This window comes from Roseococcus sp. SDR, assembly GCF_019083995.1.
GTDB lineage: Bacteria > Pseudomonadota > Alphaproteobacteria > Acetobacterales > Acetobacteraceae > Roseococcus.
In genome coordinates, this window is the sequence record NZ_JAHRCU010000007.1 from 54,048 (window position 1) to 164,282 (window position 110,235).

The following is a 110,235-nucleotide window of genomic DNA, read 5'->3' on the forward strand; positions in this document are numbered from 1 at the left end:
TCGCCCGCGCCGTCGCCCGGCGCGATGATGTCCATGATCCGCTCCTCGATGAAGGCTGCGAAGTCGCGTTGCGTCTGCGTCTTGCCGTCGCGCAGCCGCCATGCGTTCCACTGCTCGCTGGTCGGGAAAGCGTAGTGGCCGCGGTGCCCCAGAAAGCGGGCGTCGGCGATCTCCGGCCCTTCCGGGTGATAGTCGAACACGCTGGTGACCGAGGGAGCCTCCTCGTCCCGCCGCGCGAAGATGGCGCTGTTCGGAGCCTTGAACCGCGTGGCATGGGCGATGAAGCTCTCGAGGTCGCTCAGCGTGGCGAGACCGCGGCGCCGCTCGGGCTGGGTGCGGTATTCGTCCATCAGAGGCTTCACGCTCCGGACGTCGACGCCCTTCGGGACGGCGAGGATTTCGGTGCCGTTGTCCAGAGTGACGATCTGCGGCGCGTGCAGGTCCTTCACCGTCTCGATGATGCTGCGCGCGTCGTTGGTGGCCTGTTCGGGCATTCGGATTCTCCTGGGGTGTCGGGGTTCAGGCGATCGCGCCGCTGCGCGGCACGCTCACATCGCGGAAGGGCAGGTCCGGCTGCGCCGGATTGCGCTTCGTCAGCTGGTTGTCGTGGGTGGCCCAGAAGATCGTCCGGCCGCGGGCGAGCTTCGGAGCCTTCACCTTGAAATCGGCGATGGTCTCGACGATCCCGTCGTCGAATTTCAGCGCGAAGCTGATGTCGAGCTTCCCCGCTGCCTTGCCGGTGCGCTGGGCGGCTTCGCGGAGGGCTTCGACGAGTTCCTGCAGCGCATCGGTGAGGTCGCTGTGGAGGCGGCCGTCCTCGCTCTCGGCGATGAACATCGAGAAGCTCCGCGCTGGCGGGGCAGGCGGAGTGGGTTGGGTTTCGCTCATGCCGCAGCCGCCTTCTGCTTGGTGCGCACGACCCCGACGTCGATCCGTGCGGTGGGCACCGCCGCCTCGACGGCAGCGCGGAAGCCGGCGATGTGCGGTTCCAGCCCGGCGATGAGCTTCGCCTGGGCGATCGGATCGGACGGGACCGCCATCGTGGCGACGATGCGCAGTTCGTGCCGCGGGTCCGGTTCGGGCTGGTGTGGGATGGCTGCACGCACGACCACCGAATCGGCAGACGGCGCGTGCGGGGCTTCGGTATCGTCCACGCGATGCTCCTCGGATCGGCCAAGCCGGGATCGGCGTGGCGTGTCCGGGACGCTACATAAAGTCGCGCTACACGACAAGCCCTATTGTCGCGCGTGTAGCGGCGTGCGGATCGCTGTAGTTTCCGCTTGATGGCAGACCGGCTGACCCCTGCGCAGCGCAGCGCGAACATGGCCCGCATCCGCGGGAAGGACACGAAGCCGGAAATCCAGGTGCGGCGGATGTTGCACGCGCTCGGCTACCGCTTCCGGCTCCACCGGCGCGATCTGCCGGGGCGTCCGGACATTGTGCTCCCCGGGCGGCGGGCCGCGATTCTGGTCCACGGCTGCTTCTGGCACGGGCACCCGGGCTGCCGGGACTGCGTCATCCCTGCGACCAGAACGGAGTGGTGGACGGCCAAGATCGATGGCAACAGGCGGCGCGATGCCAGGAACATCCGCAGGCTCAGAGGCCTCGGGTGGTCTGTCACCGTGGTCTGGGAGTGCAGCCTGCGCAGGCCCGACGCGGTGAGCCGCCGGCTGCAGCGATTCCTCGGGCCACCCGGGCCGCTGGCGCGAATCGGGTCAACAGGCGCACATTCCTGCGCCGGAGCAGAGGACTGATATGGACGCGCGTGTTCCCCCGATTGTCGCCGACCCAGCCGTGGCGCGGAAGCTGCAGCGCCTCGCCGAGGGGAAGGCGCCGCGCGTGCTCGACCTCTTTTCCGGCTGCGGCGGGATCAGCCTGGGCTTCACGAAGGCAGGCTTCTCGATCGCCGCGGCCATGGAGATCGACGAACTCGCGGCACGGTCGCACGCGCTGAATTTCCATGCTGCGGATCCGGACATGCTGGAGCAGCACGCGAAGCCGCGGGACGTGACCAGGATCGAGCCGGAGGATTTGTGCGCCGAACTCGGTCTCGGCAGCGTCGAGGAGTCGATCGACGTGATCGTGGGCGGTCCGCCCTGCCAAGCCTATGCCCGCGTCGGGCGCGCGAAGCTGCGCGAGGTTGCGGAGCACCCGGACGCCTTCAAGGTCGATCCGCGCGGCAACCTGTACCTGCGCTATCTCGCCTACGTCCGTGCCTTCCGGCCGCTCGCCCTGCTGATGGAGAACGTGCCGGATATCCTGCACTACGGCGGTCACAACGTGGTCGAAGAGATCGTCGAGACGCTGGACGGCTACGGCTATGACGCCCGGTACTCGCTGATCAACAGCGCCTTCCACGGCGTGCCGCAGATGCGCGACCGCGTGTTCCTGGTTGCCTACCGGCGCGACCTCGGAATCCGTCCGACCTTCCCCAAGGCGTCGCACCACATGACCCTGCCGCCCGGCTATGCCGGCACGCGGGCGGTGGCGTTGCGCTTCGTCGATCTGCTCGGCGGCGCCGGCTATGTGCAGGCGGACCTCGGCAACGAATCCCTGCCTTTCCCGGTCACTGCATTCGAGGCGATCGGCGACATGCCTCCGATCCGCGGGGACAGCGTGAAGCGCGGCGCCCGGAGGTTCGGACCGGACACCTTCACACCCTACCGCAGCACGAACGCGCTGAGCGCCTACGCCGCGGCGATGCGGCAATGGCCGGGCTTCGAAGGCCAGGGCGGCGTTGTCGATCACGCGATCCGTGCGCTGCCGCGCGATGGAGGCATTTTCGCCGCCATGCCAGAAGGCGCGGAGTACCCGGAGGCCCACCGGGTTGCGACCCGCCTGTTCGAAGAAGAGGCGGCGCGACGCGGGATCACGCGCAGGATGAAGGCCTGGGCGGAACTCGAGGCGGAGATGGTGCCGCCCTATGATCCGTCGAAGTTTCCGAACCGCTGGTGGAAGCTGCGGCGCGATTTCCCGGTCCGCACCCTCATGGCGCACATCGGCAAGGACACCTACAGCCACATCCACTACGACCCGAAGCAGGCACGGACGATCAGCGTGCGTGAGGCTGCGAGGCTGCAAAGCTTCCCGGACGGCTTTCGGTTTGCCGGCACCATGAATCCGGCGTTCAGGCAGATCGGGAATGCAGTGCCGCCGATGATGGCGAATGCGCTGGCGCGGGTGATGAAGGAGGCGCTGGACGGCGCCGCCCTGCGTCTGGCACCGCCCCGGTAAGGCTCAGGCTTCTTCCTCTTCGTCCGGCAGCGTCTCCTCCGGCTCCTCCTCCGCGCGGATCGTCAGCGGCGGGAGGGATGGAGAAGCTGTCCGCGGTGATCTGCGCGAACATCGCGCCGTTGTGGGCAGCGAGAAGGCGCTTGGCGAAGTCGCGGATATCGCCTGAAACCCGCAACTCGCACTGGTCGGCGGTCAGGCTGAACACGCGATAGATCAGGTAGGGCTGCGGGCTTCCCGCCGCCTCGGTGACCTCTGCCAGCGACATGTGGAAGTCGGCGGTGAAGGGGCCGCGGGTGGACTTCACGTCGATGCGCTGCTGCTCTGTGAACAGCCCGTTGTGCACCACCAGAAAGTCGAAGGGCGCGATCGCGTTGGTCCGCGACACCCACGCATGTTCCTGGGCAGCGCCGCGCGCCTCCTCGCGGGTCAGATGCAGATCGACGAAGGCTTCCCCCTCGGCGCCAGTGCGCTCCGCTGCCTGCTTTGCCTTGGCCAATTCCTCTGCGGTGACGGGCCGGGCCTTCCGGGTGCGGGTCAGCTTGCGGGCACCCTTGGTGCCGCCCAGTGCGATGTCTTCGAGGGCCTGGGCTTCTTCAGCGTCGAAGGCCAGGGAGGCGATCGGATGGGTCGGATCGGCACGCGACGCGGCGATCGCGGCGGCGATATCGCCCGGCCGGAGGGCTGCCATCGTCATCCTGCCGCCACGGATGAAGGGGCGCAGCGCCGCGTGCAGACCGGCGTCTTGGGCTGCGTCCTGCGCCAGCAGCACGAGGGTCATGGCGTCCGGTGCCGGCCGGCCGCGGAAGGCCATGACTGCCAGATCGCCGGGCTTCAGGAGGTCGAAGCGCCCGCGCTGGCCCTCGGGGTCGTAGATGAACTCCCCGTTCAGCCGCCAGTTCTTGTAGGCGGCGCCCTTCACGATCTTCCGCCGGAGCCGCAGGGCGGGGGCGGCGTCAGGGCCGTGCACGGTCAGTACCAGCCCGATTTCGCCGTCCGGCGATGCATCTGCTGCCGCTTCGAGGTCGGGAAACAGGCGGCCGGTGAGGACGTCCGCGTTGAGGTTGATGGCCTTCTGGTTTCCCGCGTCGAGACGGCGGTACAGCGCCTCGAAGAAGGTCAGGTCGGAGGCGGTGAGGCGTTTCAGGGCAAGGGCATCGGCCATGCTGCATGATGTAGCAGGCGATGCTGCAGGAGAAGAACACTGGTGTTGCCCGAAAGACGCAGAAAGCCTTGCCAGCCTGCCCCGCCGCCACTACAAAATGTAGCGGCGGCGTGATTGGATTACTGTCTTGCTGGTGAGTCTGTTCTGCGGTCTGGGAGGGATGGACCTCGGCTTCGAAGCCGCCGGCTTTCGCGTGGGCGCAGCGTATGACATCCGCCAGGACAGCGTTGCCACCTACAACCTGAACCGGCCTGACGCCGCTGTCGCTGCCGTCCAGGACATTCGCGACCTGAAGCCTGCAGACATCCTTGCCACAATCGGCGGAGCCTGTTCGGGTGTCATCGGCGGGCCGCCCTGCCAGAGCTTCACCCAGGCCAACCGGCACCAGTCTGACGATGATCCGCGACGCGAGATGCTCGGGCAGTTCGCGCGCATCCTCGGCGGCTTGAACAGGGCAGCACCGGTGCCGTTCTTCGTCATCGAGAACGTGCCCTGCCTGCAGAGGGACCCTCATCTCGGCCGGCTGAAAACCCTCGAGGCAAGGCTTCGCCGGATTGGCTTCAATGTCACGCGGGTGGTGTTGAACGCTGGCGACCACGGCACGCCGCAGAACCGGCGCAGGCTGTTCCTGGTGGGGATCAACAGGCAACTGCACCCGGGCGTTTCCTGGAAGGCGCCTGAACCGGCAGAACACCGGCTGACTGTCCGGGATGCGATAGGCGCGCTGCCTGAGCCGGTAACCTTCGCATCGGCATCAACCATCGACGAGATACCGCACCATCCGAACCACTGGTGCATGACGCCGAAGAGCCGGCGCTTCCTGACGCCGGGGCTGCTACGCGCCGGCGACGGCAACAAGCGGAGCTTCAAGGTGCTGGCGTGGGACCGCCCCAGCCTTGCCGTCGCCTACGGCAATCGCGAGGTCCATGTGCATCCCGGCTGCCACCGCCGCCTGTCGATCTTCGAAGCGATGCTCCTGCAGGGCTTTCCCGCGGAGTTTCGGGTAGCCGGGACGATGTCGTCGCAGATCACTCAGGTCAGTGAAGCGGTCCCACCGCCGCTGGCGCACGCTGTGGCCGGGTCCATTAAGGCCCTGCTCCATCGAACGGAGTTGCGCAGCGCTGCCTGAGCATCATGCCTGCGCGTCCTGGAGGATCCACGCGCAGTCCATGGGGCGGACGTTATGCGTCTTCAGCCACTCCACCCATCCCTCGATCGGATAGTTCGCTGCGGCCAGCAGTTCTGCCTGCTCCCTGATGGCCGTCGTGCGGACCTCCGTCATCGTCTCGATGCCGCTGTCGAGATTGCGAAAGCAAGCTGCTCTGCGAAGCATGCGCTTTATCTCTTCGATCTCCGGCTGCGGAACGGCGACAGCAGCCACGCGCGCCGCGGTGACCGGCTGATCATCACGAGGGGACACCCGGAATGCGAGCGCCAGCATGTCCGGCTCGTCTCCGGACACGCGATATCCGAAGACGCTGGTGAGGTCCACGCGTGCGCTTCTGCCGATCTGGTTGTTGAAGAAGTGCAGCAGGTGCTTGCCCAACCCGACCGTGAACATCTTCAGGAACAGTTCCCCGTCGGCCGCCCATGCCGCGGACGCACCACCGTCCTGCTGGTCGAGACCAGTGACTGCACGCAAACCATCGATGAAGGCGGGACCATCATGCTCGATGTTCTGCTTCACGATGCTCTTCAGGGTGTCCGCTCCGTGTCCTCGGAAGTCCCCAGCAGCCGCACGAGTGGTCACGAAGAGCAGCCAAGGATCGCGCCTCTGCAGCTGGTGCACCATCAGCTTCTGCAGAGCGGCGAAAAGCGTGCGCGCTTCGCCGGGAGCGTCACAGCAGAGATGGCTGCACGCGTCGAGATTAATGACGTCAAACGCTCCGGCGTCCTGAAGCTGACGCTGCGCGACCGATCCGTCGACGGCAATCTCCTCGATTTGTCCGACCCGGAGCTTGGACTCCATGGTCGCCAATTGGTCCTGCCGCAGGGCGGCGAGGGCCTCCTCGCCGGGGCTGCCCGGACCATCCGTGTCGCCCGCACTCCTGTCGAAGCCAAAGACCTCCAACTTGAACGGGCCGTCGCCGCGGGACCGTAAACGGCCGCCGATGTAGCGGGCATCCATCATGTCAGCGCCGGGCAGCGTCAGATACCGCAGCACGCCCCGCGTAACATGACCATCACCGATCAGCCGCTCGATCTGCTCTGCCCACTGGCGGGCGCGGACCACTTGCTTAACCGGATGGTGCCAGGGTGCGAATTCCCGCCGACGCCGGCTTTGGGGCTGCACGGCAGCGTCATCGAGGGGGCCGTAGGCATCCTCGATTTCCCGATCAACTTCGCTCACAGCGTCCCTGGCGGACAGAGGATTCCCTTCGCTCACCGCCGTCAGTCCTGATGGAAGACAGAGAAGATGGCGCGCACGAGCCGCTCCTGCTCGGCAATTGAGCGGTCCTCCAGGATGCCGAATGCTGCGAGCACCTTCAGCAGTGCCTCTGCCTGGGCACGACGCTGGATCGCCTCCGCAGTGGTTCCAGCCGACATCTGCGGCAGGACGGCAGCCGGGAATGCAATGATGCCATCGTTCCTCGCCGCCTGCGCCCGGGCACGATCGCGTGCGATCTCGACGTCGGGAGGGGCCTCGTCGCCCTGTTCTTCGCGCCAGACCTGATCGGCGAACTCGCCGAGGCGGCTGCGCGACTCAACAGCGTCCTGGCCCTTCCGATCCGCAAGGGCCTTCGCGCTGAGTTCCTTGTGCCTATTGGTCAGCTGCCGAAGCGCGCGGTGGAGCCACGACGAGGTAAGCCGCACATGCGGATGGGCGAAGTTGAAGGACTCACGGTCGATGTTCAGCGCCGCGTCGAGGCCTTCGCGCACGAAAAGCTCCGAAGTGATCTGGCGCAGGCGCGTCTGTTCGGAGACCTGATACTTGAAGAAGCTCTCATCGAAGTTGGCTCCGCTCGCGCCTCGGATGCGGACGAGCACGCCGTTGTTCTCCTTCGGAATGATCCTGCCGTTCCAGAACAGGTACGCCTCGAACCCGAGCCTGCCTCCGCGCAGGTCGCGAGGCACACGGTTCAAGTCAGGCTCATAGTCTCCGACCATAAGGATGCTGCGATCGAGACCGCGGACGCTGGCGGAGATGTACTTGAAGCTGATCGGTCGCTTCAGCTCGATCTGGTCGACGACCACGCGCATTGGCGAACCGCCTGCCCCTACGCCATCTTCAAGGCGATGCTTGCCACCGGACCAGCGCGCGACTGCTTGCCGGACGGTCTCGCCCGGTCTCATCGGGACCTCGGTGGCCTGCTCCCTCTCGCGGTTTCCCAGCCAGAACAGCCGGATTTTGTCCTCCGCCGTGAGGTCGAACGGATGGCTCTCGACGTAGGGGACAGGGACGGACAGACCAAGCTGCCAGATCATCGCGAGGTAGTAGTCCAGCGCGGTGCCGAGATCCGGGCGGTTGTGCCGCGTGAACTGATCGGCCACACCGGCAACCAGCTTGGCCATCCGGCGTGACGGATCATCGCCCGGGTCCCACGGAAGACGGGGCGTCTCGGTGAACGTCGGAACGTCGTCGGCAGCCGGCACGTTCGAGCCAAGCCACCCCGCATGAAAAGCGGGAGGTTCCAGCTTTACAGCAGTCGCGGTGTCGCCTGTGCCTGAAGTCCGCGCGCTTTTCAGGTCGTCAAGCGCGCGCCATCGATCCGCACTCCGCAGAGTGTCACGCGCTGCAGGCTTGATCGCATCGAGAATGATATCCGTACCATGCGCATCCGGATCGACTGCGCGCTCTCTGACGATTTCTACCTTGCCGCTGAGGTACTGATCGTCGTCGAGGCCTTCATCGGCTTCGGGATCCTCGGAATGCTGACGTAGGATCACGTTCGCGATCAGCCGGTAGTCCTCCCCCTTCCGCTTCGTCACGATGGTGAAGCGACGAGTCAGCTGGCTGACGGAGAAAAGCCCGATGCCGATCTTTCCGATGAACGGACGGCCACCGGGAGTGCGCTCGGCGTTGTCGACAGCGGTGATGCCGAGGTCCTGGCCCTCATGTCTGCGCTTCGCGCTGCCGCCGATGCTGTTGATCACGTGCGACAACGTGTTGTGGCTCATCCCGAGACCGTCGTCGCGGATCGTGATCCGGGAGAAGCGCGGTGCGTCCGTCTCGATCGATACGTTCTGGGCGTCGGCATCCCAGGCATTGGCGATAAGTTCCCGGAGCGCAGAGCCGGGCAGCCGGTAGATGCCGTCGGTAACCCTCGCTATGACTCTGGTGTTGACGGAGAGCCGCGTGCTGACCGGCTTCCCGACATTGGCGTCGTCCCGAAGGTATGCACTCAGCTGCTCTTCGCCCTGGACAACCGGAATGGCCTCCTCGGCAGGCATAGCGCCGCTCACGACCCCACCTGCCGGCCGAGCCAGATCACGCGCCCGATCACGGTGATCATGTCCGCCTGAATATCCCGGAGAGGCTCATACAGCGGGTTGTCGGACAGGATGCTGAGCGTCCTCGATGCGAGGTTGGTCTGGATGCGCTTCACCTGCAGCCCGTCATCTGAACGCAGCACGTAGATGCCATCCTTCCTGCCGGGACGGGTCTGCCCGAAATCCACCAGGACCTTGTCGCCCTGGCGGAGGGTCGGCTCCATCGAATCTCCGTCGACCTTCACCAGAGCGAGTTGCTCCAGCGGTGACTGCGTGATGCCGCGCACCCATTCCTCCCTGAACGGCACGCGGTAGAGCACCACTTCGCCGTCAACATCGGCACCGTGCCCTGCCGATGCCTTGGCGTCGTAGAGCGGGATAAGCGCCACCGGCTGTCCTGCCACATCGACGACTTCGGCCCGCGGGACAGGCGGTGGCGGGATCGGCCGGCGGCTCACGCGCTGGCCGAGGGCTACCGAGGCCTCCTCTGCCGTCTCCGCAGCGTCATCCTTGCCGAACAGCAGCCTCTGCCAGGGGCATTCGAGGATGGCTGCCAGCTGCTGCGCGGCGCGCGCGGTGAGCGGTCGCCGCCCGGCCTCATAGGCGCGGTAGGTCGCCTCGGGGATGTTGGCGCGCCGCGCGAGTTCCGCGCCGCTGCCAATCCCTTTGTCTTCGCGGAAGCGGCGGAGCCGTTCTGCTGGCGTGTCCATCGGAAGCATGCTCATCTAAAGGCGTTGCATTATGTAGCGGACAACACGCGCGAAGGAAAGTCGTTTCAGCGCGACCTTTGGGTCTTGCGACTGTAGCGCGCCTTATTGTAGCGTCCGGGGCATGCGGACGTTCCCTGACGTGATTGCGATCTGGCCCAGCGCCTCCGACCTCGCGCGAGAACTGGGCGTGCGGGATGTGACCGTCCGTGCGTGGCGCCAGCGCGGCATCCCCGCCCGCTTCTGGCCGGTGGTCGTGAAGGCGGCGAAGCGCCGCAAGGTGAAGCTCACTGTCGATCAGCTCGCGGGGATGGCTTCCCCGCGGAAGGCGCCGGTGCGCAATGGCTGAACCCCGGCCCGTCCTGGCGATCGACCTCGGCACCACCACAGGCTGGGCGCTCCAGGCTGGCGGCGTCATCACGTCCGGCACCGTGCGCTTCAAGCCGTCCCGCTTCGAGGGCGGCGGCATGCGGTTCCTCCGCTTCCGCTCCTGGCTCGCCGAACTCAACAGCCACTCAGGTGGCCTCGGCCGCATCGCGTTCGAGGAGGTCCGGGCGCACGCGGGCACAGACGCGGCGCACATTTACGGCGGCTTCCTCGCGCACCTTTCGGCATGGGCTGAAGAGCACGGCGTTCCCTACCAGGGTGTCGGGGTCGCTGAGATCAAGCGCTTCTCCACCGGCAAGGGCAACGCACCGAAGGACGCGGTGGTCGCGGCGATGCGGACCCGCGGCTTCACGCCAACGGACGACAATGAAGCCGACGCCATCGCTCTGCTCCTGCTGACCACAGGAGGGGCGCAGTGACACGCACACGGGATCATCTGCTCGCGCATGCCCTGCCGGGCATCCTGGCTGTCCTGGCACTGACCCTCGCGGGCATATCGCTCCTCGCAGCCGCGGTGATGCTGTGAAGCCCGCCCGTACAGCTCGCACGGCGGCCCGGGCACAAGGCGCCCGGGCCGCTTTCGACGAAGCCCTGCGCGACGTCGGGGAGAGCATCGCGACCTTCAAGGCCGATCCGCCCGACACGGATTTCCAGCGCGGCTACCTCGCCGCACTCCGGCGTCTGCAGGGCGAGATCAAGCGGCTCCGGGGGGAGGTCGCGTCGTGAACCTCCATGCCGCCCGCATCCACCAGCATTCGCCCGGCTTCCACATGGGGACCCGGTTCGAAGGCGACCGCCTCCGCCGGTTCGCGGCGGTCCGGCCGCATGCCGATCGCGGCGCAGCGGCTCTCCGGGCTGATCATCCAGCGCTTCAGACCGGCCGCACCATTTTTCCGAGCACCGTCCGTACGGCCGACGATGCCGGCCGCATCTTCGTGGGCGGGCACAACAATCCGAAGCTGGGTGCGCGCGTCCAGGTCGGACCGTGGCGCGGCATGCCGATCTATCATCTGACGCTCGAAGAGCGCGCAACGTGTCCGCGGTCCTGCCACGAGTGGGCGACCTGCTACGGCAACACGATGCACCTTGCGAAGCGGTGGCGCGTGTCGCGCGACCTGCTGACGTTCATGGGCGACGAGCTGCTCTGGCTCCGCGGAAAGCATCCGCATGGTTTTGTCATCCGCCTCCACACCCTCGGTGACTTCCCGTCTCCCAGGTACGTCGGCTGGTGGTCAATGGCGCTGCGGCTGCTGCCTGAACTGCACGTGTTCGGCTACTCCGCGTGGCCGGACGGACATCCCATCCAGCAGATGCTGGAGCGCATGAATGCGCTGTTCCCGCAGCAGAGCTTCATCCGCTTCTCGCGGCGGCAGCCGAGCGGCCAGGGTTTCGAGACCACGACCATCTGGCGGCGGGCCGGTGCAGCGAAGCGTGTCCCGGAGGGCATGATCTGCCCTGCGCAGAACGGGCGCACTTCCTGCTGCGCCACGTGCGGCTTCTGCTGGCATCCAGCGCTGACGCAGGTGCCCATTGTCTTCATGGGGCATGGCCGGCGTTCCCGCGGGAGCGGGCCATGATCCGGCGTGCGGCCGAATGCGCCGTCCTGCTGGCCCTCGGTGCCGCAGGCGCGGCCTGCGTCATGGGCTTCCTCTGGTTCCTCGATCTGCTGGCGGCACCGTCATGACGGTGTCGCGCCGGACCCGTGCGCCCGCCCGGCAGCACGCGCCGAACAATCCGCCGGGCGCCACCCCTCCATCGAGACACCCATGAACAACCTGACGACTCTGGCGCAGCTGCGCGGGATGAGCGCCGGGGAGGCAGCAGCCCTTCCCGTCGATCATCTGGCAATGCTGCTGGAAGAGGTCGCGGAGATGCGCGCGGATGCCAAGCGCCTCACCGACCTGCTCAATGACGCGCTCCACTCCCGGTTCGGCGTGGTCGCTGCCGAAATCCGCCGGCAGGCCGGCAAGCAGACGGGCCGCGCGCGCGTTCCTGTCGACGGCTTCGAGATCGTCGCCGATCTCGCGCTGAAGATCGACTGGGACGAGGACGGGCTGAAGACCGTCGAAGCCCGGCTGCTCGGCATGGGCGAGAACCCGGACGAGTACATCAAGACGAAGCGCACGGTGAGCGAGGCCGCATACCAGCGGTGGCCATCCTCCCTGCAGAGCCTCTTCCTGCCGCACCGGACCGTGGCCACCGGGAAGCCGACCTATTCGATCGAGAAGAAGGAAGCCGCGTGATGGCGATCTCCCTCGCTTCCCTCCGGCGCGGTGCTGCGCCGGTCCCGCCCCGGCTCCTCGTCTATGGCGTCGCCGGTGTCGGGAAGACCAGCCTCGCGGCATCCGCGCCGGATCCGGTCTTCCTTCAGACCGAGGACGGCCTCGGCACCATCGACATGCCGAGCTTCGGCCTGCTCCGCAGCTATGCCGACGTCCAGGATGCGCTGGACGCCCTCTACAGCGGCGAGCACGGGTTCCGCACCGTCGTGCTCGACAGCCTCGACTGGCTTGAGCCGCTGGTCTGGCAGCGGACTGCCGAGATCAACGGCTGGAAGGACATCGAGCAGCCCGGATACGGGAAGGGCTACCTCGCCGCCCAGGATGTCTGGCGGGGGTTCCTGGACGGGATGAACCTGCTGCGCAGCGACCGTGGCATGGGGATCATCCTCATCGCGCACTGCGACATCCGTCGCTTCGACAGCCCCGAGACCGAACCCTACGACCGCTACGTGATCAAGCTGCAGCAGCGCGCGGCCGCGCTGGTGCAGGAACACGTCGATGCAGTGCTGTTCGCCAACTACCGCGTCAGCACGGTGAAGACTGACGTCGGCTTCAAGAAGTCGGTCACTCGCGGCGTGTCGGGCGGCGATCGCCTGCTGCACACCACCGAGCGTCCGGCCTTCCTCGCGAAGAACCGCTTCGGGCTGCCCGACAGCATGCCCCTCGACTGGCCGGCGCTCGCCGCCGGCATCCCCTTCTACACCCAGCAGCCCGCTGCTCCGGCCGCGGCAGGAGACGCCTGACCATGGCACAGATGAACTTCGACGCATCGACAGTCGAACCCGCGGCACCACTCGATGTGCTGCCGCCGGGCAAGTACGAGGCGCAGATCGTGCAGAGCGAGATGCGCGCCACGAAGGCAGGCGACGGCCAACTGCTCTGGATCGAGATGGACATCCTGAGCGGGCAGTTTCAGGGCAGGAAGCTCTGGGACCAGCTGAACCTCGTCAATCACAATCAGCAGACGGTCGAGATTGCGCAGCGCCAGCTCTCGGCGATCTGCCACGCCGTCGGCCAGATCCGTGTTGACGACAGCGAGCAGCTTCACTTCCGGCCGATGCTGGTCTCGGTGAAGGTCGACCCCGCGGGGCCCGACAAGCACGGCGTCCACCGGGAAGCCAGGAACAGGATCGCCGGCTACAGCGCGCTCGGAGGACAGGGCGCCCCACCCGCCTATCAGCCGCCCCGTGCTCCCGCCCAGCATGGCACCCAGCCGCGGCAGGCGCCGCCTCCTGCTCCGCCTCGGAGCGGACCACCTGCGGGCAACGTGCCGCCCTGGCGGCGGACCTGAGGGGAGAGCCGGCAGGTCTTCCGGGCCTGCCGGCACATCGCCATGGCGCCACTCCCACCCTCACCGCAGCAGACGGTGGCGGCGATCTACGCCGCATACGAAGAGGACGCGGGGAATTCCCTGCGTGAACATCTCGGCGCATCGCTGATCGGCGCCGAATGCGAGCGCGCGCTCTGGTACTCCTTCCGGTGGGCAACCCGCGCCCGGCACACCGGTCGCCTTCTGCGCCTCTTCGAGACGGGGAACCTCGCAGAGGCACGCTTCGTGGCGAACCTCCGCCGCATTGGCGTCACCGTGATGGACCTGGACCCCGCAACCGGACGCCAGTGGAACCTCCGGCATGCGGGCGGGCATTTCGGCGGCAGCATGGACGGCGTGGCCATCGGTCTCCCCGAGGCTCCGAAGTCCTGGCACGTCTGCGAGTTCAAGACCCACAGTGAGAAGTCCTTCACCGCGCTGAAGAAGGATGGGGTCGAGCGCTCGAAGCCGCTGCACTGGGCGCAGATGCAGGTCTACATGCATCTCGCAGGGATCGACCGGGCTTTCTACCTCGCGGCCAACAAGAACACCGACGAGCTGTACCAGGAGCGCATCCGCTACGACGCGGAAGCCGCGATGCGGCTCATCGCAAAGGCCGAGCGCATCATCGGGTCGTCCTGCCCGCCCACGCGGATCAGTGAAGATCCCGCATGGTGGCAATGCCGCATGTGCGACCATCACGCGCTGTGCCACGAAGGGGCGCCTGCCGAGCGCACCTGCCGCTCTTGCCTGCATGCGACGCCGGCCGACCAGGGCGCCTGGACCTGCGCGCGGCACAGCATTCAGCTGACGCGCGCCGACCAGCAGAGCGGCTGCGCGGCGCATCTCTACATCCCTGATCTGATCCGCGGCGAGCAGGTGGATGCCGGGGAAGACTGGGTCGAGTACCGCCTGCCGGACGGGACCATCTGGCGCGACGGGGTGGCTGCATGACTGCGCCTCTCGTCACTCTCTTCGCCGACGCCTCCTGGTGTCCCGAGACCCGCCTCGGCGCGTGGGCCGCATGGTGGAAGATCGACGGTCCTGCATTCACCCACAGCGGAGTGTTCCGGGCCGCTGTGCCCGACAGCACGACCGCAGAGGCATGCGCTCTCGCCAACGGCCTCCACCTGCTGGCGGGTCGCCATGACCTTCCCCGCGGCACCCGCATCATCGCGCAGACCGATTGCCTCGGCGCGATCAGGATCCTGAACGGGGAGCCGCTGCGGCGGATGCCCTCCCAGGCTGTGGCAGCACGGTCTCTGGTCGAGGGCATCACCCGTCTGCAGCAGCTTCGCGTCCAATGGCGCCATGTCCCGGGCCATCAGGGAGGCCGCACGCGCAGGTCGTGGGTGAACGAATGGTGCGACACCACCGCCCGCGCGCTCCTCCGGCAGGCACGGACCGGCGCAGCGCTTCCTCAGCATCAGCACAACCCAAAGCAGGAGCTTCACGCATGAACGAGATCGTGCCCGCCCGCACCATGGCCTCGCCGCGGCAGACGATCCGCAACAAGGCTGCCTGCGGCACCTGCGCGTACTGGCAGATCGTCACAGAGCGCAGCAGGGACGGCTACCAGGACGAAGGTCTCTGCCGGCGTCGCGCCCCAGCGGCGGTGCCGTCGTCCGATGTCGCGTATGACGGCACCGATGGCGGAGGGCAGCAGGGCTTGGCTGCAGCGTGGCCCCGCACCTTCGCCGAGAGCGACTGGTGCGGCGACTGGCGCGTCCTCTCCGACCTCGGCGGACGCAACCGGCCCGAGGACGGGAGACCTCAGTGACCTATTCCCTCCGTCCATATCAGCGCGAAGCCATCGACGCGCTCTACACCTACTTCTCGGGCAGCGCGGGCAACCCGCTGGTCGTGGTCCCGACCGGTGGAGGCAAGAGCCTCGTCATCGCCTCCTTCGTCCGCGAGGCGATCGAGGCGTGGCGCGACACGCGGATCCTGATCCTCACCCATGTCCGGGAGCTCATTCAGCAGAACTTCATGGCGCTGGTCAGGGCGTGGCCGGACGCGCCTGCCGGCATCTACTCGGCGGGCCTCTCGCGGCGTGATCTTCACGCCCAAATCCTCTTCGCGGGGATCCAGAGCATCCACAAGCACGCACGCAAGGTGCAGCGGTGCGATCTTGTGCTCATCGACGAGGCTCATCTGCTGGGGCGCAGCGACGATGGCATGTACCGCTCCTTCCTGAAGGAGCTGAACGAGATCAATGCCGGCCTGCTGAAGGTGGTGGGCTTCACCGCCACGCCCTACCGCCTGGACAGCGGGATGCTGCACGAGGGCAAGGACCGGCTCTTCACCGACATCGCCTACACCGTGCCGCTGCTGGACATGGTGAAGCAGGGATACCTCTGTCCCGTCGTCCCGAAGCGGACCGAGACGCAGCTCGACGTCGATGGCGTCGCCACCCGCGGCGGAGAGTTCGTGGCGAAGGACCTCGAGGCAGCAGTCGACCGGGACGAGATCACCCGTGCCGCGGTTCAGGAGATCGTACGCCATGGCGAGGGGCGCGGGTCGTGGCTGATCTTCTGCTCGGGCGTGGCGCACGCGCGGCATGTGCGCGACGCGATCCGCGAACACGGCATCACCTGCGAGACCGTGACGGGCGAGACTCCGGCACCGGAGCGCGATGCGATGCTCCAGGCCTTCAAGTCCGGCCGGCTCCGCGCCCTCACCAACGCCAATGTGCTGACCACCGGCTTCGACGCGCCGGGCACCGACCTGATCGCCCTGCTGCGACCGACGAAGAGCGTCGGCCTGTACGTGCAGATGGTCGGCCGCGGCACGCGGCTCGCCGAGGGGAAGGATGACTGCCTCGTCCTGGACTTCGCCGGCAACACGGCGCGGCACGGACCGATCGACACCGTCGACGGCCGCAGGAAGGAGAAGAGCGAAGAGCCCGGTGCAGCGCCCATCAAAGTCTGCCCGGCCTGCCAGACAATCAACCACGCCAGCGTGCGGCGCTGCATCGAGTGCGACCACGAGTTCCCACCGCCGGAGATCAAGGTGGCGGCGCAGGCTGCCTCCAACGCGGTGCTGTCGTCGCAGCAGGTGGCGGAGTGGGTGTCGGTGAAGGCCGTGTTCTACGACCGGCACGAGAAGGTCGGGAAGCCGGCCTCGATGAGGGTCGTCTACGACAGCGGGCTGCTGACACACAGCGAATGGGTCTGCTTCGAGCACACCGGCTACCCGCGGGAGAAGGCGGTGAAGTGGTGGCAGCAGCGCGCCGTCGGTGTCCCTGTCCCGCGCACCGTCCAGGAGGCGCTCTTGCACACCGCGGATCTGCGTGAGCCGACCGCGATCAGGGTGAAGCCGGTGGGCCAGTACACCGAGATCGTCGGTGTGAGGTTCGGTTGATATGCGCCGCATGCCGCCTCCGCACCGCCCGCGGCTTCGGATGGTCCAATCCGTCGAAGCTGACTGCCGCGTCGATGCCTGCCTGCTCGATGCGCTGCATGGATGTTCTCTGCAGGAGATGGGGAATGGTTGATCCCGACGAACACGAACAGGCTGCGGTGGTCGCGGGCGGGAGGCTCGCCGGCGAGTACCTGGAGAGCATCGCGAAGACCGATCTCACCGTCCTCACCGAGGCCGAATGGCTGACGTTCATCGAGGCTGCGGTCACCGGCTACCAGGACGAGATGATCCGGCGGCTGGGCAGCGGCAACCCGCCGCCCCGGACGCAGCAGTGATCCCGCCGCTTCCCGGAACTCCGTCCCATCGTGAAGGTGTCCGCCGGCTGCCGCCGGAGGACCCACGACCATGAACACCTTCATGGCCGACCTCGGCGCGCGGATGGTCGACAACGGATGGCCCGTCATCCCGATCATGCCGGGCGCGAAGAAGCCCGGCCGCTTCGCCGGTGGCGAATGGACCGACTATCCCGGCTGGACGCGGCACTGCGACCGGCCAACGAAGCCGCTCGAGGTCGACATCTGGCGCCGGTGGCCCGGGTGCGCCGTCGGAGTGCCCTGCGGCGCCGTGGTCGGCATCGACATCGACATCCGGGATCCGAAGGTCGCCCACGAAATGCAGGCGCTCGCGTTCTCGATGCTGGGCGAGACGCCCTGCCTCCGCATCGGCCTCGCGCCGAAGCGCATGCTGATCTACCGCGCAGCCGCGCCCTTCGCCGGCATCAAGCGACACCCGATCGAGGTCCTTGCGCGCGGCCAGCAGTTTGTCGCCTGGGCCATCCATCCGGACACCGGCCGGCCCTACGACTGGCCGAACGAAACCCCGCTCGATGTGGCCTTGGAGGACCTGCCGGCGGTCACCGCGGAGCAGTGCGCGGCATTCACCGAGGCAGCCTGGGCGATGCTGCCTCCCGAGCTTCAGCAGAAGTCGCTCGTCGAGACGGCCCCCCGGAGCGAATGGGCGGGCCCGTCCGACCAGAAGGGCACGCGCGAAGCGATCGAGAGCGCGCTGGCGTGGCTGCCGAACGATGACCTGCATTGGGACGACTGGTTCCGCGTGGGCATGGCCCTCAAGGGCGCGCTCGGTGAAGAGGGGCGCGACCTCTGGCTGGGCTGGTCGAAGTCGTCGTCGAAGTCGGGGAAGAGCGGCAAGACGAACACGGCTGAGAAGCTGTGGAAGCAGGCCCGGCCGCACAGCCTCGGCGCGGGGACAATCTACTGGCTTGCCGAGCAGAAGGGCTGGAAGCCCGACGCCCACCTGATCCTGAACGGCAATGCCGCGGAGCGCGCCGCAGAGCCGCATCCGGCAGCGGCGCTGATCTCCGCACAGATATCAGTCGCCGCACCTGCGCGGCCTCCCTACCGCGTCCCGGCGCATCTGCTGAATGTGGACGGCACGCTCCGCGTCTTCATCGACCATGCGACCGCGACTGCCGCCAGCCCGCAGCCCTTCCTCGCGCTGGCAGCCGGGCTGTGCATGCTGGGTGCCGTCGCCGGGCGCCGGTACCGGACGCCGACGAACCTGCGGTCCAACATCTACGCGATCGGCATCGCCGACAGCGGTGGCGGGAAAGACAATGCCCGGACGGTCGCGAAGCAGGCGCTGATCGACGCCAACCTCGGCCGTTACCTCGGCGGCGAGGACATCGCATCATCCGCGGGGCTGATCTCGTCCCTGCAGATCCATCCGTCGCGGCTCTTCCAGGTCGACGAGTTCGGGAAGTTCCTCCGGCAGGTGTTCAGCCAGCGTGCCCAGCCACACAAAGCCGCCATCTGGGACGAGCTGACGAAGCTCTACTCCTCCGCGCCGAACGCCTACATCGGCGCCGAATACGCAGACCAGAAGGCACGCCCGCGGACGACCATCGAGCAGCCCTGCGCCTGCCTCTACGGCACCACCGTGCCCGGGGTGTTCTGGTCGGCACTCGAACAGGGCGCGCTGTCGGACGGCTCGATCGCGCGCTTCCTGGTCTTCCTGACCGACGACGATTACCCGGACCTCAATCCCGATCCGCGCGAGAACGTCACGCCGCCGGCACTCATTGCCGCGCTGAAGGCCACGGCGAAGGGGGCAGCCGGCCACGACCATGGCGGCGATCTCGCGGGGATCGAGATCATGCATTCGAATGCCGCGGTCCGGCCCTACACGGTGCCCCTGGATCCCGGCGCGGAAGTGTCGATGGCCGGCGTGCGGGCCGATCAGACCAACTTCCTCCGCTCGCACCGCGGCACCTGGGTGACGTCCCTGTTCGGCCGCTACGTCGAGAACACCGCGAAGCTGGCGATGCTGGCCTCTGTCAGCAGGAATCCGGCCAGTCCGGTGACCACGCGCCAGGATGTCGAATGGGCATCGCAGCTCGTCGAGCACTGCATCGGCACGCTGATGCGGGACGCCGACAGGTTCGTCGCGGACAACCCGACAGAGATGAAGCACAAGAAGGTGCTGGAGATCATCCGCTCCAACGGCAAGATCGCCAGAAGCGAACTGACGCGCCGGACACAGTTCCTCGGCAGGCGGGAACGGGACGAAATCCTTGACGCGCTCGTGGAGGGCGGGTCTATCGTGCGCACCCAAGAGACGACCGGGACAAAGCCGGCTCTCTACTTTGAACCGGCCTCCCTTCCGCCAAGCGGTCTGCGCGGGAGGGGAATCCTTCAATGAAGTTTCCAGGATTTTTCAAGAGGCCGGCGGATCGGAAAGTGGCGGATTTCCGCCAGCCTCGCCGAATCCTTCAAATCCTTCAAATTCTTCAACCCGGGGGGCGGGGGAGAAGTGCGTCCGTCCTCCCCCCTATTGAAAGATTTGAATTATTTGAAATATCTATTTTGTATATATATAGCTCGTACACGCGACCCCTCTCGCAGCTCCGGCGAACCGCAAACAACGTCAGACCACGCACCGCACTCCCCGTTTCCCGGGGCTACGGTTGGCGCGTGGGCGGGTCGATAGGGGCGCCCGCTAGGGGTCATGCGGCGAGGCCGGTGACCGGCCTGCACGGCCAAAAAAACCGGCTATCCGTCGAAGTGGCTTGCTGCCCCCTTCAGGTCGGGAAACTTCAAACCGGGCGCCCGGAATCTTTCATGAAAGATCTCCGGCCATGACCTTCCACGGCGCACCACGCCCGCCGAGGTCGTCCCTCGACCTCGCACGCTCGCCCACCGACCCCGCCACCCTCGAAGCATTCCGGCGCAGGGCATGGGTCGAGCAGGGCATCGCCGTGATCAGCCCGGCAGAAATCACAGACCCCTGGCTGCGGCAGGCCATCATCAACGAAGCCCGCCGCCGCTGGGGACACAGCAGGGAGCAACGCTGATGGCCACCAAGCGCAAACGCAGAAAGAACCGCGGCCCCCAGCCGGAGAACCTCGCCGAACCGACGAAGTTCCGGCTCCAGCACGGCGACTTCACCGAACCCGTCCGCGAGTCCGACCCCGACACCGGCCTCACCGTCGTCCACCGGCGCGCGATCGATCTGCTGGGACGCATGCTCGGCAACGGCACCATCAGCGCCGAGATGCGCGAAGCCGGCGACGCCTTCCACGCCGACTTCCGCAGGGCAGCCCTCGACCACATGCCCGCGGCAAACCTGCTGCGCTCAGGCGGCGGGACCGGACTCAACCTCACCGAGCGCATCGTCCACGCCAGGACCAGGATCGCCGAAGCCCTCGAAGCCGTCGGCGGACCGGCCAGCCCGGCAGGCTCCTGCCTCTGGCACGTCGTCGGCTGCGAATCCTCCGTCCGCGAATGGGCTGCCCAGCAAGGCTGGGCCGGCAGAACCATGGGCCACACCCAAGCCCAGGGCGTCCTCATCGCCGCCCTCGGCACCCTCGCCGCCCACCGCGCGAAGCCGCGGGCACGGCGCCGCGACAAAATGTCGGCAGACAGTGCTTGACGGCTGGAATCCACAGTGTCTACGTTCCAGCCAATCAGTAGAGGCGCGCCCGCTTCCCGACGCATCGCCTCCCAGACATGCCCTCCGCCTCGCCAGACCGCTGCACCGCGCAACGGTCTGGCGCTGCCTTGCGCAGCGGCAGCCGCTACCCATCGCATCGCTCGCAATTCGCAACGAGCAATAAGATTGCCAGCAATATCATTGCTCTAGCCGAGCAATAATCTTGCGAGCAATTATATTTCAGGTTCCTCCCCGGCCCCGGCTGTATGCGGGGGGCAGTCGCGCCGAAGTTTCCTAGCGTCAGGCCGCGGTTCGGGCGTTCCAGCCCCCCCGTTCCGCCGTTCCAGGCGGGTGAATCCACCACCGCAGGAATGCCGGAAAATCCGCAGAAATCCGCGGCGGAACAGCCTGAATCCACCGTGAAAGACCGAACCATGCCGGACCTCTGGCAGGCCGCCGCGGTGGAACAGCGCCCGCTGGCCTCGCTTCTGCCCTACGCCGCCAACGCCCGCACGCATTCACGGGAACAGGTCCAGCAGATCGCAGGCTCGATCGCCCAGTTCGGCTTCGTGAACCCGGTGCTGGTCGACCAGCAGGGCGAGATCATCGCCGGGCACGGTCGCGTGCTCGCAGCGAAGGCCCTGGGCCTCGATACAGCGCCCACCATCGTGCTGGGCCATCTGACCGAGACCGAGGTCCGGGCCCTGCGGCTCGCCGACAACCAGATCGCGCTGAACTCCGGCTGGGACGAGCAGCTGCTGGCCGCGGAACTGCTCCGCATCCGCGAGGATGGCGGACTGGACCTCGCGGTCACCGGCTTCGACCAGGACGAGATCGACCGGCTTCTCGGCATCGCGCGCGAGGGCACGGTGGATGATGCGCCGGACCAGGATGATGCTCCGCCACCGCCGCCCGAGCCGGTGACGGTTCGCGGCGATGTCTGGCTCTGCGGCGATCACCGGCTGCTCTGCGGCAGCGCCACCGACCTTGGCGATGTCGAGAAGGCGCTGGGCGGAACCCGGGCGGCGATGGCTTTCAGCGATCCACCATATAACGTCGCGTATCAGGGCGGCACGAAGGACAAGCTGACGATCCAGAACGACGATCTCGGCGAGGACTTCGGCCCGTTTCTGCGCGAGGCGATGGCGAACATTCTCGCGACGACCGATGGCGGCTGCTACATCTTCATGAGCAGCAGCGAGGCGCACACGCTGCGGAAGGCGTGGGACGATGCCGGCGGCTATTGGTCCAGCTGGCTCATTTGGGTGAAGAGCAGCTTCACGCTGGGTCGCGCGGACTACCATCATCAGATGGAGCCCTGCCTCTACGGCTGGCGGAAGGGCGCATCGCACTACTGGTGCGGTGCGCGCGACCAATCGAACGTCTGGCATTTCGACAAGCCGTCCCGGAACGATCTTCACCCGACGATGAAGCCGATTGAGTTGGTCGAGCGGGCCATCCGGAACAGCAGCCGTCCGCATGACATCGTGTTGGATACTTTTGGCGGCTCAGGCACGACGATGATCGCGGCTGAGCGGCTTGGCAGGGCAGCAGCGCTGGTCGAGCTTGATGCTCGCTATTGCGACGTCATCGTTCGCCGCTGGCAGCAGATGACTGGCCGATCAGCGACGCTGGAAGGCGACGGCAGGACCTTCGAACAGCTTGCCGCGGAGAGGCTGGGCGTCGCCGCCTGAGGCGGAAAGGGCAGAGCCTTCCAGCCCTGCCCTCCGTGATGCCTGCGTTTCCAGTCCGTGCCTGTCCATGCCTCGCGCTGCCTGCCGCGCCAAGCGAGTCCATGCCCTGCCTGGGCATGCCGGGCCTCGCGGAGCCACGCCTGCCGCGCCATGCCGCGCCTAGCCGGTCCGGAACACCCCGTTCCGCGCCTGGGCTTGCGCTGCCTGCCGTGCCTCGCCTGTCCGCGCCGTGCCTCGCCTTGCCGAGTCCCGCCCCGCCCGTCCCCCACATGCCGTTCCAGCCCGCCGCAGCCAAGGGAGGCCTCGCATGGTTTCCTGCGCCTTGGCTTTGGTGCTGTTGCTCGATGCGTCCTTCTCGATCCGTGATGCGGATTGGCGGCTGCAGGTGGAAGGGCACGCGGCGGCGCTGGAGGATCACCGCATCCATTCGGCGATCGTCAGTGGCGGGCCGGTGGCGGTCACGGCACTCGCGTTCTCCGATGGCGTCACATTGATGGTCCCGTGGCGGATCATCGCGGATGCGTCGCATGCGATGCTGGTCGCACACGAGTTGCGGGGAGCGCAGCGCGGTCCGGTCTCCGGTACCCGGCTCGGCGAAGCCCTGTTCGCCGGGATGGCGGCGCTGGCGGATGCGCCGTGCGAAGCCGATGGGCGGGTGATCGATTTGGTCACTGATGGCGAGGCGGATGCCGAGCCGGCCGGACGCGCGCGGGTCTATGCGGAGGTCCAGGGCATCCGGATCAACGCGCTCGGCGTCGGGTCAGCCGCGGCGGCGGACTGGCTTCGGGAGCATGCCGCGACCGCGGATGGCTTCGTGATGCATGCGGAGGGCTGGGAGACATTCGCCGGCGCCCTCCGGCGGAAGATGACGCTGGAGATCGCGGGACGCTGAGTGCCCCGCGGGCGCCTATCTTCCCTCCGCCTTGGCGATGGCGGCACGTGCAGCGGCGATGTCGTGCGGCGCCCGCCGGCAGGTCTCGATGCTGGCCTGCATGTGGTCCAGCGCGACGCGCAGCGCAGCCAGCAGGTCCGGCGCAGCAGCCATCATCTGCGCGTTGGCTTCCATCTCGTCGCCGCAGTCGCTCATGGTCGCAAGATGGCGACCGTCCGCATCCCAGATCGCGGGGAAAACCCCGCCATCGGAAACTGCCCACGGTCCCGGCGTGTGCTTTGTGTTCGCGTTCATCTTGATCTCCGTCAGTCGGTGCCGGCCCATCCGGCTCCTACTGCCGGAAGCCCCGCCGGCCTGCGCCGGTCGGGGCTGTCTGCTGGTGCTGGCGCGTCAGATCATGGCGAGGGCGACCGTGTTGTCCTGGCAGAGCCTGCCGACGTCGATCTCGCGCATCACGCCCCGGAGGCCGGCGATGGCGTCCGTCCGCTTGCCCGCGGGCAGGCAGTTGATCACGTCGCGCGTGGTGTAGAGCAGAGAAATCACGCGATCCCGGTTACCCGCCGCAGCGGCTTCCCGGATGGCGGCGGTACTGCTCTCGATGCTGCGGAGCAGGCTGGCGGTGGTGGCTTTCGTCATCGTCCCGGTCTCCGGTTCGTGCTCTGCGTCACTCGGCGTTGGCGGCGATGCCTTCGTTGATCACGAAGCCCGTCAGGTAGGGCAGCCCCGCGGGGATGCCGGTCTCGCGGCTGGTGCGCTGGTTGATCTTCCAGCCCATCCAGGTGGCGGTGGCGCGGGCGATGGCGTCCTGCAGGCTGGCGCCGGCGTGCAGATGGTTGCTGACTTCGTCCGCGAAGTGCCGGCCGTGGCGGCTGTCGAGGAAGGCGCGAGCCGAATCCGGGTCGGTGCCGGTGGCGTCGTGGATCGCGATGAAGGCGATGGGCCAAGCCTGCGCGGCGCGCTCGCCCATGGTGCCCCAGAAGCCCCAGGCTTCGTTCTGCGTCGGCTGGATCAGGTTGGTCGTCATCGTCTTCGGCTCCGGTTTCTGCGGGGCGGTGCGCCCCGCTTGGTGAAGCCGTATTCGCGCTGCGCTGGTGATCTATCCAGCGAATAAGGCACTGATTCGATTGCTATGATCGGGCGGATGCAGCAATCGCATTGCTCGTCACGCATCGGTCTGCAGGAGCGTGGCGAAGCGGACCTCAATGGTCTCGGGCGGCGCGTCGAACCAGCGGCTGCCGGCGTCGTGGCAGGACTCGGTGGCGACGGAGGGGAGGTATTCCCGCGCCTCCCGCTCGCTGTCGGCTTCCACCGCAATCTCCTTGCGGATCTTGTCGACCGTGCCGTTGGCGAGCACCACGCGCATGCCTGTGTCGAAGCGGAAGGTGGCCATCACACGCGCTCCTTCACGAGGCATGCGCGGGCCTTGCCGAGGACAAGGCGTGCTTGGCTGATGCGTCCCGCGCACACTTCTTCAGCCGCACGACGCAGCATGTCCCGCGCACGCTGCCGCGGATTGTCTGCCAGCATCTGCGCGATCTCGGCGCCAATGGCCAACGATGCTGCGATGTTCATCGCATTCGTGCCCTCGGCAATCAGCGTGCGGCGGACGTTTTCGGGCAGGGACACCGACGCGGTCACCGTCTTGCCGCTGCGGAGGGCGCCCGCCCTGCCGATGAACCAGTAGTGTCCCGGCCGGGTGGCCTGCTCCAGGACCGTGTACTTGCTGGTGCGGATCGTGGTTGCCGGCTTTGCGCCCCGCTTCGTGAGAGCGGCGACGATGCTGTCGTGTTGTGTGGGCATCGGATGCTCCTGATCCCGTTTCCGGGAAGCGCCCATCGCATCCCGTGACGCGCTATTCGCGCTGAGCGGGCCATGTATCCAGCGATTAGAGCGCTGATTGGATTGCTCTTTTCGGCGCATGTCAGCAATCCGATTGCTGTGCGCCATGACTTCAGGAAGGCCGATGCCCAGCGACGCAGGACAGACCCGGTCGCGCGCAAGGCCCGCGATCAGCAGCGATCCGTGGGCAGCATCCGCAGTGGAGCAGCGCGACGTCCGCGACCTGCTGCCCTATGCCGCGAATGCCCGGATGCACTCGGATGAGCAGGTCACGAGCATCGCGGCATCGATCGCCGAGTATGGCTTCGTCAACCCCGTCCTGGTGGACGAGCGGGGCGAGATCATCGCAGGCCACGGCCGCGTCATGGCCGCGAAGATGCTCGGGCTTGGCAGCGTCCCGGTCATCGTCCGCGAGGGCCTGTCCGATCTGCAGAAGCGCGGCCTGCGCATCGCGGATAACAAGATCGCGCTGAACTCGACCTGGGACGACGCCCTCCTGGCGCGCGAACTCGCGGCCCTCGGCGAAGAGGGGCTGGACCTCGCGATCACGGGCTTCGCGGCAGACGAAATCGACCGGCTTCTCGGCGGCATCGATGCAGAGCAGCCGGAGGAGCGGGAGCAGGATCCCGGCGCGCGGACTGAGCCGGACGGGGAGGACGACCCCGCGGATGCGGATGCCGATCCGCCCCGGCAGGTGATCACCCGTCCCGGCGATCTCTGGCTGCTGGGTGAACATCGCCTGCTCTGCGGTGACAGCACCAGTGCCGCGGACGTCGCGCGGGTGATGGGCGAGGAGCGTGCCGCGCTCTGCTTCACAAGCCCGCCCTACGGGAACCAGCGGGACTACACGACGGGCGGGGTCTCGGATTGGGATGCCCTGATGCAGGGCGTGTTCGCCAACCTCGGCAGCGTCATGGCGCCGGGCGGGCAGGTGCTGGTGAACCTGGGGCTGATCCATCGCGAGAACGAGTGGCAGCCCTACTGGTCGCGTTGGCTGGAATGGATGCGCGCGCAGAGCTGGCGCAGGTTCGGCCTCTACGTCTGGGACCAAGGCCCCGGCCTGCCGGGCGATTGGAATGGACGGCTCTCGCCCGCCTTCGAGTTCATCTTCCACTTCAATCGCGAAGCGCGGAAGCCGAACAAGATCGTCCCCTGCCGCTGGGCAGGGCATGTGAACTCGAGCCATGGCGGCATGCGCGCGAAGGACGGCACGGTCGGCGAGTGGCAGCATGCCGGCCAGGGCGTGCAGGAGTTCCGGATCCCGGACAACGTGCTCCGGATCACCCGGCACAAAGCGCGCGGCATCGAGACGGAGCATCCTGCGGTTTTCCCGGTCGGGCTGCCCGAGTTTGTCATGCGGTCATACGCCGACGAGGGCGACGCGCTGTTTGAGCCGTTCTCGGGGAGCGGGACCACGATTCTCGCCGGGCAGCGCACCGGCCGGCGCGTTAGGGCCATCGAGCTTGCGCCGGCCTATGTCGACCTCGCCATCGCGCGCTGGAAGCTGCTGCACCCGACGGTGCCGGTCGTGCTTGATGCCGACGGCCGCTCCTACGACGCGGTGATGCAGGAGCGTGCTGGGGCAGACCGGGAAGCGGCTTGAGGGGGTGCCGCTTCCCGGACGGCTACTGCCTGACGGAGGCTTCCTCCATCCCGGCGATGAAAGCCCGCGCGATCTCCATGCCGGGAATGCCGGACCGGAAGGCGCAAGCTAGGAGAGCGTGATCGAGGCCGGCGCACTCGAAGCCGGCGATGTGGAAGGCGGCGAGGATCGCGGCGCGGACGGCTGCGTCACCGTCGTCCGTCTTGCAGAACAGCCTGCCGCCGGAGCCTGGGCCGGCGTCCCATGCGTTGAACCATCCGAACACGGCGAAGCGCTTGTCCCCTGGCACCATGCGATCTGCCTCATTGGGATAGTCCGCCCACAGCTCGACGAGCGCGGGATCGCCTTTGTCCGCGGCAGGCAGCGTGATGCGCCAGACCGGGCACGAGTCCTTGGGCCACGCATCGCACACCAGCGGAGGCGGGATGATCGGCAGAGTGGCGACGTCATAGTCAGGGAATGCCGTCAGGACCTTCTCTGCGTCAGCATGCATGGCGCATCTCCACGACGGTGGGCTGCATCCATTCGTGGCACCAGTCGGTGTCTTCGGTGACGGGCCACCGCCCCTCGCCGGTTCTGCCGCAGAGACCGGGCGGGTGGCGACGACACGTCCCCTCTCGGCTATCGGGAAGGCGCTCCTGCCATGCACCGCAGGTGGCGCAGGAAGGTCTTCTGAAGACCGCCGGCTCCCCGGGCAGCAGCGGCATGAAGGGATCCTGCTCTTCGCTCACGAGGCGGTGCCTCCGGCCTTGCTGCTCCGGCGCCTGCCGGCGCGGGCCAGGGTTTCTGCGGCGGCGAGGCGGCCCCGCTCGTAGGCGATGCCCAGTTGCGGACGCGCCTTGTCCATGATGTCCCGGTCGGGCGGCAGCCCGGCCAGTGCGTCAGCCCGCCCGCGATCACTGTAACCGCGGGCGATGCTCCGCTGCCGGCGGGGATCAGGGGCTTCTCGCTCAGCCATGGTCGCCGGCGTCCCCCTCGATGCGCCACACGGTCATGCTGTCCTTGCCGGTGCCCATCTTGCTCGAGGTCACCGCCAAGCCGTTCTTGCCTAGGGAGGACACAAAGGCGCGGGTGGTGTGGGGCTGCCAGCCCATCGCCTCGGAGATCTGCGTGACCGTCGCACCCTCCGGCCGGCGGAGCATCGCGACCACCGCGTCGTGCTTGGTACCGCTCCGCGGCTTGCGCGGTGCATCCGGATCCCGGGTTGCGCGGGCGGGCTTGCCGGCCAGGGCGGTGCGCAGCTGCTCGACCGCGCGGCTGATCGGGTTGTCGGTGGCGTCCTGCGCCGGGCTGGCATCCCAGGCGGTGAGGAAGGCAGCGGCAGCGTCGCGCAGGTTCGCGCGCGGGGCGCGTGAGGGCGCCGCCTGGGCGGCTTCCGGCGCCAGCGCGTCCTCACCCTGCGGCGCGACCTCCTCGGCCTCCGCGGGCGTCTGTTCGGAGGCTTCGAGCCGGTGGTGCTGGGCGGCATCGTCTGCCGCGGTGCTGTCATCCGGGTCGATGCCGATCGCGCGCATGCCCTCGTCGGTGATGCGCAGGCCGGCGATGTTGGCGCCCCACTCGAAGCTGCCGCGCGCAGGGACGGCGCACTCCTCCGCGAGGCCGAGCTTCAGGAACTTCCGCGCGATCTGCGCGCGCGGCGCGGGCGGGGACGGAGGCGGAGCGATCATCCGGTCGGGCCGCTCGGCCGCGGCTGCCAGGATCGTCCGCTGGCTGTCGGACAGGTTCATCTTCGGGTCTCCTTCGCACCCGGCCATCGGGTGCTACTGCCCGAAGCCCCGGAGGCGAGTGCCTCGCGGGGCTGGTGGGGAAGGCGGGCAGATCAGGCTGCGTGCTTCTGCCTGTAGAGACCGAGGGCACGTCCTGGAGTCGCGATCTCCGCGGCGGCTTCGGCAGCGGCGATGGTGGCGGTGGGCGAGGTTTCGAAGCTGTCGGCGAGGGTCGTCGTCGCGCCGTTCACGTCGTGGCGGAACACGGTCCAGTGCCAGCCTGCCTTGGTCTGCTGCAGCGTGATCTCGTAGGTCGCGTCCATCGTCCGTCTCCGCTTCGGCGTCCCGCTGTGGTCCGCCCGTGCTGCTGTATTGGCGCTGCTCCGCACGGCTATCCAGCGGATAAGACCATCATTTCATTGCTCTTTTCGCGCCATCACGATCATGGAAACACGATGATGGCAGGCACTGCGGCCTCGCAGCGCGAGGTCGCCCGGCTGCTCGGCACAACCCATGTGAAGATCCAGCGCGCTGCGCGCGCAGGACGCATCCGGCCGGAGCCGGACGGCACGTGGGACGTCGACCGGGTTCGCGCCGACCTCGAGAGGTCTGAGGATCCGGCGCGATCGCATCTGTCGTTGCCGCGCGTGCAGCCGTCCCGTCCCCCGGCACCGCCCGCACCGCGCGTGCAGCCGCCGATGCGCGAGATACCGATGGCGGCGGTCGGCGCTGCTGCGGACACGCTGAGGGAGAATGGCATTGCGCCCGCGCGCCCCGGAGGGACCACCTTCGCGGACGCCCGCACCGCGAACGAAATCCTGAAGGCGCAGGAGCGCCGGCTCAGGCTGGACGAGCGCAAGGGCAAGCTCATCGACAAGGCCAAGGTGCTGGTCCTGGTGCACGGCCTCGCGAAACAGGAACGCGACGCAATCCTGGCGTGGCCTGCGCGCGTCGCCGCGGTCCTCGCGGCAGAATTGGGCGTGGACGCTCATCGCCTGCAGACGCTGCTGGATTCCAGCCTGCGGGAGCATCTGGCGGATCGGACCGATGTCAGACTCCGTCTCGGCTGAACTCTCCGGCTTCGACGGAGCCGGCGACATCCTGCAGGCATGGCGGCAAGGCATGGCGCCCGAGCCGCTGCTGCTGGTGTCGGAGTGGGCGGACAGGCACCGCAAGCTCGGCAGCCGCGGCAGTGCGGAACCGGGCGACTGGCGGACAAGCCGCACGCCCTACCTGAAGGACATTATGGACGCGCTGTCGCCCGCGCATCCGGCGCGGCGCATCGTCTTCATGAAGGGCGCCCAGGTCGGCGGCACAGAGTGCGGCAACAACTGGATCGGCTATGTCATCCACCATGCGCCGGGCCCGATGATGGCGGTGCAGCCGACGACGGAACTTGCGAAGCGCTTCTCCGACCAGCGCATCGATACGCTGATCGAGGAGACGCCGGTCCTGAAAGAGCGGGTTGCGCCGGCGCGATCCCGCGACAGTGGTAATCGCCAATTGTCGAAAGAGTTTCTCGGCGGCGTGCTGGTGATGACCGGCGCGAACAGCGCGGTTGGCCTGCGCTCCATGTCTGCGCGATGGCTGTTCCTCGACGAGATCGATGCATATCCGGGAGACGTCGAGGAAGAGGGTGATCCCGTCGCGCTGGTGGAGGCCCGCGCGCGCACCTTCGGCTGGCGGCGCAAGGCGTTCCTGGTCTCGACGCCGAAGATCGCTGGCATGTCGCGCATCGAGCGCGAGTACGAAGCCACCGACCAGCGGCGGTTCTTCCTGCCGTGCCCTCACTGCGGCACGATGCAGGCGCTGAAATTCGAGCGGCTTCGGTGGGAGAAGGGCGACCCCAGGACCGTCCATTACGAGTGCGAAGCCTGCGACGGCCACATCGGCGAGCAGCACAAGACAGCCATGCTGGATGCGGGCGAATGGCGTGCCACGGCGGTGGCAGAGGACCCCTATGCCATCGGCTTCCACCTGTCCGCCCTCTACTCGCCTGTTGGCTGGTACTCCTGGGAGCAGGCCGCACGGGACTGGGATGCGGCACAGGGCAACGACCGCGAACTGAAGACCTTCAAGAATACGGTGCTCGGGGAGACATGGCAGGAGACCGGCGACGCGCCTGATTGGCAGCGTCTCTACGACCGCCGGGAGACCTGGACGCCCGGCACGGTGCCGGCCGGCTGCCTCCTCCTGACCGCAGGCGTCGACGTCCAGCGCGACCGCCTCGAGGTTTCGGTGTGGGGATGGGGCCGCGACCGCCAGTCCTGGCTGGCGGACCATCGCATTCTTCCGGGGAACCCGTTCGAAGCGCAGCTGTGGGACGACCTCCGGGCCATGCTCGGCGAGACCTGGGAGCACGAGAGCAGGCATCGCCTGCCCTTGTCGCTCGCCGCGATTGACAGCGGCGACGGCATGACCACGGCCGAGGTCTATCTCTTCGTCCGCGGAACCGGCGGCAGGGCGATCGCCATCAAGGGCCAGGACGGGCTGCGCGCCGCGGTCGGCCTGCCTTCGCCTACTGAGGTCAAACGCGGCGGCCTCCGGCTCGGGGGCCTCAAGGTCTGGCCGGTCGGTTCGTCGTTCCTGAAGGGCGAGACCTACGGCTGGCTCAAGCTGGAGCGACCGACCGAAGAAAGCGGCGACCCGTTCCCGGCAGGCTTCATCCACCTTCCGATGCACGCCGCCGGTGAAGAGTACTGCCGGCAGATCACAGCCGAGCAGTTGGTCGCACGTGCCGGCCGGAACGGCTTCCGCAAGCTGGAATGGGTGAAGACCCGCGAACGGAACGAGGCACTCGACTGCAGGCTCTATGCCCGCGCCGCTGCGGTCGCACTGGGCGTGGAGAGCTGGACCGACGACCGGTGGGAGAAGCTGGCCGACGCGCTGTCTCTGCCGCCTCCCGAAACTTCACCGACACCCCCGCATGCGTCTTCCTCGGTCGGGACGCGGCCACGGGGATGGATTGCTCCCCGCGGCGGTTGGCTGCGCTGAACGGAGATTCTGATGCTCCTCACTGACATGGACCACGGCGCTCCGCCGGTCACCTTCGCGGACGCGATGTTGGATCCTTCCGGCCGTCTGAAGATGGCACGGGGCCAGAACGTCTATGACGTCGATTTCGAGTATGGGCAGCAGCCGCTTCGCTGGGAGAACTTCACCAGCGGGACCGCCAGCATCCTGCACATGCCGATGGAAGGCGGCGTGCGCATGCGCGTCGCCGCAGCAAACGACATCGCCATCCGGCAATCGAAGCCGTACTTCCGCTATCAGCCGAGCAAGGGCATCTATGCGTCCGCTGCAGTGTTGTTCGGAGCGCCGGCCGCCGGTGTCATCCGGCGCGTTGGCATGTTCGACAGCGATAATGGCGTGTTCTTCGAACAGGATGCGACCGGCCTGTTCGCGGTGCGGCGCGCGAACACCGGCGCGGGCGTCGTGGATACGCGCGTCGCGCAGCGCGACTGGAACATCAACCCGCTGAATGGCGCAGGGCCGGCAGGCCGGACACTTGATCCCTCGGCCATCCAGATGGCCGTGATGGACTATGCTTGGTATGGCGCTGGCCGCTGCCGGCTGGGCTTCGTCATCGGCGGCAAGCTGATCTGGTGCCACCAATTCCAGCAAGCCAACGTTGCTGGTGCTGTCCTTCCCTGGTCGCGCACGGGCAACCTCCCGTGCCGCTATGAGATCAGGCGCAGCAACGCAGGCACCGCCGACTTCTGGCACTGGGGCGTCTCGGTGGTCGTCGAGGGTGGCTTCGACGAGCAGCGCGGCTTCACCTTCCCGCACGCATTGGACACCCGTGTCGCCGTCACCGCCCGGCGCCCGATCTTGTCCTCGCGCGTCCGGCCGCTCGGCGCGATCAATAGCAGCGGCACCGCCACCGGCGGCGGCACCAACTCGCTTTCCAACAGCGGCGCAGGCTGGACGACAAACCAATGGCGCGGCCAATACGTCTTCACGACCGGCGGCACCGGCGCAGGCCAGATTGCGCGCATCACCGGCAACTCCTCCACCACGCTGACGGTCGATAATCCGCTGACGCTGTCCGCGTCGCCGTTTTCGCCCGCACCAGCGGCCGGCACAACCTATCAGATCGGCCTCGTCAATCGGGGCAATCTCAACCCGCGCCAGTTGGTGATCTCGGCGGATGCCGCCGCCTATGTCGAATTGATCCTCAACGGCACCCTGACGGGCGCGACTTGGGCGGGCCTCGCGGCGAACGGTTCGCCGAGCAGCCTTTCGGAGCGCGATGTCTCAGCCACCGCAATATCGGCCGGCGAGCGCATCCTCGGCACCTACGCGATGGCGGGGACGACCGTCATCGACCTTCGCGACGTGCAGCCGCTGGGGACCAACATCCTGGGCACGACGCCTGATGTTCTCTCGGTCGTCGCGACGTCCTTCAGCGGCACCGCCAATATCGCGGCGTCGATGAACTATCAGGAAGCCATGTCCTGATGTCTGCCGAGGCACTCGCATGGGCGCTGGCGCAGGCGCCCGGGACCGCTGCCCGCGTCCTGGCCGCTGCCTACTCGTCGGGCGCGCTTCGCGTCACTCATGACGGCAAGACGATCGAGTACCGCTCCACTGGCGAGATCATGAAGGCCATCGAGACCCTGCGTGGAGCGGCTCTGCCGTCGGCCCGCCGGCCGGCGGTCACGCTCGGCACGTTCTCCAGGCTCTGAGGTCGGCACATGATGAACCGGCTTCAACGCGCGTGGCAGGCGCTGCGTGGATACGAAGCCGCGAAGGACACCCGCTCGTCGAGCGCGTGGCGTCCGTCCGGCAGCAGTGCAACCGCCGAGGTCGGCGCCGCAGCGGTGACCATCGCCCGGCGCGCACGCGATGCGGTGCGCAACGACCCCTACGCGGCCCGTATCGTTGATCTCTGGTCCGGCAATCTGGTCGGCGCAGGTATCACCACCCGCTGGCCCGATGCGGCGCACAGCGATGCATGGCGCCGCTGGGCGGAGAGCACGGAGTGCGATGCCGAGCGCACGCTCGATCTGTATGGCCTTCAGGCCCTGATTACGCGGGCGGCGGTTGAGAGCGGGGAGTGCTTCGTCCGGTTCCTCCCCGAGCGGCCGACTGCCAGAAACCCGATTGGCCTGCGGCTGCAGGTGCTGGAGAGCGATTTCCTCGACGCGTCCCGCGACAGCTTCGTCGGCGAGGATGCGACCATCCAGGGCATCCACCTGGATCCGGTGGGGCGCCCGAAAGGCTATTGGCTGTACCGGCAGCACCCGGGCCAGACGTGGTTCATGCCGAACATGCCGGGTGCCAGCGCCTATGTGCCCGCCCGCGACGTCCTGCACATCTATCGCAAGCGCCGCCCCGGCCAGCTGCGCGACGTCTCCTGGCTTGCGCCTGTGCTTCTGCGGCTGCGCGACCTCGGTGACTATGAGGCCGCGCTGCTGATGAAGGCCAAGATCGAGGCTTGCCTCGCGATTGTCAGCAGCGGTGCCGGCGAAGACGCACTCACCGGCTCGGCCGCGGGACTTCTGAAAGACAGCGAGGGGCGGACCGTCGAGGCCCTGGAACCGGGCATGATCCTGCACCGGGAAGGGCCGGGCAGCATCGAGGTCGTGAACCCCTCCGGCGGCGGCAGCCATTCCGCCTTTGCCCGGCGTGCGCTGGAGGCCTCGGCTGTGGGGACCGGTCTCACCTACGACCAAGTCTCCGGTGACCTCACCCAGGCCAATTACTCCTCGCTGCGCGCCGGCAAGATCGAGTTCCGCAGGCTCTGCGAGCAGATCCAGTACGGTATGCTGATCCCGATGCTGGTGCGCCCCATCGCGGAGCGCTTCCATGCTCAGGGCGCGCTGGCGGGGTTGTGGGCGCCTGACTTCCCCGATGGCGTGAGCCACATGCCACCGGCGCATGAGATGATCGATCCGCTGAAGGACACGGTGGCGCTGATCGCGCAGGTGCGTGCGGGCTTCGTCCCGCAGCCTGAGGCGACGGGTGCGTTCGGCTACGACTTCCGCGCCGTCGTGGAGATGATCCGCGAAGCGAATGCCCTGCTCGACGAAGCCGGCATTTCGCTCGACACCGACCCGCGCCGCGTCGCCAAGACCGGCGTCGCGCAGGACCCGGCCCAGATGGCAGCAATCGAAATCGCCGCAACGGGTGCTGCTTCACCGGCGCGGCAGAACGCGCAGCAGCAGGGATAAACCATGACCGAGACCGTCGAAGAAGCGACGCAGCCCCCGGCTGCGCCGCAACCGCAACCCATGCCTATCGTCGCGCGCCGGGCGCTGCAGGCCCCCGCGACGATCAACGAAGCGGACCGCACGGTCGAAGTCGTCTGGTCTGTCGGGGCGCGTGCCGAGAACTGGGTGCCGGGACTGGGGCGCATCATCGAGGAACTCGACATGTCCCCGGGCGCCGTCCGGATGGACCTGCTTCGAGGCGGACGCGCGCCTGTCCTCGACTGCCACAATTCCTGGGGCGCCCGCTCGGTCCTGGGCTTGGTGACAGCGGCGCGCATCGAGGGCGGCAGGGGCATCGCGACGCTGCAATTCTCGCGCGCCGCCGACGTCGATCCGGTCTGGCAGCGCGTGCTGGAGGGCACGCTGCGAAGCGTCAGCGTCGGCTACCGGGTCTTCCGGTACGAGCAGCTGATCGACCCGGTGTCCAACAAGATCACCTATCGCGCAGTCGATTGGGAGCCCTTCGAAATCTCTGTCGTCCCCATCCCGGTGGATGCGGCTGCCGGAGTGCGCGGCGAGGCGGATGGGGGCCGCCCGCTCGTCGCTATTGAACCCCCGATTCCCACCACCGAGCAGGAGAACATCATGGCCGTCACGCCGAACCCGGCGACCGACGCGGGCAACGCGCCGGCCGTCACGCCCCCTTCCGCCCCGCCCCCGCCCATGGAGGCAAACCGTGCTGTGCCGCCCTCCGACCCGGCTGCCGAAGCCGTGCAGGTGGAGCGCGCCCGTATCGCTTCCCTCGAACCTGCCATCACGTCGGCGCGTGCGCTCCTGCCGGACGCCACGGTGGACTCTCTCCGCGCCCGCGCTGTGACCGAGGGCTGGACGGTCGAGCGCTTCCGCGGTGCGCTGTTCGACGCCCTGTCGCAGGGCGGGGGTCGTCCGTCGCAGCCGGCCAACCCCACGGCCAGCACCCCGTCGCGCGCCGATCCGTCCGAGGTCATCGATGCGATGGCTGAGGCGATCGCGGTGCGCGCGATGCCCGGCTATCAGGCGCCGACGCACAACCGGCACCAAGAGTTCCTGGGCTGGCGTCCGCTGGACATGATCCGCGAGATCATGGTGCTGCGTGGCGAACAGCAAGTGCCGCGTGATCCGATCCGCATCGCGGAACGCGCCTTCCACACCACCAGCGATTTCCCGCTGCTGCTCTCCGCCGCTGCGAACAAGATGCTGATCGCTGCGTACCAGCCGGCGCAGCCGACCTACCGCCAGATTTTCCTCCGCCGCGACTTCCGCGACTTCAAGCCGCACCGGCACCTGCGCGTGGGTGACTTCCCCACACTGCTGCCGCTGATGGAGAACGGCGAGATCCAGGCCGGCACCATGTCCGAGAGCCAGGAGATCGTCCTGCTGCAGACCTTCGCGCGGCGCATCCGCGTGACGCGTCCCATGCTGGTGAACGACGACCTCGGCGCTTTCACTGACTTCGCCGGTGCCATCGGCCGTCGCGTCGCCGACTTCGAGAACGCGACTGCGTACGGCCTGATGAACTTGGCGAGTGGCGATGGCCCCACGCTGACGACCGGCAACGCTGCCGTATTCGGTACGGCTGCGGCGCGCGCCAACAAGGCGTCCGCAGGCACCGCGCTCGACTTGGGCAACCTCGCCGCAGGTCGTGGCGCGATCATGCGCCAGCGCACGCTGGATGGCATTCCGATCAACGTCGGCGACCAGATGCGGCTGCTCGTTGGCCCGAACCTCGAACTGCCGGCCCGGCAGCTCACCGTGCCGGTCGCCGCCAATCAGATCGGACAGGCGAACGTATTCGCGTCCTTCGTTCAGCCGGTGGTCGAGCCGCAGATCCCGAACAACCGCTGGTACCTGTTCGCCGATCCGGCCAACGCGCCTGTCTACGTCTACGGGTACCTGAATGGGGCGGAGGGGCCACAGGTCACCACCGGTCCGGTGCAGGGCGTGGACGGTGTCGAGGTCCAGGTGATCTTCGACTTCGGTGTCGGCGCCATCGACTACCGCGGCGGCTGGTTCAACCCGGGCACCGTCTGATCCCTCTCGCCTGGGCATCCGCCAGGGCGCCACCCTCTTCATCACGGAGATCAAGCCATGCGTAACAACCGGCGCCCGGCAGGGCGCAGCATCCCCATGATCGTGCCCTATGCCGGAGGTATCCTGTCCGGCCAGGGAATGCTTGTCGGTGCGTTCTTCGGCGTCGCGGCGATGGACGCGGCGCAGAACGCGACTGTCGAATGCGAGGTCGGCGGCGAATTCGACCTGACCAAGGAGCCGTCGCTCGCCATCACGGCGGGCGCGCGCGTCTTCTGGGACAACACGAACCGCCGCATCACGACCACCGCGACCGGCAACTTCCAGGTCGGCATCTGCACGGTCGCCGCCCAGGCCGCCGATGCCAATGTGGCCGTGCTGCTGGCCCGCGTGCCGGCATCCGGCGCGTAATGTCGTCCGCCCTGCTGCCGCGCGACCGGGAGCGGTTGCGCGGCGTGCATCCCGATCTCGTGCGCGTCGTCGAGCGCGCGCGCGAGATCGCCTCCTTTATCGTCGTCGAAGGGCTGCGGACGCGCCAGCGCCAAGCCGAACTCTTTGCCGCGGGGAAGTCCAAGACCATGAACAGCAGGCACATCACCGGCCATGCTGTCGATCTCGCTCCCTGGGATGACGACGGCGACGGTGTTCCCGAAACCGGCGAAATCGCATGGAGCCGCGACGCCATGGCGCCTGTGGTCGCAGCAATGCGGCAGGCAGCCGCCGCGCTCGGAATCCCGCTGGTCCACGGCCACGACTGGGGCTGGGACAGTCCGCACCACGAGTTAGACCGTAAGGTATATCCATGATCCCCGCAGCCATTGCGGCATGGGCAGGCCGGCATGCCGCGAAGATCGTGGTGGTGCTGGCGTTGATCGGCGCCATCGGCGCGGCTGCCCTGTTCCGTGAGCAGCGCGATACCGCGCGCATGGAAGCCGCACAGGCCGATGCACGCGCGAGGGCCAATGCGGATGCCCTGGAGCAGGCACAAGCCACACACGCGCGCCAGATGGCCGCGGTGGCGGCTGACGCTGAGCGTGCGCGCACGGAGGCGGTCCGGCTCAGCACCGATCTGGAGGCAATCCGCCGTGATCCATCGCATGCGTCTGCTGCCGCTCCTGTGCTGCGTGGCACTATTGAGCGCCTGCGGGCAGTCCGCGTCGCCGGAGGTACGGCTGGTTTATCTGCGGCCGCCGGAGGCGCTCCTGACATGCGCGCCAGCACCGCCATTACCGGCGGCATCGCGCCTGACGCAGGGGCAGGTCGCTGAGCTGCTGCTGGCCTACGATGCGGCTCACGCAGACTGTGCTTCCCGTCTCGCCGCCATCCGAGGCCTTTCCCACGCTGACGAGCGCTCGCGATGACAGTCTTTGACGACCTCCTTGCTGCACTGCTCATCGATCCGAACATGGCGGTCGATGCATCCTGGCAACGCGGTACTGGTGTGCCGGTGGCCTTGCGCGTGCTGCGGTCGTCACCGGACCGGCTGCAGGACGCCTTCGGTACCACGATCATCCAGGCCACGGACATCCTGCAGATCCCCGCATCATTCGGACCAGTCGAGGCCGATGACACCTTCACGATCGGCACGCTGGTGCTGGCCGTCATGCACACCGAACGCGACGCCGATGGAGTGGCGCAGCGCGTCTTCTGCCGGAGATAGCCGATGCCGCTGATGAACCCCGGGCCTTGGGGAATGCTCTTCGAACTCGCGATGGGTGCCGCAGCCGGGATCGCAGGGGGATTCGTGCGGTGGAACAATCCGCAAAGGCGCCGCATCGGTCTGTGCCTGCTCTGGGAATTGCCCTCGGCGGCGCTGATCGGCTCGGCCGGCTATGCGCTCGCAGGCCTGCTCGAGCTGAACGACTATGGCCACTTTCTCTTCGCCTTCATGTTCGGCTACCTCGGGCAGGCCGCGCTCCATGATCTCGCGCTGGCGATCATCCGCTCGCGCGGCGGCATCCCGGGGCCCATCCCTGACCAACCTCCCGGCCCCGGTCCGCCCGCATGAAGCTCTCCGCCCGCATCATCGGCGACATGCGGAAGTCGCTCGCCGATGAGGTCAGGGCAGGCGAGCGCGCTGCGATGCGGGCGGTCCGCGCAGAGACCGAGAACCTCAAGACCGAGCTCCGCAAACAGACGACGGATTCGTTGAAGGGGAGCAGTCGTGGCATCGCGAATGCTTGGCGATCGGCGGTGTTTCCCCGCACAGGTATCTCCATGCGGCCAGCAGGGCTGGTCTGGTCCAAGACGCCGGACATCATCCATGGCTTCGAGACTGCCGCGACGATCCGCGCGAAGGGCGGCAGGAAGTTTCTCGCCATCCCGACCGGCTTCAACGCTGCCCGCGGACGCCGCGGCCGAGGCGAGAAGGGGATGCGGGTGACGCCGGCCCAGATGGTGGCCTCGGGCCAAGCCTTCCTGCGCCCCTTCAAGTCCGGCCGCGGCTTCGTCTGGTGCCTGCCCCTCTATGGCGCGACCTCGACGCGCGGTCGCGGTGCCCGCCCAAGGCGGCGGACGCTGCTGTTCGCCGGGGGCTTTGCCGAGGTCGGTACCGGCAACCGCCGGGGGCGCGAAGCCTGGGCGCGCGGCATGCTGGAGAAGGGGATGATCCCGATGTTTCTCCTGCTGCCCCAGGTCAGCCTCAACAAGCGCTTCGACGTGAAGGGTGCATCCGAGCGCGCTCTCCGCCGTCTGCCGGGGCGCTTCGTCGCAGCATGGGAAGCCGAGAGCCGGTCAGCATGAGACCTTCCGTCCGTCCGCAAGACGCGATCCGGCCGCCCCTGGCGGCTTGGAAGATTGCGGTCCTGCTGCTTGCCGCCCTGGCCGCCTTCGGCTTAGCGGCCGTGGGGGTCGCCCTCCACTGGGCGCTGGGTGCCTTCCTCGCACGCGGTCTTGGCCTCGCGTGAGCGCGCGGGAAGCGGCGCTGGTCGCGCTGGTGAGCCGCATTGGAGCCTCTGTCTCTGCGCGGGTTCCCGCGCCTCAGGTTCTCCGCAACGAGACGACGCCTCAACGCGTGCCTGCCGGCGGCACCATCGTGATCCGCGATGGCGCCACTATCGAAGAGACGCCGATCCTGTCGCCGCTGTCCTACGCCATCGAGCACGCCGCGGAAGTGGAAGTCATCGCGCCCGGCTCGACCGCCGCCGCACGCAGCGCACTCCTGGACGCGCTCCTTTCCGACATCGCAGCCGGGATCGCCGCAAACCGTACACTCGGCGGTGCTGTGGAGTGGGCGGAACCCGCATCGCCGGACTTCGACGACGTGCCTGCCGAGGGCGCCGCATCGATGCGTGCTGCGTCCTTCCCGGTCCGGCTGTTCTTCACCGTCGCAGCCTCCCCGCTTTCCTGACCTTCACAGGAGATACCCATGCCTCGTGCCATCGGCGCGAATTGCCGCGTCAATATGTTCCCCGAGACCACCTACGGCACAGCGCCGGGCGGCAACTGGCGGCGCATGCCCTTCATGTCAGTAGACCTTGGCGCGGAACAGCCGCTGCTCGACAACGACATCATCGGCGCAGGCAATAACCGGGACCCTGCAGCGCCCTTCCAGGACACCGTCACTGTCCAGGGGCAAGCCGTCGTGCCGGTTGATCTGATCAACATCGGGCATTGGCTGCGGCTTCTCCTCGGCGCCCCGACGACGACCGGCACCAACCCGAACTTCATCCACACGTTTGGCTCCGGTGGCTCCGCTCTGCCTTCCAATGCCATCGAGATCGCATACCCCGACGTGCCGTCCTTCGACGTCTGCACCGGCGTTCGCGCTGACACCATGGAGATCGACTTCTCCCCGACAGGTGCGGCGACCGCGACCTTTGGCCTCATGGCTCAGGGCAGCGTCCGCGGCGGGGCATCCAGCGCCGGCACGCCGACCAGCGCCGCGATCACCCTGTTCAACAAGGCACAAGGCAGCATAACGCGCACCGGCTCCCCGCTCGCCCAGGTTACCGGCGCCAGGGTGAGCTTCTCGAACAACATGGAGATGGTGCGCACCATCCGCGCCGACCGGAGGATCGAGGGAGTGGATCCCGGCATCGCGCGCGCGACAGGCCAGATCACCACCCGCTTCGAGAACACCACCCTGCTGACGCAGGCACAGGACGGCACAGCGGCCGAGTTCGCCTTCGCTTACACCATCAACGCGAACCGCAGCCTGACCGTCACTCTGCACGAGGTCTACCTCGCGCTCGCGAAGACGCCCATCGAAGGGCCTGCCGGTGTCGAGGCCACCTTCGACTTCCGCGCAGCATTCAACACCGCCGCCACCCGGATGATGACGGCGGTGCTCCGCAACGACCAAGCCGGCACGGTGTACGCCTGATGCTCACGCTCGACATTCCGACCGACCCCTACTGGATCAATCTGCCGCGCGGAGTGCGGGTGCAGATCAAGCCGGTCACGACCGCCATCATGGCCGCTGCGCAGTCGGCTTCCGCGCGTCGGCTCGGCGCAGCCCGCGCAGCCACGACGGACCTGGATCCGGACCTTGCGCGCGGTCTCGCCTTCGCCTTCCTGGTGAAGGCCCTCGCCAATCATGCCGTGATCGCCTGGGAGGGCATCGGCGACCAGGAGGGCAATACCCTGCCGCTCTCCCACGAAGCGCTCGATTGCCTCATGGATCTCGACGACATCGCCGCCGCTTTCTGGGACTCGGCAACTGCCCTGGTGGCCAAGGTGAGCATCGAGGGAAACGGCTGAAGGCCCGGGCCGAATGGCACTACGGGTCCGGGCCCGACTATTGCGAGGGCTGCGCTGCCCTCGAAAGGGACTGCGGCCTCTCCTGCCCCTACGCCGCCCACGCCCCCGCCAGCGCCGAGGGCGCCGCTGTGTGGGCGGCCGGAGCGGCATGTGCCCACGCCGGCCCTGCGGGAATCGACCTCGACATGGCGGCTGCGATGGCGGCCGCCAGGGAAGCCGGGGCTGCCGGCTGGGCAGCGATCGACCTGCTTCTCGCATTCAGGATCGGCATGGCGACAGGCCTGCAGAAGCGCCGGACAGCGGCTGACGTGAAGGGAGGCGCGCGCGATGGCTGACGCAACGCGCCGAGTATCGGTCCGTCTGTCGCTGGATGATGCCGCGAAGGTCAAGCAGGGCCTGCGCGAGGTTGGCGAGACCGGCCAGCGCAGCATGGAGCAGATCCGCGATGGCGCGGACCGCGCGTCACGCGCGCTGGACCTGCTCGATACGGTCACGAGGGCTGCGCCCTTTGTGGCGCTGGCCGCGGGCATCCGCGCCACGGTCATCGCGGGCGACCAGCTCACGCAGAGCATGGGCAGGCTCACGACCGCGGTCGGGTCCGTCGAGCGGGCGTCTGAGGTCTACGCGACCCTCTACCGGGATGCGCTGCAGACGGGCGTCGCGGTGCGCGACAGCGTGGATGCCTTCCAGCGGTTCAGCATTGCCGCGCGCGAAATCGGCGCCACGAATGAGCAAGTGGTGCGGCTCGTCACCGGGCTGCAGCGTGTGGCGATCTCCTCCGGCGCCAGCACGCAGGAAATCCAGGGCAGCACCCAGCAGCTTGCGCAGGCCCTGGCGTCAGGCGTGCTGCAGGGCGACGAACTGCGGTCGATCCTGGAAGGCCTGCCCACGCTGGCCCAGGCGCTGGCGCAGGAACTGGGCGTCTCCATCGGCGAGCTTCGCAAGATGGGGTCGGAGGGGAAGCTCACCGCGGATGTGGTGTTCCCCGCGCTGCTGCGCGCGGTGGAGCGGGTCAACACCGAATTCGAACGTGCGCCACTGTCGGTGGGCCGGGCTTACGGCCAACTCACCGCAGCCGCGGACCAGTTTCTCGCGCGCCTTGACCAAGCCATCGGCTTGTCGAGCACGCTGGCGCGCGCGCTGTCGGGTGCCGCGCGTGCGCTGGATGGCATCCGCCAGGGTGCCGGGCTTCTCACGCCCGAGGAGCGCCTCGCCGACCAGCGCCGTGCCGCCGAGGCGATGGCGAACGAGATCGCCCGGCTGGAAGCCCTGGGCAGCGGCGCGGCGGTATCGGCGCAGCCCCGGCGCGGGAGCATTCAGGCGGGGCTGGTGGGGACCGCGCAGAGCCAAGCCGGGGTGGATCAGGCCGGCCGGCTGCGGGAACTCCGGGAGCAGTATTTTGGGCTGCTGACCGAGATCGAGGATGCGGAGCGTTCCTCGCTGATCCGGCGGCTGGACGAGCAGGGTCAGGCCGATGCGCGCGCCGTCGAGTCCCGCCGTCGTCGCGGCGAGCAGGAAGCGAATGACCTGCGCCGGCAGTTGGACGACCGCTTCCGGATCAACCAGGAGTACGAGGAGCGCATCCGGCGCATCCGCGAGTCTGCTGAGGCAGGCGGGATGGATGCCGCCGAGCGGGGCCGCCTTGAGGCTCTGGCCACGCGGGAGCGCGACGAAGCCCTGCAGCGGCTGGAGGGCACGACGCGGCGCGTCGCAGCGGCAACGCGCGAGAACCGCGATGCCGAGCGCGAGACCAACGACATCATCCGTGAGCGTGAACGGCTCATCCAGCAGAACGAGAACGCTTACGAGCGCTATGTCCGCCGGCTGGAGAACCTCGGCAGACTCGTCGAACGTGCAGAGCGCATCGGGCAGCCGGTACCGGACGAGACCATTCAGCGCGAAGCCCAATCGGCACTCGATGAACTCGAGCAGTCCCAGAACCGGCTGACCCGGGCAACCGAGCGGACCAATGAAGTCGGGCGGGAGCTCGGCCTCACATTCAGCAGCGCATTCGAGGACGCGGTGGTCCGCGGGAAGAGCTTCTCCGATGTCCTGAAGGGCATCGGCGAGGATCTCGCGCGGATCATGGTCCGGCGCACGATCACCGAGCCGCTGGGCAACGCAGTGGGCAGCGTCGTCGGCAGCATCGGCAGCAGCTTCGGCGACTGGATCGGCGGGCTGTTCCGTGCCGAGGGCGGGCCGGTCACGGGCGGCCAGCCCTACATCGTCGGGGAGCGCGGACCTGAATGGTTCGTGCCGGACCGCAGCGGCACCGTGCTGCCGAACGGGACATCGCCCGGCGGCGGGATGGTGGTCCACAACAGCATCAACATCGATGCCCGCGGCGCCGATGCCGGGGTGGAGGCGCGCCTTCGGATGATGGCGGGTCAGATTGCCCGGCAGGCTTCGGTGATGACGCTCGATGCCATCCGCCGCGGCGGCACCGCCTACGAGACCGTGCGGGGATGACGGAATTCTCCTGGCCTCCGGAGCTGCGTCCTTCGCGGCAGGTTTTCTATCTGCAGCCCAACACCCTGCGCTTTGTCTCGCCCATCACGCGCCAGACCCAGGTGCTCCGGCGCGAGGGGGCACGCTGGGTCGCGGAGATGACCTTTGATCCGCTGAACGGCCGGCTGGCTGGCATCCTGGAAGGGTTGCTGGCGGCGCTGGCGGGATCGGTGAACACCGTCCGTCTCCGGGACTTCCGCCGCGAATTCCGCACCGGGGATCCGCGGAGCCAGGGCAACGTGCCCACCGGGCCATACAGCTTCTCCGACGCAACGATCTTCACGGATGGCACCGGTCTCGTGGTCGGATCGGGCAGCCCGTCATTCGCCGCCGGTGCTGTGAAGGGCGCGCTGTCGATCTCGACGCAAGGCTGGTGGCCGAATGGCGTCGCGGTCGGTGCCGGCGATTACATCGGGATTGCCGGCCGCCTCCACATGGCCACAGCCGCGGTTACCGCGTCCGGCACCGGCACAGCGACCATCCCGATCGCGCCGCCGCTCCGGGCACCGGCGCCGGTTGGGGAGCCTCTGGTCCTCACCAACACCACCGTGCCCATGCGTCTCGTGTCCGATGACGAAAGCGCCAACCCATCCCGCGCTGGCCGCTTCACCGCCATCACAGCGAGGTTCGAGGAGGCATTGTGACTGAACCCTCCGCGCGTCCAACGCCCAGGCTCTCCCTTCAAGCAGCTGCCGCGGCGACAGCGCCAGTGGCCGCCCCGGTGATCCTCTGCGAGCTCGACTTCGCCTCTGGCCCGTTCCGCGTCTGGACAGGCCTGGGCGACCTCGAATGGGCAGGGAAGACCTTCGAGGGCGTGGGTGATCTCGGGGCGATGTCTGACGTCGAGGAGACCGTCGAGCTTCGCGCGGTTCGCCTGGATCTGACGCTTTCGCCCGTACCGCAGGAAGTCGTCGACATCGCTCTCGCCGAGCGCTCCTACCGCCTGCGACCGGCGAAGCTCTGGATCGCCCTCCTCGGCGAGGATGGGGCGTTCGTCAGCGACCCGTTCCCGCTGTGGTCGGGGATCATGGACACGATGGAAGTCGTGGACGGCGCACAGCCCCGCGTCACGCTCTCCTGCGAAAGCCGGCTGGTCGACCTCGAGCGCGCGGAGGTCCGGCGATACACCGATGCGGACCAGCAGGCCGAGTACCCGGGCGACAGGTTCTTCGAATATGTGCCTGCCCTGCAGGAGGCGGAGATCAGGCTGCCCGCCCGATGAACCGTGTCCCGGATTGGCCCTCCCGCCTTTCGGTGACGCTCCGGGAAGCAGAACGGCGGCCCTTCGACGACATTCGCTGGAACTGCGGCAGGTTCGTCCTGGCCTGCATCGAGGCGTGCACCGGCATCAAGCCGGTTTGGCGATCGCTGCCGACCCTGGAACAGACCGCAGATTCTGCCGGCTTCCAGCGCATTCCTGCCGCCTTCGCCGCTACCGGCGATGTGGTGTTGGCGCGCGACCCTGACCGGCTCGGCGTCGTCGTTATGGCCGGCGAAGCAGCCTTCGTGAGCATGCGCGGGCTGATCCGCATCCCCGCCGCGTCGTGCGCGACGGCATGGAGAATCGGCTGACCCCATGCCCGTCGCGATCCCCTTCATCGCTGCCGCGGCCGGCGCAGTCGCGTCCGGCGCCATCGGCGGCGGCGTGGTGGGCGCCATTGTCGGTGCGGGCGTCTCGCTCGGCGTCTCTTACATCGGGCGCCAAATCTTCCCGGCATCCAGGCCGCGCCCCCCGGAGACCCGGGTGGCGCAGAACGGACCCAGCGCAGCCTTCGACGCGAATTCGCCGGGAGCAGGCCGGACGCAGTCCTTCCGCCAGCCAATCACCGAGCACCAGATCGTACTCGGCCGCGCGAAGGTCTCCGGCCCGATCATCTTCATCCACAGCGCGACTGATGATGAAGGTCGTGCAGACGGCTACTTCTACATGGTCGTTGTCCTGGCGGCCCACCAATGCAGGACCATCGGCGACGTGTTCCTCGGCGACACCATCTCCACCGATGCTAAGTTCAGCGGTCTGGTCCGCATCGAGAACTACCGCGGCACGCCGGATCAGCCCGCAAACGGCAACCTCATTGCGGAGACGGGCGGCAAGTGGACTGCCGAACACCGCGGAAGCGGCCGCGCCTACAGCGCCCTCCGTATCAAGCTGCGGCCCGAGGTCTTCACGTCAGGCGTCCCGAACCTCGCGGCCATTGTCGAGGGTGCGGACACCATCTGGGACCCCCGGACAGGCATAACGGGGTGGTCCGACAATCCCGCTCTCTGCCTCGCTTGGTACCTGACGGCGCCCTTCGGCTGGCGTGCGACCTGGGACGACATCGATCTGCCCTGCCTCATGGCGGCAGCGAATGTGTGCGACCAGCTGGTCGGGCGGCGGAACGGCACAGCAGAGAAGCGATACACGGTGAACGGCCGGCTCTCCCTCGGGGAGGGAAAGATCGCGATTACCCGCAAGATCGTGTCGGCGATGGCCGGAACGCTGGTCGTGTCCGGAGGACGGTTCTTCATCCAGGCAGGTGCCCCCGCGATCGCCGCCGGGACGATCGGTGCCGCCGACCTCCGCGGCGAGATCAGCGTCTCTGGCAGCCGTCCGCGGCGCGATCTCTTCAATGGAGCGCGTGCCGTCTATGTCGATCCGTCGAAGAACTGGCAGCCGACCGACGCGCCGCCGCTGCTCGCCGCGAACTATGTGGCAGAGGACAACGGGGAAGCGATCTACCGGGACTTCGAGTTCCCGCTGACGACGTCACCTTCCACGGTCCAGCGGCTTATGAAGATCGAGTTGGAGAAGAACCGGCGGCAGCGCGAAGTCGGCTGCCAAGCCAACCTCTCGGCTCTCCGTTTCCGGCCGTGGGAAGGCGTGATGGTGGGCTTTGACCGTCTGACGCCATTCCCTGCGAGGATCAGCGGCTGGCGCTTCACCGCCGACGGCGGGATCGATCTGACCCTCTCCGAAGAGGACGACGCGGTCTGGGCTTGGAACCCCGCGATCGACGAACGCGCGACCGGCGACAGCCCATCCGTGGTGCTTCCCAATCCTGGCGTCATCGCCATCCCGGCGACGATCGCCATCGACACGCCGCAGGCTGCCGCCTTCGCGGCGCTGTCGGTCTCCTGGGCTGCGGTCGCGTCCGCTTACCTCGCCGGCTACGAGATCGAGTTCAGGCCGATATCGAGCGCCTCCTGGCAGGGCTTCGCGGGCGGCCTTGGGGCGACCGCGGTGACGATCCCGACTGCCGAGCCGACCGCTTTCCGCGTGCGGGCGCAGGCGCGTAGCGGCGCTGTATCCGGTTGGCGGGAGTCGCTGGTACCCGCAGCGCCCTCTGGTCTTGCTGCCACCGGCATCGCCGGAGGCATCCGCATCTCGGGCACCTTCCCGGGTGCAGCGTCGAAGCTGCAGGTCTTCGAGGCGTCGTCCAACAGCCTCGCTGCTGCGGCGAAGCTCGGCGCCGAACCGACGGCATTGCCCTACGACCGCACGGGCCTCGGTGCCGGTGCGACACGCTGGTATTGGCTGCGGTCGGTCGCGGCGGACGGCAACGTTTCCTCTTTCGCGGGCCCTGTGACCGCGACATCGCTGTAGGGAGGCACGATGCCCGCACGCATCGACGACCTGCTGGTCCTGAACGCGAACCTCAACAAGTCCGACTTCGCCAAGTATCTCCGCGATCGGGAGGCTGTTCTCCCGAACGATTTCGGTGGTCTTGGCGACGGCGTTGCGAACGACACCAGCGCGATCCAGGCATGCTTTGATCGCGCCGGGACCGACCAGAAGTTCGCGATCATCCCGCCGGGCACCTGGAATGTGAACGCGACCGTCACGCTGCCCGGCGGCGCGCGTGGTCTGATCATGCAGGGGACCATCCGATACACCGGGACCACGCCGACCTCGGTGCTCGTCATCGGCGATGGGGGAACCGTCCGCAATGCGGAGAAGCTCTACACGGGCCTGAATGTCATCCGGCAGACGATCTCGGATTGGTCCTCTGAAGCTGACATCGGCATCACCCTCCGCAACCTCGACGCCTCGCAAATTGAAATCCGCAGGGTCGAAGGCTTCACTATCGGGGCGCGAACCCTTGGCGACGGACGCGGCTTCGAGGACTGCACCCTCACGCTCGGCCGCTTCGTCAACAATAAGTTCGGCCTCGACATCTGGTGCGCCACGGCGACGGCATGGAATACGTCGATCCGGTACTACGGCGGGCACTTCGCGCATGCGACCGGGGTCAACGCCGCGCAGGATCGATTCGGCATCCGGCTCGCCAACGCCGCCGGTGCCTATACGAACCACAACCGCCATGTCTTCGACGCGCCGAACTTCGAGCTTCGCCAAGCCGGAAGCAATGTCGCCATCCCGTTCCTGAACCAGACCGGGGGCAGCGCGATCATCGCGCGCAACATGCGGATGGAAGCATGCTCGCCCATCGCTGCGCGGCATACCAGCACCGCCCAGGACTGCGAGTACGACGTCGCCTGGACCAACACCTATCTCGTCGGCATCGACTACACCGCCACCGCGACGCGCTGCGGGAACGCGGTCATTAATCGCCACCGCGCACCGGCCTCGCGCTTCACCCGCTTCCTGGCCGGATGCGAGAATGTCCGCGCGAAGGCATTTCGCCAGTCCGCGACGGAAGTCGGTGTCGAGGGGCTGGTCACGATCGCGACTTCGACGACCACAGCTACCTACATCGCCGACTTCTGCTTCAACGGTCTCTCCAATGTCACGCCGACCGGACGAGGCGTACAGCTTGCTGACAACCGGGGTCTCGGCTGGGTCGTCGACACGACGCAGACCAGGGAGTTCGCGCTTGCTCACTGGCTCGTCGCGGGGGCATCCGGCGGCCGCCTTTTTGCCCGCGTGTTCGACGCGGCGGGCAATGTCCGCGAGAACATCGCGGGCGACATCCTCGCGTCCCTTACCACCATGCTTTGGAGCGCGCCGGCGAAGGGCTGGTATGGCGGCGCTCCGATGGACGACGCCGACCTCAATCGCCGCATGACATTGCGGTTTGGCTCGGGCGTGGCCTTCGCGCAGATCGGGGTGATCGGGTTCGACGGCATCATCGAACTCGAATCGCTCCGGCTCTACGGGCTGCCCGAAGCTGCGCCCGGGATCCTGAACGGCACGCCCACGCTGCCGAACTCGGGGCAGCGTGAATTCGTCGCAGAGACATCCTGGGACCTCCCCAGCCTCGCTGCAGGGGCAACCTCGCTGCTGGACGTGACGGTCAACGGCGCGCGCCAGGGCGACCTCGCAGAGGCTTCGCTGGTGAGTTCGACCCGCTTCATCGAGTTGAGCGCCTTCGTCTGGTCGAACAACACCGTCCGCGTCCTCGCGCGCAACGTCTCGGGATCGACCTTCGACCTCGCTGCAGCGACCCTCTCGGTGAGCGTGACCAAGCGCCGCGTGCCGTAGCGCCTTCACTTCCAGCCAACGGCAGGGCATGCGGGGATCCATGCGATCCCTACCGCTCCTCCTGGTGCTCGCCGCTTGTGCGGCTCCAGAGACCGCGATCCCCGTTCACGTCTCCCGGATGACTGACCCCGCGGCGATGCCCGGAGCGGCGCAGGTGGGCGCGTGGCGCATCGGTTGCCGGCCTGATCCGGTGCGGGCGGAGGTCACCTGCGTCGCGACGCGATCCGATCCCCTCTCAGCAGGGATGGAGGAACGCGTCAGCGTGGCCTACGTCCGCCGGAGCACCGGCGGCACCGCAGGGCCATTCATCTACCCAGCGGAGATTCATGACTGCCCGGGCGCCGAGCGGGTATTCCGGGTGGACGGCAATGCGCCCCAGGCTGCCCGCTTCCCAATCGACGGCCGCGGCATCGCGGCCATGGCGACGGTCGTGAGGCAGATGGAGGCGGGGACGTTCCTCCGGAGCGAGTCCCGGCGCTGGCCGGCCTGCGGCGTGCCGCGGCAGGCCATGGTCCGGATCGACGGCTTCCGCGAAGCCCATGCCGAACTGCGAAGGGTGACGGCGGCAGCGACAATGCCCTGACACGGCGCCACAGGCGCACACACGAAGCCCCGCCGGGGCCGGAGGCAACTCCGGTACCCCGGCGGGGCTTTTTCGCGTCTTGGGGCTTCTGTGGCGCCCGGCTGGCCAGTCAGGAAACCTCGGCCAGCCGGCGCGTCCGCGCGTCCTCGAAAGCGAAGGTCGCGGCTTCGAATTCCACTTTGGGGCTGGCCAGCGGCTTCACCATCACGAAGCCCAGCTTCCCGCGGCGCGACCAGTAGTCGCCTTCGACGATCGCCAGCCAGCCGGCCAGCCCCTGGTCCGCAAGACTCTTCTCCGCCCGCGCGACCTCGTCATCGGTCGGGTCAGAGTTCCGGCCCATCCAGACGTGCCGGCCATCTTCGCTGATGATCGCCCAGGTCTTCTGCCGCGCGCGGGAAGTCGTCATGGTCGTGCTGCCCTTCTATCTTCCCCCGACACATCCATGGGTTCCGCAGCATAGCAAGCGGAACGTCCGGCTCCACTGCGCATGTTCTGGTTTGCCAACCGGCCCGCAAGCCTTTGAGGTTTGCCGCGGTTACTTCCCGGATTTGCCTTGCTAACCATTTGAGTTATTTGTCAGTAGGCAGTCCCGCCGGGGACATTCCCGTTTTTCAAGCTTTCGCTTCGAACCCACGAAGACCTTGCTGGCGCGCCGCGCGGCGCGACGGTTCGAATCCCGCCGGGGACATTCCCGTTTTTCAAGCTTTCCCTTCGAACCCACGAAGACCTTGCTGGCGCGCCGCGCGGCGCGACGGTTCGAATCCCGCCAGGGACATTCCTGTTTTTCAAGCCTTCGCTTCGAACCCACGAAGACGAGGAGGCGGTGCATGTGGTCGCGGGAAACCGCGCCTTCAGCAAATGGACGTTCCGCGGCACGGATCGCGCGGGCGTGGCGATCGAGGTGCGTGGTATGGATCTTTTCGAGATCCGTGACGGGCTGATCGCGCGGAAGGACACCTGCCGCAAGGTCCGGACGGGCTGAGGCGGCCTCAGGCGGGCCGTGGCCCGCGCGGCGCCTCGTTCAGACCCCGCCCCGCCCGGTGATCGTGCCCGTGGCGACCAGGTCCATCAGCAGGGCCATGGTCGCCTGGCCCGAGAGGGCGAAGGGATCGAGGCTGGCGGTCTTGGAATACTTGAGCAGCAGCGACGGGTTCACCGCCTTGGCGTCCACCTGCCCCATGGTCCAGTTCCCGAAGCGCCGCTCCGTGATTTCTTCATAGGCCAGCAGCCGAACCTGGCTGTGCCGTTCGTCGCGCACGATCGCGTTGTACAGGTCGCACACTTCGTCGCGCCCGCCTTCGAGCACCTGGACGAAGACGTCGCTGGTGAAGCACAGCAGCCCCGTGATGCCGCGGCGCGGGTTGTTGCGGTGCGACTGAAGCACGATCTGGTCCAGAACCGCGGGCGGCAGCGGCGCAGCGACACGGCTGGCGTAAAGGCAACTGACGAGCATGTTCGGCCTCAGTTCTGCATGGAGATCAGCGAGAGAAATTCACGTCGCAGCGCGGGGTCCTTCAGGAACGATCCGCGCATGACGCTGTTGGTCATCTTCGCTCCCGTGTCCTTCACGCCACGCCAGTGCATGCAGAAGTGGTCAGCCTCCATCACCACGGCGAGGCCGTCCGGCTTCACCTTCTCCATCAGGAGTTCGGCGATCTGCGCGATCGCCTCCTCCTGGATCTGCGGGCGCGAGAGAATCCATTCGGCAAGCCGGGCATATTTGGAAAGCCCGATCAGGTTGGAGTTCTGGTTCGGCATCAGGCCGACCCAGACCCGCCCCATGATCGGACAGAAGTGGTGGCTGCACGCGCTGCGCACGGTCATCGGCCCCACGATCATGAGTTCGTTCAGGCTCGTCACATTGGGGAATTCGGTCACCGGCGGGGCGGGGCGGTAGCGGCCGTGGAAGACCTCGTTCAGATACATCTTCGCGACCCGGCGCGCGGTATCCTGCGTGTTGTGATCATTGTCGATGTCGATCACCAGGCTCTGAAGAACGCCGCGCATCTTCGTCGCGACCTCCTCCAGCAGCAGCTCCAGCTCACCCGGTTCGATGAAGCCCGCGATATTGTCGTTCGCGTTGAATCGCTTCCGAGCCTGCCGCAGCCGGTTGCGGATGCGCTCGGAGACCGGGCTGTCCGCCTCGGGGCCCTTGCCTTCCACGTCATCCATGCCCAACGCCACTGGCCTCCCATTCGCCATGCCGGCCCCAGCTGGCCTGCCGTTCCACAACGCGTTCCCTCATGTGGAGGAGGGTAGGATGAGCGCAACCCCGGCACCAGCCCGCTGCCGCCACCTGCTTCGGCCGGCTGGTGGCATGGGGTTGGCTGGCGCGCCGTGCGGCGCGACGGTTCGAATCGGTCAGCGCCCGCCCATGAGAGCGTCACGCCCCCCGCAGCACGGCAATGAAGGCGCGCGCGGCAGGGCCGGGCGGGCGCTCGCGGTGGTGAATGGCGGCCAGGATCGCCGCTGGCCGGTCGCGGAACGGCGTTGATGCCTCGAGGACGACCATCCGCCCCGCTTCCACCTCCTCGGAGACCATGGTGCGCGGCATGCTGCCCCAGCCGAGGCCCGCGCGCAGCAGCGCCAGCTTTGTCGCCACATCCGGCACATACCAGCGGTTGATGCCGACGACGCCGTGATCCCGCCCCCGCCGCGCCGCGCGCTCGACACTCACCGCGAGCTGGAGGTGTTCGCCCAGCACCTCCGGCGCCAAAGGCCCCTTGAGCGCGGCCAGCGGGTGATCGCGCGCGGCGACGAAGACCATGTCGAGATCGCTCAGCAAGCTGCGCTCCGCCCAGTCGGGCAGGCCGGGCATCTCCAGCGCGAGCGCCAGGTCCGCCTCGCCCTCCAGGAGGCTGGCGACAGCCTGCTCGTCGGGCTGGATCAGGAGGCGCAACTGCACGCCGGGATACCCGCCATGGAGCCGCGCCAGCGCGGGCGTCACCACCTCCAGCGGCGTCAGGCTCGACAGGGCCACCGTCAACTCCGCCTCGACCCCCTGGGCGATGCCGGCCGCGTGGCGGCGATAGGCCGCGACATCCTCGACCACCCGCCGCGCCCGCGGCAGCAGGGCCCGCCCCGCCTCGCTCAGCACGGGGCGATAGGCGGTCCGGTCGAAGAGCGGCAGGCCGGTCTGCTCCTCCAGCTTCTGCACCGCATAGGTCACGGCGGATTGCGCCCGCCCCAGGCGACGGGCCGCGCCGGCGAAGCTCCCAGTCTCGGCGATGGCCACGAAGACGGTGAATTGGTCGAGGGTGAGCGCATCCATATCTTCAATTAATCTGAAGTTATGATCCGAAATTGTTCCTGTTTTTTGAAGTTTCAAGATGCCCCATCTGCCCCGCAAGCGCGCCGATCAGGGGCGCGAACCGCATGATCCAGGAGCATCCCATGACCGAGACCCTCTTCGTCACCGGCGCCTCCGGCCAGCTCGGCCGCGCCGTCATCCATCACCTGCTCTCCTCCGAGGGCGTGGCCCCCGGCCGCATCCTCGCCGGCACGCGCGACCCGTCGAAGCTCACCGACCTCGCCGCGCGTGGCATCCGCGTGGTGGCGCTCGATTTCGAGCAGCCGGAGGCCATGGCCCGGGCCTTCGCCGGCACCGGCCGCCTGCTGCTCATCTCGACCGATGCGCTGGACCGGCCCGGCCGGCGCCTCGCGCAGCACCAGGCCGCGGTGGCCGCCGCGCGGGCGGCCGGGGTCGGGCACGTCCTCTACACCTCCATGCCCAACCCGGAGGATTCGCTGGTGCCCTTCGCCCCGGATCATCTCGGCACGGAGCAGGCGCTGCAGGCGAGCGGCCTGCCGCACAGCATCCTGCGCAACGCCTGGTACCAGGAGAACCTGCTGATGGAACTGGGCCCGGCGCTGGAGCACGGGCAATGGACCACGGCGGCAGGCGAGGGGCGCTACGCCCCCATCTCGCGCGAGGACTGTGCCCGCGCGGCGGCGGCCGCCCTCGCGGGGAAGGCCGAGGCGGGGCGCATCTACAACCTCACCGGCCCCGAATTGCTGGCGATGGACGACATCGCGGCGCGCGCCAGCGCGGTCTTCGGCCGCAAGGTGGTCGCGGTGAAGCTGGACGAGGCGACGCGGACAGGCATCCTCCTCCAGGCCGGCCTGCCGCCCTTCATCGCGCCCGTGCTGGTGGCGAGCGAGGCGAATATCCGGGCCGGCAAGTTCGCGCTGCTCAGCGATGATGTGCGGGAACTGACCGGGCGCGCGCCTGCGCCGCTGTCGGCGACCTTCGCGGCCATCCGGGCGGGCCGGCCGGCGGCGGCCTGACCGCGCGGGCCCTCAGCCCAATTCGACGACCGGCGCATGGGGCAGGGTGATGGTGAAGACCGCACCCGCTTCGGCGTTCTCCACGCCGATGCTGCCCCCCATCGCCGTGACCAGCCCGTAGGAGATGGAGAGGCCCAGGCCCGTGCCCGTGTCGGGGCCCTTGGTCGTCACGAAGGGTTCGAACACACGCGCCGCCACCTCCGGCGCGATGCCGCCGCCGGTATCGGCGATGCGCAGCCGCACCGTACCGCCGGCCGCCTCGCTGCAGAGGGTGATGTTCCGTGGCGCGCCGGGCGGCGCATGCGCCAGGGCGTCACGCGCATTCATCAGCAGGTTGGTCAGGACCTGCTCCAGCGCGACGGGATGGCCCAGCACCGCCCGGGCCTCCTCGGCGAAGTCGGTCATCATCTCGATCTCGGCATCGCGCAGCAGCCCGCCGATCAGCACCATGACGTTGTCGAGCGCGGCTTCCAGCAGGATCGGGCGCACCGGGGCGCCGGCCGGCTCGCCGCGGGCGAAGCGGCGGAGGTTGCCGATGATGCTGCGCGCGCGGACCACCTGGCCGATGACGGTCTCCAGCCGCGCCTCGATGCTCGCGGCCTCGAGCTGCTGCGCCTCCATCTGCGCCATTTCCGCGCCGGTCATGATTGCCTGCAGCGGCTGGGTGAGCTCATGCGCAAGGCCGGCCGCCATCTCGCCGAGCGAGGCAAGACGCCCGGAGGCGGCGGCGCGGGCCTGGGCCTCCCGCTCATTGGTGATGTTGATGCTGTAGCCGACGACGGTGATGCTGCCATCCGCCCGCCGCTCCTCCACGCGCATGCTGGTGCGAAGCCAGGTCACGCCGCTGCCATCCGGCCGCCGCATGGACCAGTCGGCCGAGCCGGTGCCCGTCCGCTTCGCGATCTCCATGGCGAGCGTCACCGGGCTGCGGTCCTCGGCGAGCAACGCGAGGTTGTCCACATCGGTCAGCGATCCGGGCGGAAAGCCCGTCACCGCCTCGACATTGCCGCCGCGATAGACCAGGCGCGTCCGTCCCTCGGGGTCGAACTCGCGCACGAAGATGAGAGCGGGCAGGCCGCCATGCAGGTGCTCCACCGCCGCGCGCCCCTCGCGCAGCAAAGCGGCGCGGCGCTCGCCCTGGTCCATCGCGTCCCATTCGCGGGCCAGGGAGAGCATCAGGAAAGGCAGTGTGGTGCCATAGAGGGCGATCAGCAGGGCCGGGAGGCCGCGCAGCACGGTTCCCGCGCCATCGGGCATGCGCAACCCGACGACGACGGCATAGAGGATGATGGCCGCCAGGATGGTGAAGACGGAGCCAAGGAGCACCGCCATGTCCAGCGCCGCGCGGAGGCGGTGCCGGCGGTAGATGCCGGCGATGTCGGCCACCACACAGAGGGCGATGCCATAGAGGAGGGTCACATAGGTGGCGATCCGCAGCGGCGGCGTGCTCGTGAAGCCGGGGGTCATGCAGGCGCCCAGCCATAACAGGGGCGGCAGGAGGATGAGCGCGCGGTGCGGCGCATGGCCGGCCAGCCGTCGTGCGCCGAACCAGAGCAGCGTGACGGCAAGCAGCTGCACCGTGTTGACCAGACCGAAGACCAGCTCGGCTGGAAGGTCGCCGCGCAAGGCATGCCCGAGCGAGGAGAGGGCTTGCGCCACAGCGGCGCCACACCAGGCGGCCGGCACCGCCATGGCCCCGCGCTGCGCGCTGGTACGGCTGCTGCGCACCAGGAGCGCGCTGCCGACGAGGCCAATGAATGCCGCGGCAAAGAGAATGGGGGGAGCGTCGAGAAACCCGAGCAAGAATTCGGCTCCCGCGGAGGAAAGGGTGAAGCGGCGCGCGCCCCGACGCGCCTGCCTCGTTCCGCTTCCACAATCCAGGGTAGCAGCGTGCGATGCGGCCCGGCAAGTTGAGACCGGGCCCTGCAACCGCGCCGTTCACCCCCGCCGCAAATTCCACAGCATCGGATTGGGCGCCTGCAGCACGCCGGTCAGGTCGGCGCGGAAGGCGGTGCGCAGGCGGAACAGGCCGGTGGGCGCGATCGGGACCGCCTCCCAGAGCAGGGCCTGCAACCGCTGGAAGGCCGCGGCCTGCGCCGGCGCATCGGCGGCGAGCGTCCAGGCCTCCACCTCGGCTTCGACCGCCGCATCCGTGGGCCAGCCGGCCCAGGCCTGGGCGCCGTTCATGCGGATCGCCCAGCTCACCGCCGGGTTGGCGATGGTGGCCGCCGGGCCGTTGGTGTTGTGCAGGTTCCAGCCGCCCTGCGCCGGCGGCGCGCGGTTGGCGCGGCGGGCGATGATGCTGGCCCAGTCGCTTTCCACCGCCTGGATGTTCACGCCCAGGCGGCGCATGAGGTCCACCGTCACGCGGCCCTGCTGCGTCACCGCCGGGAAGTCGCTCGGGTTGATATGGATGATGGGCTCGCCATTGTAGCCGGCCTCGCGCAGCGCATCGCGGGCGCGCTGCATGGCGGCCTCGCCCCGGGGTGCGGCCGGGAATTCCGTGGCACCGGGCAGGCCGCAGGGGAACATGGCGTGGCATTGCTGCCAGTCCTGCGGCAGGGCCACGGCCTGCATGTAGTCGGGCTGCACCACCACGTCGCGGATGGCGCGGCGCACGCGCACATCGTTGAAGGGCGGGTGCAGATGGTTGAAGCGGATGAAGCCCAGGAAGCCGTTCGGGTCATAGATCTGCGTGCGGGTGCCGCGGTCGCGATCCAGCACAGGCACCAGATCCGGCAGGGGGTATTCGATCCAGTCGATCTCGCCGGTGCGGAGCGCCGCCGCCGCCGTGCCGCCATCGGGGATCCAGATGATCTCCAGCCGGTCGAAATGCACGCGCTTGCCGCCGGAAGCCGCCTCGGCCGGTTCGTCGCGCGGCACATAGGCCTCGTTGCGGGCGTAGGCGGCGCGGGAGCCGGGGGTGTATTCGTTGGCGAGGAAGCGCCAGGGGCCGGAGCCGATCATGGCCTCGGGGCCGAGCGCGCGGTCGGGCGGCGTGGCCGCGAAGCGCTCGGGCATCATGAAACACGGCGAAGCGCCGGGCTTGGCCAGCGCGTCCAGCAGCGCGGGGAAGGGGCGGCTCAGGCGGAACTGGATGGTCTTGTCATCCGGCGCGGAAAGCTCCGCCACCGCGCGCATCAGCACCTGGCCGAAGCCATCGCGCACCGCCCAGCGGCGGATGCTCGCCACGCAGTCCCGCGCCCGCACCGGCTCGCCATCGTGGAAGCGCAGGCCCTCGCGCAGGGTGATGGTCCAGGTCAGCCCATCGGCCGCAACCTGGTGCCCCGCCGCCATCTGCGGGTGGGGGCGCAGCGCGCGGTCGGCGCCGTAGAGCGTGTCGAAGACGCAATAGGCATGCGTCGTCACGATCGTCGTCGGATTGAAGATCGGGTCGAGCACGGCGAGCGCCGCCTGCGGCATGAAGCGCAGGGTGCGGGCGCGGGCGTTCTGCGCGAAAGCGGGGCCCAAGGTGGAAGTTGAGAGGCTGGCGCCAGTGAGGGCCAGGAAGCTGCGACGTTCAAAACCGAGATAGGCCATCCATTTCCTCCATGCGGCCCGAGCGCGACGCAAGGAGGGAATGGCCCCATGGGCGCGGCAGGCGCGCGCAGGGCCAAGGCACCACTCCCTTCGCCGGTCCGAACCGGATCAGGTTCCAGGGATCGCGGGATGCATCCCGCCTCTCAGCCCGGCGACCGTGCGGGGGGTTCCGCGCGGGGGGTCAGGGCTCACCCAGGTGACGTGAGGGTGATGGGCCCGCACGGGGGCGCTGGCAAGCCCCGAGCCGGCGGAAAAGCGTTTGCCTTAAGTTCAATATTGAACCATCTATCGTTCAATGTTGAACCGAAGGATCTCCCGCATGCCCTCCCGCCGCCGTTTCGCCACCCAGGCCGCCGGCCTCGCCCTCGCCGTCACGGGCGACTGGGTGCGGCCCCTCCGCGCCCAGCCGGGCGACCCGCTTGCCCCCTGGGCCGTGACGCCGCGCACCGATCCGCGCCTCACCGCGCTCGCCTGGGCCGTGCTGGCGCCCAACCCGCACAACCGGCAGCCCTGGCTGATGCGCCTGGCCGGCACCGAGACCATCCTGCTGCACATGGACCTCGAGCGCCGCCTGCCCGAGACCGACCCCTTCGACCGGCAGCTCCTCATCGGCCTCGGCTGTTTCACGGAGCTGCTGCGCCTCGCCGCCGCCGAGCGGGGCCTGGCCGCCGAGATTACCCCCTTCCCGGAGGGCGAGCCCCAGCCCCGCCTGGATGCCCGGCCGATCGCGCGCATCACCCTGCGCGGCGCAGCCCGGCCCGATCCGCTCTTCGCCGCGGCCGCGCGGCGGCGCTCGGCCAAGCAGCCCTATGACGTGACGCGGCCGGTGGAGGCCGCCGCCATCGCCACGCTCCGCGCCGCCCTTCTGGCCCCGGCCGGCTTCGGCGCCGAGACGGGCGATGTCGCCCGCCTGCGCGACCTCGCCTGGCGCGCCTGGCAGGTCGAGGCGCAGGACCGCGCGGCCTGGATGGAGACGGTGCGCCTCATGCGCTTCGGCAGCGCCGCCGTCGCCGCCACGCCGGACGGCGTTTCCCTCTGGGGCCCGCAGATGGACGGCATGATCGCCGCCGGCCAGCTCACCCCGGCCGCCATGGAGCCCGGCCAGCCCGGCTGGCGGATCGGCTTCTCGCAGTATCAGGCGATCTTCGAGGGCACCAACGCCTTCACCTGGCTTGTCACGCCCGGAAACAGCCGGGCCGAGCAATTCGCCGCCGGGCGGGATTGGCTGCGGCTGAACCTCGCCGCCACGCTGCACGGCCTCGCGCTGCAGCCCGTCAGCCAGGCCTTGCAGGAATTCCCCGCGATGGCCGGCCCCTATCGCGAGGTGCAGGCGCTGCTGGGTGGCGGTGGCACGGTGCAAATGCTGGGGCGCCTCGGCCACCCGCTGCGCGCCGCACCCCCCACCCCGCGTTGGCCCGTGGAATCGCGTATCCTGGCGGGATGACGGATTCCTCCCTCTTCGCCCTGCTGAACGAGATCGGCATCATCGAGCAGCTGGCGCGCACCCGCTTCGAGCGCGGCCAGCCGGACGGCCTGCGCCTGCCGCAATTCACCGTGCTGAACCATCTCGTGCGGCTGGGCGACGGGCGGGGGCCGGCGCAGCTCGCCCGCGCCTTTCAGGTGGGCAAGCCCACCATGACCCACACGCTGCAACGGCTGGAGGAGCGCGGCTTCATCCGCCTCGACCCCGACCCGGCCGATGCGCGCGGCAAGCGCGTGATGCTGACCGAGGCGGGGCGCGCCCGGCGTGACGCCGCGGTCCGCTGGATCAACGACGACCTGGCGCCCGTCGCCACCCATCTGGGCATGGCACCGGCAGCGGCCCTGCCCGCGCTGGCGGCGCTGCGCGAGGCACTCGATCAGGCACGCGATTCTGCAACTCCGGGTTGAATTTTTGCATCCGGCCTTGTTAGCCTCCCCCCGGCCCCGAACGGGCCGAAAGGGAGAAAACGACGATGTCGCTGTCACGCCGCGCGGGCCTTGGGCTCGCGGCCATGGGGCTCGCCGCCCCCTTGATGCCATCCTTCGCCGCCGCGCCGCCCCGCAACCAGCCCGCACCGGCCTGGTACCGCTTCCGCATCGGCGAGTTCGAGGCGACGGTGATCTCGGACGGCGCGCTGCCGCTCGGCAAGCCGGGCGACGGCTTCCCCGCCGCGCCCCCGGCCGAGATGACCCGCATCCTCACCGACAACTTCCTGCCCACCGACAGCGTGGTGCTGGAGCAGAACATCCTGGTGCTGAACACCGGCCGGCAGCTCATCCTCTTCGACACCGGCATGGGCGAAAGCATGGGGAATGACAGCCGCATGTTCGGCCCCACCACGGGGCGCATGGTGCAAAATCTGCGCGCCGCCGGGATCGAGCCCGCGCAGATCGACATCGTCGCCGTCACCCACGCGCATTGCGACCATTGCTGGGGCCTGGTGGATGCCCAGGGCGCGCGCGTCTTCCCCAATGCGCAGGTCGCGATCAGCGAGCTGGACCTGCGCTTCTGGACAGATGACGCGAACAAGCGCGGCCCGGCCTTCATGCCCATCTTCATCGAAGGGGCGAAGCGCAACCTGAACGCCTACCGCGACCGCATTCTGCCGATCCGCGATGAGCAACCGGTGGTCCCCGGCGTGACCGCGCTGGCGACCCCAGGCCACACCATCGGGCATCACGTCTTCGCCATCACCAGCGGCGGACGCACCGTGATCAACTCCGGTGACCTCGCGCATCACCACGCCATCATGCTGCGCCGTCCCGCCTGGGAATTCGCCTTCGACAGCGATCCCGCGCAATCCGCCCGCTCCCGGGCGCGCATGCTGGACCGGGTGGCGACGGACCGGCACGCCTTGCTCAGCTATCACTTCCCCTGGCCTGGCCTTGGCCACGTCGCGCGGCTGGGGGATGGCTATGCCTGGGTGCCGGCGCCGATGAACGTGACCGGCCTCGGATGAAGCCGGTTTAAGTCGCCAGCACCTTTCTTTCCGATAGAGTCCCATCCAAGCAAGTTTGGGGAAGACGTTTGGAAAAGCCCTTCGAGGGAATCTCGCAGGCGGAGGAGGCCGGCTATGCCGATGACCTCCGCCATTTCTCCTTCCGCAATTATGGCATCGAGGACTGGGTGGGGCTCGGCCTGCTCTGGGTTCTGGGCATCCTGGTCTTCACACAGTTCTTCACCCGCTACGTGCTGAACGACAGCGTCGCCTGGACCGAGGAGGTGGCGCGCTATCTGCTCATCGTCCTCACCTTCATCGGCAGCGCCGGGGCGGTGCGGCGCGGCACGCATATCCGCGTCGAGGCGCTGGAGATGGCCTTGCCGATGGGCGGGCGCCGCGTGCTCTGGGCCTTCCAGGACCTGTGCCGCCTGGCCTTCTGGGGCTTCGGCGCCTGGATCAGCGTGGACCTCTCCGAGCGCATGGGCGTGATGCCGATGGACAGCCTGAACGCTTCGCTCGCCTGGGTCTATTGGCCGGTGGCGGCGGGCTTCGTGGGGATGTTCCTGCGCGAGTGCATGTGGGTCTGGCGCCGCTGGCGCCATGGCGATGCGCCAAGCCAGCAGGATGTGCTGGCTTGATTCATGCCCTCAGACGCGTCACGCCGCAGGCGTGCTGTCCGCACGACGCGCGGCCTCCGGCCGCTGGGCTTCGGAACGCTGAAGCGTTCCGGCTCGGCTATTCGCCTCGCATCCGTTGTTGGCGCGCCGGCAAGTGCCCGGTGGAGACCGGCTGGCCGGGATTTGGCGCGCCCTTGTCGAATCCGGCCGCAACGCGGCCGGCGCGCCGCGACCGCCCTGCCAGCCGGCGCAACCTGTCCGCGGCGCGAAGGCAAGGCGGCGAAGCCGCCGCCCGCCGCTTGAGGGCCTGAATCATGACCGCTGCCATCCTGCTCTTCGGCTTCTTCGGCCTTCTTGCGCTCGGCCTGCCCGTCGCCATCGCGCTGGCCGGGGCCTCCATCATCTTCGCGCTGGTGGATGGCTCCATCCCGCTGCTCGCCATCGTGCATCGCATGGTGGGCGGCGTGGATTCCTTCCCGCTGCTCTGCGTGCCCTTCTTCATCTTCGCCGGCATGCTGATGAACTCCTCGGGCATCACGGAGCGCATCTATGACTTCGCGGTGGCCGCCGTCGGCTGGATGAAGGGCGGGCTCGGCCAGGTGAATGTCGTGGGCTCGGTGGTCTTCGCGGGCATGAGCGGCACGGCGGTTGGCGATGCCGCCGGCCTCGGCACCATCGAGGTGCGGGCCATGCGCGCGCATGGCTATGACCCGAAATTCGCCGTCGGCATCACGGCAGCGAGTTCCATGCTGGGGCCCTTGCTGCCGCCCTCCCTGCCCCTGGTGATCTACGGCGTCTCGGCCAATGCGAGCATCGGGCAGCTCTTTGCCGCCGGCATCGTGCCGGGGCTGCTGCTCGCCTCCTGCCTCATGGTCATGGTCTGGTGGTATGCGCGGCGCCATGGCTACGGCGCGGATGCGAAGTTCCGCCTCTACGAGCTCGGCCGTTCGCTGGCGCGGGGCATCCTGCCGCTGCTGACGCCGGTGCTGATCATTGGCGGCATGCGCTTCGGCCTCTTCACGCCGACCGAGGGCGCCATCTGCGCCGTGGCCTATGCGCTCTTCCTCGGCGTCATCGTCTACCGGACGCTCGGCTTCCGCGCGATCTGCAAGGTGAGCTTCGAGACGGTGGAGGTGACGGCCACCATCCTCCTCATCGTCGCCGCCTCGGAGATCTTCGGCTGGCTGCTGACCACGACGCGCGTCTCCGAGCAGGTGGTGGGCTGGGTGCTCGCCATCACCGAGCAGAAATGGCTGATCCTGCTCATCGCCAATGTCTTCCTGCTGCTGGTGGGGCTCGCCATCGAGCCGCTGCCCGCCATCCTGATCCTGGTGCCGATCATGCTGCCGGTGATGGAGAGCATCGGCGTGGACCCGATCCATTTCGGGCTCATCATGGTGCTGAACCTGTGCATCGGGCTGCTGACGCCGCCCGTGGGCATCGTGCTCTTCATCCTGGCCCGGGTGGGCGGCATCTCCTTCGAAGAGGCGGCCCGCGGCGTCATGCCCTTCATGGTGCCGCTGGTGGGCGTATTGCTGCTCTGTACCTATGTGCCGGAGATCGTGATGTACCTGCCGACGAAGTGGTATCGGTGAAGTCCCTCGGGCTGCGACCGACCGCTGCGGCCAGGCGCCAGCCGCTCAGCCCTTCGCCTTCAGCGCGCTGAGTTCCGCCTTCAGCGCCGCGTTCTCGCTCTTCAGCGCGTCCAGCTCGTTGCGGCCCTGGAAGGGCGAGAAGAGGTTCATCGCGCGCTCCATCATCTGGATGTTGCGCTGGCTGATCTCCTCCAGGCTGAAAGGCTTCAGCGCCTGTTCCATGCCACGCCGCATCTCCTCCTGCTGGCGGGAGAAGCCGGCCATGGTCGCCTCCAGATAGCGCGGCAGCACGCCCTGCAGGCTATCGCCATAGAAGCCGATCAATTGCCGCAGGAAGCTCTCGGGAAGGAGGTGGCTGCCCTTCGCCTCCTCCTCCACGATGATCTGCGTGAGGACGGAGCGCGTGATGTCGTCGCCCGATTTCGCGTCATAGACAACGAAGTCCCGCCCGGCGCGGACCATCTGGGCCAGGTCCTCCAGGGTGACGTAGCTGCTGCTCTCGGTGTTGTAGAGGCGCCGGTTGGCGTATTTCTTGACGACGACCGGAGGTTTCGCGGGCTTGGACTCGGCCGTTTGATCGGGCATTGCATGCATCCCAGTCTGGCTGCGGTTGGAATTCTGGCGTTTGTTGCACTGCAAGCGTAGCACGCCCGGCATGGGAAGCCGCAAGGCTTCGCGCTATGTTGCGGCTTCCATCAACACATAGTCACGGGCATGGATGAACTCCCCGGAGGATCTCGACCGCCTCGCCGCCGACTGGATCGCCCTCTGGGAGAGCGAGCTTGCCGGCCTGGGCCAGGACGCGGAGCTGGCCGAGGCCTGGTCCGCCTCGGTCGCGTTGATGGCGGCGTTCTGGCGCGCGCAGAGCGCGCAGATGGCGGCGGCGGCCAAATGGCAGGCGCCGCATGACCCCCCTGCCCGCCCGCCGGGGCCCGCGCCCGCTCAACCTGCACCTGATCCTGGGCGCGAGCCGGGGGATGGCGGCGATGATGACGCCGCTGCCCTCCGCACCCGCCTCGCCGAGCTGGAGCGCCGGCTGGCCGCGCTCGAAGGCGGGCCAGGCGGAGGCGGCGCGGATCGCCGCAAGCCTCGGACCCCTCGGCGCAAGTCCTGAGGCGTTTCGCGGCGCCGTGCTGCGCCGCCTCTGGCGCGAGGATGCCGCCCTGCTGCGCGGCCTCGCCGCCTATCGCCGCCACCCGCATGCCCGCCGGCTGACAGAGCCCGGCGTGATCTGGCAGGAGGGCACGGCCCGGCTGCTGGATTATGGCGGCCCCCAGGGACAACGTCAGGGAAGGTCCGTCCTCTTCGTGCCCTCGCTGGTGAACCGCGCCTATGTGCTCGACCTGGACGAGGGCGCCTCGCTCATGCGCTTCCTGGCCGGGCAGGGCATGCAGCCCCTGCTGCTCGACTGGGGCTGGCCCGGCCCGGTGGAGCGCCGCTTCACCCTGACAGATCACATCGCCGGAAGGCTGGAACGGGCGCTGATGGCGGCCCCGCCCGGGTTGATCCTGGCCGGCTATTGCATGGGCGGCCTTCTCGCGCTGGCCGCCGCCCAGCGCCGGCCGGATCGCGTGGCCGGGCTCGCCCTGCTCGCCACCCCCTGGGATTTCGGCGCCATCCCGCAGGCGCCCACCATGGCCAAGCTGCTGCCCGGCCTGGAACCCATGATGGCGCCGATGAACGCGCTGGGCGTGGACATGCTGCAAAGCCTCTTCGCGATGCTCGACCCCTATTCCATCGCGGAAAAATTCCGCGCCTTCGGCAAGCTGGACCCGGCCTCACCCCGCGCCCGGCGCTTCGTGGTGCTGGAGGATTGGCTGAATGACGGCGTGCCGCTGGCCGCCCCGGTGGCGCGCGAGGCGATGGGCGAATGGTATGGCCGGAACACGCCCGCCCGCGGCGAATGGGCGGTGGCCGGCCTGCCCGTGACGCCCGCGGAATGGAAGGGACCGAGCTTCGTGGCCGTCCCGGCGCGGGACCGCATCGTGCCGCCCGCCGCCGCCCTGCCGCTGGCCGCCGCCCTGCCCGGCGCGCAGGTCCATCTCGCCAAAGCCGGGCATATCGGCATGGTGGCGGGCGAAAATGCGGAAGCCGCGCTGTGGCGGCCGCTGCGGGACTGGATCAAGGGCCTCTAGCTGCCGCAGCCCAGACATACCGCGCGCAAACTTGCCGCACCCCCTGTCTCACATTATAGCCGCGCGCAAAGTGAAGGCGTAGCAGACCTTGGCCAGTATCGACTCCCCCAGCACCTCCCCCAACCTCGCCCTCGCCGCCCAGGCCGCGATCCTCGCGCTGCCGGTGACGGAGGAGCGGCGGATGGCGGATTGCATCCGCGTCCTCGCCATGGATGCGGTGGAAAAGGCCAAGTCCGGCCATCCCGGCATGCCGATGGGCATGGCGGATGTGGCCACCGTGCTCTTCACGCGCTTCCTGAAATACGACGCCGCCGATCCGCGCTGGGCCGATCGCGACCGTTTCGTGCTCTCGGCCGGCCATGGCTCGATGCTGCTCTACAGCCTGCTGCACCTGACCGGGCATGCCGGCATGGAGATGGAGGTGCTGAAGAACTTCCGTCAGCTCCATTCCGCCGCCGCCGGCCATCCGGAATTCGGCGAGCACCCGGCCATCGAGATGACGACCGGCCCGCTCGGCCAGGGCATCTCCACCGCCGTCGGCATGGCGATGGCCGAGCGCATGCTCGCCGCGCGCTTCGGCAAGTCGCTGGTGGATCACCGCACCTGGGTCATCTGCTCCGATGGCGATCTGCAGGAGGGCATCAGCCATGAGGCGGCGGCGCTGGCCGGCCATCTCGGCCTCGACAAGCTCACCGTCCTCTGGGACGACAACCACATCTCCATCGATGGCGACACCGCGCTCTCCTTCAGCGAGGATGTGCTGAAGCGCTACCAGGCCTATGGCTGGGCGGTGAAGCGGGTGGACGGGCACGATCACGAGCAGCTCGCCGCCGCCATGGCCGCCGCCACGCGCAGCAAGAAGCCCACCATCATCGCCTGCCGCACCATCATCGGCTTCGCGGCACCCAAGAAGGCCGGCACGGCGGGCAGCCATGGCGCGCCTCTGGGGGCCGACGAGATTGCCGGCGCCAAGTCCGCGCTGGGCTGGAATGCCGAGCCCTTCACCATCCCCGAAGGCCTCAAGGCCAAGTGGGAGGAGGCAGGGCGCCGCTCCGCCGGCACCCGCCGCTCCTGGCTGAAGCGCCTGGCCAAGCACCCGATGCGCGCGGAGTTCGAGCGCGCCATGGCCGGCAAGCTGCCGGAGAACTGGGCCGAAGGGCTGAACGCGCTGCGCGCGACCTTCACCACCGAGAAGCCCAAGATCGGCAGCCGCATCGCCAGCCAGCGCAGCCTGGCCGCGCTGGTGCCCGCGGTGCCCGAGATGGTGGGCGGCAGCGCCGACCTCACCGGCTCCAACAACACCGATGTGAAGGGCGTGCCCGCCATCGGGCCGGGCAATTTCAACGGCCGCTACGTGCATTGGGGCGTGCGCGAGCACGGCATGGCGGCCGCCATGAACGGCATGGCGCTGCATGGCGGCATCATCCCCTATGGCGGCACCTTCCTCATCTTCGCCGACTACCTGCGCCCGGCACTGCGCCTCGCGGCCCTCATGCACCAGCGCGTCATCCATGTGCTGACGCATGACAGCATCGGACTCGGCGAGGACGGGCCGACGCATCAGCCGGTCGAGACCATCGCCTCGCTGCGCGCCATCCCCAACCTCGCGGTGTTCCGCCCGGCGGACGCGATGGAGACGGCCGAGTGCTGGGAACTGGCGCTGCGCCGCACGGAAGGCCCCTCGGTGCTGGCCCTCTCCCGCCAGGCGCTGCCTGCGCTGCGCGAGGATGCGGGCGAGAACCGCTCGGCCCGCGGCGCCTATGTGCTGGCCGAGGCGGAGGGCGCGCGCGCCATCACGCTGGTCGCCACCGGCAGCGAGGTGCAGATCGCCCTCGCCGCCCGCGCGATGCTGGCCGAGCAGGGCATCCAGGCCGCCGTCGTCTCCTTCCCGAGCTGGGAGCTGTTCGCCCAGCAGGATGAGGAATACCGCGCCAGCGTGCTGGGCAGCGCGCCGCGCCTCGGGATCGAGGCCGGCATCGGCTTCGGCTGGGAGCGCTGGACCGACGCCTTCGTCGGCATGACCGGCTTCGGCGCCTCCGCACCGGCGGAAAAACTTTTCGAGCATTTCGGGATCACGGCCCCCGCCCTCGTCGCGGCCGCGAAGAAGCTTCTGGGATAAGGACCAAGAACATGACGGTGAAGATTGCCATCAACGGCTTCGGGCGCATCGGCCGCCTCGTGCTGCGCGCGGCCTGCGAGAGCGGGCGCGACGACGTGGAGTTCGTGGCCATCAACGATCTCGGCTCGGTCGAAGCGAATGCGCACCTGTTCCGCCATGACAGCGTGCATGGTCGCTTCCCGGGCGAGGTGATCGTCAATGGCGACAGCATCACCATCAAGGCCCATGGCAAGACCTGGGGCCCGATCAAGGTGACGGCCGAGCGCGACCCCTCCAAGCTGCAGTGGAACGGCGTGGATGTGGCGGCCGAATGCACCGGCATCTTCACCGCGCGCGACAAGGCCTCGATGCTGCTCGGCACGGGTGCGAAGAAAGTGCTGATCTCCGCCCCCGGCGACGGCGCCGACAAGACCATCGTCTACGGCGTGAACCACACCACGCTGACGGCCGAGGACAAGATCGTCTCCAACGCCTCCTGCACGACCAACTGCCTGGCGCCGATCGCCAAGGTGCTGCATGACCACTTCGGCATCCTGCGCGGCTACATGGTCACCATCCACGCCTATACGGGTGACCAGAACACGGTGGACACGCTGCACAAGGACCTGCACCGCGCCCGTGCGGCCGCCGTCTCCGCCATCCCGACCTCGACCGGTGCGGCCAAGGCCGTGGGCCTCGTCATGCCGGAACTGAAGGGCAAGCTGGACGGCACGGCCATCCGCATCCCGACGCCGAACGTCTCGCTCGTCTCGCTCGATTTCGTGCCGGGCAAGACCGAGGGCCTGACGAAGGAGGCGATCAACGCCGTGATGAAGGCGGCCTCCGAGAGCGGCCCGCTGAAGGGCATCCTCGGCTACAACACGGCGCCGCTGGTGAGCATCGACTTCAACCACGACCCGCACAGCTCGACCTTCGACGCGACGCAGACGCAGGTGGTGGATGGCGGCCTGGTGCGCGTGATGTCCTGGTATGACAATGAGTGGGGCTTCAGCAATCGCATGTCGGACACCGCTGCGTACTACGGGAAGCTGTGATTTTTTGATGCCCTCAAGCGCCGGGCGCGCGCATCCGCGCGCTTGGCTTCGCGCCGCGTAAGGCGCGCCCAGCCGGACGGATGGTCTGGGCGCGCCGGCCGCTTTGCGGCCGGATCCTCTGGGCGCGGTTCTGCTTTTCGTTGGTTCGTCCTTTTGCCGGAGGCCCTGATGCCCGCGTTCCGCACCCTCGATGACCTCGATCCGCGCGGCAAGCGCGTGCTGCTGCGTGCCGACCTCAACCTCCCGGTGAAGGATGGCAAGATCACCGACATGACGCGCATCGAGCGCCTCTGCCCGACCATCGCGGAACTCTGCGCCAAGGGCGCGCGCGTCATCGTCTGCTCCCACTTCGATCGCCCCAAGGGCAAGCGCGTGCCGGAGATGTCGCTGAAGCCGATGCAGGCCGCCCTCTCCGCCTCGCTCGGCAAGCCCGTCGCCTTCGTGGATGACTGCATCGGCGCCGAGGCCGAGGCCGCCGCTTCCGCGCTGAAGGATGGCGAGGTGCTGCTGCTGGAAAACACCCGCTACCACGCGGGCGAAGAGAAGAACGACGCGGCGCTGGCGGCTGGTCTCGCCAAGCTCGCCGATGTGTTCGTGAATGACGCCTTCTCCGCCGCGCATCGCGCGCATTCCAGCACCGAGGGCGTGGCGCGGCTGCTGCCCGCCTATGCCGGGCGGCTGATGCAGCAGGAGCTGGAGGCGCTGGATGCCGCACTCGGCAATCCGCAGCGGCCGGTGGTGGCCATCGTCGGTGGCGCCAAGGTTTCCACCAAGCTTGATCTGCTGGGGAACCTCTCCTCCAAGGTGGATGTGCTGGTGATTGGCGGCGCCATGGCCAATACCTTCCTGGCGGCGCAGGGCCATGCGGTCGGCAAGTCGCTGCAGGAGGCCGACATGCATGAGACGGCGCGCGAGATCCTGGCCGGCGCCAAGGCGCGCGGCTGCGAGATCGTCCTGCCGTTGGATCTGGTGGTGGCCGAGGGCTTCGCCGCGCATTCGCCGAACCGCGTGGTGGGCTTGGACGCCGTGCCGGCCGACATGATGGCGCTGGATGTGGGCCCCGCCACGGTGGCCGATGTGGTGAAGCGCCTGGCGGCGGCGAAGACGCTGGTCTGGAACGGCCCCTTCGGTGCCTTCGAGATCGCGCCCTTCGATGCGGCGACGGTCGCGGTGGCGAAGGAGGTGGCGCGTCTCACCGAGGCCGGGCAGCTGCGCTCGGTCGGTGGTGGTGGTGACACGGTTTCCGCCCTGCGCCATGCCGGCGTTTCGGAGCGGATGAGCTATGTCTCCTCCGCCGGCGGCGCCTTCCTGGAATGGCTGGAAGGCAAAGAGCTCCCCGGCGTGGCAGCTCTCTCTTAAGGTTTGCAAAGGCCAAGGCCTTTGCTGGGGTTCCAAGGGGCAAAGCCCCTTGGTGCTCAATAGGGCAGCTTAAGGCCGGGTTCTGACCACGGCATGCTGACCAGCTTCCCCGTATTGGACAGCGTGATGTAGGCGGTGCGCATATCGGCCCCGCCAAAGCAGATATTGGTCGGCATGCGTTCCGGCATCTTCACCACGTCGAGGATCTCGCCCGCGGGCGAGACGGTGGTGATTTCCCCCGCAACCAGCGTGGCGACGACGATGTTGCCCGCCGCCGTGATGGCCAGGCTGTCCAGCCGGCGATAGCCCGGGAATTGGCAGAGCAGCGAGCCGCCACTGGTACTGGGCCAGGGGTTCTTGCGCAGGTGGCCGGGGCCCATGATGTCGAAGGCCCAGAGGCGGCCGGTTTCGGTCTCGGCGACATAGAGTTTTTCGCCATCCGGGCTGATGCCAATGCCGTTGGCGCCGCCGAAGATGGGGAAGGCGGCCTCGATGATCTTGCTGCCGTCGAGCGCCGCCCAGTAGACGCCGCCATGGTCGCGATCGCGCGCGCGGACCTTGCCGAGATCGCTGAACCAGAAGCCGCCCTTGCCGTCGAGCTGCAGGTCGTTCGGGCCTTTCAGCATCACGTCGCCGCAGCGGTCATAGAGGGTGCGGACGCTGCCGGTGGCGATGTCCACCACCTCGATGCGGCCGTTCTTGTAGTCGGGCGCGGTGCCGGAGGGGCGGAGGATGTCCGGCTCCTCATGCCAGGTGAAGCCGCCATTGTTGCAGAGGATGAGGGTGTTGTTCGGGCCGGCGGCCAGGCCGTTCGGGCCGCCGCCCGGGCGCGCAATGATGCTGCGCGTGCCATCCGGGGCGATGCGGGAGACGACCTGCGCCTCGATCTCGACCAGCGCGATGGAGCCGTCCGGCAGCACGACCGGGCCTTCCGGAAAACGCAGGCCCGTGGCCAGTGTTGTGAGAGACATATGCGCTCCTCCTCTTTTGGTTCGGGCCAGGATGCGCCACGCTCGCGGTGCCGCCAAGATGGAGCCGTGCCGCATGGACCCCGTGACGCTTGCCGTTCTCTCCGCCCGCTTCACCGCGATCGTGGAGGAGATGGGCGAGGGGCTGCTGCGGACGGCCTATAGCCAGATCCTGAACTCCAGCCGCGACTTCTCCATCGCGGTGACGGATGGCGCCTGCCGGCTCGTGGCGCAGGCGGACCATATTCCGGTGCATGTCGGCGCCATGCCCTTTGCCGCGAAGGCGGTGCGGGACGCGTTTGATGGGAAGATGAAGCCGGGCGACGTGTTTCTGCTGAACGACCCCTGGCATGGGGGAAGTCACCTGCCCGATCTGACGATCGTGGTTCCGGTGTTCGAAGGCGGGCAGGTGCGGTTCTTCTCCGTGGTCCGCGCGCATCAGAGCGACATCGGCGGCGGCACGCATGGCGGCTACAATCCGGGTGCGACGGAGATCTGGCAGGAAGGCCTGCGCATCCCACCCATCCTGCTCGGCGAGCAGGGCGAAATGCGGGAAGATCTCGTCGCGATGCTGGCCCTCAACACCCGCATCAACCGCGATTTCCGGGGCGATCTCGCGGCCATGCTGGGCGCGGCCAAGCTCGGCGCCAACCGGCTGAATGAGCTGCTCGCGCAGCATGGCGGCGAAGGCCTGATGGCGGCGGTGGAGGCCATCCTGGACCTCTCGCACGCGCATACGCGGCGCATCCTGGAATGCTGGCCGGATGGGACATGGACCGGCACCGCGCTGCTGGATGATGACGGGCACGGGAACGAGAACATCGCCATCCGCGCCACCTGCACCAAGCAGGGCGGCCGGCTCACCGTGGATCTGAGCGCGAGCGACGACCAGGTGCCCGGCTTCGTGAACTCCTCCTACCCCAACATGTTCTCGGCCGTCTGCATGGGTTTCGCCTATCTGCTCGATGCCGATGTGCAGAAGAACGAAGGCGCGTTTCGCGCGCTCAACGTCGTGGCGCGCGAGGGCAGCGTGGTCTGGGCGCGGGAGGGCGCGGCGGTGACGCTCTGCACCAGCCATTGCAGCAATGAGATCGTGGAGGCGATCATGCGCGCCATGCAGGGCTGTTGCCCCGAGCGCGCGATGGGCGGCTGGGGGCGGCGCTTCCGCATCGCCATCACGGGGCGCGATGCGCGGCGCGGGGATCGGAAGTTCGTCTGGCACCTGTTCCATGCGCGACCCGGCGGCGGCGGGCATGCGAAGGGCGATGGCTGGTCCACCGCCGGCGAGTGGCATTCGGCGGGTGGCTTGAAATTCGGCAGCGTGGAAATGGCCGAGGCGCGCTTCCCGCTGCATTTCCGCCGCCATGAATTCTGCGCGGGCACGGCGGGCGCGGGCCAGTTCCGCGGCGGCCATGGCGCGGAACTCGAGCTGGTGGTGGAGAGCGACGGCTCCGCGCGCGGCAACACGGCGGGCGATGGCGCGCGGCATGGCAGTGCGGGCATCGCCGGCGGGCAGGACAGCGCGCCGCATCGCTATGCGCTGCGCCACGCCGATGGGACGGAGCGGTTGCTGAAGACGAAGGAAGTGGGCGTGGAAATCCAGCCTGGCGAGGTGCTGCACATCCGCTCGGCCGGCGGTGGCGGCTGGGGCGACCCGGCGAAGCGCGACCCGGCGCTCATCGCTCGCGACGCAGAAGAAGGGCTGGCCTGATGCGCTACACCATCGGCGTGGATGTCGGCGGCACCTTCACGGATGTCGTCGGCGTGGATGAGGAAGGCCGCGAATTCCTCGCCAAGGCGCCCAGCACGCCAGGCGATCAGAGCGAGGGCGTGCTGGATGGCCTGGCCAACCTCGCCGCCGCCATCGGCCTGACCCTGGCCGAGCTGCTGGAAGCGACGACGCGCATCGTCCATGGCACCACCGTCGCCACCAACGCCCTGCTGGAGCGGCGCGGTGCCAAGACCGCCATGCTCACCACGGAAGGCCATCGCGACGTGATCGCGATGCGCGAGGGGCTGAAGCCCGCGCGCTACGACCTCCGCCTGCCGCAACCGCCCCCGCTGGTGCCGCGCGCGCTGCGCCTTCCGGTGCGCGAGCGGCTGCGCCCGGATGGCCGCGTGGAAATCCCGCTCGATGCCGCGAGCCTCGCTTCCGCCATCGGCAAGCTGCGGGACGCCGAAGTGGAATCCGTCGCCATCTGCTTCCTGCATTCCTGGGCGGCGCCGCAGCATGAGCATGCGGCGGCGGAAGCGGTGCGCGCTGCGCTGCCCGGCGTCTTCGTCACCTGCTCGGCCGATGTGCTGCCGCAGATCAAGGAGTTCGAGCGCTTCTCCACCACGGCGGTGAACGCCTATGTCGGCCCCGTCGTCTCCCGCTATCTGACGCGGCTGGAGGCACGGCTGCGCGCGGCGGGCTATACGCAGCCGGTCTTCGTCATCCTCTCGCATGGCGGCATGGCGCCGATCGGGGAGGCCGCGCGCCTCGCCGTCGGCACTGCGCTCTCCGGCCCCGCGGGCGGTGTCGCGGCGGCCGTGGCGCTGGCCAGGCGCGGCATGGGGGATCAGCTCGTCACGCTCGACATGGGCGGCACTTCGACCGACATCGCCCTCATCCAGGACGGCGCGGCCACGCTCGGGCGCGGGCGCGAAGTGGGGGGCGAGCGCATCGCGCTCGACAGCCTCGACATCATCACCTTGGGCGCGGGCGGCGGCTCCATCGCGCATCTGGGCGCACGCGGCACGCTGGAGGTCGGCCCGCAATCCGCGGGCGCGCGGCCAGGCCCCGCCTGCTACGGCCATGGCGGCACGGAACCCACCGTGACCGACGCCAATCTGGCGCTGGGCTACCTGGATGCCACGCGCTTCCTGGGCGGCGCGCGCCTGCTGGATGCGGCGGCGTCGGAGCGTGCCATCGCCGCGCTGGCCGCGAAGCTCAACCTCCCGACCGAGGCGACGGCGCTCGGCATCCATCGCCTGGTGAATGCGCGCATGGCCGATGGCGTGCGCGTCGCCACCGTGCGGCGCGGCGTGGACCCGCGCGGCGCAACCCTGCTCGCCTTCGGCGGCGCGGCCGGGCTGCATGCGAGTGCGGTGGCGCGCGATCTCGGCATGGCGCGCATCGCCGTGCCGCTCTTCGCCGCCGGGCTGTCCGCCTGGGGCATGCTGCAGACCGAGCTGCGGCACGAGATCGCGCGCAGCGTCGTCAGCGCCACCGCGATGCCGGAGGATGCGGCGCTGGCCGCCCTCTTCGCCGGGCTGGAATCGGACGCCCGCCTGCAGCTCGCGCAATGGTTCCGGGGCGAGGTGCAGGGCCATCGCGCGGCCGACCTGCGCTATGGCGAGCAGGTCTTCGAGATCACGGTAAACCTCGACGGCGTGCCGATGACCCGCGCCGGCCTGCGCGAGGCCTTCCACGCGCGCCACCGCGCGCTCTTCACCTATGACCTGCCGGAGGAGGAGGTGGTGCTGGTCACGGCCCGCGCCGCCGCAGCCGGGCTGCTGCCGCCGGCGCCCAGGCGCCCCGCGGGCGCCACCACCAGCGCTGCGCCGCTCGGGGTGCGCCGCGCGCTGCTGGAGGGTGGCTGGGCAGAACTTCCGGTCTGGGATTTCGCGGCGCTGGCCGCCGGCCAGTCGGTGGCTGGGCCAGCGATCGTGGAGAGCGCCACGACCACCATCCTGTTGCTGCCCGGCGACGTGGCGGAGATGGATGCGGGAGGCTGGCTCTCGATCCGGCTGTGATCAGCGGCGGTTGATCAGCCGGAGCGGTCCTGGCCGTCCCAACCGGATTTCCGCTCATAGTGCTTGTAGTACTTGTCGGTGATCTGCTGCGTCATCACGACGATGGCGACATCGGTGGTGTTGAACTGGTGGTCCAGCACCGCACCATCGCCGACATATCCGCCCAGCCGCAGATAGCCCTTGATGAGCGGCGGCAGGGACATCAGCGCCTTCTTCGCATCGAAGCTGCCGGCAGGGAGGCGGTCCATCGGCAGATAACGGGTTTCGATGGCGCGCGGGCAGAGCTCGGTCGGCGCCTGGTGATGCTGCGCAAGGTAGGAGAGCTGCGCCGCATTGGCCTCGAGGTCGGTGCCGGGCAGGCTGGCGCAGCCGAACATGAGGCCGATCTTGTGGTTGAACACATAGGCTGCGATGCCGCGCCAGAGCAGCTGCAGCGTGCCCCGCGTGCGGTAGGCAACATCCGTGCAGGAGCGGCCAAGCTCCAGGATACCATGCTGGTAGGCGAGGATGGGCGCGATGTCGTACTCATCCTCGGAATAGAAGCGGCCGATGCGCTGGGCGGCGGTGCGGCGGATCAGGCGATAGGTGCCGACCACGCTCTCCGGCCCCTCGCCGCGGTCATGGTCCACGACCAGCAGATGGTCGGCCACCGCGTCATAGGCATCGGCGTCGAGGCGGCTCTTCGTGGTGGCTGCATCGGCCCGCGCGCCCATTTCCTCATAGAAGACGCGGTAGCGCAGCGCCTGGGCGGCCACGATCTCCGCCTCGCTCGTCGCGACGCGAACGCCGAGATTGCTCGAGCGGATCTCTTCGAAGGGCGGCGCTTCGGTCATCGACGGCGGCCGAAGATCTCGAGGCGGAGCTGGACCAGATCGAAGCCAAGCCGGGCGGCGATCTCGCGCGCCAGGGCATCGTGCTCGGCGTCGGAGAATTCGATCACGTTGCCGGTGTCCACATCGATCAGGTGGTGATGGATGCCGCGGTCCGCGGGGTCGAAGCGGGCACGGCCGCCACCGAAGTCGCGGCGCTCGAGGATGCCCTTCTCCTCCAGGAGACGGACGGTGCGATAGACCGTGGCGACGGAGACGCGGTTGTCCAGCGCCACGGCGCGGCGGTACAGCTCCTCCACATCCGGGTGGTCTTCGCTTTCCGAGAGCACGCGCGCGATCAATCGGCGCTGGCCTGTCATCTTCAGGCCGCGCTCCACGCACATCTGTTCGATCCGGGACATGCGGTCGCTGATGGTCCCGCCCTCTCTGCCTGACTGACCCGACATCACCGGGCGCGCTTCAGCCCATAGAGCATGTTCGCGCCTGACTGAAGCCGCCCCGCCGGGGTGTTACGCGCCCGGCTTGCGGGACTGCGTGCCAAGGCCGATCTGCTTGGCCAGCGAGGAGCGATGCTTCGCGTAGTTCGGCGCCACCATCGGGTATTCCGGCGGCAGGCCCCACTTGTCGCGATACTGGTCGGGCGTCATGCCATAGGAGGTCTGCAAGTGGCGCTTCAGCATCTTCAGCTTCTTGCCGTCCTCCAGACAGATCAGGTAGTCCGGCGTGATGGATTTCTTCACCGGAACCGCAGGCATCTTCTTTTCCGCCTCAACCCGCGCCGGAGCCGTGCCGAGCGAGGCCAGCGTCCGGTGCACTTCGACGATCAGGTTCGGCAAATCAGTCACCGAGACCGGGTTGTTGGAAACATGCGCGGATACGATTTCGGCGGTCAGACCCAAGAGATCGCTGCCATTTGCAACATCAGACATGATTTTTTCTTTCCAAACTCAGTCCCGCAAATGAATAGCGAGTTCTTCTACCTTTTTGCAAGACGCTTCCGCGGCGTTGCGCTGGGAAAAGCCAGAAGTCAGGAAGGATGAACCCCTTGGTCATCGACGTTACAGCCGACACCTGCCCCATGACCTTCGTCCGAACCCGGTTACAATTGGATAAACTGCCGGCCGGAGCGGTCCTCGATATTCTCTACAAAGGCGAGGAACCGCGCCGGAACCTTGCCCGCAGCCTGACCGAGCAGGGTCATGAGATTCTGGAGGCCCAGCATGGCGAGGATGGGCATGGCCGGCTGCGCGTGCGCAAGGGCGGCTGACCCCACCCCGCGCACCCGAAGATGTCACGTCAGACCGGGCTTCAGCGCCCGGTCATGATCCGCTCGACCAGTTGCTTCACCGTCGGCACGAAGCCGTTGGAATAGAAGGGGTCGGAGCTGAAGCGATAGGCGTTGTGCCCGGCGAACATCAGGTTGTTCTCCAGGCTGCCGTCATGGGCGATGTCCTGCAGCGTCTTCTGGATGCAGAAGCTGCGCGGATCGGCCTTCTTGCCCGTGCTGAAATCGGGCTCGTTCTGCGTCCAGTTGCTGAAGCGGCAATGGCTCAGGCAGCCCATGCAGGCCACCTGGTCGGCCAGGATCTCCTGCGCGTTGGGGGGTGTGACGAAGATCAGCGTGGAATCCGGCGTGCGCATCGCTTCCGTGAAGCCAGCCTGGGTCCAGGCCTCGGCGCGGGCGCGGTCACCCGGCGTCAGCCAGACCAGGCGCTTGCGGGGGCCCACGCCGAATTCCGCCGTGTGCTCGCCGACGGGCTCGGAGGTATAGGCCACCTGGCGCTCGTTGCGTGCTTCCAGGTCGCGGAGAAAATCGTTGCGCACGGCCGAGGAGTAGAAGCCGGTCGGCGAGAAGGGCTGCAGCAGAACGTCACCAGCCTGGAGCTGCGTCAGGCGCTGCTTCCAGGCATCGCTGATCGGGCTTTCCTTGGTCAGCAGCGGGCGCGTGCCGAACTGGAAGGCGATGGGGCCGAGCTCGGGGTTGTCGATCCAGTCGGACCATTCCTCCAGCCACCAGACGCCGCCGGCCATGATGATGGGTGTCTCGTCCAGGCCGAAGGCGCGCATCTGCTCGCGCAGCTTGCGCACGCGCTCATAGGGCGCCTCGGGCTTCTTCGGGTCTTCGCTGTTGGAGAGGCCATTATGGCCGCCGGCCAGCCAGGGGTCCTCATAGACCACGCCGCCCAGCCATTCGCTGACCTTGGAATAGCTGCGCTTCCACAATGCGCTGAAGGCACGGGCGGAAGAGACGATCGGGTAGTAATGGACGCCGAAATCCTTGGCGATCTCGGCCAGGCGATAGGGCATGCCGGCGCCGCAGGTGACGCCGTTCACCAGCCCCTTGGCCCCTTCCAGCACGCCGCGGATCACGCGCTCGGCGCCGCCCATCTCCCAGAGAATGTTCGCATGGATGCGGGCATTCTTGCCGCCCACATCGCGGGCTTCGCGCGCCTGGGCGATGCCGCCGGCGATGCCATAGGCCACCAGCTCCTCATGCCGGTCGCGCCGGGTCTTGCCGGAATAGACCTGCCGGATGGTGCGGCCTTCGGCGTCATAGCTGTCGGCATTCACGGCGGAAAAGGTGCCGACACCGCCGGCCGCCGCCCAGGCGCCCGCGGTCAGGCCATTGCTCACGGCCACGCCCTTGCCGCCCTCCACGAGCGGAAGGACATCCACGCCGCCCATGCGGATGCTGTTGATCGCCTTCACTGCTGCCGTCCCTGCCGTGCCGAATTCTAGAATTGTGAAGTTATGGCGAAACCGTCCGGCGCAAGAAAGCACCGGACGGTTTGCCTGTTCAAGTCACCTGGTTACCGGGGCGATTCAGTCATCCCGGCTGCGGCGGGGGCCGCGGTCGCCGCGCTCACGGCGGGGGCGCTCCTCGCCCTCACCCTCGGCGCGGGGGCGGCGCTCGCCCACCTGCTCGGTGATGTCCGCACCCGTGGCCTGGTCCACCACGCGCATGGAGAGCTTCACCTTGCCGCGGTCATCGAAGCCGATGACCTTGACCTTCACCGCGTCGCCTTCCTTCACCACGTCGGTGGTGCGGTTCACGCGCTCATTGGCCAGTTCGCTGATGTGCACCAGGCCGTCCTTGGCGCCCAGGAAGTTCACGAAGGCGCCGAATTCGGCGGTCTTCACGACCTTGCCCGTGTAGATCACGCCGATCTCCGGCTCGGCCACGATGCCCTTGATCTTGGCGATCGCGGCTTCCGTCGCCTCGGTGCTGGAGGACGCGATCTTGATGGTGCCGTCATCCTCGATGTCGATCTTGGTGCCGGTCTGCTCGACGATCTCGCGGATCACCTTGCCGCCCGTGCCGATCACGTCGCGGATCTTGTCCTTGGGCACATTGATCACGGTGATGCGCGGCGCGGTGGCCGCCATCTCGCCGCGGGCGCCGGAAATGGCCTTGGCCATCTCGCCCAGGATGTGGAAGCGGCCGTCCTTCGCCTGCTCCAGCGCCGTCTTCATGATGTCGAAGGTGATGGAGGTGATCTTGATGTCCATCTGGAGGGCGGTGATGCCCGCCTCCGTCCCGGCCACCTTGAAGTCCATGTCGCCGAGGTGATCCTCGTCGCCCAGGATGTCGGACAGCACGGCGAAGCCGCGGTCTTCCTTGATCAGGCCCATGGCGATGCCGGCCACCGGGCGCAGCAGCGGGCAGCCCGCATCCATCAGCGAGAGCGAGGTGCCGCAGACCGTCGCCATGGACGACGAGCCATTGGACTCCGTGATCTCGGAGACGACGCGCATCGTGTAGGGGAACTTCTCCTTCTCCGGCAGCACCGGATGGATCGCGCGCCAGGCGAGCTTGCCATGGCCGATCTCGCGCCGGCCGGGCGAGCCCATGCGGCCCGTCTCATTCACGCTGTACGGAGGGAAATTGTAGTGCAGCATGAAGTTCTCGCGGTACTCGCCCGCGAGCGCGTCGATGATCTGCTCATCCTGGCCGGTGCCCAGCGTGGCCACGCAGAGCGCCTGCGTCTCGCCACGCGTGAAGAGCGCCGAGCCATGGGCGCGCGGCAGCACGCCGACCTCCGCCAGGATCGGGCGGACGGTGCGCGTGTCGCGGCCGTCGATGCGCAGGCCGGTGTCGAGGATGGCGTTGCGGACCACGTCCGCTTCCAGCTCCTTCATCAGGCCCTTGGCGGCGGCGACATCGGCGCCCTCCGCTTCCAGGGCGGCGATGACGGCCTTCTTGGCCTCGCCCACGGCCTTCTGGCGCGCGAGCTTCTCGGTGATCTTGTAGGCCTCGGCCATCGGCGCGGTGCCCAGTTCAGCGATGCGGGCCTTCAGCGCGGCGGCGGCCGGGTCTTCCAGCGCGACGTCCCAGGGCTCCTTCGCGGCCACTTCGGCCAGCGCGATGATGCCCTCGATGACCGGCTGGAAGCTCTCATGGCCGAACTTCACGGCGCCCAGCATCACCTCTTCCGAAAGCTCGGAGGCCTCGGATTCCACCATCAGCACGCCCTCGGCCGTGCCGGCGACCACGAGGTCGAGCTTGGAGAGCTTGCGCTGCGCGGCGGTGGGGTTCAGCACATAGGCGCCGTCGATATAGCCGACGCGCGCGCCGCCCACCGGGCCGAAGAAGGGAATGCCCGAGAGCGTCAGCGCGGCCGAGCAGCCCACCATGGAGACGATGTCGGGATCATTCTCCAGATCATGGCTGAGGACGGTGGCGATGACCTGCACCTCGTTGCGGAAGCCCTCGGGGAAGAGCGGGCGGATCGGGCGGTCGATGAGGCGGGAGATGAGCGTCTCGGCCTCGGAGGGGCGGCCTTCGCGCTTGAAGAAGCCACCCGGGATCTTGCCGGCCGCGAAGGCCTTTTCCTGGTAGTTCACGGTCAGCGGGAAGAAATCCTGGCCTGGCTTCACGCTGCGGCTGCCCACCACGGTGCAGAGCACGATGGTGTCACCCAGGCGGGCCATCACCGCGCCATCGGCCTGGCGGGCGATCTTGCCCGTCTCGAGGGTGAGGATCTGCCCGCCCCAGGAAATATCCTTGCGGAAGTAGTTGTCGAACATGCGTCGTCCTTCTGGCCCCCCGGATGGGGGGCATGCGTCTGGCCCCGCGCGACGGCGGGGCTGGGAGTTGCGACGCGGCAGGAAGGCAGTCCAACCACCGGGGCACCCTTGGGAGGGAGGCTTCCGGCGTCTCGGGCGACATGGGGGCCGGGGATCTTCACCCCGCGGCGGTGCCATGTGGCCGGAAACGCCGCCAGACCCATCATCCGTTCAGGAGGGCTCGGAGGCTCTGACAACCCGCCGCAGGCGCAGGCGGTTTGAACCGTCCCGGGCCATGCCCCGGACGGTTCCCGGGGTTATGGACCGGAAATGGCGCCAGCGCCAGCGCGATTTGCATGCGGCGCCGGGGCAGGTTTCGCTTGGCCCTTGGTTCCGGCTGCCTAATGATGGAGCGCCCAATCGAAGGAGCGCATCCCTGGTGAGACGGTTCATCCCCTTCCTGGCCCTGTGCCTCGCCGCCCCGGCCGCCTTCGCCCAATCCTGGCCCGATCGCGCCCTGCGGCTCCTTGTTCCCTTCGCGCCGGGCGGCGTGACGGACAGCGTGGGGCGGCTCAGCGCCGATGTCCTGGCGGCGCGCCTGGGCCAGTCGGTGGTGGTGGAGAACCGGACCGGCGCCGGCGGCGCCATCGCGGTGGAAGCCGTGGCCCGCAGCCGGCCGGATGGCTACACGCTGCTGACGGCCAGTGCCTCACAGATGGTGATGCTGCCGGCGCTCACACGCGTCCCCTATGACGCGGCGCGCGATTTCGCGCCCATCTCCATCATCGGCGCCAATCCGCAGGTGCTGGCCGTCTCGGCGCGGATCGGTGTGAACACGCTGCCGGAATTCATCGCCTATCTGCGGGCCAATCCGGGGCGCGTGAATTATTCGAGCGGGGGCAATGGCTCCTCCAACCACCTGGCCATGGCGCTGCTGCTGCACCGCGCGGGGGTGAGCGCCGAGCACGTCCCCTATCGGGGGGGCGCGCCGGCGATGCAGGCGGTGCTGGCGGGCGATGTGGCGGCCTATTTCGGCAACCCCTCCGACATCATTCCCCACCAGGGCACGGGCAGCATCCGCGTGCTGGCGGTGGCGGGCGGGTCGCGCATGGCCGCCCTGCCGGGCGTGCCCACGGTGGAAGAACAGGGCTTCCCGGGCTTCCGCGCCGAGACCTGGAACGGCATCGCGGCCCCCGCCGGCACGCCGGAGGGCGCGATCGCCCGCATGGCGGAAATCCTGGGCGCCGCTTGCGGCGAGGCCGCCTTTCGCGCGGCGCTGGAGCGGATGGGCACGGTGCCGGTCTGCTCGACCCCCGCCGAGTTCCGCGCCACCATGGAGCGTGACGGCCCGCAATGGGCGGAGCTGGTACGGGTGGCGGGGCTTAAACTCGAATAGCGCTCACATCCCCAACGCGCGGCGGTAGAGGTCGAGCAGCGTCTCCTGCTCCTCCACCTCGGCCGGTTCCTGCTTGCGCAGGCGGATGATCTGGCGGACGACCTTCACGTCGAAGCCGGCCGACTTCGCCTCGGCGTAGATGTCCTTGATGTCGTCGGCGAGCGCCTTGCGCTCTTCCTCCAGGCGCTCGATGCGCTCGACGATGGAGCGCAGCCGGTCGGCCGCGATGCCGCCCGTGTCGGAATCGGCGGCCTGGCGGGCGCGGCTGGCCTTAGCGTCTTCAGTGTCGGACATGGTATCTCTCGGAAGCAGGATTTCAGGCGCGCGTGGTAGCGCCTCTACCCGTGCTTGGCCATGGCCGCCCCGAAGGCGGCCTTCTGTTCGGCCGTCGCTTCCTTCTGGTTGGCCGCCTGCCAGGCCTTGTAGTCCATGCCGTAGATGATCTCGCGCGCCGCTGGCGTCTCCAGCGTGGTGCCGGCATCGGCGGCGGCTTCCTGGTACCAGCGGCTCACGCAGTTCCGGCAGAAGCCGGCCAGGTTCATCATGTCGATGTTCTGCACGTCCGAGCGCTCGCGCAGATGCGCCACCAGCTTGCGGAAGGCGGCGGCCTCGATGCGGTCGCGCGTGGCGGCGTCGGCGTCGAGCTTCAGTTCGGCTTCGGGCTGTGGGGTCGGCATGGCGGGGCTCCTTCGTTGCGGACTAGATGCGCCTGCCGCCCGATCCCTTCAAGCCGCGCTCAGTCCGGACGGATATTGCCGTCGCGGATCACCCGCGCCCAGCGCGCGCGATCCTCGGCGATGCGGGCCTGGAAGGCCGCGGGCGTCATCGCCAGCGGGTCCGAGCCCTGGGCCGCCATGCGCTCGCGCAGCAAGGGCTTGTCCAGCAGCGCATTCACTTCGCGGTTCATGCGGGCGATGAGCACCTCCGGTGTCCCGACAGGCGCGGCCATGCCGTACCAGCCCACCGCCTCGTAACCGGGCACGCCCGACTCCGCCACGGTCGGCACATCGGGCAGGGCCGGGTGGCGCTGCGCGGTCGTGACGCCGACCGCGCGCACCCGCCCCTCGCGGATATGCGGGAGCGAGAGCGGCAGCGTGTCGCAGAGGATCTGGACGCGGCCCGCAATGGTGTCGGTCAGCGCCGGGCCGCCCCCGCGATAGGGCACGTGCTGGATGTCGAGCCCGGCCATCTGCTTCAGCATCTCGCCGAAGAGGTGCTGCGCCGTGCCATTGCCGCCCGATGCGTAGGAGAGCTGGCCAGGCCGCGCGCGGGCCAGGGCAATGAGTTCCGCCATGTTGTTGGCCGGCACCGCCGGGTTCACCACGAAGACGGACGGCACGATGGAGACCATCGCGACAGGGGCGAGGTCCCGCGCCGGGTCGAAGTTCAGGCGCACCAGTTCGGGCGTGATGGCGAAGGGGCCGGTGCTGGCCAGCAGCCATGTGTAGCCATCGGGGGTGGACCGCGCGACGAATTCGCTGCCCACCGCACCACCCACGCCGGTGCGGTTCTCCACCACCACGCTATGGCGCAGCACGCCCGTCAGCTCCTCCGCCATGAGGCGGGCGGTGAGGTCGGCGGCGCCGCCGGGCGGGAAGGGCGAGACGAGGCGGATCGGGCGGTTGGGCCAGTCCGCCACCTGCGCCCGCGCGGCGAGCAACGGGGCCGCGAGGGGCAGGGCAGCAGCGCCGAGGGCAAGGTGGCGGCGGCGGATCATGGCGGTCTCTCCCGGCTTCGCGCTGACGGCGTCGGCCCCTATCCTGAAGCGGGCCGCGACGGGCGGTCAATCAGCGAGGCGGCGCATGACCGAGAGACCCCCCATGGAAAGACCCTGGGATCACTTCCTCACCCAGCAGGACCGTGCCGTGCTGGCCAAGGGCCGCTTCGGCCGCCGCATGGGCTTCGGCCGGCGCCCCGCCGTGCTGGTGATCGATGCTCAGCGCTACATGGTCGGCGCGGAAGGGCAGGATCACCTCTACCCCTCCAGTTGCGGCGCCATCGGCCGCGCGGCCCTGGCGGCGGCGGCACAAATCGTGCGCGCGGCGCAGGCGGCAGGTGTGCCCTGCGTCTTCACCCGTTTCGCGCTCGACCCCTCGGGCAGCGACATCGGCGTCTATGGCCGCAAGCGCGACCTGCTGGAGAGCCCGAACTGGTGCCTGGAAGGCACGCCGGGGTCGGAACTGGCTGAGGGGATGGAGCCCGGGCCAAACGACCTGGTGCTGGTCAAGAAAAAGCCCAGTGCCTTCCACGGCACGCCGGTGCTGGGCCATCTGCTGGATCGCGGGGTGGACAGCGTGATCGTGCTGGGGGGTGCGACCAGCAACTGCGTGCAGGCCACGGTGTTTGACGCCTCCTCCTTCAACCTGCGCGTCTGCGTGCCTGAGGAGGCGGTGTTCGACCGCATTCCCATCAGCCATGCCATCGCGCTCTTCGACATGGACCGGCAATTCGCCGATGTGGTGCCCATGGCGGAGGTGCTGGCGTTCCTGGCGGGACTTGCCCCTGGCGGCGCCTGACTCCGCATGCGTATAATATTTATGTGCAGGTAAACCCGCCTGAACGGCGCGCGGAGCAAGGGGGACGGGGCGCGGTGGATCGTGACACCCTGACGGCCGCGCTGCTCGTCCTGTCCCTCGCTCTTCCCGCCGCGGCGCAATCCCCGCGCGAGGCCGCGGTGCTGGAGGCCCGCGCCGGCCGGCCGGACGCCGCCATCGCGACCCTGCGCGCCATGCTCGAGGCCGGCGCGACCGACCCGCTGGTGGCGGCGGACCTGCTGACCCTGCTGCAACAGCAGGGCCGCGCCGCCGAGGCGGTGGCCGTGCTGCGCCGGACCAATGCCGCAACCTTGCCGAGCTACGCCCTGCTCGCCGCCACCCGCGCCGCCCGCGATGCGCGCCGCTGGAGCGAGGCCGAGGCGCTGGCCCGCCAGGGCCTCGCGCGTTTCCCGCGGGAGGAGGTCTGGCCCATCCTGCTCGCGCTCATCCTCACCGATGCCGGCCGCGTGGCCGAGGCGGAGGCGGTGCTGGCCACGCCGCGCGCCCGCGCCGCCGATGCGCGCGAGCAGGCGAACGCCGCGGCCTATCTGCGCCAGCGGCAGGGCAGCCAGGCCGCGAGCCGCACCGCCAGCCTGCTCGCCACCACCCGCGCCCAGCGCGACGCGCGGGATTACGCCGCCGCCGAGGCCAGCGCGCGGGAGGGGCTGCGCCAATCGCCCTCCGACCCGACCTGGACGCTGCTGCTGGCGCTGATCCTCACCGATGCGGGCCGCCCGGCCGAGGCGCGGGCGCTGCTGCAATCCCCCGCCGCCCGCCGCGCCCCGGCGCTGGAGCGCCTGCTGGCCCTGGCCTATGCCGAGGAGCGCGCGGGCGAGCGCTTTACCGCCCTGCGCCACTATGCCGAGGCCACGCGGATGGCGCCGCGCAACACCGAGGCACGGGCCGGCACGGCGCGCGTGCTGCGGAGCTTGGGCGGCCCGAATGGCGCGGCTGCGATCGCCGACGCGCCGCCGCCGCTGGCCGAAGGCCGGGACCGCCTGCCGCTGGGGGCGGAGGTGGCGGCGGCCGATGTGCGCTTCGGCAACACCGTCCGCCCGGTCGAGCCGGAGCGCCGCTTCGAGGGCACGGACCGCGCGCTCGCACGGCTTGATGCGCTGCTGGCCGAGGACCCGCCGCCCGCGCTGCGACGGCAGATCCGGCTGGATCGCGTCGTGGCGCTGCGGGACCGCGTGCGCATGGCCGAAGCGCTGGCCGAGGCCGATGCGCTGGCCGCCGAGGCCCCCCTGCCCCCCTATGCGCGCGAGGCGCGGGCCGATGCGCTGCTCCATCTGCGCCGCCCGCGCGAGGCGCTGGTGGAATATCAGGCCGTCGTCGCGGCCGATCCGGGCAGCCTGACCGCGCGCAGCGGTGTCTTCTACGCGGCGGTCGAATCCGAGGATTTCCGCACCGCCTACAATGCGGTGGATGGCGCGCTGGCCGACCAGCCCGGCTGGCGCCGCTTCCTGGATGATCCGAGCCGCTATCCCAACCCGGATTTCCCCAATGCCGCGCTCTCGGCCGCGCAGGCGCGCTTCTATGGCGACCAGCTCGCCCAAGCCTGGGAGCGCATCACGCCGCTGGCCGAGGGCGCCCCGGCCGACCAGGAAACCCGCCTCGCCAATGCCGCCATCATGGGCGCGCGCGGCTGGCCCTGGAGTGCCGCGACCGAGACCGAGATCGGCCACGGCCTGGCGCCGCAGACACTGGGCGCGCGCATCGCGCTGGCGGAACTGGCCCTCACGCAGTTCCGCTTCGCCGAGGCCGAGCGCCGCATCGCCGAACTGCTGCTGATCTGGCCCGAGAACCTCGCCGTGCAGCGCCTCGCCCTCGAGGCGCGCGCGCAGCGCCGCTTCGTGCTGGAGATGGAGGTCAAGCCCGGCAACAGCGAGGGCGGCGGCAGCAACTCCAGCGGCCGCTCGCTGGAGGCGCAGGTCCGGCTCTACTCGCCACCCATCGCCGAGAACTGGCGTATCTTCGCACTGGCCGGCGTTGCGACCGCCCACCCGATCGAAGGCTATGTGCAGCGCAACCGCGTCGGCGCCGGGGCGGAGTTCCGCCTCCCGCAATTCCGCGCCACCGCCTATATCACGCAGAATTTCGGCACCTACATCGCGCCAGGCGGCGGTGTCACGGCGGATTGGCAGCCCTTCGACACCTGGCGCATCGGCGTCGCGGCCGAGCGCTTCGCCCTCTCCACGCCGCTGCGCGCGCTGCGCTACGGCATCACGGCGGATGAAGTGGCCGGGCGCGTGACGTGGCGGCGCAGCGAATCCACCTCCGTCTCCGGCGCCATCGCCTATTCGCCCTTCACCGACGGCAACCGCCGCCTCTCGGGCGGGATCGAGGCGCGGCAACGCATCCTCGACCTGCCGCATCTCGACGTGACGCTGCGCGGCGACCTCTTCGCCTCCACCAACAGCCTGACCACCGGCCCCTATTTCGCGCCGAGCCGCGACTTCACGGCGACGGCGGGCATCGCCATCGAGCATGTGACCTGGCGCTTCTATGAGAATTCCTTCGTGCAGGCGCTCACATTGGATGGCGGCAGCTACACGCAGCAGGGCTACGGCACGGGCTGGGTCGGCACCGCCGCCTATGAACATCGCTGGCGCTTCGACCCGATGACGGAGTTCCGCTACGGCGTGCAGATCGGCCGCCGCCTCTATGACGGAGACCCCTGGCGCGGCTACGCGCTGGTCTTCGCGCTGACGCAGCGGCTGTGACGATGGCGCGCGTGGTTCTCCTGCTCCTCCTGCTCATGGCGCCGGCACAGGCGCAGCGTTTCGTCGTCGTCGCCTTCCACGACGTGGCCGACACGCGAGAGCAATTGACAGCGGATGCGGTCACCAGCTCCACCCTCGTCACCTTCTTCGACTGGCTGCGGGCCGAGCGCTGGACTCCCGTCTCGCTGGACGACATCGCCGCCGCGCGCGAAGGCCGCCGCCCGTTGCCGGAACGCGCCATCCTCATCACCTTCGATGACGGCTATCGCAGCACCTATACCCGCGTCTTTCCGCTGCTGCTGGCCTATCGCTACCCGGCGGTCTTCGCGCTGGTCGGCGATTGGATGGCGGTGCCGGAGGGCGGCACGGTGATGTATGGCGACCAGCCGCGCCTGCGCAGCGACTTCATCACCTGGGCCGAGGCGCGGGAGATGCAGGCCTCGGGCCTCGTCGAATTCGCCTCGCACAGCTATGGGCTGCACAGCACGGTGCTGGGCAATCCGCAGGGCAATCTGCTGCCCGCCGCCGCTGCCTGGGCCTATGACGCCGCGACCGGCCGCTACGAGGATGACGCCGCCCTGCGCCGCCGCGTGGAGCAGGATCTCCGCCGCTCCGCCGCGCAGTTGCGGCGCGAGCTGGGCCGGGCGCCGCGCGCGCTGGTCTGGCCCTTCGGGCGCTACTCCGGCCCGGCGCTGGAGGCCGCGCAGGCGGCCGGCTTCCGCTTCACGCTGACGCTCGACCCCGAGCCCGCGGATGCCCGGCGCCCGCTCACCATCGGCCGCTTCTACCCGAGCCAGGCGCCGGATCTCGCGGCGCTGGCGAACAATCTGCGCTTCCGCGAGGAATCGCCGCCCGCGCTGCGCCTGCTCTGCCTCGACCCCGGCGTGGTCGCCGCCGCCGGCGACATGGCGGCGCAGGACGCGAAGCTGGGCGAGATGATCGAGGCGATCCGCCGGCTCGGCCCCAACCTGGTCGCGCTCGACAGCCACGCGCGCGCGGCGGATGGCGGCCTGGGGCCCGCCTGGTATCCCTCGCGCCTCACGCCCCATGGCGCCGACATCCTGGGCCGGCTCGTCTGGCAGATCCGCACGCGCGGCGGGGCGGATGCCTATGTGCGCGTGCCGCTCGACGCCGTCGCGGCGACGCTCGGCGAGGCGCGCATCCCGGACCTCGTGGCGGATGCACTGCGCCACGCCATGGCGGACGGGCTGATGCTGGAGGGCGCGGGCGGCCTCGCCGCCGCCGTGCCAGGCCCGCCGCTCGATCCCGCGGCCTGGGTGGTGCGGCAGCGCCGCGCTGCGCCCGTCACGCTGGATGCGCGCGGCGCCACGGCGCTGGCCGCCATGCGCCGCGCCGAGGCCCTGCGCCCCGGGTTGCGCCTGATGGTGACGAGCGAGGCCACGCCGCAGGCCGGCACCTGGCCCGCGCCGTTGGCCGACCTGGTTCTCCGCGCTCAGGTCCCGCTCGGCGATTCCGGCTGGGCCGCGCCCGTCGCACGTTCGCGCCTGCTGATGGATCTCGCGCCCGCCGCGCGTCCGGTGGCCGCGTTGCGCGCCGTGCAGGCCACAGGGGTCACCGGCCTCGCCTATTGCGCCGACGGCGCGGCGGCGCTGGCCGATGCCGCCCGGCGCGGGCCCGCCTTCTCCTCCGCCGCCTATCCGCTGAGGCCCTGAGCGTGCTGGAAGACGCACTCTTCGCCATCATCGCGGGCATACCGGTGCTCTGCTTCGGCTATCCCTTCGTCATGGCCTGGTACTGGATGGCCGGCGGCATCTTCTACGCGCTCTATCGCGAGGCGAAGCTGCCCCCGCCCGACCAGCCTCCGCCGCTGAAGCACTATCCGGGCATCTCCGTCATCGTGCCCTGCTACAATGAGGAGGAGAACGCGCACGAGACCTTCGCCGCCGCGGCCGCGGTGGATTACCCGGATTTCGAGATCATCGCGGTGAATGACGGCAGCCGCGACAACACCGCGGCCGAGCTCGAGCGCCTCGCCACCCTCATTCCCAATCTGCGCGTGGTGCATCTGGCGAAGAACCAGGGCAAGGCCATGGCAATGAATGCCGGCGCGCTGCTGGCGAAGCATGAGATCATCGTCTGCATCGATGGTGACGCGCTGCTCGACCCGCACGCGCTGCGCTGGATCGCCCACATGTTCCAGGCGCCCACCGTGGGCGCGCTCACCGGCAATCCGCGCATCCGCAACCGCACCAGCATCCTGGGCCGGCTGCAGGTGGGCGAGTTCTCGGCCATCATCGGCCTGATCAAGCGGGCGCAAGCGACCTATGGGCGGCTCTTCACCGTCTCGGGCGTGATCTGCGCCTTCCGCAAGCGTGCCCTGCACGAGGCCGGCTGGTGGAACACGCGCACATTGACGGACGACATCGACGTGACCTGGCGGGTGCAGATGGCCGGCTGGCGCGTGGTCTATGAGCCCAATGCCATCGTCTGGATCCTGATGCCCGAGACGCTGCGCGGCTTGTGGAAGCAGCGGCTGCGCTGGGCCGAGGGCGGCTCGCAGATGATGCTGGACTACTTCATGCCTGTGCTGCGCGGCCAGGCGCCGGGCATGATCCCGGTCTACCTGAACTATGTGCTGAGCGTGGTCTGGGCCTATGCCATGCTGCTGACGCTGCTGGTGGGCGTGCTGCGCGGCGTGGGACTGGACCCCGTGCCCTTCGTGCCGGGCTTCGGCCTCATCCCGCAATGGTTCGGCATCACGCTGACCGTCACCTACCTGCTGCAATCCGTGGTGAGCCTGACGATCGAGCGGCGCTACGAGAAGGGTCTTCTCGGCAGCCTCTTCTGGATCATCTGGTACCCGCTGGTCTTCTGGCTGCTGCAGACGCTGACCACCGCCGTGGCCCTGCCGCGCGCCGCGCTCAAGCCACGCAACGCCGCGACCACCTGGGTGAGCCCCGACCGAGGCATCCGATGAGCGGGCTGCCGCCCATCACCCCCTGGCCGCCGCTCATCACCGCGGCCGCGCAGCCGCGCTGGATGGTCTGGCGCGACTGGCTTCTTACCCTCTCCATGTGGCTGCTTCTGGCCCTGCTCTGCCGCCACGCGCTGCTGACGCTCAGCGCCGAGATCCTGCTGCTGCTCGGCCTGCGGGACGAGATCCCACCACTCGATTTCCGCGAGCATTGGCGGCGCATGCAGCCCTATTGGGTGGCCGTCGGCCTGCTCATGCTCTGGCTCATCCTCTGGGGCTCGGTCTGGGTGCTGCGGCGGCGCCTGACGCGGCCGGCGCCCATGCCCAGGCCGCTCGACACGGCGACCGAGGCGCTGCGGCACGAGGCCTCGGCCGAGGCGCTCCTCACCTGGCGCGAGCTGCCCGTGGCCATCGTGCATGTGGAGCATGGGGGCCGGATGCGGGCCGTCCCGCCCGGACCGGAACGGGATTAAACTGGACAGACCGGGTCGCGCGGATCAAAATTGGGACCATCCCAACGAATTGAGGAAGTCCATGCTGCGGCTGCTCCTGACCCTCCTGGTTCTTGCCCCCCTGGGTGCCGCCGCTCAGCAGGGCCGACCGGCCGCCGCACCGCCGCCGCCCTCCACCCCCGCGCCCGACACCACGGGCGATGCGAACTGCAATGAGCAGGTGCGGGCCTGGCGCGCCTGCATCGCCGCCTCGAACAAATCCACGCCCGAGAAGAACACGGCCTATGCCGAGGTGAACCGCTTCATCAACGATGTGCGCAACGCCACCGGGCAGAACCGCGTCGGGCTCTCACGCGCCTGTGTTCCCACCAGCGCCGGGTATCGCCGCATGCTGGCCGAGGGCGCCTGCGCGCGTGGGCAGACCGGGCTCTATGACGACCTGCGGCAGACCAACACGCCGGCGCCCGCTATACGGCGCTGACCTTCACCTTCTTCCCCTCATCCGCCGCGCGCCAGAGATACCAGGCGGCGATGCTGCGAAAGGGCTTCCAGGCCTCGCCGATCGCGGCGAGTTCGCGGGGCTTGGGCTGCGCCTCCAGCTTGTTCAACAGCTTCCAGCCCTCGCGCACGCCGAAATCATCCACTGGCAGGATGTCGGTGCGGCCGAGGGTGAAGATCAGCAGCATCTCCACCGTCCAGCGCCCCACGCCGCGAATGGCGACCAGGCGCTCGATCAGCGCGGCATCGGGAATGGAGGCCGCCTCCTCCAGCGTCGGCACCAGGCCCTCGCGCGTCTTCGCCGCGATGTCCTGGATCGCCAGCACCTTGGAGCCGGAGAAGCCGCAGCCGCGCAGCGCCTCGGGCGGGAGGGCCAGCACGAACTCGGCCGGGGGGAAGCCCTCGCCCTCATGCAGGGCGCAGAAGCGGTTCAGCATCGCCTCCGCCGCGCGGCCATGCACCTGCTGGTGGGCGATGGCGCGCACCAGCGCCTCATAGGGCTCGCGCTGCAGGGGCACGAGGGTGCAAGGGCCGATCCGCTTGACCAGCGGCTTCAGCGCGGGGTCCTTCGCCAGCAGGCGTTGGGCTTTGGTCCAGTCGGACATGGCGTCACCTCATGGCGATCAGGGCCAGCGTGCCACAGAGCATCACCAGCGCGATGGATGGCAGCATCAGCCGCCAGACTTGCACCGGCCGCGTGCCATCGGCCAGCAGGGCGCAGAGCATGGCCGTGCCCGCGATGCTCATGCCCGCGCCCGCGGCACCCGCGAAATTGTGCAGCGCGGGGGCGAGCAGCACGGGCAGCCCCAGCACCTGGCCGAGGGCGGCCTGCACCGGCATCAGCGCGGCATTGGCGCCCACATTGCTGCCGGTGATGAAGCCCGAGACGAAGCCGAGCGGCACGATGGCATAGGCGGCGAGATCGCCCTTGCCCTCGATCAGCGCGGTGGCCAGGGCAAGGGCCACCCCGCTGCTGGCGAGCCAGCGCCCGAGCGTGACATAGAGCAGCATGGCCAGGGCCGGCTTCTGCGCGCGTTTGAGTGCCGCCGCCGCGCGTGACACGCCATCCCGCCGCGCCAGCAGCAGCCCGCCAGAGACCAGCCAGAGCACGACGGCCACATGCGTCATCGGAAAGGCGGGCAGTTCCGCGAAGGGGCGCAGCGCCGGAGGGTCGGGCACCAGCCGCGCGCCGAGAAGGGCGGCCGTCAGCAGGAGGTAGGGCCAGCTCATCCGCAGCGCGGCGCCGAGGTCACGCGGGGGGTCGGCGCGCCACAGCGCCCAGATGGTGACAAGGCCCGAGGCGACGACGCCGATCACCTCGAAGGGGAGGATGGGGTGCAGTGCCACCAGCAGCACCGCCAGCACGGCCAGCATCAGCGCCTGCATCGCCTTCTCGCGCCCGGTCACCACCACGCCGGCCATGGCCTGAAGCCACCACATCACCGGCGTGAGCAGGATGATCCAGGCGGCATTGGGCCAGGCGGTCAGCGCCACGGCCTGCTGCGCCGGCACGCCCGCCAGGACGGCACCGAGCGAGGTGCCAGGGCCCAGCCCGCCCCATGGCACCATGACCAGCCCCTGGAGGGAGAGGGCGATGGCGGCCGCACCGCCCACCCCCATGGCGCGCAAGGCGGCCAGCGCGAAGACGGCGCCGACGGCGAAGCCCGTGACGGATTCCAGGAAGCAGCCCATGGGCAGCGTGACCGCGAAGATTCGCGCCGCATTAGCCTCGCGCGGCGCGGCATCGGCCGTCTGCTGCACGGCCGCATGGAACAGCAGCCCGCCGGCCACCACGGCCATCGGCTGCAAGGCCAGGAAGGCGGCGCGCAGCGTGGCATCGGCCAGGAAAGCGGGCAGACCCGCATCGGCGGGCAGGGTGAGCGCGATCGCGGGGATGGCCAGGGCCAGCGCCACGCCGCAGGCGGCGAGCGGCCCCATGCGGCCCGTGGCGAGCAGGAGCAACAGCGCCAGCAGCGGCGCGGCTTGCAGGAGCAGGGTCACCGCCGGCGCGCCTCGCTGACGGTGATGATCACGGCGCCGCTGAGGATGATCAGCGCACCCAGCCAGGTCCAGCCATCCGGCACCTCGCCGAAGAGCACCCAGCCGAAAGCCGCGATGACGACGAGGCGCAGATATTGGAAGGGGGCGACCGCGCTCGCCTCGCCCGCGCGCAGCGCCTCGGTCACCAGCCAGATGATGCCGGGCGTCACCAGGCCGAAGACGGCGAGGATCAGCAGGTCCACGACGCCGATGGGCTGCCAATAGGCGATGGCGAAGGGCGCCACGCAGGCACTGGTGATGATGCCCACCCAGGCCAGCACGGTCTGCGTGCTCTCGGTGCGCGAGAGGCTGCGCGAGGTGAGCGTGATGCCGCACCAGGAGAGCGCGGCGGCGAGCGCCACCAGCGCGCCCAGCAGCGGGATGTCGGTGCCGGGCCGCAGCATCACCGCGATGCCGACGAAGCCCAGCATCGTGCCGGCCCAGCGCGCCGCATCCACCCGCTCGCCCAGCACAGGACGGGCCAGGATCGTGGTGAACATGACGTTGGTGAAGGAGAGGACGGTGGCGGTGGTGAGATCGAGGAAGGCGAAGGAGAGGAAGTAGAAGCCCCAGGTGGCGGCGGAGCAGCCGCCGCGCAGCAGGTGCATGCCCAGCCGCTGCGTGCGGAACACGGCGAGCCCGGCCGCCAGGATCAGCGGCAGCACCCAGATGAGCTGGCCGATGGAGCGCGCGAAGAGCTGGGTGGTGACGGGGATGCCGCGGTCGCTCATCCAGCGGATGAAGAGCGCCTCCGTGGCGAAGAGCACACCGCCCAGGGACATGAGGATCGCACCCCTGAGATTGCCGGGCAGGGCCGCGAAACGGGTTCTCATGCTGGGATGGTGCGGCCGTCCCGCTTGCGAGGCAACGCCCATGGGCGCATTTTCAGGGCCAAAGAGGGAGACGACGCATGACGGCCTATGATGCCGCGGTGGCGCAATGGCGCAACGACCCCGAGGGGTATTGGCTGAAAGCCGCCGAGGGCCTCGCCTGGAGCCGGCCACCGAGCCGCGCGCTGGATGCATCCCAGGGCCTCTTCGGTCGCTGGTTCGCCGATGGCATTCTGAACACCTGCCACAATGCGCTGGACCGCCATGTGGAGGCCGGACGCGGCGCGCAGACGGCGCTGATCTATGACAGCCCGATCACCGGCGCCCAGGCGGAGATCTCCTACACCGAATTGCGGGACCGAACCGCGCGGCTGGCCGGCGCGCTCGCCGCGCGGGGCGTCACGAAGGGCGACCGCGTCATCATCTACATGCCCATGGTGCCGGAGGCGGCCATCGCCATGCTGGCCTGCGCGCGGCTCGGCGCCATCCATTCCGTGGTCTTCGGCGGGTTTGCCGCGGCGGAGCTCGCCGCGCGCATCACGGATGCGACGCCCAAGGCCGTCATCAGCGCCTCCTGCGGGCTCGAGCCGGGCCGCGTCATCGCCTACAAGCCGCTGCTCGATGCCGCCATCGGCATGTCGGCGCACAAGCCGGATTTCTGCGTGATCCTGCAACGGCCGCAGGCGGAAGCAGCGATGACCGCCGGGCGCGACTTCGACTACGCGGCGGAAGAGGCTGCCGGCGCGCCGCATCCTTGCGTGGATGTGGCCGCGACGGACCCGCTCTACATCCTCTACACCAGCGGCACGACCGGGAAGCCCAAGGGCATCGTGCGCGACAATGGCGGGCATGCGGTCGCGCTCCACCACTCCATGTCCATGATCTATGGCGTGCAGGCGGGCGATGTGTATTGGGCCGCCTCCGATGTCGGCTGGGTCGTCGGCCATTCCTACATCGTCTATGCGCCGCTGCTGGCGGGCTGCACCACCATCCTGTTCGAGGGGAAGCCGGTGGGCACGCCCGATGCCGGCACCTTCTGGCGCGTCTGCGCGGAGCATGGTGTGCGCCTGCTCTTCACCGCGCCCACCGCCATCCGCGCCATCCGCAAGGAGGATCCGGAGGCGGCGCTCATGCGGAAATACGACCTCTCCAAGCTGGAGGCGCTGTATCTCGCCGGCGAGCGTTGCGACCCGCCCACCGCGCTCTGGGCGGCGGAACAGCTCGGCATCCCCGTGGTGGATCATTGGTGGCAGACCGAGACAGGCTGGCCGATCACCGCGGGCTTCCGCGGCTTCGGGTTGTTCGAGCCGCGCCCGGGATCGGGTGGCAAGCCGACGCCCGGCTTCGATGTGCGCGCGCTGGATTCCGAGGGCAATGAGGTGCCGCGCGGCGAGAACGGCGCGCTGGTGGTGAAGCTGCCGCTGCCGCCGGGCTGCGCGCCCACGCTCTGGAACGCCGAGCAGCGCTACCGCGAGGCCTATCTCTCCACCTTCCCCGGCTTCTACGACAGCTCCGACGCGGGAATGGTGGATGAGGAGGGCTTCGTCTGGGTGATGGGCCGCACGGATGACATCATCAATGTGGCCGGCCACCGCCTTTCCACGGGCGCCATGGAAGAGGTGCTGGCCGCGCACCCCGATGTCGCGGAATGCGCCGTGGTGGGCATCGCCGATGCGCTGAAGGGCCAGGCGCCGCTCGGGCTCGTCGTGCTCAAGGCGGGTGCGGCGCGCGACGCCGACGACGTGGCGAAGGAGCTGGTGAAGCTGGTGCGTGACCGCATCGGCCCCGTCGCCGCCTTCAAGGAGGCGCGGGTGGTGCAGCGCCTGCCCAAGACGCGCTCGGGGAAGATCCTGCGCGCGACCATCCGCAAGATCGCCGATGGGGAGACCTATGCGGTGCCGCCCACCATCGATGATCCGCTGATCCTCGACGAGATCGCCGGGGTGCTGGGTCGATGATCGTCACCGAGCGCCACAACAACGGCGTGGCGGTGATCACGCTGGACCGGCCGGCCGCCCGCAACGCGCTGAGCATCGCGCTGCTGGAGACGCTGCGCGAGGCGCTCCAGGCGGCGGAGGATGCGCGCTGCGTCGTGCTGGCGGCGAATGGCCCGGCCTTCTCGGCGGGGCATGACCTGCGCGAGCTGACGGCGGCCCGTGCCGAGGCGGATGGCGGGCGCGCCTTCTTCGCCCGCACCATGGCGCTGTGCAGCCAGGTGATGCAGCAGGTGGTGAACCACCCGGTGCCGGTCATCGCCGCCGTCGAGGGTGTGGCCACCGCCGCGGGCTGCCAGCTGGTGGCGAGCTGCGATCTCGCCGTCGCCACGCCAGAGAGCCGCTTCTGCACGCCGGGCGTGGATATCGCGCTCTTCTGCTCGACACCCGCCGTCGCCGTCGCGCGCGCCATCCCGCGCAAGGCGGCGATGGAGATGCTGCTGACCGGCCGCTGGGTGCATGCGGAAGAGGCGCGCGAGCTCGGCCTCATCAACCGCATCGCCGAGGATGCGCGGGCCGAGGCGCTGACGCTCGCTTCCAGCATCGCCGCGCGCTCGCAAGTGACGGTGCGGATGGGCAAGCGGGGCTTCAATGCGCAATGCGGGCTGCCGCTCCACGAAGCCTATGACGCGGCGAGCGCCGTGATGGTCGAGAACATGATGGCGGCGGACGCGGAGGAGGGCATCGGCGCCTTCCTCGGCAAGCGCGCGCCGGTTTGGCAGGATAGATAACCCCATGGCCGCTTCCGATTACGATGCCCTTCCCCGCGTCGCCGCCAACCACCAGCCCCTGACGCCGCTGCTCTTCCTGGAACGGACGGCCGAGGTGTTTCCCGGCCATGTCGCCGTGGTCCATGGCGCGCTGCGCCGCTCCTATGCCGAGCTGCGCATGCGCTGCGTGAAGCTCGCGCATGCGCTGCACAATCGCGGGCTCGGGCGTGGCGATACGGTGGCGGCGCTGCTGCCGAACACGCCCGCCATGCTGGAATGCCATTACGGCGTGCCCATGGCCGGCTGCGTGCTGAACACGATCAACACGCGCCTCGATGCCGCGACCATCGCCTATATCCTCGATCATGGCGAGGCGAAGATCCTCATCGTCGACCGGGAGTTCGTGCCTGTGCTGCGCGCCGCGCTGGTGCAGTGCACGAGCAAGCCCACCATCATCGAGGTGAATGACAGCGAGGCGCCCTCGGACGACACGCTGGGCGGCTTGGATTACGAGGCGCTGCTCAGCGAGGGCAGCGAGGAATTCGCCTGGCCTTTGCCGCGCGACGAATGGGACGCCATCGCGCTGAACTACACTTCCGGCACGACAGGCAAGCCGAAGGGCGTGGTGTACCACCATCGCGGCGCGCAGCTGCTCGCCATCGGCAATGTGCTCTCGGCGGGAATGGGGCGGCATCCGGTCTATCTCTGGACGCTGCCCATGTTCCACTGCAATGGCTGGTGCTTCCCCTGGACCATCACGGCGATGGCGGGCACGCATGTCTGCCTGCGCGCGGTGCGGGGGCCGGCCATGTGGTCGCTGATCGCGGAGCACGGCGTGACGCATATGTGCGGCGCGCCCATCGTGATGGGCACGCTGCTGGCCACACCCGAGGCCGAGAAGCGCGCCCTGCCCGGCTCGGTCACCTTCGTCGTCGCCGGCGCGCCGCCGCCCGAAGCCGTGCTGGCCGCCATGCGCGCGGCGGGCTTCGCCGTGCTGCATGTCTATGGCCTGACCGAGGTCTATGGCCCCGCCGTCACCAATGAATGGCACGCCGACTGGAACAACGCCCCGCCCGCCGAGCAGGCGAAACTCATGGCGCGGCAGGGGGTGCGCTACGTGCCGCTGGAAGGCCTGGACGTGATGGACCCCGAGACCATGACGCCCATCCCGGCGGATGGCGTCGCGATGGGCGAGGTGATGTTCCGCGGCAATGTCGTCATGAAGGGCTATCTGAAGGACAAGCCCGCGACCGACGCCGCCTTCGCCGGCGGCTGGTTCCATTCGGGCGACCTCGCGGTGAAATATCCCGATGGCTACATCCAGCTGCGCGACCGCTCGAAGGACATCATCATCTCGGGCGGCGAGAACATCTCCTCCATCGAGGTGGAAGACGCTTTGTACAAGCATCCGGCGGTGGCGCTGGCCGCCGTGGTGGCGCAGCCGGACGAGAAATGGGGCGAGGTACCCTGCGCCTTCGTCGAGCTGCGGGCGGGGATGAGCGCGACCGAGGCCGAGATCATCGCGCATTGCCGCAGCATTCTGGCCGGATTCAAGGCGCCCAAGCGCATCCTCTTCCAGGAGCTGCCCAAGACCAGCACGGGCAAGATCCAGAAGCATGTGCTGCGCAGCGGGATCAGGGGCTGACGCGTTTTTCCTTGCGCGGCGCGACGCGGATCGCCACCTTCATGGGGTCAACAACCGAAAGGAGGTGATCCAGTGTCTCATTGCAGCATGGCCGACGCCGTTTCCGTGGCCTGGATGACCGCCCCTGTTGGGGTGCCTGGCTGACCGGCGGCGACGCCACACGCAATGCCTTGAATCGGGGCCCGGCGGAGCGATCCGCCGGGCCCTTTTTCATGCGGCGCGCGCCAGAAGCAGCGCACCCCACGTCATCCCTGCCCAGCCGGCGGCCGCGCCCCAGGCCACCATCGCCCGCGGCCAGAGCCAGACGGCGAGCGGGATGGCCTGCATGGCGTGGATGGCGAGAAAATGCGCCACGCGCAGATCCCCCGCCGTGAAGTTCCAGTAGAAGGGCGGCCAGCCTGCGGCATTGCTGCCGCCCGCCACCCAGGCCGAGCCCTGCCCGCCGATGGCAAAGCCCGTGACGCCACCCAGCACGCCCGTCAGGAGGAGGCCCAGCCCGGCCGCGAGGCGCGAGGGGCGCGGCACGGCGGGATTGCCGCGCCAGAGGATCATCAGCCCCAGCAGGGCCGCCCCTGCCACCAGCAGCGTGGCGCCCAGGCCCATCAGGGCATAGACCACCGCACCCATCCCATCGCGCGCGAAATGGGACGGCGCGCCCCAGGCCGCGCGCCAGGTGATCCAGCCCTGCTCGAACAGCGCCATGGCCAGCATCATCAGGACCACCGCGTGCGCGAGGCGCCCCGCCTGCTGCGCAGGCGAAAGCGCCGGCCAGAACCAGGCCAGCGTCCAGAACCAGGCAACGAAGGAGGCGGCGAATTTCGCCGGCTTCACCCAGACCGAGACGCCGTCGAACAGCCTTGGGTCCAGTGCTGCCAGCACGAGGCAGGCGAGCAGCCATGCGAGGGCCACCCAGCCGGCCCGCGCGAAATCCGGCTGCCGGCGATGCAGTTCCGCCAGCATGCTCATCGCACCACGCGTCGCAGGCCGAGGAAGATGAGCAGGCCCAGCGGCCCGAGCAGGAAGGTGGGCGGCAGGGCCAGCCAGAGGACCCAGCGCGGCAGCCCCTCCGCCGTCGCGCGCCGGGCCATCCAGGCGCCGAGGAAGAGATCGAAGGCCAGGTAATGCAGCCAGCCGGCCAGCAGCACCCAGGGCGAGGCGAAAAGCGCGGCCACGCCGGCCAGGCTGGAGAAGCCGCCCTCCGCCGACGGCATGGCGAAGGTCAGCACCACGCCATAGGCCAGCGCGAAGGTGACCGGCAGCGCCAGGCCACACAGCGCCCAGTTCACACCGCGCCGATGCGGGAAGAGCAGCAGCGCCACCCAGCCGGCCAGCGCCAGCGTATTGGCAAGGGTGAAGAGGGTCTCGGGCGTCATCGCGTGTCTGTCCAATGGTAAGTTGTCGATATCGCCGCGAACTGACCATTGTCAAGTTCCGGCTGCGGCGCGATACGGGTGGGCATGGCCGTCACCCCCAAGCCGCCCGGGCGCTTCCACCATGGCGATCTGCGCCGCGCCCTGCTCGATGCCCTGGCCGAGGCGCTTCGCGAGGATCCGCCCGAGGCGCTCTCCCTGCGGGACCTCGCGCGCCGGGCCGGCGTGGCGCATAGCGCCGCCGCGCCGCATTTCGGCGACAAGCGCGGGCTGCTGACCGCCTTCGCCACCGAGGGCTATCAGCGCCTCGCCACAGCGCAGCGCGCGGCCATGGCGGCGGCGGCGCGGGATCCGGCGGCGCAGCTCGCGGCTTCGGGCCAGGGCTATCTGGGCTTCGCGCGGGAGAATCCCGGCCATTTCCGCCTGATGATGCGGGCCGATCTGGTGGATGGCACAAACCCGGCCCTCTGCGCCGCGCAGGCAGCCGCCTGGCAGCCCCTGGCCGAGGCCATCGCCGCCGGCACGCCGCATCTGGACGCGGCCGAGCGCCATGCGCGCATGGTCCTCGCCTGGTCGGGCGTGCATGGCTTCGCGGCGCTGGCGGCCGAGCAGGCCGGGCCGGTGCTGGCGGGCGAGGCGGGGCTGGAAGCAGCGGAGGCGGCGCTGGTGGAGGGCCTGGTCGGCGCCTGCCTCAGGCCGTGAGCAGGCCGATCCGGTCTTCCTCGAAGACACCGCAGGTCAGCACGCCGCCGAAGACGGCGCCGGTGTCGAGGTTGATGCGGTTCTCGCGCAGATCGGCCACGCGCTCGCGCACGGGCGTGTGGCCATGCACGATGAAGGCGCCGTGATCGGCCTCGCTGTCGAGGAAGGCGCCGCGGATGCGCATCAGGTCATCGGGGGATTGCGCATCGAGCGGCACGCCGGGCCGCACGCCCGCATGGGCGAAGAAATAGGGGCCGACGCGGTGCGAGAGCGTGAGGCCGCGCAGGAAGGCGATGTGATGCGCCGGGATGCCGGTGGCCCAACTTTCGCGCGGGGCGTGTTCGGCCATTCCCCAGCTCACCAGGGCTTCGCGCCCGCCGTAATACATCCAGTCCGTGGCGCTGGGCGCATCGCCATCCAGCGCGGCGAGCAGCGTCGCCTCATGATTGCCGCGCAGGTTCACCACGGGACATGCGTCGAAGTTGATCGCCAGTTCGATGGCGCCCGCGCTGTCGGGCCCGCGGTCGATGAAATCGCCCAGATGGATGAGCAGCGCGCCGGAGGTGGGGTTTTCGGCTAGATCCGCGCGGATCAGCGCGTGAAGTTCGCGCAGCTTCTCCGCACACCCATGCACATCGCCAATGGCATAGACGCGCTTTCCCCGCGGCATGGCCACGGGCGACTTCAGCCATTTCATGGGCGGGAGGTGCAGGAACCTAAGGTTCCTGCCGGGGTCCAGGGGCAGCGCCCCTGGTTACCGCGCATTGGCGCTGGCATCCGACCGCGTATTCCCCACGCGTGCCGCGAGTGCGGCCGCCATGAAGTCATCCAGATCCCCATCCAGCACGGCCGAAGGATTGCCCTTCTCGAGGCCGGAGCGGAGGTCCTTCACCAGCTGATAGGGCTGCAGCACGTAGTTGCGGATCTGGTGGCCCCAGCCGATATCGGTCTTGCCGGCCTCGATGCCGTCGGTGATCGCCTCGCGCTTGCGGAGTTCCAGCTCGTAGAGGCGCGCCTTCAGCATTTCCATGGCGATGACGCGGTTGCGGTGCTGCGAGCGGTCCTGCGTCGACGCGGCGACGATACCCGTCGGGATATGCGTGAAGCGCACGCCCGATTCGGTCTTGTTCACGTGCTGCCCGCCGGCGCCGGAGGCGCGGAAGGTGTCGGTCTTGAGGTCGGCCGGGTTGATCTCGATCTCGATCTTGTCGTCGATCACGGGATAGACATAGACGCTGGCGAAGCTGGTCTGCCGCTTGTCATTGCCGCCGAAGGGGCTGATCCGCACCAGCCGATGGACACCGGTCTCGGTCTTGAGCCAGCCGAAGGCGTTGGGGCCGGTGACCTGCAGCGTGGCGGATTTGATGCCCGCCTCTTCGCCTTCCGACTGCTCGGTCACCGTCACCTTGTAGCCGCGGCGCTCGGCCCAGCGCATGTACATGCGCATGAGCATCTCAGCCCAGTCCTGCGCCTCGGTGCCGCCGGCGCCGGCATTGACTTCGAGATAGGCGTCGTTCCCGTCCGCCTCGCCCGAGAGCAGGCTTTCGATCTCCCGGCGCTTCGCCTCGGCGGCAAAGTTTTCGAGGTCCGCGACCGCGGCATCGGCCGTGGCCGTGTCATCCTCGGCCTCGGCCAGCTCGATGAGCTCGATCGCATCCGCCACGGCCTGTTCGAGGCGCTGCACGCCCTCGATCTGGTCCGCCAGGCGGGTGCGCTCGCGCATCACCTTGGAGGCTTCGGCGGCGTCATTCCACAGGGAGGGGTCTTCGGCTCGCGCGTTCAGTTCGGCGAGGCGGATGAGGGAGGCATCCCAGTCAAAGATGCCTCCTCAGCAGGGACACCGAAGCGGTGATCTGCTCTTGGAGCTGGAGGGCGTCTGCGCGCATGGCGGTTCAGTAGAGCCCGCCCAGCCCGCTGTCCACCCGGGCGGCCGCGCCCGAGCCCATTTCCGTCGGCATGGTGGCGGAATTTTCCGTCCCCGGCCGGAAGGCCTCCAGGATGGTCTCGCCGCGATCGGTCTGGATGCGGACCAGCGCCACGCCCGGCGGCGCGCGGAAGGGCACGGCGGGGCTGCCCTGCAGGGCGGCGGCCAGCACCTCGCGGAAGATCGGCGCGGCATTGGTGCCGCCGGTCTCGCCTTGGCCCAGGCTGCGCGGATCATCATAGCCGACCCAGACGGCGATCACGATATCCGGCGTGAAGCCGACGAACCAATTGTCCTTGTAGTCATCCGTCGTGCCGGTCTTGCCCGCGACGGGGCGGTTCAGGCCGGCGCCGGCGCGCGCGCCCGTGCCGCGCTGCACCGCGCCCTGCAGGATGCTGGTGATCTGGAAGGCGGCGATGGGGTCCGCGATCTGCCGGCGATTGTCGGTGAATCGCGGCGGCCCGCCCTCGGGGCCGGAAGAGCAGCCGGCGCAATCGCGGTTGCTGCTGCGCCAGATCACGCGGCCGCGCTGGTCCTGCACGCTGTCGATCAGCGTGGGCTCCACCCGCTTGCCGCCGTTGACGAAGCTCGCATAGGCCGCCGCCTGGCGCAGCACAGTCGTCTCGCCGGCGCCCAGGCTCATCGAGAGGAAGCGCGGCATGTTCTCGATCACGCCGAAGCGGGCGGCCGTCTCGCTCACGCGATCCATGCCGACCTCCTGCGCGATGCGGACGGTGACGAGGTTGAGGCTGCGCTCCAGCGCGTTGCGCATGGTGACATAGCCGCCGGAGGAGCCGCCGCCGTAATTGCCAGGCCGCCAGACGCCCTGCGGGGTGGCGATCTCGACGCCGCCATCCAGGAAGCGCTGGTTGGGCGGGATGCCCTGCTCCAGCGCCGAGATGTAGACATAAGGCTTGAAGGAGGAGCCGGGCTGCCTGAGCGCCTGGCTCGCGCGGTTGAACTGGCTGCGCTCGAAGCTCCAGCCGCCGGCCATGGCGAGAACACGGCCGGTGTTGGGGTCGAGCGCGACGACGGCGCCCTCCACATCCGGGATCTGGCGCAGCAGCACGCGGTCGGCGCGCGGCGCGGGCGCATTGCGCGGCGGCGTGGCGCCGGCGGCCGGTGCGGCGGCCGGCGCCGGCTCCACCATCACGACGTCACCCAGCGCCAGCACGTCGGACATGCGGCGCGGCGGGTTGCCCAGGCGCACGGGCTGAATGCCCTGGCTCGGCAGCACGGGGCGGGCCCAGGCCAGATCCTCCAGCAGGATGGTGCCGGTGCGCGGCTCGGCGGGGGCACGCGGGTTGGCGCGCTCGAACCAGCCCACGCGGGCGTCGCGCTCGCGCAGCTCGATCACCACGGCCTGGCGCCATTCAGGCAGCATGCCGGGCGGGCGGCCGAAAGCCTCCAGCGCGGGCAGCCATTCCGTCGCGCCATGGGCGCTCTTCGCCAGCGGGCCGCGCCAGCCGCCGCGGCGGCGGTCGAAGGCGAGCAACCCGTTGCGCAGCGCGACCTCCGTCGCGGCCTGGAGGGCGGGGTCGAGACTGGTGCGGACGACAAGGCCGCCGCCCTGCGTCTGCTCCTGCCCGAAGCGGGAGATCAGCTCGCGCCGCACATCCTCGGTGAAGTGGCCACCCACGGGGACGACTTCCGGCCGGCGGAAGGGGCGGGCCAGGATGGTCTCGGCGCGGGCGGTGGCGGCCTCCTCGGCCGTGATCACGCGGTCATCCACCATGCGCTCGAGCACCCAGTTGCGGCGGATGCGGGCCTGCTCGGGGAAGCGCAGCGGATTGTAGTTGTTGGGCGCCTTGGGCAGGGCCGCCAGGAAGGCCATCTCGGAGAGGCTCAGCTCCTCAAGCGACTTGTTGAAATAGGCCTGGGCGGCGGCGGCCACGCCATAGGCCTGGGCGCCGAGGAAAATCTCGTTCAGGTAGATCTCGAGAATGCGGGATTTGGGCAGGGCGTTTTCCAGGCGGATCGCCAGCAGCGCCTCGCGCGCCTTGCGCAGCACCGTGCGGTCGCTGCCCACCAGCATGTTCTTCGCCACCTGCTGGGTGATGGTGGAGGCGCCGACCATGCGGCGGCCCGTCCCGTATTGCTCGATATTGGTGATGATGGCGCGGATCACCGCCGCCGGGTCCACGCCGTGGTGGCTCTCGAAATTCTGGTCCTCGGCAGAGATGAAGGCCTGTTGCAGGCGGCGCGGGATCGCCTCGATCGGCACGAAGACGCGGCGCTCTGCGGCCAGTTCGGCCATCAGGCGGCTGTCGCCGGCATAGATGCGGCTCATCTGCGGGGGCGAGTAGTCGGCCAGCCAGCGATAGTCGGGCAGGCCAGCCTCCAGGCTGCGATACAGGCCATAGGCCGCGACCGCGCCGCCCAGCGCCAGGACGGCGGCCAGGATGAAGAGGCTGCGGATGAAGCCTCCGAACAGCCGGAAGGGCGGCCGCTTTTTGGGCGGCGGCGGGGGCGCGAGCTTGTCCGGCCGCGGCGGGACGACCGGGGCCTCGATGGCGGGCGGAGGCGTATTCATGCGCGCCCTCTAGCACAAAATCCGAACGAATCGCGCGCCTTCTGCGCGGGTCCGGGATGCGGCCATTCATATGGAGCGCAAGAAAGGTGAAGGCCACCTAGCTTGCGGCGTAATCTTGCTGCTACACACGCCGCTTCATTCGGTGCCCCTCGGGAGAACAAACATGGCCTGGACCCGGAGAATCTTCGCCCTGCTGGGGGCGCTTTCCTTGGCGACGCCCCTTCAGGCGCAACCCGCGGACCGGACCCTGAACATGGCGGTCGGCGCCCCGGTCACCTCGCTGGACCCGCATTTCCACCAGCTTTCGCCCAACAACGCCGTAGCGGCGATGATCTTCGACCGGCTGATCAACACCGATGGCCAGGCGCGCATGCAGCCCGGCCTGGCCGAGAGCTGGACGGCCATCGCGCCCGATGTCTGGGAGTTCAAGCTGCGGCGCGGGGTGCGCTTCCACAACGGCAATGAATTCACCGCAGAGGATGTGGTCTTCACCTTCCAGCGCGTGCCGAACGTGCCCAACAGCCCGTCCAGCTTCGCCGCCTTCGTGCGCCCGATCCGCAATGTGGAGGTGGTGGACAGCCACACGCTGCGCATCACCACCAACGGCCCCTATCCCCTGCTGCCGCAGGACATGACGAACCTCTACATCCTCGACCGCGAGACGCATCAGGGCGTCACCACCGAGGATTTCAACGCCGGCCGTGCCGCCATCGGCACCGGGCCCTACCGCATGGTCAGCCATCGCATGGGCGACCGCATCGAGTTCGAGCGCAACGAGCAGTATTTCGGCGAGCGCCCGGCCTTCGCCCGCGTGAATTACCGCATGATCACCAATGACAGCGCCCGCACCGCGGCGCTGCTGGCGGGCGATGTGGAGTTCATCGACCAGGTTCCCACGGCCGACCTCACGCGCCTGCGCGGCGATCAGCGCATCGCGATGAGCGAGGTGACGGGCCTGCGCCTGATCTATCTCAGCTTCGACCACCACCGCGATGAGGCCTCGCCCTTCGTGACCGACGCCGAAGGCCGCCCCATCCCGCGCAATCCGCTGCGCGACATCCGCGTGCGGCGCGCGCTGTCCATGGCGATTGATCGCCAGGCCATCGTGGACCGCGTGATGGAAGGGGCCGGCACGCCGACGGCACAGTTCTTCCCGCCCGGCATCTTCTCCTTCATCAATGACTTCCCCGCCCAGCGGCCGGACCCCGAGGGTGCGCGCCGCCTGCTGGCCGAAGCGGGCTTCCCGAACGGCTTCCGCATCACCCTGCATGGGCCGAATGACCGCTACCCCAATGACGGCCGCGTGATCCAGGCCATCGGCCAGATGTGGACGCGCATCGGCGTGCGCACGGCGGTCGAGGCGCAGCCCTGGACCACCTTCGTGGCCCGCGCCGGCCGTGGCGAGTTCTCCGCCTTCCTCATCGGCTGGGGCTCCAACCCCGAGGGTTCGCACCCGCTGCGCAACCTGATCGCGACGCCGGATCGCGAGCGCGGCTGGGGGGCCAGCAACCGCGGCCGCTACAGCAACCGCGCGATTGATGCCCAGCTGGAGCAGGCGCTGCGCGAGATCGACGATGCGCGGCGCGAGCAACTGCTGATCGCCGCCCAGCGCGCCGCCTTCGAGGATGTGGCCATCGTGCCGCTCTACATCCAGACCAATATCTGGGCGATGCGGCGGAACCTCCAGCATGCCTCGCGCGCGGATGAGCTGACCCGGGCACAGGATATCCGCCCCGCCGCGGCACGCTGACGACATGACCGTCTATCTGCTGCGGCGGATTTCCCAGTCGTTCCTCGTGCTCGTCGCGATGAGCATGATCGTCTTCATCGGCGTCTATGCCGTGGGCGATCCGGTGGAGATCCTGATCTCGCCCGATGCGGACCAGATGGAGCGCGAGCGCGCGATCCAGGCGCTGGGTCTCGACCTGCCGCTCTGGGAGCAATACGGCGTCTTCGTCTGGCGCGCCCTGCACGGCGATCTCGGCCGCAGCTTCGTCTACAATGAGCCGGCCTTGCAGCTCATCCTGCAGAAGATGCCGGCGACGCTGGAGCTCGCCTTCGGCTCCATGTTCATCTCGGTGCTGATCGGCCTGCCGCTCGGCATGTATGCGGGCCTGCGGCCGGAGAGCCCGGGCTCCAAGATGATCATGGCGGGCAGCATCCTCGGCTTCTCGCTGCCCACCTTCTGGGTGGGGCTCATGCTGATCATGGTGTTTGCCGTGCAACTGGGTTGGCTACCCTCCACCGGGCGCGGCGAGACGGCCTATTTCCTCGGCCTGCAATGGTCCTTCCTGACCGCCAACGGCCTCTCCCACCTCATCATGCCGGCGATCAACCTCGCTTTGTTCAAGATCAGCCTCGTCATCCGCCTCACGCGCTCCGGCGTGCGGGAGACGATGCTGATGGATTATGTGAAGTTCGCGCGCGCCAAGGGTCTTTCGCCCGCGCGCGTCACCTTCGTCCACGTCTTCAAGAACATCCTGATCCCGGTGGTGACCGTAGTCGGGCTAGAGCTCGGCTCCACCATCGCCTTCTCGGTGGTGACGGAGAGCGTCTTCGCCTGGCCGGGCATGGGCAAGCTGATCATCGACAGCATCAACGTGCTCGATCGCCCGGTGATCGTGGCCTACCTCATGATCATCGTGCTGATGTTCATCACCATCAACCTGATCGTGGACCTGCTCTATTCCGCGCTCGATCCGCGCGTCCGGCTGGAGGGCAAGGCATGAGCGACGTGACCATTGCCGCGCCCGCGGCCGCGCGCGAGGAGACGCCCTTCCGCCGCTTCGTCTCCGAATTCATGGCGAGCAAGATCGCCGTCGGCGGGCTGGTGGTCTTCACCATCATCGCGCTGCTGGCGATCTTCGCGCCCTGGATCGCGCCGCAGAACCCGTACGACCTCGCGCAGCTCGACATCATGGATGGGCGGCTGGAGCCGGGCGCCGTGGGCGGTTCGGGGATCGTCCATTGGCTCGGTACGGATGACCAGGGGCGCGACATGCTCTCCGGCATCATCTACGGGCTGCGCATCTCGCTCACCGTGGGCGTGGGTTCGGCGCTGATCGCCTGCCTCGTCGGCGCCTCGCTCGGGCTGCTCGCGGCCTATGCGGGCGGGCGGACCGACAGCGTGATCATGCGGCTGGTGGACCTGCAGCTTTCCTTCCCCACCATCCTCGCCGCGCTGATGATCCTGGCCTTCCTCGGCAAGGGCATCATGAACGTGGTCATCGCGCTGGTGATCGTGGAATGGGCCTATTACGCGCGCACCGTGCGCGGCTCGGCCCTGGTGGAGCGCCGGCGCGAATATATCGAGGCGGCGCAGTGCCTCGCCTTGCCCACCTCGCGCATCCTGTTCCGGCATCTGCTGCCCAATTGCCTGCCGCCGCTCATCGTGGTGGGCACCATCCAGATCGCGCGCGCCATCGCGCTGGAGGCGACGCTCTCCTTCCTCGGCCTCGGCGTGCCGATCACCGAGCCCTCGCTCGGGCTGCTGATCGCCAATGGGTACGAGTACATGCTGAGCGGGAAATACTGGATCAGCTTCTATCCGGGCATCGCGCTGCTGATCACGATCGTGAGCATCAACCTCATGGGAGATCACCTCAGGGACGTTCTCAACCCGAGGCTGAAGAAGTGATGGAAGAGAAAGAAAAAAGGCCTCCGGCGGCCGGGGCCGGGGGCCCCGGACCCCTTCCAATCAAATGGGGTCTGGGGCCTGAGGCCCCAGCCGCCGGAGGCTTTTTCTCATGACAACCACACTCGAAGTGCGGAACCTCCGCACGCATTTCTTCACCCGCGCCGGCATCGTGAAGGCGGTGGACGGCGTGAGCTTCACCGTGGGCCGCGGCAAGGTCATGGGGCTCGTGGGTGAATCCGGCTCCGGCAAGACCGTGACCGGCTTCTCCATCATCGGCCTGGTGGATCCGCCGGGCCGCGTGGTGGAGGGCGAGATCCTCTACCAGGGCCGCAACCTCGCCACGATCAGCGAGGAGGAGATGCGCCACCTGCGTGGCAACCGCATCGCCATGATCTTCCAGGATCCGATGATGACGCTGAACCCGGTGCTCCGGGTGGACACGCAGATGATCGAGACGGTCCTGGCGCATGAGAAGGTGAGCAAGGAGGAAGCCCGCCAGCGCGCGCGCGATGCGCTGGGCATGGTCGGCATCCCCTCGCCGGATGAGCGGCTGAAATCCTACCCGCACCAGTTCTCGGGCGGCATGCGCCAGCGCGTGGCCATCGCCATCGCGCTGCTGCACCGGCCGGAACTCATCATCGCCGATGAGCCGACCACGGCGCTGGACGTGACCATCCAGGGCCAGATCCTGGCGGAGGTGCAGAAGCTCGCCGCCAATACGGGCACGAGCCTGATCTGGATCACGCATGACCTTTCGGTCGTCGCCGGCCTCGCCGACGACATCGCCGTCATGTATGCGGGCCGCGTCGTCGAGGATGGCCCGGTCTCCGAAGTGCTGGACCGGCCGCTGCACCCCTACACCCATGGCCTGATCGGTTCCGTCCCCAGCCGCAACAAGCGGGGCGAGCCGCTGCGGCAGATTCCGGGCATGACGCCCTCCCTGCTCAAGCTGCCCGCCGGCTGCGCCTTCCGCACGCGCTGCCCGCGCGCGGATGAGGCCTGCCTGGCCGATCAGCCGCTGCGCGCGCTGCTGCCCGGCCGCCAGGCGCGCTGCATCCACCCGCATCTGGACGAGGTGCCGGCATGAGCGAGCAGCCCATCATCGAGCTGCGCGGCATCAGCAAGCGCTTCGAGAAGAAGCTCGACTTCGCCGGCAAGATCGCGAAGCGCCTCGGTGCCCCCGTGCGCGAGGAGGTCGTCCATGCGGTGGATGGCGTGAACCTCTCCATCCGCAAGGGCGAGGTGGTCGGCCTCGTGGGCGAGTCCGGCTGCGGCAAGTCCACGCTGGGCCGCGTCGTCGCCGGCATCATGCCGCCCTCCGAGGGCACGGTGATGTGGCGCGGCACGGATGTGAACGCGCTGACCGGGGCCGCGAAGAAGGAGGCGCAGCTCCGCGCCCAGATGATCTTCCAGGACCCCTACGCCTCGCTCAATCCGCGCATGAAGGTGCAGGACATCGTGGGCGAGGCGCCGCTGGTGCATGGCATCACGACGCGTGCGGCGTTCGATGAATATGTGGACGAGCAGATCCGCCGCGCCGGCCTCGATCCCGCCTTCAAGAAGCGCTACCCGCACCAGTTCTCCGGCGGGCAGCGGCAGCGCATCGGCATCGCCCGCGCACTCGCCGTGAAGCCGGAATTCATCGTCTGCGACGAGGCGGTGGCGGCGCTGGACGTGTCGATCCAGGCGCAGATCCTCAACCTCTTCATGAAGCTGCGCGCGGAGCTCGACCTCACCTATCTCTTCATCAGCCATGACCTCGGCGTGGTGGAGCATCTGAGCGACCGCGTGGTGATCATGTATCTCGGCCGCGTGGTGGAGCAGGCGCCGGCGGAGGAGGTCTTCGCGCGGCCGAACCACCCGTACACGTCCTCGCTGTTGTCGTCCGTGCCGCGGATCGAGGCGCGCAAGCGGGCCTTCGCGGTGGTGCAGGGCGAGATCCCCTCGCCGCTCAACCCGCCCAGCGGCTGCCATTTCCATCCGCGCTGCCCGCATGCGACAGAGCGCTGCAAGGTCGAAGTCCCGAAGCTGCGGGAGATCGCGCCCGGGCATTTCTCGGCCTGCCATCTGAATGGCTGACGCGGGGCGGCGCCTCGCGGTGCTCGCCCTGCTCGCGGGCTGCACCACGGCGCCGCCCGCATCCCCGCCGGAGGACCCTGTGAT

At 68.8% G+C, this 110,235-nt stretch carries 115 protein-coding genes and 1 riboswitch (2 of these 116 running past the window's edge); of the genes, 75 read left to right on the forward strand and 40 right to left on the reverse strand.

Annotated features, from left to right (window positions below; all coding sequences use genetic code 11):
* The 3 genes in view from KTR66_RS09680 to KTR66_RS09690 are tightly spaced (at most 25 nt apart) and all read right to left on the reverse strand, a layout consistent with a single transcriptional unit that may run on beyond the window.
* Nucleotides 1-494 carry the 5' portion of a DUF2303 family protein gene (locus KTR66_RS09680; RefSeq protein WP_213612388.1) on the reverse strand. Its footprint begins 421 nt before the window's first position, so only the first 494 of its 915 coding nucleotides appear in the window; the start codon lies at nt 492-494; its stop codon lies off the left edge, out of view.
* Between the two features lie 25 nt (nt 495-519).
* Nucleotides 520-888 (reverse strand): hypothetical protein, encoded by a 369-nt coding sequence (locus tag KTR66_RS09685; RefSeq protein ID WP_213612389.1) that lies wholly within the window; start codon nt 886-888, stop codon nt 520-522.
* Nucleotides 885-1,154 (reverse strand): hypothetical protein, encoded by a 270-nt coding sequence (locus tag KTR66_RS09690; RefSeq protein ID WP_213612390.1) that lies wholly within the window; start codon nt 1,152-1,154, stop codon nt 885-887. The genes KTR66_RS09685 and KTR66_RS09690 overlap by 4 nt, the downstream gene beginning before the upstream one ends.
* Before the next feature lie 129 nt (nt 1,155-1,283).
* On the opposite strand from KTR66_RS09690, the gene KTR66_RS09695 reads away from it, so the two are divergent.
* A complete protein-coding gene (locus KTR66_RS09695; protein ID WP_213612391.1) occupies nt 1,284-1,754 on the forward strand; it encodes a very short patch repair endonuclease in 471 nt (156 codons plus the stop codon).
* A 1-nt stretch (nt 1,755) separates the two neighbouring features.
* On the forward strand, nt 1,756-3,234 hold the full coding sequence (locus KTR66_RS09700) for a DNA cytosine methyltransferase (protein WP_213612392.1): 1,479 nt from the start codon (nt 1,756-1,758) through the stop codon (nt 3,232-3,234).
* On the opposite strand, the gene KTR66_RS09705 is transcribed toward KTR66_RS09700, so the two are convergent.
* A complete protein-coding gene (locus KTR66_RS09705; protein WP_213612393.1) occupies nt 3,128-4,396 on the reverse strand; it encodes a protein NO VEIN domain-containing protein in 1,269 nt (422 codons plus the stop codon). The genes KTR66_RS09700 and KTR66_RS09705 overlap by 107 nt on opposite strands.
* A 133-nt stretch (nt 4,397-4,529) precedes the next feature.
* Here KTR66_RS09705 and KTR66_RS09710 point away from each other — a divergent pair, with 133 nt between their 5' ends.
* A complete protein-coding gene (locus KTR66_RS09710) occupies nt 4,530-5,525 on the forward strand; it encodes a DNA cytosine methyltransferase (protein ID WP_371819084.1) in 996 nt (331 codons plus the stop codon).
* A 3-nt stretch (nt 5,526-5,528) separates the two neighbouring features.
* On the opposite strand, the gene KTR66_RS09715 is transcribed toward KTR66_RS09710, so the two are convergent.
* The 3 genes from KTR66_RS09715 to KTR66_RS09725 are packed head-to-tail and all read right to left on the reverse strand — an operon-like array spanning nt 5,529 to nt 9,537.
* Nucleotides 5,529-6,746 (reverse strand): PP_RS20740 family protein, encoded by a 1,218-nt coding sequence (locus tag KTR66_RS09715; protein ID WP_213612395.1) that lies wholly within the window; start codon nt 6,744-6,746, stop codon nt 5,529-5,531.
* A gap of 41 nt (nt 6,747-6,787) precedes the next feature.
* A complete protein-coding gene (locus tag KTR66_RS09720) occupies nt 6,788-8,788 on the reverse strand; it encodes an ATP-binding protein (RefSeq protein ID WP_213612396.1) in 2,001 nt (666 codons plus the stop codon).
* An 8-nt stretch (nt 8,789-8,796) separates the two neighbouring features.
* A complete protein-coding gene (locus KTR66_RS09725; RefSeq protein ID WP_213612397.1) occupies nt 8,797-9,537 on the reverse strand; it encodes an XRE family transcriptional regulator in 741 nt (246 codons plus the stop codon).
* A gap of 121 nt (nt 9,538-9,658) precedes the next feature.
* On the opposite strand from KTR66_RS09725, the gene KTR66_RS09730 reads away from it, so the two are divergent.
* From KTR66_RS09730 to KTR66_RS09810, 17 genes are all read left to right on the forward strand, one after another.
* A complete protein-coding gene (locus KTR66_RS09730; protein ID WP_213612398.1) occupies nt 9,659-9,883 on the forward strand; it encodes a hypothetical protein in 225 nt (74 codons plus the stop codon).
* Nucleotides 9,876-10,340 (forward strand): crossover junction endodeoxyribonuclease RuvC, encoded by a 465-nt coding sequence (locus KTR66_RS09735; RefSeq protein ID WP_213612399.1) that lies wholly within the window; start codon nt 9,876-9,878, stop codon nt 10,338-10,340. Before KTR66_RS09730 ends, KTR66_RS09735 begins: the two co-directional genes overlap by 8 nt.
* 103 nt (nt 10,341-10,443) lie before the next feature.
* Nucleotides 10,444-10,647 carry a DUF3209 family protein gene (locus KTR66_RS09740; RefSeq protein WP_213612400.1) on the forward strand — a complete coding sequence of 68 codons (204 nt, stop codon included), beginning with the start codon at nt 10,444-10,446 and terminating at the stop codon, nt 10,645-10,647.
* On the forward strand, nt 10,644-11,498 hold the full coding sequence (locus KTR66_RS09745; RefSeq protein ID WP_213612401.1) for a hypothetical protein: 855 nt from the start codon (nt 10,644-10,646) through the stop codon (nt 11,496-11,498). Before KTR66_RS09740 ends, KTR66_RS09745 begins: the two co-directional genes overlap by 4 nt.
* Nucleotides 11,499-11,687: 189 nt before the next feature.
* Nucleotides 11,688-12,164, forward strand: a complete 477-nt coding sequence (locus KTR66_RS09750; protein ID WP_213612402.1) for a hypothetical protein — start codon at nt 11,688-11,690, stop codon at nt 12,162-12,164.
* Entirely contained in the window at nt 12,164-12,946 is a 783-nt protein-coding gene (locus tag KTR66_RS09755) for an ATP-binding protein (RefSeq protein ID WP_213612403.1), read from the forward strand. Before KTR66_RS09750 ends, KTR66_RS09755 begins: the two co-directional genes overlap by 1 nt.
* Before the next feature lie 2 nt (nt 12,947-12,948).
* Nucleotides 12,949-13,494: a DUF669 domain-containing protein gene (locus KTR66_RS09760; RefSeq protein ID WP_213612404.1), complete on the forward strand. Its 546-nt coding sequence runs from the start codon at nt 12,949-12,951 to the stop codon at nt 13,492-13,494.
* 75 nt (nt 13,495-13,569) lie between these two features.
* A complete protein-coding gene (locus KTR66_RS09765; protein WP_371819075.1) occupies nt 13,570-14,466 on the forward strand; it encodes a PD-(D/E)XK nuclease family protein in 897 nt (298 codons plus the stop codon).
* Nucleotides 14,463-14,972: an RNase H family protein gene (locus KTR66_RS09770; RefSeq protein WP_213612406.1), complete on the forward strand. Its 510-nt coding sequence runs from the start codon at nt 14,463-14,465 to the stop codon at nt 14,970-14,972. Before KTR66_RS09765 ends, KTR66_RS09770 begins: the two co-directional genes overlap by 4 nt.
* The gene (locus tag KTR66_RS09775) at nt 14,969-15,292 is read left to right on the forward strand and encodes a hypothetical protein (RefSeq protein ID WP_213612407.1); all 324 of its coding nucleotides are present in this window, start codon (nt 14,969-14,971) and stop codon (nt 15,290-15,292) included. The genes KTR66_RS09770 and KTR66_RS09775 overlap by 4 nt, the downstream gene beginning before the upstream one ends.
* Nucleotides 15,289-16,875, forward strand: a complete 1,587-nt coding sequence (locus KTR66_RS09780) for a DEAD/DEAH box helicase (protein WP_213612408.1) — start codon at nt 15,289-15,291, stop codon at nt 16,873-16,875. Before KTR66_RS09775 ends, KTR66_RS09780 begins: the two co-directional genes overlap by 4 nt.
* A gap of 125 nt (nt 16,876-17,000) precedes the next feature.
* On the forward strand, nt 17,001-17,210 hold the full coding sequence (locus tag KTR66_RS09785; RefSeq protein WP_213612409.1) for a DUF6511 domain-containing protein: 210 nt from the start codon (nt 17,001-17,003) through the stop codon (nt 17,208-17,210).
* Nucleotides 17,211-17,280: 70 nt separating this feature from the next.
* Nucleotides 17,281-19,593, forward strand: coding sequence for a PriCT-2 domain-containing protein (locus KTR66_RS09790; protein WP_213612410.1), 2,313 nt, complete (start codon nt 17,281-17,283; stop codon nt 19,591-19,593).
* A gap of 436 nt (nt 19,594-20,029) precedes the next feature.
* A complete protein-coding gene (locus tag KTR66_RS09795) occupies nt 20,030-20,245 on the forward strand; it encodes a hypothetical protein (protein ID WP_213612411.1) in 216 nt (71 codons plus the stop codon).
* A complete protein-coding gene (locus KTR66_RS09800; protein WP_213612412.1) occupies nt 20,245-20,823 on the forward strand; it encodes a DUF6456 domain-containing protein in 579 nt (192 codons plus the stop codon). Before KTR66_RS09795 ends, KTR66_RS09800 begins: the two co-directional genes overlap by 1 nt.
* A gap of 434 nt (nt 20,824-21,257) precedes the next feature.
* Entirely contained in the window at nt 21,258-22,517 is a 1,260-nt protein-coding gene (locus KTR66_RS09805; protein ID WP_213612413.1) for a site-specific DNA-methyltransferase, read from the forward strand.
* Between the two features lie 307 nt (nt 22,518-22,824).
* Nucleotides 22,825-23,409, forward strand: coding sequence for a DUF1194 domain-containing protein (locus tag KTR66_RS09810; protein ID WP_213612414.1), 585 nt, complete (start codon nt 22,825-22,827; stop codon nt 23,407-23,409).
* A gap of 15 nt (nt 23,410-23,424) precedes the next feature.
* Here the strand turns inward: KTR66_RS09810 and KTR66_RS09815 are convergent, their stop codons facing one another.
* From KTR66_RS09815 to KTR66_RS09835, 5 genes are all read right to left on the reverse strand, one after another.
* Nucleotides 23,425-23,703, reverse strand: a complete 279-nt coding sequence (locus KTR66_RS09815; protein WP_213612415.1) for a hypothetical protein — start codon at nt 23,701-23,703, stop codon at nt 23,425-23,427.
* Between the two features lie 96 nt (nt 23,704-23,799).
* The gene (locus tag KTR66_RS09820; RefSeq protein ID WP_213612416.1) at nt 23,800-24,045 is read right to left on the reverse strand and encodes a hypothetical protein; all 246 of its coding nucleotides are present in this window, start codon (nt 24,043-24,045) and stop codon (nt 23,800-23,802) included.
* Between the two features lie 28 nt (nt 24,046-24,073).
* Nucleotides 24,074-24,433, reverse strand: coding sequence for a hypothetical protein (locus tag KTR66_RS09825; protein ID WP_213612417.1), 360 nt, complete (start codon nt 24,431-24,433; stop codon nt 24,074-24,076).
* Between the two features lie 138 nt (nt 24,434-24,571).
* A complete protein-coding gene (locus KTR66_RS09830) occupies nt 24,572-24,799 on the reverse strand; it encodes a hypothetical protein (protein ID WP_213612418.1) in 228 nt (75 codons plus the stop codon).
* The gene (locus KTR66_RS09835) at nt 24,799-25,209 is read right to left on the reverse strand and encodes a hypothetical protein (protein WP_213612419.1); all 411 of its coding nucleotides are present in this window, start codon (nt 25,207-25,209) and stop codon (nt 24,799-24,801) included. The genes KTR66_RS09830 and KTR66_RS09835 overlap by 1 nt, the downstream gene beginning before the upstream one ends.
* A gap of 163 nt (nt 25,210-25,372) precedes the next feature.
* Between KTR66_RS09835 and KTR66_RS09840 the strand changes: the two genes are divergently transcribed.
* Nucleotides 25,373-26,851, forward strand: a complete 1,479-nt coding sequence (locus KTR66_RS09840) for a site-specific DNA-methyltransferase (protein ID WP_213612420.1) — start codon at nt 25,373-25,375, stop codon at nt 26,849-26,851.
* A gap of 22 nt (nt 26,852-26,873) precedes the next feature.
* Here the strand turns inward: KTR66_RS09840 and KTR66_RS09845 are convergent, their stop codons facing one another.
* The 4 genes from KTR66_RS09845 to KTR66_RS09860 all read right to left on the reverse strand — a co-directional run bounded on the left by KTR66_RS09845 (nt 26,874) and on the right by KTR66_RS09860 (nt 28,880).
* A complete protein-coding gene (locus tag KTR66_RS09845; protein WP_213612421.1) occupies nt 26,874-27,344 on the reverse strand; it encodes a hypothetical protein in 471 nt (156 codons plus the stop codon).
* Between the two features lie 234 nt (nt 27,345-27,578).
* On the reverse strand, nt 27,579-27,809 hold the full coding sequence (locus KTR66_RS09850; protein ID WP_213612422.1) for a hypothetical protein: 231 nt from the start codon (nt 27,807-27,809) through the stop codon (nt 27,579-27,581).
* On the reverse strand, nt 27,802-28,578 hold the full coding sequence (locus KTR66_RS09855) for a DUF3489 domain-containing protein (RefSeq protein ID WP_213612423.1): 777 nt from the start codon (nt 28,576-28,578) through the stop codon (nt 27,802-27,804). Before KTR66_RS09855 ends, KTR66_RS09850 begins: the two co-directional genes overlap by 8 nt.
* A 92-nt stretch (nt 28,579-28,670) precedes the next feature.
* Nucleotides 28,671-28,880 (reverse strand): hypothetical protein, encoded by a 210-nt coding sequence (locus KTR66_RS09860; protein WP_213612424.1) that lies wholly within the window; start codon nt 28,878-28,880, stop codon nt 28,671-28,673.
* 135 nt (nt 28,881-29,015) lie between these two features.
* On the opposite strand from KTR66_RS09860, the gene KTR66_RS09865 reads away from it, so the two are divergent.
* From KTR66_RS09865 to KTR66_RS09970, 22 genes are all read left to right on the forward strand, one after another.
* Complete coding sequence (locus KTR66_RS09865; protein ID WP_213612425.1) at nt 29,016-29,627, forward strand: elements of external origin; 612 nt, start codon at nt 29,016-29,018, stop codon at nt 29,625-29,627.
* A complete protein-coding gene (locus KTR66_RS09870) occupies nt 29,605-31,551 on the forward strand; it encodes a phage terminase large subunit family protein (protein ID WP_371819077.1) in 1,947 nt (648 codons plus the stop codon). The genes KTR66_RS09865 and KTR66_RS09870 overlap by 23 nt, the downstream gene beginning before the upstream one ends.
* A 12-nt stretch (nt 31,552-31,563) precedes the next feature.
* Entirely contained in the window at nt 31,564-33,018 is a 1,455-nt protein-coding gene (locus KTR66_RS09875) for a hypothetical protein (RefSeq protein ID WP_213612426.1), read from the forward strand.
* A complete protein-coding gene (locus KTR66_RS09880) occupies nt 33,018-33,245 on the forward strand; it encodes a phage head-tail joining protein (RefSeq protein ID WP_213612427.1) in 228 nt (75 codons plus the stop codon). The genes KTR66_RS09875 and KTR66_RS09880 overlap by 1 nt, the downstream gene beginning before the upstream one ends.
* A 9-nt stretch (nt 33,246-33,254) precedes the next feature.
* Nucleotides 33,255-34,733: a phage portal protein gene (locus KTR66_RS09885; RefSeq protein WP_249731999.1), complete on the forward strand. Its 1,479-nt coding sequence runs from the start codon at nt 33,255-33,257 to the stop codon at nt 34,731-34,733.
* A 3-nt stretch (nt 34,734-34,736) separates the two neighbouring features.
* Nucleotides 34,737-36,782: a prohead protease/major capsid protein fusion protein gene (locus KTR66_RS09890; RefSeq protein ID WP_213612428.1), complete on the forward strand. Its 2,046-nt coding sequence runs from the start codon at nt 34,737-34,739 to the stop codon at nt 36,780-36,782.
* Nucleotides 36,783-36,839: 57 nt separating this feature from the next.
* The gene (locus KTR66_RS09895; RefSeq protein WP_213612429.1) at nt 36,840-37,190 is read left to right on the forward strand and encodes a DUF2190 family protein; all 351 of its coding nucleotides are present in this window, start codon (nt 36,840-36,842) and stop codon (nt 37,188-37,190) included.
* Nucleotides 37,190-37,585: a M15 family metallopeptidase gene (locus tag KTR66_RS09900; RefSeq protein ID WP_213612430.1), complete on the forward strand. Its 396-nt coding sequence runs from the start codon at nt 37,190-37,192 to the stop codon at nt 37,583-37,585. Before KTR66_RS09895 ends, KTR66_RS09900 begins: the two co-directional genes overlap by 1 nt.
* On the forward strand, nt 37,582-38,046 hold the full coding sequence (locus tag KTR66_RS09905) for a hypothetical protein (RefSeq protein ID WP_213612431.1): 465 nt from the start codon (nt 37,582-37,584) through the stop codon (nt 38,044-38,046). Before KTR66_RS09900 ends, KTR66_RS09905 begins: the two co-directional genes overlap by 4 nt.
* A gap of 90 nt (nt 38,047-38,136) precedes the next feature.
* A complete protein-coding gene (locus KTR66_RS09910) occupies nt 38,137-38,439 on the forward strand; it encodes a hypothetical protein (protein WP_213612432.1) in 303 nt (100 codons plus the stop codon).
* Between the two features lie 3 nt (nt 38,440-38,442).
* Entirely contained in the window at nt 38,443-38,787 is a 345-nt protein-coding gene (locus KTR66_RS09915) for a phage holin family protein (RefSeq protein WP_213612433.1), read from the forward strand.
* A complete protein-coding gene (locus KTR66_RS09920; protein WP_213612434.1) occupies nt 38,784-39,521 on the forward strand; it encodes a DUF6441 family protein in 738 nt (245 codons plus the stop codon). Before KTR66_RS09915 ends, KTR66_RS09920 begins: the two co-directional genes overlap by 4 nt.
* 160 nt (nt 39,522-39,681) lie before the next feature.
* The gene (locus KTR66_RS09925; protein WP_213612435.1) at nt 39,682-40,128 is read left to right on the forward strand and encodes a hypothetical protein; all 447 of its coding nucleotides are present in this window, start codon (nt 39,682-39,684) and stop codon (nt 40,126-40,128) included.
* A gap of 18 nt (nt 40,129-40,146) precedes the next feature.
* Nucleotides 40,147-41,103: a phage tail tube protein gene (locus KTR66_RS09930; RefSeq protein WP_213612436.1), complete on the forward strand. Its 957-nt coding sequence runs from the start codon at nt 40,147-40,149 to the stop codon at nt 41,101-41,103.
* The gene (locus KTR66_RS09935; protein WP_213612437.1) at nt 41,103-41,480 is read left to right on the forward strand and encodes a hypothetical protein; all 378 of its coding nucleotides are present in this window, start codon (nt 41,103-41,105) and stop codon (nt 41,478-41,480) included. The genes KTR66_RS09930 and KTR66_RS09935 overlap by 1 nt, the downstream gene beginning before the upstream one ends.
* Nucleotides 41,481-41,807: 327 nt before the next feature.
* Nucleotides 41,808-43,949 (forward strand): tape measure protein, encoded by a 2,142-nt coding sequence (locus tag KTR66_RS09940; protein WP_213612438.1) that lies wholly within the window; start codon nt 41,808-41,810, stop codon nt 43,947-43,949.
* Complete coding sequence (locus tag KTR66_RS09945; protein WP_213612439.1) at nt 43,946-44,632, forward strand: hypothetical protein; 687 nt, start codon at nt 43,946-43,948, stop codon at nt 44,630-44,632. The genes KTR66_RS09940 and KTR66_RS09945 overlap by 4 nt, the downstream gene beginning before the upstream one ends.
* Before the next feature lie 65 nt (nt 44,633-44,697).
* Nucleotides 44,698-45,210, forward strand: a complete 513-nt coding sequence (locus KTR66_RS09950; RefSeq protein ID WP_249732000.1) for a hypothetical protein — start codon at nt 44,698-44,700, stop codon at nt 45,208-45,210.
* Nucleotides 45,207-45,560, forward strand: a complete 354-nt coding sequence (locus KTR66_RS09955; RefSeq protein WP_213612441.1) for a DUF6950 family protein — start codon at nt 45,207-45,209, stop codon at nt 45,558-45,560. The genes KTR66_RS09950 and KTR66_RS09955 overlap by 4 nt, the downstream gene beginning before the upstream one ends.
* A 4-nt stretch (nt 45,561-45,564) precedes the next feature.
* On the forward strand, nt 45,565-47,574 hold the full coding sequence (locus KTR66_RS09960; RefSeq protein WP_213612442.1) for a hypothetical protein: 2,010 nt from the start codon (nt 45,565-45,567) through the stop codon (nt 47,572-47,574).
* 9 nt (nt 47,575-47,583) lie between these two features.
* Nucleotides 47,584-49,413 (forward strand): hypothetical protein, encoded by a 1,830-nt coding sequence (locus KTR66_RS09965; RefSeq protein ID WP_213612443.1) that lies wholly within the window; start codon nt 47,584-47,586, stop codon nt 49,411-49,413.
* Nucleotides 49,414-49,675: 262 nt separating this feature from the next.
* Complete coding sequence (locus KTR66_RS09970; protein WP_213612444.1) at nt 49,676-49,996, forward strand: hypothetical protein; 321 nt, start codon at nt 49,676-49,678, stop codon at nt 49,994-49,996.
* A 109-nt stretch (nt 49,997-50,105) separates the two neighbouring features.
* Here KTR66_RS09970 and KTR66_RS09975 read toward each other — a convergent pair whose 3' ends face one another.
* Nucleotides 50,106-50,402 carry a hypothetical protein gene (locus KTR66_RS09975; protein WP_213612445.1) on the reverse strand — a complete coding sequence of 99 codons (297 nt, stop codon included), beginning with the start codon at nt 50,400-50,402 and terminating at the stop codon, nt 50,106-50,108.
* Between the two features lie 423 nt (nt 50,403-50,825).
* Between KTR66_RS09975 and KTR66_RS09980 the strand changes: the two genes are divergently transcribed.
* Nucleotides 50,826-50,978 carry a nuclear transport factor 2 family protein gene (locus KTR66_RS09980; RefSeq protein WP_213612446.1) on the forward strand — a complete coding sequence of 51 codons (153 nt, stop codon included), beginning with the start codon at nt 50,826-50,828 and terminating at the stop codon, nt 50,976-50,978.
* Nucleotides 50,979-51,017: 39 nt separating this feature from the next.
* On the opposite strand, the gene KTR66_RS09985 is transcribed toward KTR66_RS09980, so the two are convergent.
* The 3 genes from KTR66_RS09985 to KTR66_RS09995 all read right to left on the reverse strand — a co-directional run bounded on the left by KTR66_RS09985 (nt 51,018) and on the right by KTR66_RS09995 (nt 53,267).
* The gene (locus KTR66_RS09985; protein ID WP_213612447.1) at nt 51,018-51,449 is read right to left on the reverse strand and encodes a BLUF domain-containing protein; all 432 of its coding nucleotides are present in this window, start codon (nt 51,447-51,449) and stop codon (nt 51,018-51,020) included.
* An 8-nt stretch (nt 51,450-51,457) separates the two neighbouring features.
* Nucleotides 51,458-52,168, reverse strand: coding sequence for a GTP cyclohydrolase I (gene folE, locus KTR66_RS09990; protein WP_213612448.1), 711 nt, complete (start codon nt 52,166-52,168; stop codon nt 51,458-51,460).
* Between the two features lie 211 nt (nt 52,169-52,379).
* On the reverse strand, nt 52,380-53,267 hold the full coding sequence (locus tag KTR66_RS09995; RefSeq protein ID WP_213612449.1) for a LysR family transcriptional regulator: 888 nt from the start codon (nt 53,265-53,267) through the stop codon (nt 52,380-52,382).
* A 122-nt stretch (nt 53,268-53,389) separates the two neighbouring features.
* On the opposite strand from KTR66_RS09995, the gene KTR66_RS10000 reads away from it, so the two are divergent.
* Complete coding sequence (locus KTR66_RS10000) at nt 53,390-54,283, forward strand: NAD(P)H-binding protein (RefSeq protein WP_213612450.1); 894 nt, start codon at nt 53,390-53,392, stop codon at nt 54,281-54,283.
* 12 nt (nt 54,284-54,295) lie between these two features.
* Here KTR66_RS10000 and KTR66_RS25280 read toward each other — a convergent pair whose 3' ends face one another.
* Complete coding sequence (locus KTR66_RS25280; protein WP_213612451.1) at nt 54,296-56,011, reverse strand: ATP-binding protein; 1,716 nt, start codon at nt 56,009-56,011, stop codon at nt 54,296-54,298.
* A gap of 210 nt (nt 56,012-56,221) precedes the next feature.
* Complete coding sequence (locus tag KTR66_RS10010; RefSeq protein WP_213612452.1) at nt 56,222-57,823, reverse strand: ABC transporter substrate-binding protein; 1,602 nt, start codon at nt 57,821-57,823, stop codon at nt 56,222-56,224.
* A gap of 67 nt (nt 57,824-57,890) precedes the next feature.
* A riboswitch (TPP riboswitch) is annotated at nt 57,891-58,027 on the reverse strand.
* A gap of 115 nt (nt 58,028-58,142) precedes the next feature.
* On the opposite strand from KTR66_RS10010, the gene KTR66_RS10015 reads away from it, so the two are divergent.
* From KTR66_RS10015 to KTR66_RS10035, 5 genes are all read left to right on the forward strand, one after another.
* Nucleotides 58,143-59,267 (forward strand): Acg family FMN-binding oxidoreductase, encoded by a 1,125-nt coding sequence (locus tag KTR66_RS10015; RefSeq protein ID WP_213612453.1) that lies wholly within the window; start codon nt 58,143-58,145, stop codon nt 59,265-59,267.
* Entirely contained in the window at nt 59,264-59,713 is a 450-nt protein-coding gene (locus KTR66_RS10020; RefSeq protein ID WP_213612454.1) for a MarR family winged helix-turn-helix transcriptional regulator, read from the forward strand. Before KTR66_RS10015 ends, KTR66_RS10020 begins: the two co-directional genes overlap by 4 nt.
* A 65-nt stretch (nt 59,714-59,778) precedes the next feature.
* Nucleotides 59,779-60,765 carry an MBL fold metallo-hydrolase gene (locus KTR66_RS10025; protein WP_213612455.1) on the forward strand — a complete coding sequence of 329 codons (987 nt, stop codon included), beginning with the start codon at nt 59,779-59,781 and terminating at the stop codon, nt 60,763-60,765.
* A gap of 68 nt (nt 60,766-60,833) precedes the next feature.
* Nucleotides 60,834-61,385 carry a TRAP transporter small permease gene (locus KTR66_RS10030; RefSeq protein WP_213612456.1) on the forward strand — a complete coding sequence of 184 codons (552 nt, stop codon included), beginning with the start codon at nt 60,834-60,836 and terminating at the stop codon, nt 61,383-61,385.
* Between the two features lie 293 nt (nt 61,386-61,678).
* Nucleotides 61,679-62,959 (forward strand): TRAP transporter large permease, encoded by a 1,281-nt coding sequence (locus KTR66_RS10035; protein ID WP_213612457.1) that lies wholly within the window; start codon nt 61,679-61,681, stop codon nt 62,957-62,959.
* A gap of 45 nt (nt 62,960-63,004) precedes the next feature.
* On the opposite strand, the gene phaR is transcribed toward KTR66_RS10035, so the two are convergent.
* The gene (phaR, locus tag KTR66_RS10040) at nt 63,005-63,544 is read right to left on the reverse strand and encodes a polyhydroxyalkanoate synthesis repressor PhaR (protein WP_213612458.1); all 540 of its coding nucleotides are present in this window, start codon (nt 63,542-63,544) and stop codon (nt 63,005-63,007) included.
* Nucleotides 63,545-63,677: 133 nt separating this feature from the next.
* Between phaR and KTR66_RS24785 the strand changes: the two genes are divergently transcribed.
* The 5 genes from KTR66_RS24785 (at nt 63,678) to KTR66_RS10060 (ending at nt 69,606) form a co-directional block, all read left to right on the forward strand.
* Entirely contained in the window at nt 63,678-64,073 is a 396-nt protein-coding gene (locus KTR66_RS24785) for a hypothetical protein (RefSeq protein ID WP_249732001.1), read from the forward strand.
* Between the two features lie 16 nt (nt 64,074-64,089).
* Nucleotides 64,090-65,094: an alpha/beta fold hydrolase gene (locus KTR66_RS10045; RefSeq protein WP_371819079.1), complete on the forward strand. Its 1,005-nt coding sequence runs from the start codon at nt 64,090-64,092 to the stop codon at nt 65,092-65,094.
* A gap of 97 nt (nt 65,095-65,191) precedes the next feature.
* Nucleotides 65,192-67,213: a transketolase gene (gene tkt / locus KTR66_RS10050; RefSeq protein WP_371819085.1), complete on the forward strand. Its 2,022-nt coding sequence runs from the start codon at nt 65,192-65,194 to the stop codon at nt 67,211-67,213.
* A gap of 11 nt (nt 67,214-67,224) precedes the next feature.
* Nucleotides 67,225-68,247 carry a type I glyceraldehyde-3-phosphate dehydrogenase gene (gap, locus tag KTR66_RS10055; RefSeq protein WP_213612461.1) on the forward strand — a complete coding sequence of 341 codons (1,023 nt, stop codon included), beginning with the start codon at nt 67,225-67,227 and terminating at the stop codon, nt 68,245-68,247.
* A gap of 168 nt (nt 68,248-68,415) precedes the next feature.
* Nucleotides 68,416-69,606, forward strand: a complete 1,191-nt coding sequence (locus KTR66_RS10060; RefSeq protein WP_213612462.1) for a phosphoglycerate kinase — start codon at nt 68,416-68,418, stop codon at nt 69,604-69,606.
* Nucleotides 69,607-69,662: 56 nt separating this feature from the next.
* On the opposite strand, the gene KTR66_RS10065 is transcribed toward KTR66_RS10060, so the two are convergent.
* On the reverse strand, nt 69,663-70,577 hold the full coding sequence (locus KTR66_RS10065; RefSeq protein WP_213612463.1) for an SMP-30/gluconolactonase/LRE family protein: 915 nt from the start codon (nt 70,575-70,577) through the stop codon (nt 69,663-69,665).
* A gap of 73 nt (nt 70,578-70,650) precedes the next feature.
* On the opposite strand from KTR66_RS10065, the gene KTR66_RS10070 reads away from it, so the two are divergent.
* A complete protein-coding gene (locus KTR66_RS10070) occupies nt 70,651-72,285 on the forward strand; it encodes a hydantoinase B/oxoprolinase family protein (RefSeq protein WP_213612464.1) in 1,635 nt (544 codons plus the stop codon).
* Nucleotides 72,285-74,312 (forward strand): hydantoinase/oxoprolinase family protein, encoded by a 2,028-nt coding sequence (locus tag KTR66_RS10075; protein WP_213612465.1) that lies wholly within the window; start codon nt 72,285-72,287, stop codon nt 74,310-74,312. The genes KTR66_RS10070 and KTR66_RS10075 overlap by 1 nt, the downstream gene beginning before the upstream one ends.
* Nucleotides 74,313-74,326: 14 nt before the next feature.
* Here KTR66_RS10075 and KTR66_RS10080 read toward each other — a convergent pair whose 3' ends face one another.
* The 3 genes from KTR66_RS10080 to KTR66_RS10090 form a co-directional block, all read right to left on the reverse strand.
* The gene (locus KTR66_RS10080; RefSeq protein WP_213612466.1) at nt 74,327-75,145 is read right to left on the reverse strand and encodes a GNAT family N-acetyltransferase; all 819 of its coding nucleotides are present in this window, start codon (nt 75,143-75,145) and stop codon (nt 74,327-74,329) included.
* The gene (locus tag KTR66_RS10085) at nt 75,142-75,543 is read right to left on the reverse strand and encodes a Fur family transcriptional regulator (protein ID WP_371819080.1); all 402 of its coding nucleotides are present in this window, start codon (nt 75,541-75,543) and stop codon (nt 75,142-75,144) included. Before KTR66_RS10085 ends, KTR66_RS10080 begins: the two co-directional genes overlap by 4 nt.
* Before the next feature lie 108 nt (nt 75,544-75,651).
* Complete coding sequence (locus tag KTR66_RS10090) at nt 75,652-76,071, reverse strand: MucR family transcriptional regulator (RefSeq protein ID WP_213612468.1); 420 nt, start codon at nt 76,069-76,071, stop codon at nt 75,652-75,654.
* Between the two features lie 107 nt (nt 76,072-76,178).
* Between KTR66_RS10090 and KTR66_RS10095 the strand changes: the two genes are divergently transcribed.
* The gene (locus KTR66_RS10095) at nt 76,179-76,409 is read left to right on the forward strand and encodes a sulfurtransferase TusA family protein (protein WP_213612469.1); all 231 of its coding nucleotides are present in this window, start codon (nt 76,179-76,181) and stop codon (nt 76,407-76,409) included.
* A gap of 41 nt (nt 76,410-76,450) precedes the next feature.
* Here KTR66_RS10095 and KTR66_RS10100 read toward each other — a convergent pair whose 3' ends face one another.
* Both KTR66_RS10100 and pnp read right to left on the reverse strand, forming a co-directional pair.
* Nucleotides 76,451-77,851, reverse strand: a complete 1,401-nt coding sequence (locus tag KTR66_RS10100) for a nitronate monooxygenase (protein ID WP_213612470.1) — start codon at nt 77,849-77,851, stop codon at nt 76,451-76,453.
* Between the two features lie 114 nt (nt 77,852-77,965).
* Nucleotides 77,966-80,170 (reverse strand): polyribonucleotide nucleotidyltransferase, encoded by a 2,205-nt coding sequence (pnp, locus tag KTR66_RS10105; RefSeq protein ID WP_213612471.1) that lies wholly within the window; start codon nt 80,168-80,170, stop codon nt 77,966-77,968.
* Nucleotides 80,171-80,588: 418 nt separating this feature from the next.
* Between pnp and KTR66_RS10110 the strand changes: the two genes are divergently transcribed.
* The gene (locus KTR66_RS10110; protein WP_213612472.1) at nt 80,589-81,545 is read left to right on the forward strand and encodes a tripartite tricarboxylate transporter substrate binding protein; all 957 of its coding nucleotides are present in this window, start codon (nt 80,589-80,591) and stop codon (nt 81,543-81,545) included.
* 3 nt (nt 81,546-81,548) lie between these two features.
* Here KTR66_RS10110 and KTR66_RS10115 read toward each other — a convergent pair whose 3' ends face one another.
* From KTR66_RS10115 to KTR66_RS10125, 3 genes are read right to left on the reverse strand one after another with little or no spacing between them, the layout of a single operon-like run.
* Nucleotides 81,549-81,839 carry a DUF2312 domain-containing protein gene (locus KTR66_RS10115; protein ID WP_213612473.1) on the reverse strand — a complete coding sequence of 97 codons (291 nt, stop codon included), beginning with the start codon at nt 81,837-81,839 and terminating at the stop codon, nt 81,549-81,551.
* A gap of 44 nt (nt 81,840-81,883) precedes the next feature.
* Entirely contained in the window at nt 81,884-82,222 is a 339-nt protein-coding gene (locus tag KTR66_RS10120) for a DUF1244 domain-containing protein (RefSeq protein WP_213612474.1), read from the reverse strand.
* Between the two features lie 59 nt (nt 82,223-82,281).
* Entirely contained in the window at nt 82,282-83,262 is a 981-nt protein-coding gene (locus KTR66_RS10125; RefSeq protein ID WP_213612475.1) for a tripartite tricarboxylate transporter substrate binding protein, read from the reverse strand.
* A 103-nt stretch (nt 83,263-83,365) separates the two neighbouring features.
* On the opposite strand from KTR66_RS10125, the gene KTR66_RS10130 reads away from it, so the two are divergent.
* The 6 genes from KTR66_RS10130 to KTR66_RS10155 all read left to right on the forward strand — a co-directional run bounded on the left by KTR66_RS10130 (nt 83,366) and on the right by KTR66_RS10155 (nt 90,670).
* Nucleotides 83,366-84,061: a cysteine hydrolase family protein gene (locus KTR66_RS10130; protein WP_213612476.1), complete on the forward strand. Its 696-nt coding sequence runs from the start codon at nt 83,366-83,368 to the stop codon at nt 84,059-84,061.
* A gap of 74 nt (nt 84,062-84,135) precedes the next feature.
* A complete protein-coding gene (gene pgaA, locus KTR66_RS10135; protein ID WP_213612477.1) occupies nt 84,136-86,802 on the forward strand; it encodes a poly-beta-1,6 N-acetyl-D-glucosamine export porin PgaA in 2,667 nt (888 codons plus the stop codon).
* A gap of 11 nt (nt 86,803-86,813) precedes the next feature.
* Nucleotides 86,814-88,475, forward strand: a complete 1,662-nt coding sequence (pgaB, locus tag KTR66_RS10140; RefSeq protein WP_213612478.1) for a poly-beta-1,6-N-acetyl-D-glucosamine N-deacetylase PgaB — start codon at nt 86,814-86,816, stop codon at nt 88,473-88,475.
* Between the two features lie 2 nt (nt 88,476-88,477).
* A complete protein-coding gene (pgaC, locus tag KTR66_RS10145) occupies nt 88,478-89,740 on the forward strand; it encodes a poly-beta-1,6-N-acetyl-D-glucosamine synthase (protein ID WP_213612479.1) in 1,263 nt (420 codons plus the stop codon).
* Nucleotides 89,737-90,210, forward strand: a complete 474-nt coding sequence (locus KTR66_RS10150) for a hypothetical protein (RefSeq protein ID WP_213612480.1) — start codon at nt 89,737-89,739, stop codon at nt 90,208-90,210. The genes pgaC and KTR66_RS10150 overlap by 4 nt, the downstream gene beginning before the upstream one ends.
* 61 nt (nt 90,211-90,271) lie before the next feature.
* Nucleotides 90,272-90,670, forward strand: a complete 399-nt coding sequence (locus tag KTR66_RS10155; RefSeq protein ID WP_213612481.1) for a hypothetical protein — start codon at nt 90,272-90,274, stop codon at nt 90,668-90,670.
* On the opposite strand, the gene KTR66_RS10160 is transcribed toward KTR66_RS10155, so the two are convergent.
* Genes KTR66_RS10160 through KTR66_RS10170 form a run of 3 tightly spaced genes read right to left on the reverse strand, consistent with a single transcriptional unit; the run spans nt 90,657 to nt 93,560 of the window.
* Complete coding sequence (locus KTR66_RS10160) at nt 90,657-91,292, reverse strand: DNA-3-methyladenine glycosylase (RefSeq protein ID WP_213612482.1); 636 nt, start codon at nt 91,290-91,292, stop codon at nt 90,657-90,659. The two genes, KTR66_RS10155 and KTR66_RS10160, sit on opposite strands and share 14 nt — an antisense overlap.
* 4 nt (nt 91,293-91,296) lie before the next feature.
* Nucleotides 91,297-92,688 carry an L-lactate permease gene (locus KTR66_RS10165; RefSeq protein WP_213612483.1) on the reverse strand — a complete coding sequence of 464 codons (1,392 nt, stop codon included), beginning with the start codon at nt 92,686-92,688 and terminating at the stop codon, nt 91,297-91,299.
* On the reverse strand, nt 92,685-93,560 hold the full coding sequence (locus KTR66_RS10170) for a DMT family transporter (RefSeq protein WP_249732002.1): 876 nt from the start codon (nt 93,558-93,560) through the stop codon (nt 92,685-92,687). The genes KTR66_RS10165 and KTR66_RS10170 overlap by 4 nt, the downstream gene beginning before the upstream one ends.
* Before the next feature lie 77 nt (nt 93,561-93,637).
* Here KTR66_RS10170 and KTR66_RS10175 point away from each other — a divergent pair, with 77 nt between their 5' ends.
* From KTR66_RS10175 to KTR66_RS10185, 3 genes are read left to right on the forward strand one after another with little or no spacing between them, the layout of a single operon-like run.
* The gene (locus KTR66_RS10175) at nt 93,638-95,515 is read left to right on the forward strand and encodes a propionyl-CoA synthetase (protein ID WP_213612484.1); all 1,878 of its coding nucleotides are present in this window, start codon (nt 93,638-93,640) and stop codon (nt 95,513-95,515) included.
* Complete coding sequence (locus KTR66_RS10180) at nt 95,512-96,282, forward strand: enoyl-CoA hydratase (RefSeq protein WP_213612485.1); 771 nt, start codon at nt 95,512-95,514, stop codon at nt 96,280-96,282. Before KTR66_RS10175 ends, KTR66_RS10180 begins: the two co-directional genes overlap by 4 nt.
* Before the next feature lie 4 nt (nt 96,283-96,286).
* Nucleotides 96,287-97,906 (forward strand): acyl-CoA synthetase, encoded by a 1,620-nt coding sequence (locus KTR66_RS10185; RefSeq protein WP_213612486.1) that lies wholly within the window; start codon nt 96,287-96,289, stop codon nt 97,904-97,906.
* Nucleotides 97,907-98,116: 210 nt separating this feature from the next.
* On the opposite strand, the gene KTR66_RS10190 is transcribed toward KTR66_RS10185, so the two are convergent.
* A complete protein-coding gene (locus KTR66_RS10190) occupies nt 98,117-98,872 on the reverse strand; it encodes a hypothetical protein (RefSeq protein WP_213612487.1) in 756 nt (251 codons plus the stop codon).
* Nucleotides 98,869-99,279, reverse strand: coding sequence for an ABA4-like family protein (locus KTR66_RS10195; RefSeq protein ID WP_213612488.1), 411 nt, complete (start codon nt 99,277-99,279; stop codon nt 98,869-98,871). The genes KTR66_RS10190 and KTR66_RS10195 overlap by 4 nt, the downstream gene beginning before the upstream one ends.
* Nucleotides 99,280-99,363: 84 nt before the next feature.
* Here KTR66_RS10195 and KTR66_RS10200 point away from each other — a divergent pair, with 84 nt between their 5' ends.
* On the forward strand, nt 99,364-99,978 hold the full coding sequence (locus tag KTR66_RS10200) for a TetR/AcrR family transcriptional regulator (protein ID WP_213612489.1): 615 nt from the start codon (nt 99,364-99,366) through the stop codon (nt 99,976-99,978).
* On the opposite strand, the gene KTR66_RS10205 is transcribed toward KTR66_RS10200, so the two are convergent.
* The 3 genes from KTR66_RS10205 to KTR66_RS10215 form a co-directional block, all read right to left on the reverse strand.
* The gene (locus KTR66_RS10205; RefSeq protein ID WP_213612490.1) at nt 99,968-100,675 is read right to left on the reverse strand and encodes a metallophosphoesterase family protein; all 708 of its coding nucleotides are present in this window, start codon (nt 100,673-100,675) and stop codon (nt 99,968-99,970) included. The two genes, KTR66_RS10200 and KTR66_RS10205, sit on opposite strands and share 11 nt — an antisense overlap.
* Nucleotides 100,676-100,732: 57 nt before the next feature.
* A protein-coding gene (gene prfB / locus KTR66_RS10210; RefSeq protein WP_213612491.1) for a peptide chain release factor 2 occupies nt 100,733-101,864 on the reverse strand; the annotation gives its coding sequence in 2 pieces (ribosomal slippage) (nt 100,733-101,794 and nt 101,796-101,864; 1,131 coding nt in all).
* Between the two features lie 6 nt (nt 101,865-101,870).
* Nucleotides 101,871-104,435, reverse strand: coding sequence for a penicillin-binding protein 1A (locus KTR66_RS10215; RefSeq protein WP_213612492.1), 2,565 nt, complete (start codon nt 104,433-104,435; stop codon nt 101,871-101,873).
* Nucleotides 104,436-104,598: 163 nt separating this feature from the next.
* Between KTR66_RS10215 and KTR66_RS10220 the strand changes: the two genes are divergently transcribed.
* The 6 genes from KTR66_RS10220 to KTR66_RS10245 form a co-directional block, all read left to right on the forward strand.
* Nucleotides 104,599-106,185, forward strand: coding sequence for an ABC transporter substrate-binding protein (locus KTR66_RS10220; RefSeq protein ID WP_213612493.1), 1,587 nt, complete (start codon nt 104,599-104,601; stop codon nt 106,183-106,185).
* 4 nt (nt 106,186-106,189) lie between these two features.
* The gene (locus KTR66_RS10225) at nt 106,190-107,164 is read left to right on the forward strand and encodes an ABC transporter permease (protein WP_213612494.1); all 975 of its coding nucleotides are present in this window, start codon (nt 106,190-106,192) and stop codon (nt 107,162-107,164) included.
* On the forward strand, nt 107,161-108,072 hold the full coding sequence (locus tag KTR66_RS10230) for an ABC transporter permease (protein WP_213612495.1): 912 nt from the start codon (nt 107,161-107,163) through the stop codon (nt 108,070-108,072). Before KTR66_RS10225 ends, KTR66_RS10230 begins: the two co-directional genes overlap by 4 nt.
* A 109-nt stretch (nt 108,073-108,181) precedes the next feature.
* Complete coding sequence (locus tag KTR66_RS10235) at nt 108,182-109,159, forward strand: ABC transporter ATP-binding protein (RefSeq protein ID WP_213612496.1); 978 nt, start codon at nt 108,182-108,184, stop codon at nt 109,157-109,159.
* Nucleotides 109,156-110,151 carry an ABC transporter ATP-binding protein gene (locus tag KTR66_RS10240; RefSeq protein ID WP_213612497.1) on the forward strand — a complete coding sequence of 332 codons (996 nt, stop codon included), beginning with the start codon at nt 109,156-109,158 and terminating at the stop codon, nt 110,149-110,151. The genes KTR66_RS10235 and KTR66_RS10240 overlap by 4 nt, the downstream gene beginning before the upstream one ends.
* Nucleotides 110,144-110,235: the start of a hypothetical protein gene (locus KTR66_RS10245; RefSeq protein ID WP_249732003.1), read on the forward strand. 580 nt of this gene lie beyond the right edge of the window; only the first 92 of its 672 coding nucleotides appear in the window; the start codon lies at nt 110,144-110,146; its stop codon lies beyond the right edge, outside the window. Before KTR66_RS10240 ends, KTR66_RS10245 begins: the two co-directional genes overlap by 8 nt.

Bases quoted from the DNA above. Each gene is read 5' to 3' on its own strand.
- KTR66_RS09685 (WP_213612389.1), bottom strand. From the start codon at position 888: ATGAGCGAAACCCAACCCACTCCGCCTGCCCCGCCAGCGCGGAGCTTC.
- KTR66_RS09695 (WP_213612391.1), top strand. From the start codon at position 1,284: ATGGCAGACCGGCTGACCCCTGCGCAGCGCAGCGCGAACATGGCCCGC.
- KTR66_RS09700 (WP_213612392.1), top strand. From the start codon at position 1,756: ATGGACGCGCGTGTTCCCCCGATTGTCGCCGACCCAGCCGTGGCGCGG.
- KTR66_RS09705 (WP_213612393.1), bottom strand. From the start codon at position 4,396: ATGGCCGATGCCCTTGCCCTGAAACGCCTCACCGCCTCCGACCTGACC.
- KTR66_RS09720 (WP_213612396.1), bottom strand. From the start codon at position 8,788: ATGCCTGCCGAGGAGGCCATTCCGGTTGTCCAGGGCGAAGAGCAGCTG.
- KTR66_RS09725 (WP_213612397.1), bottom strand. From the start codon at position 9,537: ATGGACACGCCAGCAGAACGGCTCCGCCGCTTCCGCGAAGACAAAGGG.
- KTR66_RS09730 (WP_213612398.1), top strand. From the start codon at position 9,659: ATGCGGACGTTCCCTGACGTGATTGCGATCTGGCCCAGCGCCTCCGAC.
- KTR66_RS09735 (WP_213612399.1), top strand. From the start codon at position 9,876: ATGGCTGAACCCCGGCCCGTCCTGGCGATCGACCTCGGCACCACCACA.
- KTR66_RS09750 (WP_213612402.1), top strand. From the start codon at position 11,688: ATGAACAACCTGACGACTCTGGCGCAGCTGCGCGGGATGAGCGCCGGG.
- KTR66_RS09755 (WP_213612403.1), top strand. From the start codon at position 12,164: ATGGCGATCTCCCTCGCTTCCCTCCGGCGCGGTGCTGCGCCGGTCCCG.
- KTR66_RS09760 (WP_213612404.1), top strand. From the start codon at position 12,949: ATGGCACAGATGAACTTCGACGCATCGACAGTCGAACCCGCGGCACCA.
- KTR66_RS09770 (WP_213612406.1), top strand. From the start codon at position 14,463: ATGACTGCGCCTCTCGTCACTCTCTTCGCCGACGCCTCCTGGTGTCCC.
- KTR66_RS09775 (WP_213612407.1), top strand. From the start codon at position 14,969: ATGAACGAGATCGTGCCCGCCCGCACCATGGCCTCGCCGCGGCAGACG.
- KTR66_RS09785 (WP_213612409.1), top strand. From the start codon at position 17,001: ATGGTTGATCCCGACGAACACGAACAGGCTGCGGTGGTCGCGGGCGGG.
- KTR66_RS09790 (WP_213612410.1), top strand. From the start codon at position 17,281: ATGAACACCTTCATGGCCGACCTCGGCGCGCGGATGGTCGACAACGGA.
- KTR66_RS09795 (WP_213612411.1), top strand. From the start codon at position 20,030: ATGACCTTCCACGGCGCACCACGCCCGCCGAGGTCGTCCCTCGACCTC.
- KTR66_RS09800 (WP_213612412.1), top strand. From the start codon at position 20,245: ATGGCCACCAAGCGCAAACGCAGAAAGAACCGCGGCCCCCAGCCGGAG.
- KTR66_RS09805 (WP_213612413.1), top strand. From the start codon at position 21,258: ATGCCGGACCTCTGGCAGGCCGCCGCGGTGGAACAGCGCCCGCTGGCC.
- KTR66_RS09810 (WP_213612414.1), top strand. From the start codon at position 22,825: ATGGTTTCCTGCGCCTTGGCTTTGGTGCTGTTGCTCGATGCGTCCTTC.
- KTR66_RS09815 (WP_213612415.1), bottom strand. From the start codon at position 23,703: ATGAACGCGAACACAAAGCACACGCCGGGACCGTGGGCAGTTTCCGAT.
- KTR66_RS09820 (WP_213612416.1), bottom strand. From the start codon at position 24,045: ATGACGAAAGCCACCACCGCCAGCCTGCTCCGCAGCATCGAGAGCAGT.
- KTR66_RS09825 (WP_213612417.1), bottom strand. From the start codon at position 24,433: ATGACGACCAACCTGATCCAGCCGACGCAGAACGAAGCCTGGGGCTTC.
- KTR66_RS09830 (WP_213612418.1), bottom strand. From the start codon at position 24,799: ATGGCCACCTTCCGCTTCGACACAGGCATGCGCGTGGTGCTCGCCAAC.
- KTR66_RS09835 (WP_213612419.1), bottom strand. From the start codon at position 25,209: ATGCCCACACAACACGACAGCATCGTCGCCGCTCTCACGAAGCGGGGC.
- KTR66_RS09840 (WP_213612420.1), top strand. From the start codon at position 25,373: ATGCCCAGCGACGCAGGACAGACCCGGTCGCGCGCAAGGCCCGCGATC.
- KTR66_RS09845 (WP_213612421.1), bottom strand. From the start codon at position 27,344: ATGCATGCTGACGCAGAGAAGGTCCTGACGGCATTCCCTGACTATGAC.
- KTR66_RS09850 (WP_213612422.1), bottom strand. From the start codon at position 27,809: ATGGCTGAGCGAGAAGCCCCTGATCCCCGCCGGCAGCGGAGCATCGCC.
- KTR66_RS09855 (WP_213612423.1), bottom strand. From the start codon at position 28,578: ATGAACCTGTCCGACAGCCAGCGGACGATCCTGGCAGCCGCGGCCGAG.
- KTR66_RS09860 (WP_213612424.1), bottom strand. From the start codon at position 28,880: ATGGACGCGACCTACGAGATCACGCTGCAGCAGACCAAGGCAGGCTGG.
- KTR66_RS09865 (WP_213612425.1), top strand. From the start codon at position 29,016: ATGGCAGGCACTGCGGCCTCGCAGCGCGAGGTCGCCCGGCTGCTCGGC.
- KTR66_RS09870 (WP_371819077.1), top strand. From the start codon at position 29,605: ATGTCAGACTCCGTCTCGGCTGAACTCTCCGGCTTCGACGGAGCCGGC.
- KTR66_RS09875 (WP_213612426.1), top strand. From the start codon at position 31,564: ATGCTCCTCACTGACATGGACCACGGCGCTCCGCCGGTCACCTTCGCG.
- KTR66_RS09880 (WP_213612427.1), top strand. From the start codon at position 33,018: ATGTCTGCCGAGGCACTCGCATGGGCGCTGGCGCAGGCGCCCGGGACC.
- KTR66_RS09885 (WP_249731999.1), top strand. From the start codon at position 33,255: ATGATGAACCGGCTTCAACGCGCGTGGCAGGCGCTGCGTGGATACGAA.
- KTR66_RS09890 (WP_213612428.1), top strand. From the start codon at position 34,737: ATGACCGAGACCGTCGAAGAAGCGACGCAGCCCCCGGCTGCGCCGCAA.
- KTR66_RS09895 (WP_213612429.1), top strand. From the start codon at position 36,840: ATGCGTAACAACCGGCGCCCGGCAGGGCGCAGCATCCCCATGATCGTG.
- KTR66_RS09900 (WP_213612430.1), top strand. From the start codon at position 37,190: ATGTCGTCCGCCCTGCTGCCGCGCGACCGGGAGCGGTTGCGCGGCGTG.
- KTR66_RS09905 (WP_213612431.1), top strand. From the start codon at position 37,582: ATGATCCCCGCAGCCATTGCGGCATGGGCAGGCCGGCATGCCGCGAAG.
- KTR66_RS09910 (WP_213612432.1), top strand. From the start codon at position 38,137: ATGACAGTCTTTGACGACCTCCTTGCTGCACTGCTCATCGATCCGAAC.
- KTR66_RS09915 (WP_213612433.1), top strand. From the start codon at position 38,443: ATGCCGCTGATGAACCCCGGGCCTTGGGGAATGCTCTTCGAACTCGCG.
- KTR66_RS09920 (WP_213612434.1), top strand. From the start codon at position 38,784: ATGAAGCTCTCCGCCCGCATCATCGGCGACATGCGGAAGTCGCTCGCC.
- KTR66_RS09930 (WP_213612436.1), top strand. From the start codon at position 40,147: ATGCCTCGTGCCATCGGCGCGAATTGCCGCGTCAATATGTTCCCCGAG.
- KTR66_RS09935 (WP_213612437.1), top strand. From the start codon at position 41,103: ATGCTCACGCTCGACATTCCGACCGACCCCTACTGGATCAATCTGCCG.
- KTR66_RS09940 (WP_213612438.1), top strand. From the start codon at position 41,808: ATGGCTGACGCAACGCGCCGAGTATCGGTCCGTCTGTCGCTGGATGAT.
- KTR66_RS09945 (WP_213612439.1), top strand. From the start codon at position 43,946: ATGACGGAATTCTCCTGGCCTCCGGAGCTGCGTCCTTCGCGGCAGGTT.
- KTR66_RS09955 (WP_213612441.1), top strand. From the start codon at position 45,207: ATGAACCGTGTCCCGGATTGGCCCTCCCGCCTTTCGGTGACGCTCCGG.
- KTR66_RS09960 (WP_213612442.1), top strand. From the start codon at position 45,565: ATGCCCGTCGCGATCCCCTTCATCGCTGCCGCGGCCGGCGCAGTCGCG.
- KTR66_RS09965 (WP_213612443.1), top strand. From the start codon at position 47,584: ATGCCCGCACGCATCGACGACCTGCTGGTCCTGAACGCGAACCTCAAC.
- KTR66_RS09975 (WP_213612445.1), bottom strand. From the start codon at position 50,402: ATGACGACTTCCCGCGCGCGGCAGAAGACCTGGGCGATCATCAGCGAA.
- KTR66_RS09985 (WP_213612447.1), bottom strand. From the start codon at position 51,449: ATGCTCGTCAGTTGCCTTTACGCCAGCCGTGTCGCTGCGCCGCTGCCG.
- folE (WP_213612448.1), bottom strand. From the start codon at position 52,168: ATGGATGACGTGGAAGGCAAGGGCCCCGAGGCGGACAGCCCGGTCTCC.
- KTR66_RS09995 (WP_213612449.1), bottom strand. From the start codon at position 53,267: ATGGATGCGCTCACCCTCGACCAATTCACCGTCTTCGTGGCCATCGCC.
- KTR66_RS10000 (WP_213612450.1), top strand. From the start codon at position 53,390: ATGACCGAGACCCTCTTCGTCACCGGCGCCTCCGGCCAGCTCGGCCGC.
- KTR66_RS10010 (WP_213612452.1), bottom strand. From the start codon at position 57,823: ATGGCCTATCTCGGTTTTGAACGTCGCAGCTTCCTGGCCCTCACTGGC.
- KTR66_RS10015 (WP_213612453.1), top strand. From the start codon at position 58,143: ATGCCCTCCCGCCGCCGTTTCGCCACCCAGGCCGCCGGCCTCGCCCTC.
- KTR66_RS10020 (WP_213612454.1), top strand. From the start codon at position 59,264: ATGACGGATTCCTCCCTCTTCGCCCTGCTGAACGAGATCGGCATCATC.
- KTR66_RS10025 (WP_213612455.1), top strand. From the start codon at position 59,779: ATGTCGCTGTCACGCCGCGCGGGCCTTGGGCTCGCGGCCATGGGGCTC.
- KTR66_RS10035 (WP_213612457.1), top strand. From the start codon at position 61,679: ATGACCGCTGCCATCCTGCTCTTCGGCTTCTTCGGCCTTCTTGCGCTC.
- phaR (WP_213612458.1), bottom strand. From the start codon at position 63,544: ATGCCCGATCAAACGGCCGAGTCCAAGCCCGCGAAACCTCCGGTCGTC.
- KTR66_RS24785 (WP_249732001.1), top strand. From the start codon at position 63,678: ATGAACTCCCCGGAGGATCTCGACCGCCTCGCCGCCGACTGGATCGCC.
- gap (WP_213612461.1), top strand. From the start codon at position 67,225: ATGACGGTGAAGATTGCCATCAACGGCTTCGGGCGCATCGGCCGCCTC.
- KTR66_RS10060 (WP_213612462.1), top strand. From the start codon at position 68,416: ATGCCCGCGTTCCGCACCCTCGATGACCTCGATCCGCGCGGCAAGCGC.
- KTR66_RS10065 (WP_213612463.1), bottom strand. From the start codon at position 70,577: ATGTCTCTCACAACACTGGCCACGGGCCTGCGTTTTCCGGAAGGCCCG.
- KTR66_RS10070 (WP_213612464.1), top strand. From the start codon at position 70,651: ATGGACCCCGTGACGCTTGCCGTTCTCTCCGCCCGCTTCACCGCGATC.
- KTR66_RS10075 (WP_213612465.1), top strand. From the start codon at position 72,285: ATGCGCTACACCATCGGCGTGGATGTCGGCGGCACCTTCACGGATGTC.
- KTR66_RS10080 (WP_213612466.1), bottom strand. From the start codon at position 75,145: ATGACCGAAGCGCCGCCCTTCGAAGAGATCCGCTCGAGCAATCTCGGC.
- KTR66_RS10085 (WP_371819080.1), bottom strand. From the start codon at position 75,543: ATGTCCCGGATCGAACAGATGTGCGTGGAGCGCGGCCTGAAGATGACA.
- KTR66_RS10090 (WP_213612468.1), bottom strand. From the start codon at position 76,071: ATGTCTGATGTTGCAAATGGCAGCGATCTCTTGGGTCTGACCGCCGAA.
- KTR66_RS10095 (WP_213612469.1), top strand. From the start codon at position 76,179: ATGAACCCCTTGGTCATCGACGTTACAGCCGACACCTGCCCCATGACC.
- pnp (WP_213612471.1), bottom strand. From the start codon at position 80,170: ATGTTCGACAACTACTTCCGCAAGGATATTTCCTGGGGCGGGCAGATC.
- KTR66_RS10115 (WP_213612473.1), bottom strand. From the start codon at position 81,839: ATGTCCGACACTGAAGACGCTAAGGCCAGCCGCGCCCGCCAGGCCGCC.
- KTR66_RS10120 (WP_213612474.1), bottom strand. From the start codon at position 82,222: ATGCCGACCCCACAGCCCGAAGCCGAACTGAAGCTCGACGCCGACGCC.
- KTR66_RS10125 (WP_213612475.1), bottom strand. From the start codon at position 83,262: ATGATCCGCCGCCGCCACCTTGCCCTCGGCGCTGCTGCCCTGCCCCTC.
- KTR66_RS10130 (WP_213612476.1), top strand. From the start codon at position 83,366: ATGGAAAGACCCTGGGATCACTTCCTCACCCAGCAGGACCGTGCCGTG.
- KTR66_RS10150 (WP_213612480.1), top strand. From the start codon at position 89,737: ATGAGCGGGCTGCCGCCCATCACCCCCTGGCCGCCGCTCATCACCGCG.
- KTR66_RS10155 (WP_213612481.1), top strand. From the start codon at position 90,272: ATGCTGCGGCTGCTCCTGACCCTCCTGGTTCTTGCCCCCCTGGGTGCC.
- KTR66_RS10160 (WP_213612482.1), bottom strand. From the start codon at position 91,292: ATGTCCGACTGGACCAAAGCCCAACGCCTGCTGGCGAAGGACCCCGCG.
- KTR66_RS10170 (WP_249732002.1), bottom strand. From the start codon at position 93,560: ATGAGAACCCGTTTCGCGGCCCTGCCCGGCAATCTCAGGGGTGCGATC.
- KTR66_RS10175 (WP_213612484.1), top strand. From the start codon at position 93,638: ATGACGGCCTATGATGCCGCGGTGGCGCAATGGCGCAACGACCCCGAG.
- KTR66_RS10180 (WP_213612485.1), top strand. From the start codon at position 95,512: ATGATCGTCACCGAGCGCCACAACAACGGCGTGGCGGTGATCACGCTG.
- KTR66_RS10185 (WP_213612486.1), top strand. From the start codon at position 96,287: ATGGCCGCTTCCGATTACGATGCCCTTCCCCGCGTCGCCGCCAACCAC.
- KTR66_RS10190 (WP_213612487.1), bottom strand. From the start codon at position 98,872: ATGAGCATGCTGGCGGAACTGCATCGCCGGCAGCCGGATTTCGCGCGG.
- KTR66_RS10195 (WP_213612488.1), bottom strand. From the start codon at position 99,279: ATGACGCCCGAGACCCTCTTCACCCTTGCCAATACGCTGGCGCTGGCC.
- KTR66_RS10200 (WP_213612489.1), top strand. From the start codon at position 99,364: ATGGCCGTCACCCCCAAGCCGCCCGGGCGCTTCCACCATGGCGATCTG.
- KTR66_RS10205 (WP_213612490.1), bottom strand. From the start codon at position 100,675: ATGAAATGGCTGAAGTCGCCCGTGGCCATGCCGCGGGGAAAGCGCGTC.
- KTR66_RS10215 (WP_213612492.1), bottom strand. From the start codon at position 104,435: ATGAATACGCCTCCGCCCGCCATCGAGGCCCCGGTCGTCCCGCCGCGG.
- KTR66_RS10220 (WP_213612493.1), top strand. From the start codon at position 104,599: ATGGCCTGGACCCGGAGAATCTTCGCCCTGCTGGGGGCGCTTTCCTTG.
- KTR66_RS10225 (WP_213612494.1), top strand. From the start codon at position 106,190: ATGACCGTCTATCTGCTGCGGCGGATTTCCCAGTCGTTCCTCGTGCTC.
- KTR66_RS10230 (WP_213612495.1), top strand. From the start codon at position 107,161: ATGAGCGACGTGACCATTGCCGCGCCCGCGGCCGCGCGCGAGGAGACG.
- KTR66_RS10235 (WP_213612496.1), top strand. From the start codon at position 108,182: ATGACAACCACACTCGAAGTGCGGAACCTCCGCACGCATTTCTTCACC.
- KTR66_RS10240 (WP_213612497.1), top strand. From the start codon at position 109,156: ATGAGCGAGCAGCCCATCATCGAGCTGCGCGGCATCAGCAAGCGCTTC.